This is a genomic window from Brevibacterium sp. FME17 (assembly GCF_014897515.1).
In the GTDB taxonomy this organism is placed as follows: Bacteria; Actinomycetota; Actinomycetes; order Actinomycetales; family Brevibacteriaceae; genus Brevibacterium.
Window position 1 is genome coordinate 57,672 of the sequence record NZ_JABUYD010000006.1, and the last position, 115,343, is coordinate 173,014.

Sequence of the window (115,343 nt, forward strand, 5' to 3'; positions counted from 1 at the left end):
GCTGCCGCTCCTCTCCGTTGAAGGAGAAGTCGACGAGAGCATTGTTGACCACCGTCGACACAGGAGCGCCGAATTCGGCGTGCGCGGCGGCGAACAGGGCGTCGACGGCGCGTGAGTCGGTGACATCGGCCTCGATCGCCACTGCACGCCCACCGCGAGCACGGACCGCCTCGGCGAGTTCCTCGGCTGCTTCAGCGGAGTAGCGGTAGTTGATGACGAGCGCTGACTGCTCATGTGCGAAGGCCTTCGCAATCGATGATCCCACCCCGCGTCCGGCACCTGTGACAAGGACGATCTGCTGGTCAAGGGGCATGGCCGCTGTTGTGAATGCCTGGGCGTTGCTCATCGCGATTCTCCTTCGAATGCTGGGCGGACCCCACTGCTTGAGAGCTCGGGTCAGGTCGTGATCTCACCCTACAGTCGCGGCACGACATCTGTGTGAACGTGATTACCGCTCCGTTCCTCCATAGACTGAGCACACGACCATCATTGTCCATCCCCAGGAAGTCCCTCATGAGCGAGCTCGGCGCCAGCATCTCAATCGGAGTCCTCGCGGCACTCGTCGTCCTCATCGTCTACCTCATCGCGTCTCGGATCGGCAGATGGCAGCCGGCTCCGCAGCGTCGACCCCAGGCCGGACAGGCGCCACAGCAGCAGGGCTACGGCCCGGGCGGCTACGGTCAGCCGGGCTATGGCCAGCAGGGCACCGGCCCGGGGGCTCGACCGCGAGGCGGCTCTTACGACCCGTCGACTCGGGCGTACAACCAGTCGACGCAGGCCTATGATCAGCCCAACCGCTTCTACGGCATACCCGAGGACGAGACCCGCGTGCTGCCCGCGACCGGAGCCGACACCGATACGCGTGCCACGAAAGCAGAACTGCGGGACAATATCGGGCAGTCGGGGCAGATGGTCGAAGCGAACCGTCGCGCGGCCACCTCTTCGAACGGTGACACGCTGGCGGTGTTCACCTATATCTTCGGCGCCGCCCTCATCGCCGTCATCGCGTTCGTGTTCTTCAACAATCTGCTCCTTCCCGCCACGGTCGGCGCCCTGGCCGGCGCCATCATCTGCGTGGCGTTGGCGTCGACCTACACGCTGAAGTCCCTCGAATTCTGGCCCGACAATTCGACGATCACGATCATCAACCTCCTCGTGGCCCTGGCCGCCGCTGTCGCCATGTTCATCGGCGCAGAGCGGACCGAACGCGACGGCTTCACTCTGGGCCGCATCACCGATTCCTTCGACGCGCTGCCCTTCAGCGAAGGGTTCACCGGCTTCGCCACTGCCATCGCCGACCGCGTCGTCGACTTCTTCCGCGAATTCGGGTTCATGGGCTTCATCTTCCTGCTCCTCATGGGCATCGGCTGCATCATCGTCTTCACACTGGCGGCGAAGTCCCTCATCGACGTCATGGACTGGCGCATCTTCGTCCAGTTCGGACGCTTCGTCACCGACCGTCCTATGTCCCATTCGCGGGCCGTTCGCTTCCAGTCCTCGAAGGTTTCGCACACGGTGACGTCGATCATCTTGGCCGGGATCGCGGTCCTCTGCGCGACCGGAATGGCCTACGACGGTTTCACCTGGTTCACTCGTTAAGTAACTATTCAGCCTGAGGGATATAAGATAGTCTCCGGACTTCCTCCGTCGTGGCACGCCTCAAAGGTGCGTCGCATCGGCCCTCAGCAGACGACGCACAACCCGCAAAGGGATGAGAACCTCAATTGGCGAATGGCAACGCAACATTCCGGCACTCGAACGTGGCGCTTCTCGGCCTGACCGAGATCCTCGCCCCGAACGAAGTGACCTCTCAAGAATTCGACGAGCGCCTCGCCGATACCCTGTCCACCCTCAACCTGCCCACTGGACTCCTCCAGCGTGTCGCCGGTGTCTATGCCCGGCGCAACTGGGATCAGCCGAGTCAGTTCGCCGACGGTGCGATCGCCGCAGGTAAGAAGGCCCTGGAAGAGTCGGGGGTCTCCCCCGACTCCATCGGACTGATGGTCAACACCTCTGTCACGCGTGAACACCTAGAGCCCTCCGTAGCCGTCGGCGTTCACGCCGGAATCGGTCTTGGTTCTCAGGCGATGAACTTCGACATCGCCAACGCCTGCCTCGGGTTCGTCAACGGCATGACCCTGGCCGCGAGCATGATCGACGCGGGGCAGATCGAATACGCCCTCGTCGTCGCTGGCGAAGACGCCTCCCGAGTCCAGGAGGCTACCCTGCGACGGCTCACCCGAGAGGGCATCAGCCGTGAGGAATACCTCAACGAGTTCGCTTCCCTCACACTGGGATCCGGCGCCTCCGCCGCGGTCCTGGGACCGGCGGACAAACACCCGGAAGGCCACCGCATCCTCGGCGGCATCACCCGCGCCGCGACCCAGCATCACGCACTGTGCGTGGGCGATCATAACGGCATGTTCACCGACACCAAGGGTCTGCTGGCCGGTGGTATGGAACTCGTCGTCGCCGCGTGGGAGGAAGCCCATGAGGACGGCTGGAACTGGCGCGAGATGGATCGCTACGTCATGCATCAGGTCTCCGACGTACACGTGAACTCGATCAAGAAGGCCGCGAATCTCGACTCCGAGCGAATTCCGGTCACCTATCCCGAATTGGGCAATGTGGGACCGGCATCCCTGCCGATCACGCTCGCCCGTGAGGCATCAAGCCTCAAACCCGGCGATCGGATCCTGTGTATGGGAGTCGGATCCGGGCTCAACACCGCAATGACCGAAATCGAGTGGTAGAGGTTCAATGAGATTTCCTGCACGGCCGGCTCAGGCTCCCCCGAAGCTGCCCGAGTGGGACCCCGCCTGGTCCCGAATCGTCGAGGCCACGACACCCGCGGGACCGCATTCCTTCCACGTCCTCGACACCATTGAGGTACTCCGTGCCGAAGGGCTCGAACCGAGCGGCACGATCCTTGCCCTGCACGGCAACCCGACCTGGTCGTACCTGTGGCGACACCTTGCCCAGGCGACCGTGGACACGGCTCGCGCCGGCGGTCGCGTGTGGCGGCTCATCGCCCCCGATCAGCTCGACATGGGCTACTCCGAACGATTGGCCCATGAGTCGCTGCCGACTCCCCACGGCGCCGAGGTGCGCCGCATGTCCCAGCGCATCGACGACTTCGACGCCGTCGTCACGCCCCTCCTCGCCGAGGCAGCCGGCAGTGCCGCACCCACAGACAGCGCCGCGTCCTCCGATCATCCGATCGTGACGATCGGACATGACTGGGGCGGCGTCCTGTCCCTGGGATGGGCGGCACGCAACACCGACCTCGTCTCCGCTTCGATCAGCCTCAACACGGCCGTCCGCCAACCTGAGGATGCGCCGATCCCTGCACCGCTGCGAGCCACACTGGCCGGGCCCATGCTCCCGACTGCCACCGTGGTCACGGACGGATTCCTGCGGGTGACGATGAGCCTCGGCGATCTCGATCCCGAGATCAAGGACGCCTTCCGGTCCCCGTATGAGAATTCTTCCCGACGCCACGGGATCGGCGGCTTCGTCGCCGACATCCCCGTCGATGAGAACCACCCGTCCTATTCCGAGCTGCAGCGTGTGGGCGCCGATATCGCGGCCTTCGATCATCCTGCGCTCCTCGTGTGGGGACCGAAGGACCCGGTCTTCCTGGAACGCTATCTGCGTGACCTGCGTCAGCGTCTGTCCCAGGCCGATGTGCACCGCTTCGAGCTGGGCTCACACCTGGTCAGCGAGGACTACGATGTGGCCGGTGTCGTCACTGACTGGCTGCGGACACAGTTCCCTGCTCGCGGTGCTGGAGCCGACGCCGCTTCGGATTCATCGGCCGCAGACAACGAGGCCACAGCAAAGCGCGCACCCGCTTCGAAGGACGAGTCTGCCGCGGCCCCTGCGCGCGGGGTGACCGCGATCCTCGACGCACGCCACGATGACGAATCGATCGCCTCGGTGGACTTCGCCCAGAACCCGGCGCAGCAGATCACCTGGCGCCACCTCTGGCATGTGACGACGAGCATCGCCAACGGACTGCTCGAACTCGGCGTGCGCCCCGGCGATCGCGTCTCCATGCTCGTCCCGCCCGGCAACAACCTCACCGCAGCCCTTTACGCCTGTCTGAAGGTCGGCGCGGTCGCCGTCGTCGCCGACGCCGGACTGGGACCGAAGGGCATGACCCGGGCGACCACCTCGGCGGATCCGCAGTGGATCATCGGAGAGCTGCCGGGACTCGGTCTCGCCCGTGCCTTCAACTGGCCCGGCCGCCGCATCTCAGTGTCCCCACTGGGCACGGTGGCGGCCAAGCTGTTCAAGGTCGAGACCAGCCTGACCGCGCTCTCGCGCACCACCCACCACGCGCAGCTGCCCCTCCCGGCAGCCACCGACGATGCGGCGATCCTCTTCACCTCCGGGTCGACGGGACCGGCCAAGGGTGTGCGCTACACCCACGGCGACATCTCCGCACTCGCGGCGGTGCTGACCCGAGTCTTCGACGTGCGCGAAGGCACCGGCTTGGTCGCCGGCTTCCCACCTTTCGCCCTTCTGGGACCGGCCATCGGGGCCACCTCGGTGACTCCGGACATGTCCGTGACCAAACCGAAGACGCTGACCGCCAGCGCCATCTCCGATGCGATAATCGCCGGTCATTCGACCATGGTCTTCGCCTCCCCTGCCGCGTACAAGAACGTCGCGGCCACTGCTGCTGAGCTGGATGAGGAGCAGAAGGCCGCGTGCGCACGGGTCGAACTTGTGCTCTCCGCAGGGGCGCCCGTGCCTATGGAGCTGATGGATTCCATCGCCGAGGTGTTCCCGAACGCGAGCATCCATTCGCCGTATGGGATGACCGAGGGCCTCTTGCTCACCGACATCGACCGTGCCGGTGTGGCCGCCGCCGATGCCACACCCAACCTCGGCGTGTGCGTGGGCCGCCCCATCGACGGCGTCGAATTGGCATTGGCACCGATTGATGACACCGGTGCGTCCGCAGACGTGCTGGAACAGGGCAGCGCTGCGCAGGGCCGTTTGGGTGAATTCGTCGTCAGCGCCGCCCACATCAAGTCCGGCTACGACAACCTCTGGGCCACCACGGCAGACTCGGCTCGCGATGACCTCGACGGTCGGACCTGGCACCGGACGAACGACATCGGCCATATCGATGCCGAGGGACGAGTCTGGCTCGAAGGCCGTCTGCAGCATGTGGTCACCACACCTCTCGGACCGGTGGGACCTGGCGGTCTCGAAGCGCTCATCGATTCCGATGCGCAGGTCAGCCGCTCGTCGATCGTGGGCATCGGTCCGGCGGGAACACAGTCGCTGGTGGCCGTCCTCGACGCTGAAGGAACCGATCTCGCCCCAGGTCTGGCTCCGTTGGACCTGACGTCTCGGCTGCGTGAGCTGGTTGCAGAGGTCGTGGGGCACGACCTCACCGCTGTCCTCGTCGCTCCCACGTTCCCGACCGACATCCGCCACAATTCGAAGATCGACCGATCCCGCCTGGCCAATTGGGCCGATCATGTCCTGTCCGGCGGTTCGGTGCGCACCAAGGTCTGAATCTCGCCCGTCTGAGGAGTCCATATGAAGATCACAGTCACCGGAGCCTCCGGGCTCCTGGGTTCGTCCGTCGCTCGTGCGCTTGTGACAGGCGGCCACGAGGTCACGACTCTGCAGCGTCGCCCCTCCTCTGTGTCGGGCGCCCACGACGTCATCGGGTCGGTTACCGACCCGAGCAGTGTGGCTCAGGCCCTCACCGGCGCCGAGGCTGTTGTGCACTTGGCGGCGAAGGTGTCCATGATGGGCGACCCCAGTGAGTTCGAGGCCGTGAACATCGGCGGCACCCGCACTCTCGTCGATGCCGCTCAGGCGGCTGGCGTGAAGCGAATGGTGCACATCTCGTCGCCGTCGGTGGCCCATACCGGTGACTCGATCATCGGCGAAGGTGCCGGTCCTGCCTCCCCCGATCTGGCACGTGGTGAGTACGCGCGGACCAAAGCCGCCGGTGAACTCATTGCTCTGGAAGCCGATTCAACAGACTTCAAGGTCCTCGTCCTGCGCCCGCACCTCATGTGGGGTCCTGGTGACACGCAGCTGACGGAGCGCGTCATCGATCGCGCTCGTGCCGGCCGGATGCCGGTGCTCGGGTCAGGGGCCCCGCTCGTCGATGCTCTGTTCGTCGATAATGCGGTCGAGGCGATCGTTGCCGCCGTTGATGCCGTGGCCACCACGCACGGCGAGTCGTTGGTGGTCACGAACGGTCAGCCGCGCCCCATCGGGGAACTCATGTCACGGATCGCGATCGCCGGTGGCGCTCACGCGCCGAAGATGCGCATCCCCGTGGGCCCCGCGCTGGTGGCCGGTTCGGTCGTGGAGAAGGTATGGGATCTGGGCGAGCATGATGATGAACCGCCCCTGACGAGGTTCTTGGCGGAGCAGCTCTCAACGGCGCACTGGTTCGACCAGCGCCGCACCTACGAGGTTCTTGGGTGGAAGCCGCGGGTCAGCATCGAAGAGGGGCTTGAACTCCTCGCCGCTCACTACACGCAGTAGGGTCGCTCAGCGCTATCGGCGCTCAGCGCGTCGGATTGGTCAGCGCGTCGAGTCGGTCTCGTCGTCGACGGGATCGTCATCGGCGGCTCCATCGGTGTCTGCCGATTCGGCATCTTCAAGTGCGTCGACGGAGATTCCCGGTTCTCCGGTGGGAGGACTCTCCAGTGATGACCCCGTTGCCTCTTCGTCATACTCATCGGGCGCAAGCGTCTCTGGCTCGCCGGCCGCACGGAGGTCCGGCTCATCTTGGTCCGGCTGATCCTGACCCAAGTCTCCTGTGTTCTCCTCGTATCGTGATTCGCCGCCGTTTTCCGGCTCCGCCTCGATCGAGGACTCGTCAGCTTCCGGCGACTCTTCGTCCTCACTGACCGAACGCTTCGGCGGGGCAGCCGCCGCAGGAGTGCCCTCGGCCGGCTTCGCTTCAGTTGCATCATCCTGACCGGCAGATTTCGACTCGGTCTCCGCATCATCTGCCTTCGACTCCGTAGTGCCCTTGCCGGAATCAGTGTCGTCGAGACTCACACCCGCCTCGGCGGCCAATCGAGAGCGACGCTCGGCGCGTGCCTTCGCACGCTCCTCCTCACTCATCGCAGGCTTCGCCGGTGCGGCATCCTTATTGCTGGGCTTAACGACTTCCCAGACCAGGAGGACGATGACCATCGTGATTCCGACGGTGGCGCCCATCGCCAGAGAATTCCACGGGCGTGGCATGGAGAAGAGGTCTGCGAACGCGTTGACGCCGAACAGGGCGCCAATGCCGATGATCAGGGCAACAAGATATCTCATGCCCCCATTGTGCCTTGTCTGCGCACACAATCTGGGGTTAGTGCGCCGCTTCCTCACAATGTATGCAGACGGAGTCCGAACGGCCGACCAGCTGCTGTCCAACTTCGAATTCGGTTTCTGCCACGGGGACCGGATCCGGCTGCATAGACCAAATCTGCCTCCTGCGCAACCATCGCTGACCCGGAAATCGGCCCCTCCCATCCCTGCACTCAGCTGTGCCATGAGTCACAATGGAGCTATGAACACGATCGCACAGTCCCCCAGCTACGACGATGTCATCGCTGCCATCGATGCCGATCCTGAGGAGTTCTGGCTCGACCAGGCGAAGACCCACATCGATTGGGTCACCGAGCCGACTCGCGCCGTCGACGCCGCGAACGCCCCGATCTATCGTTGGTTCCCCGACGGCGAGCTCAACGTGTGCTTCAACGCGGTCGACCGGCATGTGGCCGCCGGGCGTGGAGATCAGGCAGCCATCATCTATGACTCGCCCGTCACCGACACGATTCGCACGATCACGTACTCGGAGCTCCTCGACGAGGTCTCCCGCTTCGCCAGAGCCCTGTCGGACAGGGGCGTAGTCAAGGGCGATCGCGTCATCATCTATATGCCGATGGTGCCCGAGGCTGCGATCGCCATGCTCGCCTGCGCCCGCATCGGCGCGATCCATTCGGTGGTCTTCGGCGGATTCGCCCCCAACGAGCTGGCCGTTCGCATCGACGACACCTCCCCGAAGGCCGTGATCTCCACTTCGTGCGGGGTTGAGAAGAGCCGTGTCCTCGAGTACAAACCCATGGTCGACGAGGCGATCAGCATTGCCGAGAAGAAGCCGGAGTTCACCGTCATCGTCCAACGCGACGAGCATCGCTGCGCGATGGGCGAGAACGATCTCGACTACGCGGAGCTGCTGGCCAATACGCCTGAAGGCATTGACCCTGTCACCGTCAAAGCCACCGATGAGCTCTATGTCCTCTACACCTCCGGCACGACGGGCAAACCGAAGGGCATCGTGCGAGATTCCGGCGGCTACGCAGTGTCATCGGCATTCTCGATGCCCAGCCTCTTCGGGCTCAACCCCGGCGACACGATGTTCACCGCCTCCGACGTCGGCTGGGTCGTCGGGCACACGTACATCGTCTACGCGCCGCTGCTGGCCGGTGTCACCTCGGTCCTGTTCGAGGGCAAACCGGTCGGCACCCCAGATGCCGGCACCTTCTTCCGCATCATCGAAGACCACAAGGTCAACGTCCACTTCACTGCGCCGACGGCCATGCGCGTGGTCCGTAAGGAAGATCCGAACGGCGACCTGATCAAGAAGTACGACCTGTCCAGTCTGCGGGCTTCGTTCCTCGCCGGTGAACGCCTCGATCCGGATACCTATGAGTGGACGACGAACATCCTCGCCGAGGCGACCGGTCGTGACATCCCCGTCGTCGACAACTGGTGGCAGACGGAGACAGGCTGGCCGATCGCCGCCAATCCGCTTGGCCTCACCCGGTTCCCGCTCAAGGCGGGGTCCCCGACGAAGCCGGTGCCGGGCTTCCAGGTCGAAGTCCTCGACCCTTCAGGCAAACCCATGCCGGCTGGCAAAGAGGGACTCATCGTCATGAAGCTGCCCATGCCACCGGGAACGATGGCCACCGTCTGGGGCGATGACTCCAGGTTCGTGTCCTCGTACCTGTCGGCCTTCGACGGCTACTACCTGACCGGTGATTCGGGATATCTCGATGAAGACGGGTATGTCTTCGTCATGGGCCGCACCGACGATGTCATCAACGTCGCCGGACACCGCCTTTCCACGGGTGTCATCGAGGCCGTCATCGCTTCCCATCCGGCAGTCACGGAGACCGCGGTGATCGGTGTTCACGATGACACGAAGGGGCAGAATCCGCGTGCGCTGGTCGTGCTCGGTGATTCCGCCGAGGCGGCCGATCCGGATGCGGTCATCGCCGAACTCGTGGCGCTGGTCCGCAAGGAGATCGGCCCCGTGGCCGCCTTCAAACAGGTCGATATCGTCTCCGCCCTGCCGAAGACCCGGTCGGGGAAGATCCTGCGCAAGACGATGCGCGAGATCGCCGACGGAGTCGATTCTCCGGCCGTGCCCTCGACGATCGAGGACCCTGCAGTGCTCGACGCGCTGGAGTCAGTGCTCCAGCGCGGCTGAGCCCTCAGGACCGGACACCGCGTTTGTAGCCTGCCGCGAATCCGTGTTCGAACGCAGCTCCGACCATCCGGCCCTTGCCTCCGCGTCGGCCCCCGGCGCGGTGGCTTCTGCCCCGGTGGTCGGCGCTGTGAGCATGTGACCCACAGCCTCCGTCACGGCGGTGATGGTCGAAGCGCCCTTCGTCCACGTTGTCCTCTGCCCATTCCCGGCGTGAGCCCCAACCATCTTCCAGATCCCGCTCGCGACGCGGATTCCGATTCCGCCGTGGGCCGCGGTCACCACGAGAGTCGAATCCGCGCCCGAGTGTTCGTACGTGTCCGAGTCCGAACTCTGACTCGAAGTCACGTCCGGGTTCAGGGCCGAACTCTGACCGGAGCCTACCTCCGAACCCATACTCCTGGCCCAAGGCGGATCGTCCTTCAGCGCCGAAACGGCGGGCGCATTCGCGACGAGCCGCGTAGCCGCGCCGTCCAGCGAACTCTCGGCGCTCATCCCACTCATCATTCCTGCCCTCAGCGCTAGCGCCCTCTGCATTCCTGCCGAGCACGTCAACGATTTTGTCCAGAGAGCCCGTCAGGGATTCGAGCTCCCTCTCCGATAGCGCCTCATCGACCGCGGCGGCAACCTGCTCACGGATCCCCTGGCCGCGGTGTCCGAATTCCCCTGCCTTCGCTGCGGTGAAGAACTTTCGGCGCAGCAGGAGGCTCGCTTGCCTGAGCAGGTCCGTTACCTCTGGGCTCTCGTCGCGGACGTCGGAACGCTCACTCCCCGCGGCGCGCGTCTGGTCGAATTCATTGTCGTCTTCGTCATTCATCTTTGCACTTTCCTCACTGAGAGCCTCGTGGAGCTTCTCGTTGCCTTCATCAGCACGGTCGCTGTTCTCATCAGCACGTTCATCACGGCCTTCTCGACCATTGATGGTGCTGTCATTCTGCTTGTCGCTGTTGAGCGAGTTCATGCCATCTCCTTTACTTGTCATCTGACATGTATATGTATCATGACATGCAATTAGAAAGCATGTCAACCAACATGTAAAATTGGGGTATGAGCAATGACGGGAAGCGCGATCAGGGTAGGGGTACGGACGATGCCAGCCAGAGGATCGCCGAGGCGCTCACGCGCCTGCAGTGGAGGCGCGGGCTCGGTGGCGGTCCGCGCGGATTCGGGCTTCCCGGAGCTGCGGCTGGCGGCGATGGCCATCCCAGATTCGGCGGACCAGGACGGGGAGACTTTCCGTTCGGACGCGGTCGGCGCCCACACGGCGACGAGGATGAATATTTCCCTCAGAGTCCGCGCGATCCACGCACGAAAGGCGCGCCCCACGACGAGCGTCTCCGGGACAGCAATCGCGATCGGCACGAGGGAGAACACGAGTGGAAAGGCAAGTTCGGGGCTCACTTCGGTGGACGAGCACAGCTGCGACTGCTTATCGCCCTAGCTCAGGCCGGCCGCTCTCTCGGCGTCAGCGCAATCGGTGAATCGATCGGGGTCGATCAGCCGCGTGCTTCCCGCCTCGTGTCACAGGGCGTCGAGCTGGGACTGCTGCGACGTGAGGCTGACCCTGATGATGCCCGTCGCACTCTCATCGCGTTGACGGATAAGGGCAGAGCGATCTCGAGCAGGTTCCGGGGAGCCCAGCGCGAGAACGTCGACCTGGCCCTCGATGGGTTCACCGATGAAGAGCGTGCCCTCTTAGCGCAGCTGCTCTCACGCCTGGCAGATGCCTGGCCACGATGAGCAGCTGAAGCGTTCAGCGTTCAGCGAGTGCCTTGAGCCTCTCAACTGATGCCAGCAGGTTCTCAGACTTTGTCGACTGCGCACGTGGCAGTCGTTGCAGGTCTCTCAACTCGGTCCAGTCATAGGTGTGGCGAACCAGGCTTGAACGGTCTCCTGTCGCTGTGACCTCCCACGCCCATTTCTGGCCGAAGGGTTCACCGCCGACTTCGGAGGGCTTCCAGGCGATGAGCCTGCCCTCTTCGAAGTCGACGATGTGGTTCTCGCGGTCGACGCCCTTGGTCAGGATGGTGATGAAGGAGGTTCCGACTCCGGTCGGTCTCTGCCCCGCTGCGGCTGTGCCGAGGTTGTCGTTGCCGTCCCATTCGGGTTGGCGGGCAGGATCGGCGACGAGTTCGAAGATCTCCGAGGCTGATGCGGCGACCTCGATTTCGATGCTGACCACTTTGAGCGCCGGGTCGATCGTGTCGAAGACTGCGCCGTCGGAGGCTGTGGTTGCCTCTGCGGGAACCTTGCCCCCGTCGGTGGGGGCAGATGAGTCAGGTGTCGGCTCAGTCATGGAGCTCCGCCTCTTCGCTTGAATCCGGTTCCGATGGCTGGTTCGCGCCGCCGGAATGCAGTCGAGGCCAGGATACACAGTGTTTACAGTCCACAACTTCTCGCACCATCGATGCATGCCGGCGAATCCTGATTGCACATGCGCTCAGTCTTCGAGGCCCCGTTCCTGACGTTCGGCTCGCAGCTCTGCGGTGCTGAAACGGGTGAATAGCCGTGAAGAATCGCTTGACAGTGACAGCAGCACGGCGACCTGCATGGCAATCGTCGTCAAGGCGTACATGTTGGTCGCGAGGTCCCGGTCTCCAGTGAAGTAGTTCGTCATCGATACGATCACAGACACCGTGGAGAGGGTCAAGATCCACAATCGGGCTCGATTGCTGCCTCGGAACACAGAGATGCTCGCGATCACCTGCAGGCACCCGATGAGGAGGCTGAGTCCGATGAGCACTCCCGCCACGATCCGTGTTGCCGCTTCGTTGCCGAGGGTTTCGATGTCGGCACTGTAGTCCACGACCTCGGTGCGCAGGCCGTCCCAGTCGAGCACCGTGCCCAGTACGTCCCAGGCTTGGAAGAGGAGCAGGATGAGAACGAGTGCGGCACCGACGACAGTCTGCAGCGGTCGCCTGTGCCACAGCGTCTTCGTCACTTCTCTGACCGACCGAGCATCGGTGTAGATCTGGGTCGCATCGAGTGCCAGTTCGAGTCGGTCCGGGGAATCGGATTCGTCTGTATCCACTTCGGCAACTTCGATGATCGGGAGATCGCCGTCCGTGATGATCGCGTCTCCGCCGCCGTTGCGTGAGTGGTAGCCGGTCGAGAAGTCTTGGACGTGTTGGACGACAACCGCATCATCGGCCGAAGCCACCGTGTCAACGATGTAGTCACGTTCGACATCGGTGTTCTCTTCGATTTTGTGGGTGAACTGCAACGTGAACAGCGAGATCCCGACGCTCTTGTCGTAGGTGCCCGCGGCCAGCCAGTCCGCCTGATGCCCACCAGGCAGCAACCAGCCACTGGGACATTTCCAGAACCGCACATGGTGACGCTGCCCCGGATCCCCGTCGACCTCCTGCTGATAAGCGAAGTCCTGCCGCCTGCCGAACAGCAGCAATGGCGACACTGGCGCTTTGGGGTAGCTCCGACGCGTCAGAGTGGATCTGATGATCTCCCAGGTCGAGGCCGGGGTGATGCCATCGGCAAGGATCCAGCCTGCGGCTTTCATCGCGTGATGGATCTGAGTCTCGTCACCACGCCATGCGAGGTTGACAGGATCTCCGAGCAGGCCATCCGAGGTCCGGGCTCGACCGATGAAATAGTTCGGGACGTAGATCTGGGAGAGGATGCGGTGCAGTCGCGGAAGTGCCAGGTAGGAGACCACTCCCCAGAATACGAGCAGGGTCAGCACCTGCCACCAGCCCAGTGAGAACCCTTTGAACAGGATCAGCATCGCCAGCCACGTTGACGAGGCGCCTCCGAAGAGGAAGAAGAGATAGTCGAGGACCCCGGTGACAGTGAAATGGTGGCGACGGAATGCGAACGGCTGCCGCTGTCGTCTCTTCGCAGAGGCGGGCGAGCGATCGGGCCCAGGTTCGGGCGTCGTGGTTCCGGAGGTCATGGGACAAGTTTAATGATCGCGGCGCCGATTCAGGGTCGCGGTCGCCGTTGCTGCGACCTCGAAGCTTTCGTCGGTGCACAGTTCGGCAATGAAGTCATCGACTTCAGCACCCGGAATCTCAATGAGAACCTGCAGCACTCGGAACCGCACTGTCGCCTCTGGGGAACGGGCGTGCCGGCGCAGATCCGACATGATCCGTCTCGCGACTTCAGCTCGCTCCCCTTCTTCCGGGGCTTCGTTGACGAAAGCAGCAAGCGCTTCGGCGGCCTCAATGTCCTTTGGTCCCTCCATCGCTATTTCAAGCAGATCCGAAACCGCGACAGGATCCCTCATCTGCCCCAGAATGAGCGCGGCGCCGCTGCGCACCTGAAGATCCGTGTCGCCGAGACCGGAATGCAGGGAGGCGGTGATGGTCGCTTCCGCAACGGACCCGAGTTCTTCCTTCGCGGTATTGCGCCGGATTTCATCGAGCGCCTGCAGAGCATTGCGCCGGACGACGACGGACAGGTCTCCCATCCCCTTCGCCAGGTAGCGGACCGCTTCGGGTCCCGACTGAGCCAAGGCCCAGCGCATCGCTCCGGCAGCATTGAGCACCGGCTCGTTGAGAACGGCTGCGGACAGGGACTCAACGGGCACAGCTCCGTCGACACCGCTGCCCAGCGCTGCCTTGTGCCGCTGGATGACGTCGCCGGATTCAAGGGAGCGCATGAGATCGATGGTCAGCAGCAGCGCCTCCCCATCGGCGTGGTGGAGGCGGTCGATCCGCTCGAGGTTCGACAGCAGTTCCTGCTCGACTGCGATGCGTCGCTTCGAGGTCTCGACCAGCTCGTCAATCACTCGACTGGGATCGAATGCGGGATCGTCGAGAAGGGGTCCGATCTCTGCCAGCGACATTCCCAGTTTGCGCAGTCCTTCGATATGAAAGATTCTCCCGATATCGTCCGCGGAATACTCCCGGTACCCGCTCGGGGTGCGCTCATTGGGATCGATGAGGCCCAGGGATTCGTAGTGTCGCAGCATCCGAGCACTCACGCCTGAGCGTTTGGCCACTTCGCCAATCAGCATCAGCACCCCTCTCCTGTCTCCACTATAGACAGGCCACTCTGTCATCGCTCTGCCTTTAACGCGCCCAATCCATGAGGAAGGAGCCCGAGGCGCCGCACGCAGCGCTGCGCGAGCTTGCCCCACCCGGCAGCGCCACCCCGGTCACCCCTTCCCAAAGTCGACCTATGCTGATGCCTCGGACCCCAGTGCAACCACGCGCTTGGCTTCACTCAAGGCGTGAGCGAAACCGGCGTCCGGATCGGTGAACATGTCCCGGGTCGCCAGAGCGTGTGTCTGCACTGTTTCTTCCTCTGCCTGCAGTCTTTCATCGAGCACTGACACGAGATCCTCGCCCAGGGAGACGATGGCTCTGCTGAGGCTTTTCTGCGTGTCCATGTCACCCCGTCCAAGCTGGGTGACGAGGGACAATGCCAACGTCTCTCGGTCATCACCGGGGACAAGCGCCACGGCGGCCCTCCACGCACTGCGGGCCACCTCGGTGTCGGAATGAGCGATCAGCTTGTCTCCGATGTTTTCCGGGCTCATGGCCGACCAGCCGCGAGGGTCACCGATCTTCGACAGCGTGTGCAATGCCTGGCTCTGGGCCTGCGGCACATCTGAGCTCAGCTCGACAATGAGCGCAGGCACAGCCTCCTCCGCGGGCATCCGGGTGATTGCCCAGGTGAGCATGTCACGGACGAAGAAGTCCGGTTCGTAACTGCAGCGCTGTATGAGTGCACCGAGGTGGCTTCTCTCGGCTGTGGTTCCGACAGACAGTGCCGCCTGCAGTCGCTGCTGCGGGTTCGACGACGACAACGCCGCGACGACGGACTCCGTTTTCGGTGAGGGCCGCGAATCATGGTGCGAGATGTGCTGCACAGGCGTTTCGGTGATGTGTGGATTGGTCATTGTGTCCACCTCCTACAGCCAGTGAAGGCCTTGACACCGTGTCAAGGTCAAGCTGGTTCGCGATAACAAACAGACATCACGAGATCGCTTCAGAGTTCAGTCACCAACGTCGGCGCCCAAAAAATCCAGCCCCGTGACCGTTCTGTGATTATTAGCACGGCGTGGACACATGCGTCCCTCAGTTTGTTGCATTATCGTTATATTCATGGCTGGTAAGACTCGACACCGCAACGGATCTCGGTCCGTGCTTCGTGGTGCCCTGATGGGTCTGGGAGCAGCGGTGATGGCCTTGGTCGTCGCCGCCGTCATCATCGTCAATTCCCCTGTCTCCTTCGGCTCAACTAAGATCAGGCAGATGCAGATGGCTACCGTGAATCAGCTGACCGAGCAGCAGATCGACAACGCCCGGCTCATCATCGGCATCGGGCGGGGCGGCGACTTCGACGACCGAGCAATCAGAATCGCCCTCATGACAGCCCTCCAGGAATCCTCGCTGCGCAACCTCGACGCGGGTGACCGCGACTCGATCGGCCTGTTCCAGCAGCGTCCTTCTCAAGGATGGGGCGAACCAGAGCGCCTCAACGACCCCATCTTTGCCACGAAATCCTTCTACGGAATCAATCCGGATATCGAGAATCCCGGTCTCGAACAGATCGAAGACTGGCACACGATGAGCCCCACCGAAGCCGCACAAGCCGTACAGCGATCCGGCCTGCCTGATGCCTACGAGCAGTGGGAGTCACTGGCAGACGACCTCATCGGCACCCAGGACGACGTCGAAGCTCTGAGCTGAGCGGTGCGAATCGAACAGAGGCCATTGGCCTTGCCCGCCCTGGGGCTCACTGCTGTTCTGGCACTCAGCGGATGCTCGCTCCTACCGAATCAAGTAAGTCACGCCAAAGGTCCCTATCCGCAGACGCTCGACTCTCCCTATGGCAGCACCACGATCAAGACACAGCCGGAGAAGATTGCTGTGACCAGTTCGGTCGACTTCGACATAGCTGTGGCGCTCGGCGCGGATCCGGTCATTGCACCGGCTCTATCGGGGAAGAAGGCCAGCCCGTGGGCCATGGAGGCACTTGATGATGCCGGCATGGAGACTCCGACCCTGTATGACCCGAAGAAGGGGCCAGACGCCGAGGCGATCCGTGAAGCAGAACCCGATGTCATCCTCGCCACCGGCCTCGACGATGCCGGTGAGCATTTCGATGAGCTCTCGGATATCGCCCCCGTCGTTGCCGCCGAAGACGATGCAACGTGGACCGACAGGACCGCCGCCGTCGCCACTGCCCTGAATAAGGGACAAGAGGCCCAAGAAGTCGTCGAGGACGTTACAGGTCAATCCGAGAAGGCCGCTGACCATCACCTCGAATTCGAAGACACGACGTATGCCCTCGCCGACGTCAAGGCCGAGTCGATCGACTACCTGTCGTATGCCGGCAGCGACGACAGCTTCTTCACCGGCATCGGCATGCTCCAAGATTCCGCAGCGCAAGATTACTCGGCCCAGAAGCATTCGGTGACGAAGCCGCAGGTCGACCAGCTCGACGCCGATGTCCTCCTCATACATTTCCCTGGCTCTGGTGCTGGCACTGGTGCTGATGCCGGCTCTGGTGCCGACCAGGCGATGCTGGATGAAGACGAGCTGGAGGACCCGTTCTATCGGGAGGTCAAGGTCATTCGCGGCAAGCACTACACAGTGCTCGATGACACCACATTCGCAGCTCTGACCAACCTGTCGCCGTTGAGCTACGACTGGCTGCTGCACAACCTTCCTGACGATCTCAGCAAGGCCGAACAAGGCGTCCTCTGAACTCGAACGCCGCACGGTGTTCGAGTCTTCTGCCGACCGCGTGCCTGCGGCCTGTCCGCCTGCAGCGATGTGGGCGTGAGTTCACGTTGCAGAATTTCCGGTAATCTCTATCCATGGCTTCCACTTCAGATTCCGCCCCGGTCAATGCCGCAGTCGAGCAGCTCCTGCGCAACCCCGAGGACAATCTCGAAGCCATCTCCGAGACCGCCGACCTGTTCAAAGCACTGGCCACACCGTCCAGATTGAAGATGCTCCTGGTCCTCGCCCACGGTGAGGCGACCGTGACGCACATCGTCGAGTCGACCGAGCTGTCGCAGCCCCTGGTGTCCCAGCATCTGAAGTTTTTGCGCGGCCTCCACCTCGTCGGGGTCAACCGGATCGGCCGCGAAGCCTACTACTCGCTCAAGGACGACCACGTCGCTCACATCATCCTTGATGCCTTGGCCCACACAGTCGAAGGCCACGAGCACTGAGCTGTTCCTGAATGGGTCACCGTCGTCTGCGCAGCGCCTCCGGACCGCCGCCGACGACCCAGACAATCACAACAACCAGCACCGCGCCGATCCACTGCGCCGACTGCAGTCGCTCCCCGGCGATGGCCGCGCCCAATACCACGGCCGACAGCGGTTGGAGCAGCATGAGGGCGGCCGTCCGCGACACCGTCACGAGCGGGCTCGAGATGCTCAGCAGCACCCATGACAGGGCCTGACCGAAGACAGCCAGCGCCACCATCCATGCCCACCCGGCCCAGCCCAGGTCGAAGTCGAGGCCGCCGAGAGTCACACCAGCGATCGCCGTCATCACTCCCGCCCCAAGTGTGCCCACTGCGACGGGTGCGACCACGAAGTTCGGTGCCGCCTTCCGGCAGTGGTGGATGCCGAAGATGTAGACGCCGTAGAGAATTCCAGACAGCACTCCGAAGATCGCCCCACGTCCCGGGTTCGCCGCTCCGGCATCGGCGCCGAATACTCCCCCGGTCAGCAGCATGCCCGCGATCATGACGGGGATGCATGCAATGAACAGCCAGCCCGGACGTGTTCCTCCGAAGACCCACACCAGCGCCGGAAACACGATGACCTGAACGCTGATGAGGACCGTGGAGACACCGACTCCAGCATCGAGGACGCTCTGTGCCCACAGCACATAGTCGATGCCCAGCGCCGCACCCGAGACTGCCGCGACAACGAGCGCCCGGGACGGCAGCATCCCATGACGTCGGAGTTCGCGGATGGCCAGAGGCGCCAGGACGATGACAGCGATCCAACAGCGCAGGAATGCTGCGGTCGGGGCGCTCGCATCGGCGAGGATGACGAAGAGTCCGGCCGAGCCCAGGAGCAGCGCAGAGACGATGATGCCCAGTGTCGGCAGCCCAGACGAACTCCGGTTCTGAGCTGCAGGCGAGTTCGGAGTCATCTCATGAAGGCAAGGATTCGATCCAGCGCCTCGGCGGTCTTGTCCGCACCGACGGCCAGCGACAGTCGCACCGAGCGGGACCCATTGAGGGAGTCGAAGTCATCACCCGGCGCCAAGGCAACCCCGGTGGACTCGAGGAGCGACTGGCACCAATCAGTCGCGGTGACGATGTCATCATTCGACCGCTGCAGGATCTCATCGATGCGGGCATACATGTAGAACGCCCCATCGGGCGGCGCCATATCGGTGAAGCCCAGGTCAGCAGTCGCTTCGAGGACATGTTTTCGGGCACGGGCGAAGGACTCCACCGCGGCCTCACATTCCGCATAGGATTCCTCGGTAAATGCCTCCACCGCCGCATACTGGGCGGGAACCGGGGCGCACAGCGAGAGATTTCCGGTCACGTTCTGGGCCGCACTCGTGAGCGATTCTGGCAGGATCGCCCAGCCGAGTCGCCAACCGGTCATCGCCCAGTACTTCGAGAACGAGGAGATGACGATGGCATTGTCGTCATGAGTCAGCGCGGTCTCACCACGCGTGCCGATGTAGCTGATGCCGTGGTAGATCTCGTCAGAGATCACCTGCACACTGTGCTCGGCACACCAGGAGATGAGTTCGCCGAGATGGTCGCCGGTGATCATCGTGCCCGTCGGATTCGCCGGCGACGCGAGCATGAGTCCTTTGAGCGGAGCCTTCGCGTGTGCTTGTTCGAGGAGCTCGACAGTCGGCTGGAACCCGTGGTCTGCTCCGCAGTCGAGTTCGACGATCTCGCAGTTCAAAGCGGCGAGGATGTTCTTGTAGGCGCCGTAGCCCGGGCGGGCGAGCGCGACGCGATCACCCGCATCGAAGCAGGTCAGGAACGCCGTCTGGAAGGCACCGGAGGAGCCTGTGGTGATCGCGATTCTGTCGGTGGGCACGTCCACGCCGTACCAGTCGCGGTAATGCCCGGCGATGGCTGCGCGCAGTTCGGGGATCCCGAAGATCGGGGAGTAGCCGAGGTTCGTGCCGTCGGTGACAACCTCGGCGGCCTTCCTGCGCACCGGACCCGGCGCACCTTGTGTCGGTTCGCCCAAGCACATGGCGATGGTGTCCCGGCCGTTGCGCGTCATCTCCTGGACTTTGGCCACGATGTTCATGGCTGCGAAGGGTTGAACCAGTCCGGCTCGATCGGAGACCCGGGGTGCGCTCGTGTGGGTGCTCATGGTCATCGGTCACTTCCTCTCACGGGGGACGCGGCCCATGAGGTAGAACTCGGGGTTGGGCATCATTCCCCCGATGTGCGCCATGCGGTTCGAGAGGCCGAAGAAGCCGGTGATTGCGCCGATGTCCCAGGCGTCCTCGTCATCGAATCCGTGCTCGGCCAGGGCGGTGAAATCAGCGTCACCGACGGTCCAGGGTTCCTTGCAGACCTTCATCGCGAAGTCGAGCATCGCCATCTGGCGGTCGGTGATGTCGGCCTGCCGGTAGTTGACGGCCACCTGGTCTGCCACATGCAGTTTCTTCTCCATGATCCGCAGCACGGCTCCGTGCGCGACGACACAGTAGAGGCAGTTGTTCACCGCCGAGGTGGCCGTGACGATCATCTCCCGGTCGCCCTTGGTCAGGTTCCCGGTGTCCTTCTCCATCAGTGCGTCGTAGTAGGCGAAGAAGGCACGGAATTCGGCGGGTCGCCGGGCCAGGGACAGGAAGACATTGGGCACGAAGCCCGACTTCTCTGAGACGGCCAGAATGGTGTCGCGGATATCGTCTTCGACATCGTCGATGTCAGCGTAGGGGTAGCGCATACTGCTCATGCTAACCCTCGAAGCCTGACTTATGTGCTGCGGGCCACGGACCGGGCTGGGGTGCCACTGTGCTCAGGGATAGGGTGTGGAGCAGACTATCGATGACGATGAGAAGGAGTGTCAATCATGAGCGATGAGAACACCGGTTCAACAGGTGAGGTCCAGCTCGACAACGGAGTCTTCCGCGTGACCAGGTGGACCATCCAGCCCAATGGGGTCATCCCCATGCACAGACATGAGTATGAGTACGTCGTGATTCCGATGGTCACCGATGCGATGCACGTGCGGAACTCGGATGGAACGTCGATGGTCGCCGATCTCGAGGCGGGAGTCAGCTATACACGCGCGGCAGGATCCGAACATGAGGTCTCAAATCCAGACGGGACCGACGACATCGTCTTCGTCGAAGTCGAACGCCTCTGATTCAACACAGCTCGGCACCAGTTCAGGCCCGCACCACCGCTGCTGAGCGTGGCGAGTCCCTGCTTGCCTCAGACGGGCACGTCCCAGGTGTGGACGGGCTCGCCTGAGGCCTGGTTCTTCACATAGGCGTCCATCATCGCCTTGAGTCCCTCTCGGCGCTCCAGTGAGTCCGGGGCGCTGTTCGGTGCCAGATGGTCGAGCATCCTCAGCTGCCAAGTCGCGCCGTTGGCACGCAGTTCGGCCCGACCTTCGATGATCGACATGTACTCGTCGATGACGTCTTTGTCGATGCCCAGACGGCTCAGGCCTCTGCGAGCTTGCGGGATGAGGACGTCGAGCACAAGGTCCGCGACGTCGATGTGGCCGATCTTGGGCCACGTCACGCGGGCATGGATGCCGTCCTTGGCACAGGCGAAGAAGTTCTCCTCCGCCTCACGGAAGGACATTCGCGACCACACGGGACGGTTCTCTCCGACGAGGAACTCGGCCAGGCCGTAGTAGAAAGCGGCATCGGCAACCATGTCGACGGGGGTCGGCCCGGCTGGGAGCAGCCGGTTCTCCACACGGATGTGGGCCCCGGAGTCAGAGGAGTCGTAGATCGGTCGGTTCCAGCGCCACACGGTGCCGTTGTGCAGGTTGAGTTCGTAGAGCTTCGGAGCATCGGCTTGGGAGAACTCGACGAAGTCCTTGATCTCCGGCAGCAGGGGTGGGAAGTAGCGGACGTTCTCTTCGAAGAGGTCGAAGACGCTCGTGATCCAGCGTTCCCCGAACCACACCCGTGGCCGAACTCCCTGATTCACGAGCTCGGGGGTGCGCGTATCGATGGACTGGGTGAACACCGGAATCCGGGATTCGTGCCAGAGTTTGCGGCCGACGAACAACGGGGAGTTCGCACTCATCGCGACCTGGGCTGCAGCGATCGCCTGGGACGCGTTCCACGCCTCGGCGAACTTGTTGGGTGCGACCTGCAGGTGCAGCTGCATCGATGTGCAGGAGGCTTCCGGGGCGATGTCGGAGAATTCGTGTTTGTATTTCTCTTCGCCGTCGAGTTCGATGCGCACATACTCACCGCGAGCATCGACGATCGAGTTGCTCAGCGCCTCGTAGCGGTTCTCCTCGGTGATCCACGTTTCTTCGGTGAGGAATTGGGTGCTCAGGGTCGGCAGCGTTCCGATCGACGTGACCTTCAGACCTTCCGCCTCGGCGGCCTTCTGAGCCTTGCCGAGCCGGTGGGCCACTCCCGCTTCCAAAGTCTTCAGCCCACGTCCGGCCACCTGGAGCACAGGGTGGTTGAGTTCGAGGTTGAAGCCGCCGATCTCCGATTGGTACTCGTCGTCGAGGCGTTCGAGAACCTTCGTGTTGTTCAGGCTCGGCTGATTGTCCGAGTCGATGAGATTGAGTTCGAGCTCCAGACCGATCGTGCCCGCGGATTTGAACTCCGCGTGGCGCAGATACGTGTCGAAGAGCTCGAGGTTCTCCGCGAGTTTCTCTCGATACAGCGTGCGTTCTTCCGGCGTGTACCGCTTGGAACTGACTTGCTCACCCATGGGTCAAGCAAACCACAGACTTAGTGTTTGCGCTTGCCGAATTCCGAACATGATGCGGACGCCGCAACCGGTCTTGCAGACCCCATCGTAGAATCGGCGCATGACCACCTCTCTGTCCTCAGAACTCCAGTCCGCTGACCTCGTTGCGAAAGCCGCCGACCGCCTTCCCCTCATCCTCGATGACATCAAACGCGTCATCACGAAGGAGACGCCGTCGCACGACAAAGAAGCTGTGGCCGCCGGTGCCCAGGATTTCGTCGAACTGCTGCGTGAGCGTCTCGAGGCCACCGCGGAGGTCATCACCATCGAGGACACCGCCCATGTGCGCCTGCGCTTCGGTTCGGGCCCGGCTCGTGTGGTCCTTCTCAACCACCAGGACACGGTGTGGCCGCACGGAACCTTGGACCGCATTCCCTTCTCCACCGACGACGGTATCCTGCGCGGACCGGGCAGCTTCGACATGCTCACCGGGGCGATTATGAGCATCCACGCGAGCGCGATCCTGCGCGAGCACCTCGGCGAGGGTGGCCTCAGTGGTCTGTCGATCCTGGTCACCGGTGATGAGGAGATCGGGTCGATCTCGTCCTCGGATCTCATTCGCGCCGAGTCGGCCGAGGCGAAGGCCGTGTATGTGATGGAGGCGAGCGCCGGCGGTGCGCTCAAGGTCGAGCGCAAGGGCACGAGCAATTACACCCTCGTCTTCACAGGCAAGGCCTCCCACGCCGGGCTCGAACCGGAGAAGGGGATCAACGCCGGTATGGCCCTGGCCCTTCACCTGCCTCTCGTCGCCGATCTTGCCGACGCTTCGGCCGGCACCTCGGTGGTCCCGACCGTGATCAGCGCGGGCACCACCTCGAACACGGTTCCCGCCGAGGCACGCGTCGATGTGGATGTGCGTGCACGCACCGCCGCCGAGCTCGACCGTGTCGATGCCGCCATGCGTGAGCTCGCCACCCGCCCTCAGCTGGAAGGTTCATCGATCGAGGTCATCGGCGGAATCAACCGTCCCCCGTTCGAACGTGAGCAATCAGCCGCACTCTTTGAACGTGCCACCGCCCTGGCCGCTGAACTCGGCCTGCCTGCACCAGAAGGTGTCTCCGTGGGCGGTGCCTCGGACGGAAACTTCACCGCCGGTGACGGCATTGCGACACTTGACGGCCTGGGTGCCGTGGGTGATGGGGCACATGCCGAACACGAGCACGCGGTCATCGATGAGATCGCCCCGCGCACAGCTCTGCTCGCGGCCCTCATCGCCGATCAGCTGCAGAGCTGAGAGCAGCCGCTCACTTGACCGGGTAGCCTGCGACCCGCATGTCCTCTGGGTTCTTCGTGGTGAAGAGCCAGTCACGGAGATGCGGGTCGGGCACGATCTCGTCTTTGGCGCTGAGGTGATCGGGGCCGACGAGATAGTAGTGGTAGTCGAAGCGGTCGAGGATGCGCATCAGCTGTTCGGGCTGTGCCCTATCGTCGAGGACCTCACACAGAATGTCCGGCTGCAGTGTGCCCAACAGTTCCCGACCGTTGTCGAGCACGTCGTTCTCGGCACCTTCCACATCAATCTTCACGGTCACCTGCGGACGGCCGGGCGGCAGATCCGGCAGGAGCTCGTCGAGCGAAGTGAAGCGCACCTGCGCACCGGAGTCGAAGTCCATGCCGGTCCCATAGAACGATGGCAATGCCGATCCTCCGTCACCGGTGGGCACCTGCATGGTGGTGCCGGGCTTGCCGACGCCCGTCGGATGAACAGTCACCCGATCGCCGAGGTGGTTGCGGGCGACGTTCTTCTCCAAGCCGGTGACGACGGCGGGGATGATCTCGAAGGAGTGTGCGACGGCCGCCGGGTTCGCCGCCAGAACGGCCATGGTGAACACCCCTGTATAGGCGCCGATGTCGAGGAACACGTCCGCGTCGCGGGACAAGTCGACCATGAGGTCGAGCGCGAAGGCGTCCTCGGTCTCCGTGCGGCGGCCCTTGCCCCAGTAGAATTCCTTGGCGATCTCACAGCGGAAGGGATCGACGAGATAGAAGCCGGCGCCTCCGGCACGCCCGCGCACCTCGGTGAGGCCGATCGGTGCGGGCAGCCGGCCGATCTTGATGCCGTTGATGTGGGGTGCCACCGTTCTCAACATCGGGTGGAGATACGGTTGCGCGAGGGCAGTCTTGACTGGCAGTTTGAGTCCGAACCACTTCTGCTTCCGGCCCTTGAGTGACCGCAGGTAGTCGTTCACGAGGCTCTCCCTTACGTTGAGCGCGATCTTTGACTCACAGTATCAATGTCGACACAGCTGTCTCCAGACGCAGCACGGCCATGAGATGAGCAACGCAACCTGCCGCACATCGCTGTGTGCCGTTCTGTCCCAGACTCCGATGCCCGCCGAGGCGGTTCTGCGAGTGGTTATAAGCTGGGTGACAGGATCATCAGCCCCAATCACAAAGAAGGTGCATGGCGCATGAAGCTCAAGTCAATCACTCTCCACCAGGTGTCGATTCCTCTGGTCACTCCGTTCGAGACCTCGTTCATGCGGGAGACGGAGAAAGACTGCTACCTCGTCGAGGCCACCTTCGACACTCCCAAGGGTGAGATCACGGGCTGGGGAGAGTCGGTAGCGATGATCTCCCCCCTCTATTCCTCTGAATACGTGGCATCTGGCATCGACGTCACGAAGCGCTGGCTGGCGCCGATCCTCTTTGGCGTCGACGATCTGACAGCGGAGACCGTGTCCTGGCACCTGCGTCACGTGATCGGCCATCCGATGGCGAAGTCGGCGCTGGAGATGGCGGTCATCGAGGCCCAACTCAAGCTCAATGACCAGTCCTTCAAGACCTACCTGGGCGGCGTCGTCGACTCCGTCCCCTCCGGAGTCTCCGTGGGCATCCAGGACTCCGTCGAAGAGACCGTCAAGGTCATCGGCGGCTACCTGGAAGAGGGGTACGCCCGCATCAAACTCAAGATCAAACCGGGCAAGGACATCGCCCCGATCGCCGCGGTGCGCAAGGCCTTCGGCGATGACTTCGGCTTCCAGGTCGATGCCAACGCCGCCTACACCCTGGTCGATGCCTCCCACCTGCGCAGGCTCGACGAGTACGGCCTCCTCCTCATCGAACAGCCCTTGGGAGAGGCCGACATCCGCCAGCACGGTGAGCTCGCGAAGCTGATGGAGACCCCGATGTGCCTCGACGAGTCGATCGACTCTGCCGAGGCCGCCGCCGATGCGATCTCCATGGGTGCAGCCGCTGTCATCAACATCAAGCCCGGACGAGTGGGCGGCTTCATCGAAGCGAAGAAAATCCACGACCTCTGCGCCGCCCATGGTGTGGCGGTGTGGCACGGAGGAATGGTCGAGACCGGTTTGGGCCGTGCCGCCAATGCCGCACTCGCCTCGCTGCCCGGGTTCACCCTGCCCGGAGACATCTCTGGCTCGAATCGTTTCTTCCACGAAGACATCACCGAAGAGATCATCATGCACGATGGCAAGGTCGACGTACCCACCGGTGTCGGCTTCGGCGTCTCGATCAACCCCGAGAGGCTCGAGAAGTTCCGCACCGACCCGGTGCAGATCCTGCCGCAGAGCTGAGCTCCTCACGCGGGCAGAGCCGCAGTACTCGCGAGACTGCAGAGCCGCAGGCCTGACCCGCGGGCAGAGCAGCGTGGCTGGTCCCAACAGTCGGTAAGTTCTGGTCGATCCCAGCGCTGGAATCGACCAGAACTTACCGACTGTTGCGTCTCGCGGCGGTTGATCACCGAAACCGGCAGCCGCCGATCACGAAATCGAGCGACAGCTGTGGCGGGGGCCGACAGCCTCAGGTGTGGGTGTGGGTCTCCAATGCCGCATCCTTCGCCCTGTCGAACTGGAACGTCGAATGTTCGATCGCAACCTCGAAGTGCTCAGCCAAGCACTCCTGCAGCGCGACGAGGATTCGTGGGGCATGACCGTCGTAGAAGCATTCGTCGGCGAGGACCACATGCGCGGTGAGCACCGGGAGGTTGGAATCGATGCGAGTCACGTGCAGGTCGTGAACCTCTTGGACGTGATCGACCCCCTCGATGTGCATCTTGACCTTGTCGAGATCGAGTTCCCTGGGTGCGACCTCGAGCAGGATCGACCCGGTCTCCTTCAGGATGGAGAACGCCCTGGGCACGATCAATGCAGCGATGAAGAGGGCAGCCACCGCGTCGGCGCGAGTCCAGTCGAAGAGCCAGATCGAGACCGCGGCGAGAATGACGGCGACAGATCCCAGCGCATCGGCGATGACCTCAAGGAAAGCAGCCTTGAGGTTGAGAGACTGTTCTTTGGAGGAACTGAGGATGATGATCGACACGATGTTGCCGGCCAGACCGACGGCGCCGAAGATCATCAGTTCGGGGCCGGGGACCTCGGGCGGGACGAAGAAGCGACGGATACCCTCGATAAGACTGTAGACACCAAGACCGAGCAGCAGAGTCGCCTGTGCCCCGGCGGCAAGCACCTCGGCCCGACGGAACCCCCAGGTCTTCTGACCCTTCGGCGGCTTACGGACCAAGGTAGCTGCGAAGAGCGCGATCCCGATGCCGATGAGGTCGACGGAATTATGACCGGTGTCGATCAGCAGCGCCAGGCTGCCGGTCATGATCGAGCCGATCACCTGGAAGACGAAGATCACCAAAACGATGCCGAAGACGATCGCCAAGCGTCGACGCGAACCTGAAGTGTGTGAGTGGTCATGTGCCATGGGAACCTCCTACACAATCACATTAACATATGCGCATGTCTTTATGAATCGGTGCACCATCACGCGATCTCACCATGACATTCAGACCGCAGAATGCGTACGTGCCCGGCACCAAATGCCGAGCGCGCACGCATCAATTCTGCACAGAGGCCTCGGATCACCCGAGGCTGCCGTCAGTGCCGATCACAGCACAGACTACTTCTTGTCAGGACCACCCTTCGGCCCCTTTGGACCGCCCTTAGTACCGTTCGATCCGGAGCCGTCGGAGTCACCATCATGGCCGTCGCGCCGGCGCAGCGCATCGGCGATATAGGACTGCACATCGATTCCGGTGGCCTTCTTCACATCGTCTCCGATGTGGCTGAGGTCGAGCTCACCGTTCTCGTCGAGGTAGTCCTTCGGGTCGAAGTTCCCACCCGACCAGGCGCTGGGATCCCCCAGTCCGGAAGGCTTCGACCCTCCGCGGCCCGAGTGATTCCTGGAGCCCTTGGAGCCGCTCCCTTCGGAACCGTTCGCCTCGGAAACCTGGCCTTCGACGACCTGGTCATCATCGGCAGAGGCCTCCGATCCAGAGTCGTCCGATTCAGACCCTGCGAATCCAGCCCCGCTGGAATCGCCCGATTCATCGAACGTGGTCGAGTCATCGTGGACCCACCCGCTGGCGGTCTTCGATCCGCCCTGATTCTGGGCCTTGTCGACCAGGTTGCCAAGGTCGATGCCTGTGGTGCCGCGCACGACTTCGAGCACCTGTGCGAGGTTGTTCGACACGGAGTTCGCCAGTTTGGACTCTCCGTCGGTTGAGACGATCGAGAGATCCTTGATGTTCGCATACGGTGCGACGAGTTCGCCGGCGATGGTCGGCAGGACCTCGAGGACCTTCGACAGCACGGCCGCATCGTTGAACTTCTTGTAAGCCTCTGCCTGAGCCTGGAGGGCCCCGGCTTCTGCCTCACCGCGGGCCTTGATCGAATCGGCCTGGGCTTCACCTTCGAGGCGGATGGCCTCTGCGTCCTTGGACCGACGATGCAGTTCGGCTGCAGCCTCGGCCCGACCCTGAGCTTCGATCTCGTAAGCGCGGGCATCGGCTTCTGCCTGCTGACGGTAACGTTCTGCGTCTGCGGGGCGCCTGACCTCAGCGTCGAGCTGTTCGGCGCGCAGTTCTGCGGCTTCCTTCGCAACCACACGGTCACGTTCGAGCAGCTTCTGCTTCTCTGCCGCGTTCGCCAAGGGACCCGCGTTGTCGGCCGACGCCTGCCGCTGATCGGCTTCTTCCTTCAGCGCCGCACGGCGCAGAGCCAGCTGTTGCTGCTGTTCGGCGATGGCCTGATCGGTCAGAGCCTGCTGCTTCTGGGTCGATTCGTTCTGCAGCGCTTCCTCGACGGACGATGCGCGACTGGCGTTCGCCTCGGCGATGGCGGCGTTCTTGGCGACCTCGGCGGCCTGGGGGCGGCCCCAGTCGCGCAGGTAGCTGCCTTCGTCCTCGACCGCGGAGATCTGGAAGGTATCGATGACCAGACCCTGGTTGTTCATCGAGTGCGCGGACTCTTCCTGCACCTGAGCGGCGAAGGAAGCACGATCCTGAATGATCTGCTCAACGGTGAGCGTGCCGACGACGGCGCGCAGGGTGCCGGAGAGGATTTCCGTGCTGTAGGGCTCGATCTGGTCCTGCTGGTCGAGGAAACGCTGCGCGGCCTTGCGCACATCTTCCTCGGTGCCGCCGACCTTGACCTGAGCGACGCCATGCAGGCGCAGCGCAATGCCGTTCATCGAGATGCCGTCGATGGCGACGGCGATCTGACGTGAGGACAGCGACAGGAAGAACGCCTTCTGGACGACCGGGTACACGACCGCGCGACCGCCGATGACGATGCGGCCGCTGCCGCTGGAACCGCTGGCATTTCTGCCGGTGATGATCAGTGCTTCCGAAGGGGAAGCGATTTTGTAGGACCGCAGCATGACGATAGCTGCGATGATGACGATGAGAACGAGGACGCCGATACCACCGGCGCCGAGAAGTAGGTCCATCAGTGGGCCTTCCAGCATTCGAGGATGTTCATGGCGGCCCAAAGGTGGATATCGGGCCCGTTGTCCTCATCCTAGGGCAGGCCCCGACTATTGCACAGAGCCGTCCAGCGCCGAGGTGGTTCTCAGGTTCACTTGCCCCAGTCACCGGGAGGGCCGAGGAACAGCAGCCCGCTGAAGACGATGACGACAAGGATGATTCCGGCGCCGATGGCCAGGAATGGTGAGCGGATCGCCCAGGAGGTGAGTTTCTCGAACCAGTTGCGCGGGGTGCGTCCGTTCGCGCCCAGCCCCCAGCCACCCTCGAGTGCTCCGGCCTTGGCCACGGAGACTTCGAAGGGAATCGTGAGGTAGGGAATGATGGCCGAGCCCAGGCCCGTGGCGATACGCTTCTTGCTCCACATCTGTGAGGTGCCGACGCCGATGACGGCGATGACGAAGCAGATGAAGACAAACCCGTGGATGCCACCGCCGATGCGCACACCGATCTCGGTGATATGGGTGTATTTGAGGATCATGCCGATGATGAGCAGTGTCCAGGTGATGGTCTCTGCAATAGCGAAGGTCTTGAAGAAGAGTTTGGGAGTCACACAGCAATTCTGCCTGAACAAGATGGGCGAGCGCTGAAGGCCCTGAAGCTGACGGCCGTGAATGGGCACGCGGGCCGGTGAACTTTTTCAGTCACCGGCCCGCGTGGCATTCGGGGGATGCTCAGGCCTTGCGGCGGCGAGCTCCCATGGTCATGATCACGCCGAGCACAATGAGTGCTCCCGCCGAGATCACCAGAGGCAGCGCCTCATTACCTGTGCGCGGCAGCTCTTCGCCGCCGTCACCGGCACCCGGACCGTCGCTGTCGGCGGCCAGGACCTCGAAGGAACCGGACAGCGGGTCACCGCCTGCGCAGTCGACCGTGACGTCGTAGGTGCCGACATAGGTTGCGGCCTTGGACTCGTCGAGACCGCGGACACCGAACTTGGCCACGGAATCGGCATCTACCGTCGCGGCCTGCTCGAATTTCTCGATGTTGCCGTTCTGCGGCTCCACCGTCATCGTGGCGGAGGTGTCTGGGGTACAGCCGGAGGCTGCCACCTGGACGCCCTTCTCACCGACGAAGTCACCCTGATCGATCGTCTTAGGATCAATGCTCAGACTCCGCTCACCCGGGGCCCGCGTCGGATCATCCGTCGGCGTCTCGGTAGGAGTCTCCGTCGGAGGATCTGTCGGTGACGTAGTCGGAGGGTCGCTCGGGCCTGGGGCATCGCTGAGATCGTAGGCCAGCGTGTGCACCGAATAGCCGATGGCCGGCGCGAAGATGTCGAGAGACTCTTGGTTCACGTTCTCGATCGTGTCCGTGGACTGGTGGTAGTTGGTGTCGTGCTTATCGCCAACGGTTCCGCCGAACCATTCGGCTTCCTGCTCCGTCTTGGTGCCATCGGCTCCGGAGAACAGTCCACTGGAGGGAATACCGTTGTCGATGAACGCTTGGTAGTCCGAACGCCCCGAGAAGTCCGTTCCGACGTTGGGCTGATCGTTGTCGGCGAAGTAGTCGGTGAAGATCTCCTCAAGCTCCGCCGAGCCCTCGGGCACAGTGACGTCATCGGGGATCGGCACATCGGAGCCGTCCGAATCCAGCGTGCCGACGATGAAGTTGTCGGAGCCGATCATGTCGAAGTTCATGTACGACTTGACCTTCGAGAGCTCTGACTCATCCAGGCTCTCCACGTAATGGGTCGAGCCGACGAGTCCGACCTCTTCTGCAGCCCACCAGCCGAAGCGGATGGCGTTGTCATTCTCGGTCGGCTGCTCGGCCAGGGCCTCGGCGCTGGCCAGCAGTGCGGCCGTACCGGAACCGTTGTCGTTGACACCCGGACCCTCGTTGACGCCGTCGAGGTGGGCGCCGAACATCTGGACGTTGTCATGGTCGCCGGCCTTGGTCTCGGCGATGACGTTCCATGTCTTCGAGGTGGTGTATTCGGTTTCGAGGGTGAAGTCCGCCAGCAGCGGCTCATCCTCGGCAGCGTCCCCGATCTTGGTCAGCAGGTCGTTGCCGACGTTGTAGCTGACACCGACGGTGGGGGCACCGTTTTCAACACGTTCACCGAGGGTGGCGTTGAGCTCCTCATCGGGTGCTGAGGTGTCGTTGTTGTAGAGGATGACCGCTGCGGCTCCGGCGTCCGAGGCCGCCTGGGTCTTCTCTCCGAAGGAGCAGCTGCCACGTGCCACGAGGACGAGTGCACCTTTCGCACTGTCGTCGAAGTCGCTGGCTGCGCAGCCGAGCTGACCACCGGCCAGGTCGCTGTAGTCCTCGTCGACCGGCAGCGCCACAGACAGGTCAGTCAGCGGTTCTTCGGTACCCTCTGTGTAGCTGGCCGGAGTGACTTCGAGCTTCTCGCCGTCCACGCTGACAGCGACCTCATCGAAAGTCTGATCGTCAACCTCGAAGGCCTGTCGTTCGACGTCGAACTTGCCGGTCGCTTCGAGAGTCTTCTCGACGTACTCCACGGCCTCCTCATAGCCGGGCGTTCCCAACGCGCGGAATCCCTCATCGGAATGCGACGTCGAGATGTCGGAGATCTTCTGCAGATGATCCATTACGGCGCCTCCGGTGACGCCCATATCGGTGTGTTCACTCGGTCCCGCGTTCCCGGCCGCCAGGGCCGGACTGAATCCACCGAGAGCCAGACCGGTGGCGGCGGTGACCGCCAACCAGGTTTTAGTACGCAACTTCATAGAGTTCCTTTCGCTCCTCAGGTGCCAGACGAACCATGGCTGCTGTTCGCACACAACTGCGAGCGGGCATCTCTGACCGCGTCCGGTCATCGACCGGACGTCACCCACGGGGTAATCGCAGCACACGAATAGCTGAGCGCGAACGGGAGGCGCCGGCACTGTCAGAAGTAGACAGCTGCACCGGTGCCAACCTGTCGAACTCAAGGGGAAGCTTGATTCTCACGTTTCGCAATGTCTTCGCTATTGGTAACGAAATACATACATCTATAACGAAACGGTGACACAACTCACATTGAGCTTTAATCTAGTCCATGCTCTGAGCGTTTGAGGTAACGAATTGATAACAACCAACACTTACTCGTTTGCGCAAGTATTGAATTCTCACGTCTACTTCCGGTAGAATCTGACCAGTGATGAACGACGAATCAACAGTCCCCAATGCGCGCCAAGAGCACGATCGCAGGACAATCAGACGCTGGCAGAGATACCTGGCGAACGAGCGACTCGAGGAGCGTGTCTACCGGAATCTGGCCGAGCGTCGCTCCGGTGAAGATCGGGAGATTCTGCTTGCTCTGGCCACCGCCGAGTCTCGGCATCAGGAGCACTGGATCGACCTCCTCGGCGAGCATGCACAGAAGAAGCGGACTCCCGATCTGGTCACTTTGAGCCTCGCATTCCTGGGCCGACTGTTCGGGTCGGTCTTCGTTCTGGCGCTGGCACAGCAGTCGGAGACGAGCTCACCCTACGACGACGAGGAAGCGGCATCGGCAGAGATGGCCGCCGATGAGCGCATCCACGCCGAGGTCGTCCGCGCTCTCGCCGCCCGCTCCCGAGCCCGCCTGTCAGGAAATTTCCGCGCCGCCGTGTTCGGCGCCAACGACGGCCTGGTGTCGAACCTCGCTCTCGTCCTCGGCGTCGGGGCAGCGGGCGTGGGCAACCATGTCATCTTGCTGACCGGTGTGTCCGGACTGCTAGCCGGGGCACTGTCCATGGCCGCCGGGGAATACATCTCCGTGCGGTCCCAGCGCGAGCTCCTCGATGCTTCGACTCCGGATCCCGAGTCGCGCCATGCACTCGCCGATCTCAACATCGATGCCAATGAGCTCGCTCTCGTCTTCCGTGCCAGGGGCATGGACTCCCCCGCAGCCGATGCTCGAGCACATAGGACGATCGCGGCGGCGAAGAATGAAAAGGCGCCGCAGCTGCCCGGCATCGACTCCGGCGTCGACCGCAACGAACTGGGCACCGGGTTGGGCGCGGCGCTGTCGAGCTTCGGCTTCTTCTCCTCGGGTGCGCTCATCCCGATCCTGCCCTACATCTTCGGCATGACCGGACTGCCCGCCGTGCTCCTCTCAGCAGGCCTCGTCGGACTCGCGCTGCTCTTCACCGGCGGCACCGTCGGGCTGCTGTCGGGAACCGCTCCGGCCCCACGTGCGCTGAGGCAGCTCGGCGTGGGATTCGGCGCAGCTGCCGTGACCTATGCCCTGGGCCTTCTGTTCGGCGTCAGCACAGGCTGAGTGCAGCCGAGGCTCGGCGCAGGTTCCCAAGAACCTAGACTGTCGGTATGACCGATGCTCTAGTCCTCATCGACCCCGCCGCGTCCACCGTTGAGGTGGCCGATCTCAGTGCCCCGCAGCTGCCCGTCACGGATCTGTCGGCCCATCGCGGTGACGGCATCTTCGAAACCGTTCTCGTGCGCATCGGCGGCGGGATGACCGTTGTGTCACGTGACCGTCATTTCGCACGATTCTGCGACTCCGCCTCGGCGCTGGGCCTGCCCGATCCCGATCGGGAGCTGTGGGACCGCGGGCTCGACACCGTGATCGCCGAGGTGCACGCCGCCGATCCGACCACCACCGAGTTCGGGGTCCGCTATGCGCTGTCACGCGGCACCCAGAATCCCGACGGAAGCCAGAGCCCTCGTGGCTGGGCGTTCAACGTTCCCGTCGATGAGAAGATCACGCACGCACGAGCGCAGGGGATCTCGGCCGTCAGCCTCGATCGCGGCTACGACGCCTACCTCGGAAGCAAGGCACCCTGGCTGCTCGTCGGGGCCAAGACTCTGTCCTACGCGGTCAACCAGGCCGCCGGCAGGTACGCGGCGGAGCAGGGTGCCGATGAGGCTCTGTTCGTCTCTCACGATGGAGTCGTCCTCGAGGGGCCGACATCCAACCTCATCATTCGCCGAGGCGACACTCTCCTCACGCCGCTCCCGGAAGCAGGTCTGCTGTCGGGGACGACCCAGCGCCTGATCTTCGATCACGCCGCAGAGCTCGGCTTCAGTGCCGAATACGCGGACCTGAGCCTGAGCGAGGTCATCGAAGCCGACGGCGCTTGGTATGTGTCCTCGATGCGCACGGCCGTGTCACTCAATCAGCTGGATGGAAACCCGATCTCACGCGATGAGGAGCTGACCGCGCAGCTGCAGGCGCTGATCAAGGCCGGCTGATGCCGTCGGCCGGGCCCGTTGCGGTGCGGCCCGCTGCAGGATGACCTGAGACAGACGTTCCCGCTGCCCGACGATTCTCCGCAGAACGAGGAGACGGCACGATCACCGTCAGAATCAGTGCGAGGATGCAGGCACCGCAGCCGGCGAACCACAGGATCCAGAAGATGTCGGCGAGCAGGGGGAAGAGCCCCAGGATGAAACTCAGCGCACCGAAGACGAACAGCCCGGTGATGACCAGGACTTTCCATTTGCTGAGCATTTCTGCTCCTCTCGTACGCTGAAGCTTCAATCTATCGGTCGCCTAAGCGGTGCACATCCCTCAAAAGTATGAAGTTCCGCCTCCTGCGTATGAGCCGGTGTCCTGCGCTAGTGTGGTCACGAACGGATTCGCACTCCAGCGACATCTGCGCGACGCATCATCGTCGCAGGCAAAGCGTCTAACGAAAGGACACGAGCATGGGAAAGCTCGCATGGCAGGTCATCGGCGTCGGAGCGCCCATCGTGGCAGCATTCGCGGCTCGCAAGACCTTGACCTTCGCTTGGGAGAAGTCGACCAAACGTCCCGCACCGAACAACCCCGTCGATGACGAGATCTCGATGTCCGAGGCTCTGGCCTGGACGATCGTTTCGGGTGTCGGCGTTGCAGTGGCCCAGCTCGTCGTGCAGCGTATCGCCGCCAGCACCGTGCGCAACAACTTCGGCGACGATGCTCTGCCCAAGAAGTTCCGCAAGCAGATCGAAGAAGACGTCGACTGATCTGTCGACATCGTTGAGCGATCAGCACCACTGATCGCTCTCCACGCTGATCGGGCAGAATCGCTGACCCGTCAGCCGTAGAGTCGGTCGATCATCCCGGCCAGATCCGCCACGGCGATCTGGCCGGGTGCCGACGACTCCCCGAGCTGCGCAAATGTTGCACAGCTGCCGAAGTCCGCACCCATGACCCGACTGGCCCTGCCCAGCTGACCCATCGAGATCCCGAGGACTGGAATCTCCAAGTCGTCCTCCGCGAGTGCAGTCGACCGCAGGAGCTCCGCGACATCCGCACTGCTGGTGGGCATCATCGCAATCTTCGCGACATCTGCCCCTGCCTCAGCCATCGCCGCGAACGTGGTTGCCAATGCCCCTGCCGAGTCCGTTCCGGCGAAATTGTGATGTGAGGCGACCACTGAGATTCCGTGGTTGTGAGCCGCACCGATGAGTTCTGCCGCACCGCCGCGATCGATCTCTACATCGAGTGCCCATACGGCTCCTGAAGTGATTCCTGCCAGGCCAGTAATGATCGCCCTGAGAATCTCCGTATAGTCTTCTTCGCTCACCTCCGCGCTTCCGCCCTCGTATCCTGTTCGCAGCGTGATAAGAACCGGAAGCCCTGCAGCGGACACGTGTGGGGCAAAGCCCAAGACCGCCTCGGCGAGGCCCTGGGGGTCGGCTGCACCGGGCTTCGGATCCCGCGACTTCGTGATACCGGCGATCACGGGATCGATGCGCCATTCGATGACGTCGACGGCTCCGGTATCGGCGATGGCGCTGCACTGTCGCGCGATCTCGTCGGGTGCCGTTGCCTGGACGGGAACGATGATGGCCGGGCGCCGTGGATCAGCGACCGCCGGAGTCGCCGCTGACAGGGTCGTTGCCGCTGCGGACGAGTCGAGCACCGATCGGGGACCTGCGGCATCATTGAGGAACGGCAATTGCTTCATGGCCCAAGCCTAGGCGTTGAGGCCGGCGCACCAGTGGAGAGGAACACCACGTGGAGACCAAGGACCAGCTCACGATCACCACTCGCGATGGATTCCCGCTCGCCATCCAGGTCAGCGGCCCACCCGAGGCTCCGGCCCTGCTCCTCCTCCAGGGGCAGTCGAACTCTCACGAATGGTGGGACGAGCTGCGCTCGGACTTTGAACCCCAGTTTCGCACCGTCACATTCGACTACCGCGGCACCGGCGGCAGCCGGGGCGAACTGAGCGAACTGTCGACGGCGAGCTTCGCCGCCGATGCTGCCGAGGTTCTCGCTCATTTAGGTATCACCCAGGCTGTTGTCTATGGAACGTCGATGGGTGGGCGCATCGCTCAGATGCTGGCCTTGGATTTCCCCGACCTCATCAGCGCATTGGTCCTGGGGTGCACAATGCTGGGAGGTCCGAAGTCCGTCAAACGGCCCCGCGAGGTCGGGCAGTCCTTGGCGCGGCTGCGCGGACGCGAACACACCCAGTATCTGTTCTCGCTCTTCTACACGCCGAACTGGACCGTGGCTCCCAGGTACAGCAAATTGCTCGGCGATGACACGATGACCGCCGAGGAATCTGCGGCACATCTGCGCATCAGCGCTCACCACAACGCCTGGGCCCGTCTGCCGGAGATCGCTGCGCCAACTCTCATCGTCCATGGCGATGCTGACCTCATGAACCCCGTCGACAACGCCCACCTGCTGCATGAGCGCATATCGGGCTCCCGGATTCTCATCTGTCCCGGCGGTCGACACGGTTTCTTCGAAGAGTTCGCCGAGGTGGTCAACCCTGAGATCCTCGGGTTCCTGAGCGCCAGCTCTTGAACAACTCTTCCTGAAGAGTCCCTGACTCACGGCCACATCTCCCCGGAGAGCTGACAACCTCGTTCACCATCAAAAATCCGCATTGTGTAACAAATCGGATAAGGCTATGCCTATATGCCTCAAGAGCTGTTTGTAACAATCAAGTAACGCATGCTTTTACATCACTCCAGGTCAGATGGGTCGTCAAGTCCGCCACACCGCGTTCTATCGACAAAGCCTCTTCCGAAATTCCTGAACAAAACTACAATAGGGAGTGAGATATCCGTGTGCGGTGAGGCGAGTGTGCGATCCAACCAGTTCGGATCGACCACCACCGCATCGCAAAACGGGGGTGAAGCCTCTCGTTCTTGCGGAGAGTCAAGAATGCAAGGAGGAATCGCGTGAGCGTTGTCAAAGCGTCAAACGTTTACAAGGTCTTCGGCAAGCGCCAGAACGAGGTCGTCAAACGACTCGAACAGGGCGCAGACCGCAAAGACCTCACCAAACTCGGCACAGCCGCAGTCATCGATGCCAGCTTTGAAGTCGAAGCAGGCGAAATCTTCGTCGTCATGGGACTGTCAGGTTCCGGCAAATCGACATTGATCCGCACGCTCAATGGCCTGTGGTCGACCACAGCCGGATCCGTCGAGGTCCTCGGCACCGATTTGGCCAAAGCTGATGCGTCTACGATCCGAAAGGTCCGCGGAAAACACGTCTCGATGGTGTTCCAGCACTTCGCGCTGCTGCCCCACCGCACGGTCCGCGAGAACGCAGCTTATGCTCTTGAGGTCCAAGGCATGGCGAAGGCCAAACGCCTGGAAAAGGCTGAAGAATGGCTGAAGACTGTCGGTCTTGATGGTTGGGGCGATAAATACCCGCAGCAGCTGTCGGGCGGCATGCAGCAGCGCGTCGGCCTGGCCCGCGCACTTGCGGCCGAAACTGACATTCTGCTTATGGATGAAGCATTCTCCGCTCTTGACCCCTTGATCAGGCGCGAAATGCAGGAACAGCTGGTCGAACTCCAGTCACGCCTGAACAAGACAATCATCTTCATCACCCACGACCTCAATGAGGCAATGTTCCTCGGCGACCGTATCGCCGTTATGCGCGACGGCAAGATCGTCCAGATCGGTACCGCGGAAGAGATCCTCACCGAACCCGCAGATGACTATATTGCCGAGTTCGTTCAGGACGTCGATCGCACTCGCGTGCTCACCGCATCGTCGATCATGCGCGAGACCAAGGCCACGATCAGCGTTGAGGCAGGTCCCCGCCTGGCGATGAAGACTCTTGAGGACAACAATTCCTCGGGACTCCTCGTCCTCGACGATAACCGCACTGTCCTCGGACTGGTCAGTGATCGCACTGTGGTGAAGGCTGCCAAGGAAGGCCATCAGACGATCCGCGACATCGTGGAGAAGACAGACCTCATCACCGTCAGTCCGGACACTCCGCTGTCCGAACTCTTCGCACCAAGCTCCACAGCCAAGGTGCCGTTGACTGTCGTCGATGAGAATAGCCGACTGCTCGGAATCGTGCCCCGAGTCGCGCTCCTCAACTCGATGGCCGATCCCGGTCCTGCCACAGGAGAGCTCCCGACGGTCCAAGAAGCACCGGAGCCGATGGTCGAATCACCGACCGCTGGCGATAACGATTCTGAAAAGGGTGCGGCTTTCGCTCAGGAATACACGCTCCCGACGGAGTCGACTTCCACCGGTGATGCCGTCGAAGCCAACAATGACGCAGAAGGGAGGGACCTCTGATGAACTTCATGAATCCGCGTATTCCGCTCGGTGATTGGGTCAGCGACTTCCTCGACTGGTTCACGAAAGCGTTCCAAGGGCTGCTGGACTTCATCAACTTCGTTCTCGGTGGCCTCTACGACGTTCTCTACCTCGTCTTCTCATCCCCGATCTATTTTGTGATGATCGTCATTCTCGCGATCATCGCCTATTTCGCATCGGGATGGAAGCTTGGACTCTTCACCCTCATCGGCTTCTACTTCGTGCGCACACTCGACCAGTGGGACAACACGATGTCGACCCTTGCGCTGGTGCTCGTCGCAGTCATAGTCGCGCTGATCATCGCGATCCCACTCGGTATCCTGGCTGCGAAGATCAGCTGGGTGTCAACGGTCGTCAAACCGATACTTGACTTCATGCAGTCGATGCCTGCTCTGGCCTACCTCGTGCCGGCGATCCTGATGTTCGGCATCGGCCAGACCCCAGGCGCAATCGCAACAATCATCTTCTCCCTGCCCCCTGGCGTCAGGCTCACTGAGCTTGCGATCCGCCAGGTGAACACCGAGGTCGTTGAAGCCGGGCAAGCGTTCGGCGCCTCCCCAGGACACATCCTCAGCAAGATTCAGATCCCTCTGGCGATGCCGACGATCATGGCCGGCGTCAACCAGGTCATCATGCTCGCCCTGTCGATGGTCGTCCTCGCCGGCATGGTCGGTGCGGGCGGACTCGGTGGCGCCGTCGTCGGCGGCATCAGCCAACTTGATGTCCCACTCGCCGTTGAGGCTGGCCTCGCGGTGGTCGTCGTGGCAATCTTCCTCGACCGTGTGACCGCTGCCCTCGGACAGAGGACACCGATTGAACGGGCACGCAAGGCATCTTCCTGATCCACACATTTCAAGAAATGAAGGAGCATCTCATGAAAACGAGAACACTAACCAAGCTGGGCGGCATTCTTGCTGCCAGCGCCCTCGCCCTCACCGCTTGCGGTGCCTCGAACTCAGGTGGCGAGGAAGCAGGCGGGGGCGACGAGACCAAGGCCAGCGACAAAGACTGGTCAGCTTGCAAGCCTGGCGATGACTCCAAGGACGTTGCAGATATCAGCGATGATAAGAAGGAAGTATCGCTGGGAATCTTCAACGGCTGGGATGAGTCGTACGCCACCACATATCTCATCAAGAACGTCCTGGAAGAAGACGGCTACAAGGTCAAGACCGACGAGCTCGACGCTGGACCGATGTTCACCGGTGTGGCAAAAGGCGACATCGATTTCTTCACCGACGGTTGGCTGCCGCTGACCCACGAGAGCTACATCGAGAAGTACGGTGATGACCTCGTCGATCATGGTTGCTGGTATGACAATGCCAAGCTCACCATCGCCGTCAACGAGGACTCTCCCGCCAAGACCATCGAAGACCTCAAAACGATGGGCGACGAGTACGACAACACACTCTACGGAATCGACGCTGGTGCAGGTCTGACGAAGACCACGAAGGAAAAGGCGATTCCGGAATACGGTCTCGACAACCTCGAATTCAAGATCTCCTCGACCCCAGCCATGCTCGCACAGCTGAAGAAGTCGACCGATGCCGATGAGAACGTGGCAGTGACACTGTGGCGTCCGCACTGGGCCTACGATGCTTTCCCAGTTCGTGACCTCAAGGATCCGAAGAATGCCATGGGAGACGCCGAGAGGATCTTCAGCTTCTCCGGCAAGGACGCAGCCGAAGAGCACCCATATGTCTCACAGCTGCTCCAGAACCTCGTCCTTGACGACGACCACCTCGCCAGCCTTGAGAACCTTATGTTCTCCGAGGACAACTACAACGGCAAGGACCACGAAAAGGCCGTCGCCAAATGGCTGAAGGAAAACCCTGACTTCGTCGACCAGTGGAAGAAGGGCGAACTCGCCAAATAAGCGAGCTTGCCGTCGATGACAGTTTGCTGTCATGCGACGAGGGGCAGTATTGCAAGCTGATGACTTGCGATGCTGCCCCTTTCTTCCGCACGTGCGATTGCCTGTGCTCCCGGCGACTCTCAACAGAACAAAAATGAAGAAGGATGAACTAATAAAATGTCTCGGTTGATCAAACTTGGCGGTGTCTTGGCAGCAAGTGCCCTCGCATTGACTGCCTGCGGTGCATCGAATTCGGGCGGCGCCGGCGGTGAAGAGACAAAGTCTGCATCGGACAAGGATTGGGCGAACTGCACACCCGGCGACGGCTCCAAGGACGCCAGCGACCTGACTGATGATGACAAGGATGTTTCGTTCGCAGTGTTCAACGGCTGGGACGAGTCATATGCCACCACCTATCTGATCAAGAACGTCCTCGAAGCCGACGGCTACAAGGTCAAGACCCAGGAGTTGGATGCCGGTCCTGCCTATACGGGCATCACCCAGGGCGACGTCGACTTTGTCACCGACACCTGGTTGCCGCTGACCCACGCAAGCTACTTGGAGAAGTTCGGCGACAAGATGGTTGATCATGGTTGCTGGTATGACAATGCCAAGCTCACCATCGCCGTCAACGAGGACTCTCCCGCCAAAACCATCGAAGACCTCAAAACGATGGGCGATGAGTACGACAACACACTCTACGGAATCGAAGCCGGTGCAGGTCTGACTGAGACCACGAAGGAAAAGGCGATTCCGGAATACGGTCTCGAGGACCTCGACTACAAGATTTCGTCGACCCCAGCCATGCTCGCACAGCTGAAGAAGTCGACCGATGCCGATGAGAACGTGGCAGTGACACTGTGGCGTCCGCACTGGGCCTACGATGCTTTCCCAGTTCGTGACCTCAAGGATCCGAAGAATGCCATGGGAGACGCCGAGCGCGTGTACAGCTTCTCCGGCAAGGACGCAGCCGAAGAGCACCCATATGTCTCACAGCTGCTCCAGAACCTCGTCCTTGACGACGACCACCTCGCCAGCCTTGAGAACCTTATGTTCTCCGAGGACAACTACAACGGCAAGGACCACGAAAAGGCCGTCGCCAAATGGCTGAAGGAAAACCCTGACTTCGTCGACCAGTGGAAGAAGGGCGAACTCGCCAAATAAGCGAACTTGCCGGGATCACAAGTCCGACATCAGTCAGGGAACTGACTGAGCAAGAAGAGATCGCAGTGAGGGAGGGTTGCAGACGTCTATCTGCAACCCTCCCTCACTTGCTGCAACGAGACGCGTTAGCAACGCCTGGCCGCTCAGGCATCTTCTCAGCGCTGCCGACAGCGCCCGCGCCTCGGGAAACAAATGGACAAGGAGTAGTCATGCAGACCAAGAAGTTCTTACGATTCGGCGGAATCGCCGCCGCAGCCGTGCTGATGATGTCAGCGTGCGGAGCGAGCAACAGCGGTGGAGGATACGGCGACGACAACGATTCTGCTGCCGGTGATAAGGATTGGTCGAAATGCGCGCCGGGCGCGGACGGCGCTGACCTGGAGTCGCTTGAGGCCGATGATGACAAGAAGGTGAAGTTCGCGGTCTTCAACGGATGGGACGAAACCTTTGCCAGCGTCTACACCATCAAGAATCTGCTCGAGCAGGATGGTTACGAGGTCGAGGTCCATGAGTTGGAAGCAGGACCCGCCTACAGTGCTGTGGGGCGGGGCGACATCGACTTCCATATGGACATGATGATGCCCACGACCCACGCAAGCTATTACGACAGAGTCAAGAACGATATCGATCTGCAAGGCTGCTGGTACGGTGCGGCCCAGAACACCATCGCCGTCAATGAAGATTCCCCTGCCCAAACCATCGACGATCTAAAGACCATGGGCGACGATTACGATAACACCCTCTACGGAATCGAAGCGGGAGCAGGACTGACGAAAGTGACCAAGGAAGAGGTCATTCCCGACTACGGTCTCGAAGGATACGAATATAAGATCTCGTCGACACCGGCCATGTTGGCCCAAGTGAAGAAGTCCACCGATGCAGGAGACAACGTCGCGGTCACCTTATGGCACCCACATTGGGCCTACAGCAAGTTCCCCATGCGTGACCTCGACGACCCGAAAGATTCGTTCGGTGACAAAGAGATCCTGTACAACGTTGGAAACAAGGACTCAGTGAAGAAGTTTCCCTATGTCTCTCAGGCGGTCAAGAACTTCGCAATGACCGAGGAACAGTTGGCAGACCTGGAAGCCCTCATGTTCTCCGAGGACGAATACAACGGGGAGACACCTGAAAAGGCGGTTGCTGAATGGCTGGGTGACAATCCAGCTTTCGCCAAGGACTTCCGAGCTGGCAAGCTCGAAGGCTGAATGCCGAATGCGTGTGGCCCGGTTGTCATCGACCGGGCCACACGTGTGCGCTAGGTTGGCAGTAGAAGGCTCCAGCATTTCTGCGAGAATGCCACCACTAGAGCCGATCCGACGATGCTGAGGAGACCTGAGATGGATCCGATCGAGGCACCCCGCACTGAAGCCGAGGACGACGATCTCTCCCAGACGACGATGACCACACCCGTCGGTCCCATCACCGTCACCAGCTATGGGCAGTCCATCGTCCGTGTGAAGTGGGTTGAGCCCGACGACAGCACAGGCAGCGACGCCGTTGTCCCGGACCTCAATGCATCCAATCCGCTCCTGGCCGAAGCGCTTCGACAACTACGCGCCTATTTCGACGGCAGTCTCACCACTTTCGACCTGCGTCTGGACCTCGGCCCGATCTCCGCGACTGCGCGACAGGTCCTCACTACTCTCAATGACACTGTCGAATTCGGCACCACCGTCACCTACGGCGAACTCGCCCAACGCAGCGGAACCGGAATCCATGCCAGAGGAATCGGCAGCATCATGGGGATGAATCCACTTCCTCTGGTCATCCCCTGCCATCGTGTCGTCGCCAGCGACAGCCTCGGCGGGTACTCAGGCGGCCGTCGTGGCGAGGGGGTGGCCACGAAACGCTGGCTGCTCGAGTTCGAGGATGCACTTCCCCCAACACTGTTCTGAATCACCCTTCGAAGAGGCTCTGCCCGATGTACTCCCCCTCTTTGACTCCTGGCGGAATCGCCCACACGGTCGACCCGATCGGAGTGGTCCATTCGTTGAGCAGATCCACCTCGGCGAGGCGGCGTTGGATCGGAAGGAATTGCCGGTCGATATCTGCCTGGAACGAAGCGAACAGCAATCCCGCGCCCTGACCGGCACCTGTTCCATAGTTGAACGTGCGCCGGTGGATCTGTGTCTCGGGACCCAGACCATCGCGCGCCCGAGCCACATGTGAGGCCGCCGAGATCTTCGTCAGTCCTCGCTTGTCGACCGCCTCGAAGTCGGGGACATCGAACTCGTCGGAACCGGACAGCGGTGCCCCGGTGTCGAGTGTTCGCCCGGTCGCGAACTCCCGCGCGGGCCGATCAGCCTTGTCCCAGGTGTCGAGGTTCATCGCAATGTCGCGCAGCACCAGGGTTGTTCCCCCGCGCATCCACTCCGGCAGATGATCGCCGAGGTTGTCCGGCGGTGCCCCGCGTGCAGAGTGGACTGCATCGGACTGTCCGGTCCCCTGCCCCCAGATGATACGAGCGAAGTCCTCAGATCCAGGCCCGGGATTGGCCGTCCCGTCCAACTGCCCGAAGAGATTTCGTTGGGTTCTTCCCTCCCCTTGGCTGCCGTAGGAACGGCGGAATCCCTCTCTCTGCCAGGCCACCTCGGCGAAGTTCCGGGAATCCTTCCACAGCATCCGTTGGGCATGTGCCAGGGTCAGAGGGTCATCACCACAGATCTGGAGGAGCAGATCCCCTGTACAGCGGTCGGGGTCGAGATCGTCGATGGGGAACTTCTCCAGCGGGCCCAACCATTTCGGCACGGATTTCTCACCCGCCAGCTTGACCAGTCCGCGTCCGAATCCGAAGGTGACTGTCAGGCGCGCGGGGTCATGGGCGAGTTCGGGTTCGGAGTCAGCCAGTGGACCGCTCCCCTGTGTCAGTGCCGCGGCATCGGCGGTGAGCAGCCTCAGCCAGCGAGTCACGTCGGTGGCCTTGATGCCGGGTTTCAGCGTCAATGCCAGGAAGAGCGCGTGCGCCTGGGGTGGGGTCTCGACTCCAGCCTGATGTGGGGCGTAGAACGGTTCGGTGACCGGGCCGTTGGCTCCGCTGAGGTCTCTGGACGGTGCGGCTTCAGCACGGTCACCAGCAACGGATCGTCCCACCCCGAAGCCTGCGACGGCGCCGACGACTCCTGTTCCCCCGGCCGCAGCCGCCGAAGCGATGAGGCGCCGGCGGCTGAACCCGTGATGACGAGGTGCGGGTTCTGCGGACTCAGTGGTCACCGTGATCTCCGTGGTCCATCTCGTCGTGATCCATATCCCCGTGATCCATGTCCTTATGGTCCACGTCCTTGTGGTCGCTGTCTGAGCCGTCGCCCTCGTCGTCGGCCTCGCCAGGGGCGTAGTTCTCCTGCGCCCCGGAGTAGTCCTTGGCGATGGCGGTCACCGGGATGGTCTGTTTGTCGGCGGTGACGAGGTCGAGTGAGATCTCCTCACCCGGCTTGATCGGCTTCGCCAACCCCATGACCATGATGTGATCGCCACCGGGCTTGAGACTCAGGGACTTACCCGCAGGGATCGTGAAGCCGCCCTTCTTCTCCTGCATCGACATTCCTCCCGAGTTGTCTTCGAGAGTCTCGTGGAGTTGGACCTGGTCGGCGTCATCGTACTTCGCAGCGACGAGGTTGATGTCCTTGTCGCTGTTGTTCTTGAGTTCTCCGAATACAGCGGTCATGCCGTCGTCGGCGGCCTTGACCCAGGCGTCGTCGAGGCTCAGGGAGTCGACGCTGATCTGGGAGCTGCTCGCCTCTTCGGGCTCGCTTGCCTGGCTCTGGTTACAGGCACTGAGCCCGATCATGAAGGCAACTGACATGGTGGCCATCAAGGTGGTGTTCTTTCGCATTTCGTCTGCACTTTCAGCTTGTCGGTGCAGCCGGGCACGGGTCGCGACTTGCGTCGACGCGGACGCAATCGGGCGCCGACCCGATCAGGCGCGATCAGTCGTATGGACACGATCGGGCACACGGCACGGGTCGTCTGCGACGGTGCATGGCTGTCACCAATGATGTGTGAGTCGGCGGAGTTTCCGCCGCTTGTGATGCTCTGAGGTCAGACGAGTGCGGGCGGACCGCGGCGGTAATTGGAACCGATGACGGCAGAGGTGATGGCCTGGGGCAAAACGACTTCGCCCTGGGCGACTCGGCCAGGGAATTCGGCCAGGACACCGACCGCCTCGGCGAGGGCGCGGAGTGCGGTGGCGATCGGTCCCAGTGCCAGCTGCAGGATGGTGAGAATGATGTCTTCGCCGCGTTTGAGAGCCACCGCGGTGACGAGGACCGCGGCCAGGTGCGCGAGCACCATGGCCAGACCTGCACTCGTCCCGTCACCGACCATGTGCGACATCGGATGCGACATCGGAGCAATCTGACCCAGGTCGAGGGCACCGGTCCCGTGGTTCATGTGCTGCTGGTGGCCCATGGCCGATCCGGTCGTCGCGGCAGCGGTGGAAGCGGGCGCGGCAGTGAACCAACCCATCGACAGGTGCATGAGGATCTGCCCCAGACCGAGCAGTGACCCCAGCGCCAGATACCCGAGGCGACGGCCAGCGAGGATCGTTGCAGCCCACAGAACGAAGACGAAGACGATCACGATGCCGAGGGGAGAGGTCGTACCGCCCGCGCCGACGTGCATGAGCACGGCCAGCAGGGTCGTAATGAGCGCGGCGAAGAGAGCACGAACCGACTTATTCGACCCGGTCATGCCTCTCCTCTCTTGGGGCTGCGCACACGACTGACATCAGGGGTGAGACTCAGAAGACTCAAAACTTCTACTCAGTGTAGAACCAAGAGGGCATCAGACGCCAGAGAAGTTACATCCTCAACCAGGTGTCGGCGGTCTTCTTGACCATGGCTCCGGCCTCTTCGGCCTCGCCCAGCCAGGTCACCGGCTGCCCCTCGGGGTCGATCACCGCGTCGGAGAGGATGATGACGTCGAAGTTGCAGACGAGTGCGGCCATCGCCGAAGCACGGACCGATCCCGGCAGGTCTCTGGCACCGGCGTCGTCATTGTCGCCTGCCGCGTCCGTGTCGTCGGAGGTGTCGTCCGATTCATCTTCTGCGTCGTCGAGAGCCTCGATTGTGTCCACGTCACCACCGGCGATGACGATGCGGTCAACGCCCATGTCGTGGAGGCCGGGGGCCAGGTCGCGGATGCCGTCGAAGACGTCGGGCTTCTCCGATCGCAGCACGAGATCTTCCTCGTCGGGGACGAAGATGGACAGTTCCTCATCGTCGACGTCGACGAGTTCGTCCTTCGTTGAGGCGAAGATGAGCACACCGCCGACCGTGCGAGTGCGGCCGACGATGTCGACTAAGATCTCGGCGTTCTCGTCGGAGGTGTAACTGGCGTCGTCGGTGTCAATGAGGAGCAGGGCATCCATGTCTCCTATCGTGCCAGATTCTCAGGCTGGATGCTCATGTCCGCGTTCAGCAGCAGGTAGTCAGCGGGCATTCCGAGGCCCAGCAGACTGTGCTGGTCATCGGCGCTGAGTCCCAGTGCCCGCAGCGGTACCAGACTCGCGGCCTGGACGGCTTCAAGCGGGCTCATACCCACCTCAGCCACCGCTCTCATCACCGCATCGTCCATCGTCAGCGTGGACCCGGCGATGGAGCCCGTCGCACCGTCCTCGCCCAACAGTCGGGCCACGGAATCCTCCACCTGTACCGGCAGCGCTCCGAGCATGTAGTCCCCATCAGCCATCCCAGTCGCGGCCATAGCATCTGTGATCAGCGCGATCCGCCCAGGAGCCAAGGTCGCCAACATTCGCGCCGGCGGCGCCGCCACGTGCACTCCGTCGTTGATGAGTTCCAGCGTGACGTGTCCTGCCTCTATTGCGGCGAGGATCGGGCCCGGTGCCCTGTGGTGGATTCCGGGCATCGCGTTGAATGTGTGGGTGAGGATGCTCGCGCCCGCGTCGAAGGCTCGTGCCGCTTCCTCGTAGCCGGCGCCCGTGTGCCCGATGGCCACGCTCACCCCCGCCGAGGCGAACCGTGAGATCGCGTCGAAGGCACCCGGCAGTTCGGGGGCGATCGTGATCTGAGCCAGCGTTCCGTCAGCAGCCGTAAGGATCGATTCGACCGCCTCGGGGGTGGGAGCTGTGAGCATTTCAGGAGCGTGCGCACCCTTGAAGTCCGGGGACAGGAACGGACCCTCGGCATGGAGACCGAGCACAGCAGGGTTGTCATGGCAGAGCCTTGCTCCTGCGCTCAGCGAGCTGCAGAGTCCCTCGATCGTGTCCGAGACGTAGGAGAGGGCGAGCGCCCGAGTTCCGTGCCGGTGATGGACTGCGAGCACTTCGCTGAGTCCGGCCTCCCCGTCTTCGGCGCTCGATCCCCCTGCCCCGTGGCAGTGGATGTCGACGTAGGAGGGGGCCAGATACGCTCCTCCTGCGTCAATGGTCTGGACTCTCGCCGAGGCGGGCAGGTCCTGCCAGCCCGAACCGCGGCCGCGTGAGATGACGGTGCCGTCGGCCGCGGCTAGCCAGTCATCGGCGCCCTCTAAGGTGAAGCCGGCCGGATCGCCGTCGAGGATGATGACGTTGTGGATGATCGTGTCCGCGGGCGCGTCGGCAGGCTGTGCGCTCATGGGCTCTCCTGGTGCATCGGTGCGAGCTCGACGTCGTACCCGGCCTGGACCAATTCGTCGGCAGCGCCTGCCTCGAGCTGGGAGTCGGTGATGATCGTCTGGAAGACTTCTGTGCCGCCGACCGAGGCGAAGGATCGTCTGCCGTACTTCGAGGAGTCGGCGACGACGATGGCCTGCTCGGCACGTTCGGCCATCAGTCGGTTGACGTAGGCTTCGTCCTCGTTGGCTGTCATACCCCCGGCGGAGGCGGAGATCGCGTGGACGCCGACGAACGCCAGGTCGAGCCAGATGCTGCGCAGCACGGAGTCGACGAAGGAGCCGACGAGTTCGAAGCTCGAGGTGTTGATGACTCCCCCGCACACGATGACCTTGATGCCCGGGTGGATGGCAAGTCTGTTCGCGATGTCGACCGCATTGGTGACGATGGTGAGGTCGCGCAGGAGATCGTCGCGTCGACTCAGGGCGTCGGCGACCATGAACGTGGTCGTGCCCCCGGAGAGTCCGATCACGGAGCCCGGGGAGATCCGGTCAACTGCCGCTCGCGCGATCGCCGCCTTCGCCTCTGTTGAGGCTGCCTCCTTGTAGCGCAGCGACAGGTCATAGTCGACGGCGCGCCTGGTGGCGCCCCCGTGGGTGCGTTCGACGAGCCGGCGCTGTTCGAGCAGGTCAAGGTCACGGCGGACAGTGGCCAGGGAGACGCCCAGCTCCTGGCTGAGTGCCTCCACGCCGACGGTTGTCTCCCGGTCGAGTTTCGACAAGATCGAGTCGAGGCGGTCCTCACGCGTGCTCATAGAATCAGTCTCTGTCCTCGCCCATGGGATTGCAAAGGAGACGGATCAGGCGGGCCGTTTCGGCTGCGAAGGCGTCACGTGCGGGTCCGAGGTACTTCCGTGAGTCGACCATGTCCGGGTGAGCATCCAGAGTCGCGCGCACGGAGCCTGAGAAGACCTTGTTGAGGTGGGTGGAGATGTTGATCTTGGCCATGCCCGCGGCTACAGCACGGCGAATCTCATCATCGGCGACGCCCGAGGAGCCGTGCAGAACCAGGGGCACCGGCACTCCGACGGCCAGCTTCGCGATGAGTTCGAGGTCGAGGCGGCTGGTCCGCTCGACCATCGCATGCGAGGTGCCGACGGCCACAGCCAGCGCATCGACTCCAGTCTCCGTCACGAACTGCGCTGCCGCACTCGGGTCGGTGCGCACACCGGGTGCGTGGGCACCGTCCTTGCCGCCGATCTCACCCAGCTCCGCTTCGACGCCGATTCCGCGTTCATGGGCATGACGGACCACCTCGGCAGTGGCCGCGCAGTTCTCCGCGAAGCTCAGATGCGCTCCGTCATACATCACGGAGTCGAAGCCGAGCTCCAGGGCCTCGGACACAAGATCGACGTCGGTCGCGTGATCGAGGTGGACGGCGATCGGAACCCGCGCGGATTCCGCAATGGCCATCGCGGCGCGGGCGATCGGGGTCAGGCTGCCGTGGTATTTCACGCAATTCTCGGAGATCTGCATGATGACAGGCGCATCTGCCTCTTCAGCGCCAGCCGCGATCGCCTCGGCGGTTTCCAGGTGGATGACGTTGAATGCACCGATGGCGGCGTCCGTGCTGGTCAGCAGTTCGATCGTAGCGGCCCTGGTCATGCTTGCTCCTTCGTGATGACGACCTCGTGTCGCAGGTTCTGCCACTCGGGGTGGACTTGGCCCGCTTGGGGCATGAGCACCGCAGAGGCAGAGAGCGCGACCGCCTCCCTGAGGATGGCGCGAACGTCTTCATCAGGCAGCCGAGCTGGCTCAGGACCCTGCGACTTCGCTGCCAGACACCGGGCCACGCCTGCCACAGCGGCGTCACCGGCTCCCGTGGGATTGCCCTGCAGGACCCTGCCCAGACGCGCGCTCGAGCGCGGCCCGGTCCGGTCGACGAGGACCATCCCCTCCTCCCCGCGGGAGACGAGGACGTGGCCTGCGCCGGCACGAACCAGCTCCCCCGCCGAGGCGATCAGGTCCACATCGGCGAACAGTTCGTTCAGTTCCTCCGCGTTCGGTTTCACCCAGTCGGCACCGGCCCGAGCCGCTCGGAGCAGTCCAGGCCCTGAGGTGTCGACGATGACGCTGACTCCGGCCGCATGCGCCGCTGTCACCAGGTTGGAATGAAAGTCTTCGGGGCAGTCTGCCGGGGTTGAGCCGGAGAGGACGAGCACGGACACTGCCGGCTCGGAGAGGCGTCGACTGATGGAATCCGTCAGCGCTTCCCACACCTCGGGTGGGTGCTCAAAGGCTGTCTCGTTGAGTACGGTGGCACGTCCGGACCCCTCGACGACGGCATAGCTGCATCGCAGCCTGCTGGGAGTCGGAGTGAGATCCCACACCGGTGTGCCACCGGTCGAAGCTTCGACCTCGGCCGAGCGGGCGGCCTCGGGCCGGTGCTCGTCTGCCACAGGGCCCTGCACATAGGCTCCGATTCCGGTGTCGGCGAGGACACGGGCCACGTTGATTCCCTTACCGCCGAGCCTGCCTGCTGCGGGGCCGATTCGGTGCGAGCGTCCCAGGTCCAAGCGCGAGACGGTGACGGTGATGTCCCAGGCGGGGCTGAGCGTCGCGGTGACCACGCGCGGCGCATCCGCGGCGCGCGCTTCTGCGTGCCCGGCACTCATGCCGCATCCCTCGTCAGCAGCCCGGCGCCGATGAGTCCGGCGACGGGGCCCAAGCCAGCACGGCGGATGCTCGGCATCCGGTGGAAGTCCAGCCGCGGCCGCAACGCCGCCTCCACTCCGTCGAGAAGTTCATCGGCCCCGCTCAAGCCGCCTCCCAGCACGATCGTCTCCGGCGCGATCACTGCCGCGATCTGCGCACACATCGCGGCGAGAGCCTCGACCGCTTCGGCGAACACCTCATGTGCAATCGGATCACCCGAGTGCACGGCGTCGAGGACGTCCAAGGATCCTGCGACCGTGGTCCCGCTGCGCTGGGAGTACCGCTTCGCGATCGACGACGCCGAGGCGATGTGCTCGATCGGTCCCCGGAACAGTCCCTCGGCGGTGTCGACGGTGACTTCGGTGAAACCCACCTCTCCCGCATAGCCGCCCGCGGAGATCAGGCGACCGCCGACTCGGATCGCTCCGGCGATGCCTGTGCCGATGGTGATCATCACGGCATCGTCGGGAGTGTGCTCGATCAGCTCGAATTCGGCCCTTCCGGCTGATCGCACATCGTGGGAGAGCCTGACGTCGAGATTCAGGATCTGGCTCAGCAGCGATCGGAACGGCACGTTGCGCCACCCGAGGTTTGCGGAATGGATTCCGGTCCCGCTGGCCTCGTCGACGATTCCGGGGATGACCACTGCCGCCTCGGCGATGGCGTGTTCTGGGTTGCCCTCGGCGAGGGTTGAACGGAAGTCCGCGATGACATCCATGACCTCCGCCGCCGCGCTCTGTGTGCATTCAGGGGTGGGTGCACTCAGCGCGTCGACGATCCTCCCGGTGGAGTCGAAGAGCGCAGCCTTCATCCCGGTGCCTCCGACATCGACGGCGAGCGCCACCGGACCGGCACCCAGGCTCAGCCTCTGCGCCACGCGGAGGATCTCTGCGCGAGCCGTCATTCGTCCAGGACCACAGACCGTGTCAGTGAGCGCGGATTGTCGGGGTCGACGCCGAGGCGGCGGGCCCTGATGAGTGCGAGCGCGTGCACACGCACGAGCTCGGCCAAGGGATCGCGGTCGGATTCGACGAATCTGGCCCCCGTGGCCTCGACCTGCTCGCGCAGCCCTGCCGGAGCATCACCGAGCTGCCAGGTCACACGCCCCTGCTCGGCGATGGCGATGGGCCCATGGCGGTACTCCATCGACGAGTACGACTCGGTCCAGGCCTGCGCGGACTCACGCAGCTTCAGCGCGGCCTCGTTGGCCAGACCCCACGTCCACCCCAGACCCAGGAAGCTGAACTGCTCGGCGTCGAGGAGTTCAGCGTCAAGGATGCTGTCCTCGAATTCGGAGAAGTCGGGCGAAATTCCTGCTAGGAGGGTCTTCGCGTCCTGTATCGCGGTCTCCAACTGGCTCCCCTGCTCCAGCCAAGAGCGCATGGCTGTGATGGCTGAGGTGCCGAACCTCGTCTGGACGACGGATCGCTCATCGGCGAAATCAAGGGCGATGACGTCCGTGGCGCGCTGTGCGATCGGCGATCCGTCGCTGCCGACGATGGCGGTGACCGGTGTGCGATAGCCGAGACTCTCGAGTGCGTCGACGACCTCGGTGGTGGTGCCGGACCGGGAGATCGCGATGATGCGGTCGTAGCTCCGATGCGTGGGGTACTCGCTGGCGGTGAAGGCATCGGTCTCGCCCTTGCCCTGCGTCTCTCGCAGGGACGCGAACACCTGCGCACCGAACCACGAGGACCCGCAGCCGATGACCGCGACCCGCTCTCCGTCCTGCGGCTGGGCAGCAGCGGAGGCAGCGACGTGCAGGGTCCGCTCCCATGTCTCCGGCTGACTCCGCAGTTCCTCTGCCATGAACTCACCAAGACCCGACATCGATCACACTCCTGATTGTATTGATGATCAAACAATCATAATCATGGCACATTTCCGTCTTGACAGATAGTATTCACGTGCGCTCTTGTGTGTTTCGACGACACTGGTGCCTCGTCGACCTGCGGGCTGGAATTCACCCCAGCGTGCGGGCGCGCTCGGCGTCGATACCCAGGACGTGTTTGTCGAGGAAGGCCAGGACCGTGCGGTACCAGACTTCGGCGTTGCCGCGGCCGGCCACCCAATGGCCCTCGTCGGGGAAGTACAGGAAACGGTGCTGAGTGAGTCCCTCTGCATCCAGCGGAGTCTTGGACCGGGAGAGCAGGTCGTACCAGAGTTCCTGGCCCTGCCCGATCGGCACCCGGTAGTCCTTGTCGCCGTGGATGACGAGCATCGGCACCTCGATCCGATCGGCGAACAGGTGCGGTGAGTACGTTCCCGCCTGCTTCCTCATAGCTACGTCCCAGGAGGCGTTGTCCGTGGTCCGACCCATCGACGTCGTGTTCCATAGGGAGGCGTGGGTGATGATGCAGGCGAACCGGTCGCTGGCGTGTCCGGCCACCCAGTTCGCCATGTAACCGCCGTAGGACCCGCCGGCCAGAGCTGTGCGTTCGGCATCGATGTCGGTCCGTTCGATGGCCGCGTCTGTCAGGGCGAGGATGTCGGTAAAGGGTGCCCCGCCCAGCTCCTGCTGGCCGCGGTCGATCATCGACTGGCCGTAGCCTGTGGAGATCGCCGGGTCCGGCAGCAGCACCGCGTATCCGGCGGACACGAACGGTCCCGGATTCCATCGGTACGTCCAGGAGTTCCAGGATCCCCAGGGCCCGCCGTGGGCGAAGACGACGAGCGGGAACGGGCCTTCCCCCTCGGGCAGTGCCAACCAGGCGCGCACTGCGGTGCCGTCGTCACCAACTGCCGCCACCTCGGTGAGGGTGCCGGTCCCGTCGATGACGGTCGCCGGGTTCGCGAGCTCGCTGATCTGGCCCGAGACCAGGTCGATAGCGATGGGCAGGGGTGCGACGTCGATCGCCGAGGCGGTCGCCACGACAGTGAGTCCCTGCACCTGCAGTCCCGCAAACGTATATTTCTGACCGGGACCGCCCACCAGCCGCCGAGGCTGTTCGTCGTTGACATCACCGATGAAGACGCTGCCCCGGCCGTGATCGTCGGCGCTGGCCACGATGGTGGAGTCATCGGCCCAGACTGGGTCGAACCAATGATCTGCTTCGGGCCACACCGGGTTCAGCGACCCGGTGTCGAGGTCGAGGACCATGAGCGTGGCGGACAGGTTCGTCGTCGACGTCCAGAACTGCTCCCGGGTGACCAGGGCGCGGGTTCTATCGGGGCTGATGGCATCGATGCCGTACCCGTGATCGGCGGCAGCCTCAATCAGCAGGCGAGGTGCAGCATGTTTGTGGAGGTCGATCTGCCAGATCTCGCTGGCTTCGAGCTGGCCGGGGATCGGCTTCTCGACCTGGACGAGGACGAAGCGCGCCTCGTCATCGACGGCCCAGTCCACGAGGCGACCGGGCGGCAGAGGCAGATAGCGAAAAGTCAGGCCGGTGGAGGAATCTGCGTCGGTACCAGACTCCACGGAACCGACTGCCTCGGAATCGGCGGCCTCGCGCGTGAGGTCCGCGGAGAGATCCTCGCCGAACTCGTCGCCGATCGTGTCCAGGTCTGCGATCGCCAGAGTGTCTCGGCCCGGGCCCAGGTCGTGGTCCCACCGGCGGATGGGGAACCCGGAATGCAGGATGGCGCTGACCTTGGATTCGCTGCGTTCTTCGCTGAATTCCTGGTGTTCGTCCTCGTTCGCGGCCCAGGTGTGGACGGGGAACTGGACAATCAGGGATTGGCTTTTGACTTCGATTCGGGAGAATCCGCCGTCGTGATCGGCGAGCTTGCGTGCCTCCCCGGACTCGGGCAGGGCCCAGAGGCTCGGGCTCTGTGCGTCCTTGCCGTCTTCACCGGTGCGTTTGGCTGCGAAATAGATGGTTCCGGCCTCGCTGATCGCGGCCGCGCCGATGGACTGATCTCCCCGGGTGATCCGGCGAGGACTGTCCTCGCCGATGTCGGCGAGATGGGAGAGGTAGGTGTTGCCCTCGGCGTTGAGGAAGGAGTACTGAGCGATGACATGGCCGCTCTGGTTCGTCAGGAGGCCTTGCAGTCGGCGGGCGTCGAGGAGAGCAGTCACAGCGTCGTTGGTCGTCATGATCCCATCCTAGGATCATCGCCGAGGTTCGGGCCGGGAAACGTCTATTTGAATCTCGGCGCGGGAACCTTCTCGTCGTCAATGGTGAGGGTGGGCAGCATCTGCTTGAACTCTTCCGCGGCCTCGGTGTTCGACTTCAGTGAGCGCATCTCGACCCCGATCTCGACGACGCGCCCATTCGTCTTGTATCCGATCCTGGCACCGTACATGACGGTCTGCTTCTTGTTGATCGCGACGATCTCCTGCGGGCCGAGTTCGCCCTGGAACGTCCAGTAATATCCGGCTGCCAAATTGCCTGTGCGCTGCGCGGTCACCGTGGATTTCGGCTCCGAGAAGGTGAATTTCTTCTTCGCGTCGACGATCGACTGTGGAGAGTCCTCATACCCTTTGGAGCAGGTGATGAGGACCGAGTCGCTCTCGATGGGGGTCTCGCCGCGGGAGAAGGAGTGGAATTCGTCGCCGGATGACCCCTCCGACCAGCCATCCGTCATCGCAATGCTGACGTCGACGGGGCATTCGGCGCCGAGGTTGCGCGAGACCTTCTTCATCCCATCGGGGATTCCGTCGTCAGCAGGTGCCGTGGTGGGGTTCTCTCCGACGTTCTTCTTCACAGCTACACGGACAGGACCCGAATCCCGTTCTGCGGTGCGGATCTGCAGGGCCGAGCAGCCGCTGAGGACGAGACTGAGCAGTGCAGCTCCGGCCACGACTGTTCGTACCTTCGCAGCGTGTCTCATCACCGTTCGTCCCTCGGCCGCAGATGACTACGGCTCTGAGGCTGCTCGGTCGAATGAGGCTGCTCGACCGAATCGGACTGCTGCATCGGTGGGTATTCTGGCGGTCGTTGAGGTTGTGGCGGATGGTTCTGCCAGGCCTGTTGTGGTCCCGACTGCGGACTGCTGGAGCCCGGGACAGGTCCCGACTGTGGCCCGGCGGGTCCTCGACCCGCCCCTGGGCCGGGTTTGAACTGAGAGTGCTGACCGGAGTCCTGCGGGAACCCTCCGCCGATTGATTCTCCCGTCGAACGGTGAACCAGATTGCCGTCGACGCGTTCGAGGCGTCGTTTCGAGGTTCTTCGCGGGGAGCCCAAAATCCGGCCCTGAAGCTCCGCCTCGTTGGGCTGCCGGGGCGGCAGGAACCCGGGCATCTGGCCCGAATCGGGAAGCTGCACGGGCTGGACCGGATGAGAACCGGCAGCGGCATGCCCGACCTGATCGACCATCGGCGGCACGGTCACCTGAGCGGCGTCGCCGAGGACCGGCAGCACCATGCGCACCGAGGTGCCCACACCCTCCTGGCTGAAGAGCTGCACGGAACCGCCGTGGCGGGTCACGATTGCTCTGACCAGTGAAAGCCCCATTCCGGAACCGGCCACCGCGCGGACACGGGAGCCGCGTGAGAGTTCGTCCCACACCTGCTCCTGCTCGGTCAGTGGAATGCCGCTGCCGGTGTCGGCGACCTCGACGACAACCCACCTGTGGCTGTCGATGATCTGCTCATTGGCACGCAGTTCGACGACCTCGGCCTGAGAGGAATACTTGAGCGCATTGCCCAGCAGGTTGAGAATCGCGGTCAGCAGCAGATCTTCCTCACCGGCGACATCGGGCAGACGCCAGGGGGCACGGGCGACAGTGGCCACGATCATGCGGTCTTCGGCCCCGGGCGCCGTCGATGCGTCGTCGACGGCCTGGTGGATGAGCCGATCGAGATCGACTCGGGAGTATTCGATGATGCGGGTCTCGACGTCGGCGAGCTTGCGCAGGTCTGCCAGGAGACGTGCGACTCGGCGTGAGGAGATGTCGACCTGTTTGGCAGCGGATTCGACCTCTTCGATCGAGCCGCCTTCGCGGACGACGTCGCGGATACTCGCGGCCGAGGTGCGCAGCGCGGTCAGTGGATTCTTCAGCTCATGGTCGAGACGAATGAGCATCCGGTTGCGCTTGGCAAGGGAATCCTCGCTCGCCGCTGCCTCGATCGATTCTCGCAGTGCGGCCTCACGTCTGCGCAGATGTCTCCAGGCGAAATACGCGCCGATGGCCAAACCGGCCAGCACGAGGAACAGCAGCAGGAGGAACAGCCAGATCTGGACCTCGAAGACCAGAAATTTCGTCATGGGGTCCTCTGACCGTCTTCGCCTCGGACCTCACCGACGAATCGGTAGCCGCGGCCCTGAACGGTGGCGATCCACCGCGGTTCGGCGGCGTCCTCACCGAGGACACGGCGCAGTTCGGCGACACGGGAATCCACCGCGCGGGTGCCCACGGCCTCTTCGAAGCCCCACAGGATCTCGAGCAGGCGGGAGCGTTCGATGAGTTCGTCCTTGTGGACCATCAGGTATTCCAACAGGGTGAAGCCCTTGGGCGTGATGACCAGTTCACGATTGCCCATCCAGGCGCGCCTGCCCACACGATCAAGGCGCAGTCCGAAGCTCGAAGCCAGCACCGGAGCTGTGGCCAGGGGTGGCCCGTCGCTGCGAGTCCGGCGCAGCACTGCGCGGATTCGGGCGACGAGCTCGTGCGGATCGAAAGGTTTGTTGAGGTAGTCGTCGGCGCCCTCTTCGAGCGCCATCGCCCGCTCGACGGCCTCTCCGACCTGAGTCAGCAGCAGAACCGGAACCCAGTTCTCCTCCTGGCGCAGCCGTCGCAGAACCTGTCTGCCGTCGGCACCTGGCATGAGGACGTCGAGGACGCAGACATCAGGATTGTGGCGGTGGATCTCGTCGAGGGCCAGCAGTCCGTCGCTGGCGGCGAGCACCCGAAAACCGGAGCGTTCAAGGAAGGGGACAACGGCGCCGAGCACATCGGGTTCGTCATCGGCGACCAGCACCAAGGGCTGGGGCTGCTGTTGATTGTCAACCGTCATTGGGGTCCGTTCCGGTTCCTCTTCTGCGTTCCCACGCGAGTTCTCTGGCCTCTGCTCGATCGACAGCCTCGGCGAGCTCATCTCGATACAGCATAGAACGACGCAGGTGTTTGGTGCGATAACCGGCGCGCCCCACCATATGCGTGGCCACGGGAATGGTGACGAGCTGGAAGGAGATGATGATCGCCAACGTGGTCACTGTCGACCATGTCGGGTACTGGATCCCGATCGCCACAGCCACCATCAACAACCCCAGGACCTGAGGTTTTGCACTGGCGTGCATGCGAGACAGAAGGTCGCCGAAGCGCAGCAGACCGAGCGCGGCGGCCAAGGACAGCACCCCGCCGAGGAGGATGAGCGCTGCGGAGATGATGTCGAGGATCATCTGCTTCCCCCTTCCTCTTCTTCGGGTTCGGGTCCCGTGCGGTCACCGTCGTCGGAGTCGTCTGGTCCCGGGTCGGGCCCTATGCCCAGGCCCTCACCTTCGGCGTCGGGATCGGTTCCCTGGTCGAGGCCCACCGTCACGGGCTCTTCGTCGTCGTGCACGGTGACGGCGTCGGGGCCATCAGCGACGTCGGAGATTCCGCGGGCCACGTCATCGGGCCACTCCTCCCCGCCATCGGCTTCGGTTGGCTGGCCGGTGGTGCTTCCGGTTTCGGTCTGGCTGCCATCGGCTGATTCCTGGGGCATATGCCAGTCGGAGCTGGTGAAGTCGCTGAGTGAGCCCACCTCGGCGCCGGGTGTCATGGAATCGGACTTGGATACGTACCGGGAGACGCTGACGGATCCGACGAACCCGAGCATCGCCAACACGATGAGCACGGGCAGAAGGTCCGTGCGACCCGACAGCGCCATGAACCCGCCCAGACCGCACATGATGGAGGCCAGCACAACGTCAGTGGCAATCATGCGGTCAAGGATCGAGGGTCCGCGGATGATGCGATAAAGGGCCATGACCGCCGAGGCGGCCAGCAGCACCGAGGCCACGACGACGAGGGTGTCGAGCACGATCTGACTCATCGGACATCTCCGTATTCGTCGGCGATCGGGTCGGGGTTGACCTTCAGCGCAGCGAGATCACGGTGAGAGCCGAGAGCCAGGATGAGCAGCCGCTCGATGTGATAGACCTGCGCTTTGGCAGAGATGATCTTCTCCTTGGAATCACAGTCGAGAACGTGCAGATACAAGACCCCCATCGCCCTGTCGCTGTCGATGATGATCGACCCGGGGATCAGACTGGCGGTATCGGCCACGAGCGTCATCAGCAGATCCGAACTCGTGCGCAGGTCACAGGCGATGACCGAACCGGCACCTACCGCGCGAGGACGAAAGGCGAACCAGGCGACCTCGACAGAGGCGTGGATGAGTGAGTACAGGAACCACAGTCCGTAGTTGAGGGCGTGGATGATGTTGAACCGACCGGAGAGCACCACCGGGGGCAGGTAGAAGACACGGGTCACAACCAGGGCGAGGATGATGCCCGAGAGGATGTGCATGAGTGACACGGAGTCCCAGAGCATCACCCACAGCACCACGAGGAAGAACACCAGCACGAGCTGCTGGACGAAGCTGCGTCCCTTCGTCATCCGCGGAGGCCGATTCGTGCTCATGAGCCATCACCGCCCAACACATCCGTCACATAGTTGACCGGCGACTGCAGATTTCCCGCAGCACGGTCGGACAGATCCCACAGGGGACCGGCGAAGACTGTGAGGATAATCGAGGCGACGACCACGACCGTGGTGGCTGCGAACATCGATCCCGGCACCCCGATCTGTGACTTCCAGGGCTTGCCCGCGAGCTTGGCCTTCTTGCGTTCGGCGAACTCGGCCACGAGTTCCTCGTTCGGCTCCTCCGCGTCCGCGGGGTCGCGCCAGAAGGCCAGGTTGAAGGTACGCCCGATGACGTAGAGGGTCAGCAGGCTGGTCACCGTACCGGCGACGATGAGCGAGACAGCGAGCCAGTCGTGATCGGCGAAACCGGCGGCGAAGAGCGCAACCTTGCCGATGAACCCGGAGAACGGCGGGATGCCTGAGAGGTTGAGGGCAGGGATGAAGAAGATGATCGACAATGCCGGTGAGAGCACCATGAGCCCACCCAGGGACCTCGTCGAAGTCGACCCACCTCGCATTTCGACCATACCTATGGCCAGGAACAGCGCGGTTTGGACGATGATGTGGTGGACCGTGTAGTAGATGGCGGCGGAGAGTCCGACAGTGGTCCCCAGAGCCACACCGAAGAGCATATAGCCGATGTGGGAGACGAGGGTGAAGGACACAATCCGCTTGATCTCCGACTGGGCGATCGCGCCTAAGATTCCGACCACCATCGTCAATGCCGCGGCTATCAGAAGAGGCACTCGCAGGGAGGACTCGGCAAACAGGAGCGTCTCGGTCCGGATGATCGCATAGATGCCGACCTTCGTCAGCAGTCCCGCGAACACGGCGGTCACCGGGGCCGGAGCGGTCGGATAGGAGTCGGGCAGCCAGAAGGACAGCGGGAAGATCGCGGCCTTGATTCCGAAGCCGATGAGCAGGAGGACATGCAGAATCATCTGCACATCCGGCGGCAGCTCGCTCAGTCTCTCAGAGAGCTGCGCGATGTTCACTGTTCCGGTCGCCGAGTAGATGACGCCGATCGCTGCCAGGAAGATGACCGATGAGACGAGCGAGACGACGACGTAGGTCACGCCCGCCCGGATGCGCTCTGCCGTAGCACCCAAGGTCAGCAGCACGTAGGAGGCGACGAGGAACATTTCGAAGCCGACGTAGAGGTTGAACAGGTCACCAGCAAGGAAGGCGTTTGCGACACCCGCGCACAGCACCAGATAGCTGGGGTTGAACACGGAGATCGGGGTCTCGTTCGAGTCGTCGTTGGCGTCCTGGCTGAGTGCGTAGATGAGCACACACAGGGTGACCAGCGAGGAGACGACGAGCATGAGCGAGGAGAGCCTGTCGGCGACGAGCACGATTCCTGCCGGCGGTTCCCACCCGCCGATCGCCACGACCTGCGGGCCGTTGGCATCGATGCCGAAGAGCATGACGAGCGAGATGACCATGACCGCACTCAAGATCAGGATCGACACGATGTTCTGAGCGCGGGAGTGCTTCGACAGCACCAGCGCCAGTCCCGCACCGATGAGGGGCAAGAGGACGGGCAAGGGCACAAGCACAGGAAGGAGATCGATCATTTCTTCTCCTCCGTCGTGGTTCCCTTGGAACCTTCTTCGCTGCTGCCCTCGCCTGCGTCGCGTTCTTTGGGGGTGCCGTCGTCGTCGAGGTCGATGGCGCCGGTGATCGGGCTCTCGGCCTCATCACCGAATTCGGTGTCGTCGTAGTCCGTGCTCGCCTCCGCCTCGGAGTCGATCATCTTCGTGATCGCCACCTGCAGGTCGGCGGTGTCGTCCTGCAGCGAATCGGCTCGCACCAAGCGCCAGGAGCGGTAGATCATGGCGAGCAGGAACGCGGTGACCGCGAATGTGATGACGATGGCGGTGAGGATGAGTGCCTGTGGCAGCGGATCGGACATGCCTTCTGTGGACAGGTTCTCCCCGTCGGTCAACGGCGGATTTCCTGTGCCGGCGGTGAGGATGATGAGGAGGTTGACGCCGTTGCCGAGGAGGATGAACCCCAGCAGCACGCGGGTCAGTGAGCGTTCGAGCATGAGGTAGATGCCGCTGGCGAAGAGGACTCCCATCGCCAGGACCATGATGAAGGGCAAAGTCATAGCCGTCCCCCTTCGGCGCCGTTGTCCACGTCGAGGTGATTGACCCGGTCGAGGATCGACGAGACGGCTTCGTGCTCGGCCTCGACGCTGAAGGTCTCCGAGAGGTTGTATGACTGGTTGAGTCGTTTGGTCAGCATCATTTCGTCGCGCTCCTGGTGCAGGTCCACCTCGGCGCCCAAGGATCTGAGGATGTCGAGCATGAGTCCCACGACGATGAGGTAGACGCCGATGTCGAAGAACGTCGAAGTTCCGAACGACAGGTGCCCGAGCACCGGAATATCGCCTTCGAGGTAGACGGACCTGAACACGGTGTCGCCCCAGATCCACCCGCCGATGCCAGTGAGTACGGCCATGATCATGCCGGTTCCCAGCATGCTCGAGGGGGTGAAGCGGGCCGCCTCGGCGAGTTCGAACTTGCCGCCGGCGAGATAGCGCACGACCAGTGCCAGACCGGCTACGAGGCCACCGGCGAAACCGCCGCCGGGTTCGTTGTGACCGGCGAAGAGAAGGTAGAGGGAGAAGATGAGGACGGCGTGGAAGACCAGGCGGGCGGTGACCTCGAGGATGATGGACCGGTTGCGTGGTGCCAGTGTGCGTCCGGCGATGAGCCAGGAGACTCGACGCTGCGTCACGTCTTCGCGTTGGGGGTCGCGGAAGTAGCCGATCTCCTCGGGGACCGGCTGGAAGCGCACACGTCCCTGCAGTTCGGTGCCGTCACGGCGGGAGACGAAACGATGGAGGTGTCCTTCACGGCCGCGCACGAAGATCAGTCCGGCGATGCCGGTTCCGGCAGCGACGAGGACCGAGATTTCACCGAGGGTGTCCCAGACGCGGATGTCAACGAGGGTCACGTTGACGATGTTCTGGCCGTGGCCGATCTCGTAGGCGAGCTGGCCGAAGTCCACGGACACCGGGTCGCTGATGCGCACGCCGGCGGCGATGAGCACGACGAACATCATGGTCACGCCGACCGCGGCGCCGATGATGGCGCGCCACGCCGGAGTGAAGCGGCCGGTGCTCTGACCGATCCGGGCAGGCAGACGGCGCAAGACGAGGACGAAGACGACGATGGTGATGGTCTCGACGAGAACCTGGGTCAGCGCCAGGTCCGGGGCTCCGACGAATGCGAAGTAGGCGACCATCGCATAGCCGGAGATTCCGGTGACGACCACAGCGGTGAAGCGCTTCTTGGCGCGGGTCGCTGCCACCGCGACGATGATGAGGACTGCGGCGACGATGAAGTCGAGCGGGGTGTCGAAGAGTTTGAAATCGATGTTCCAGGTGTCATTTGTGATCACGGCCAGGCCGATGCCCGCCACGAGGACGAGGTAGATCACGCTCTGATAGAACGGCAGCGAACCGCGCTGGGTGCGGGAGGTGACCCACAAGGCCAGCTTCTCCATCCAGCTGATCAGCTTGCTGTAGAGGTCGTGGAAGTCGAGGCCCGAGGGCAGAGTCGACTGGACCTTGGCGAACGAGTCGCGGACGAAGAAGAGTCCGAGGCCCGTTGCGATCGTGACTGCTGACAGAGCCAGAGCCGGTTCGAGTCCGTGCCAGATTGCCAGGTGGTAGTCGCCGTCGCCGGGGTCGATGGCCGGCAGCGTCGAGGTCCAGGCTCCGAAGTAGCCGTCGATGAGTCCGACCGCCGGGCCCAACACCACGGTGAGCACGGTGAGCATGACCGGGGAGATGATCAGGGTGATCTTCTCATCGCGGCGGGCGATGTCGTCGACACCCTCTTTGCTTGAGAACGCACCCCAGACGAAGCGTGCCGAGTAGGCCACGGTGAGCATCGATCCGATCATGACGCCGATCAGCGCGATGATCGAAGCTTTGTCACCTGAGGCGAGGAGGGTCGAATAGACGGCTTCCTTAGCCGCGAAGCCCAGCAGCGGGGGCAGACCGGACATCGATGCCGCGGCGATCGTGGCGCAGACGGCGACGACCGGGAACGCTTTCCAACCTCCGGAGAGCTTCGTCAGGTCACGTGTGCCGGCACGGTGGTCGATGATGCCCACACACAGGAACAGACAGGCCTTGAACAGGGCATGGGCGATGAGCATCGCCAGGGCGGCCTTGGTGATGTCGGGAGAGCCGAAGGAGGCCATCGTCGTGAGGAATCCGAGCTGGGAGACCGTGCCGAAGGCAAGCAGGAGTTTGAGGTCGGTCTGTTTGAGGGCCTGCCAACCGCCGATGAACATCGTGAGCAGACCCAGGGTCAGCAGGGTCTCTGACCAACCGGGCAGCGCGTGGTAGCCCGGAGCCAGGCGCAGGATGAGGTAGATTCCGGCTTTGACCATCGCCGCCGCGTGCAGGTAGGCGCTGACCGGGGTCGGTGCGGCCATGGCACCGGGGAGCCAGAAGTGGAAAGGAATCAGCGCGGACTTCGACACCGCTCCGACGAGGATGAGGATTACGGCTGTGACGATGACCGGTCCGGTGTCCAGACCGAGGCTCGCGCGCTCCATGAGGGTCGAGATCTGACTTGTTCCAGTCGCTGAGGTCAGCAGAATCATGCCCACGAGCATGGCCAGTCCACCGGCAGTGGTGACGATGAGGGCCTGCAGCGCGGCCTGGCGGGAGCGGCGGCGGGATTGGCTGTGGCCGATGAGCAGGTAGGAGAAGACCGTCGTGCCTTCCCAGAACAGGTAGAGCATGAGGAGCTCATCGGCGAGGACGAGTCCGTACATCATTCCGGCGAAGGCCATGAAGACTGCAGAGAACCGGGCCAGTCCGGGCTCATCCGGCGGGAAGTAGCGGGCGCAGTATACGAAGACGAGGGCACCGACGCCGGTGACCAGGAGACTCATGATCCAGGAGAGTTCGTCGAGGCGGAAGATGCCGTCGAGACCGAGTGCCGGCAACCAGCCCATGCTCTCGACCCACGGCCCGCCTGCTGTCCCGAAGATATCGGGGACCTTTGCGAGGGTGAGGATCAGCCCAGCGAACGGCACCAGGGCAAGAAGGAAGAACCCGTTGCGACCGAGGCGTTTGACCAGTGGGTACGCAATGACAGCAGCCCCGAAAAAGGCTCCTGTCATGACTATCACCGGCGGACACCTCCGTCATTTATATAATCTGCCCGAATGCAGTGCTTGCAAGTATTTTCTCACGACACACTACGTATCTCCCAATCAATGGAGCGGTTGGCGACCGTCATATTGAACACTATTCGTGCAGATTCCCCACGAACACGGTGAACATTCCCGTGCAGATTTCGTTGCAGAAACCTGCGGCAGCTCGCGCACGAGGCTGGGTCGGCTACGGAGCGGGCTGATTCAGCTGCGGAGTTGGCTGCTCGTGACGAGGAAGCCGGTTTCGTCCAGGCCGGTGCCGTCACAGCCGATGAGCAGTTCCGCTCCGATGCTGTCGACGAGGCTGGCCACCTGGTTGCGCATCCGCCGGAAGCGCCGAGTCTGGGCCGGCTGATAGCGCTTCGACTCGGCATCCATCCAATGCAGGTGATATTCGATGAGAGGCATCTGAAGATGCTTGGCAATGATCGGCGGCACCCAGTCAGCCTCGGACACACGAACTTCGAGGATGCCAGCTGCCTCGTGGATGTCCCCGAGCGGGACGAGGAGGGAGTAGCCGTCGAGGATGACCGGCGCCGAAGCGTCGAAGAGAGGATCGTCGATCGCAGCCTGGGCAAGGACCGCCTCATCGGGCGTCGGAAGCGCCTGCTGGAAGGCATGCGGGGCGTGCTTGCGCACAAGCGACAGTGCCACATCAGGCTCGAGCCAATAGGGCGAATAGAGGTAGAGATCGATCTTCGCCTCCGGATCGGGCACGATGACCCGAGTCGGCAGGCCATCTTCGTCTGCGAGGCGAATGCCTGTGTGCAGGCGTGATGCCACGGCCAGGATGAGGCTGAGCATCCGCTCCTCTTCCCTATCGGGCAGACCCCGGGGAAACGCCTTATGCAGTCCGTCGGCGTCGCTGAACCAATCCGGCGGCGGTACCGGTTCACGGTCCCGGGGGCAGTCGATGACAACCGCGTGATGAGCCCAGTCGGGCAACTCGAGCGCGGCGATCGCAGACTCGTCGAGGTCGACGCCCTCACTGAGACGCGAATGTCGGCTCAACCTCAGCTGGCCGTTGTCGTCCAGGCGGGGAGCAAGGTCGGGCAGCCGGTTGTGCACGAGCGCGAGCACATCGGAGACCTCGACCTGTTCATCGAGGAGAAGCAGATGGAAACCGCGCAGGTCCGCCGAGACATCCGTGTCATTGACACGCTCGGCCCCCTCACGCTGCATCCGCAGCTCTCGGCGAGTGGTCACATGTCCCTCCGGAAGAAGTTCAGATGCGAACGGGAAGCTGTGGGGCCCTGCTGTCCCTGATACCGGTTGCCGGTGGCCTGGGAGCCGTAGGGGTTGAGGGCGGCCGAACTGAGACGGAAGAAGCAGAGCTGGCCGATCTTCATCCCCGGCCACAGGGTGATGGGCAGAGTCGCGACGTTGGAGAGCTCCAGAGTGACATGACCATTGAATCCGGGATCGATGAAGCCGGCAGTGGAGTGGGTCAGCAGCCCGAGCCGCCCCAGCGATGACTTGCCCTCCAGACGTGCCGCGACATCATCGGGCAGAGTGACGAGCTCGTGCGTCGCGGCGAGCACGAATTCGCCCGGATGCAGCACGAAGGGCTCTCCCGGTGCAGCTTCGACGAAGCGGGTGAGCTCGGGCTGATCGAGGCTCGGGTCGATGACAGGGTATTTGTGGTTGTCGAAGAGACGGAAATAGCGGTCCAGGCACACATCGACGCTGGCGGGCTGGATCAGAGAAGGGTCATAGGGGTCGAGGGCGATGCGTCCGGAGTCGAGCTCGGCGCGAATGTCGCGATCGGAAAGGAGAGTCACATTTCCGATGGTAGTCGCCCGGGGCTCAGGAGTGCAGTGATCGGGGCTCCAGAGGGGGCGAAAAATCTCACAGCCGCCGCAACACGCCGCAATTTGGTAACGAAACCGTAACAATCCCCGCTGTTTTTGCTGGTTTTCTCCCGTGTGTCTCCCCAAAGGGGACCGTGAATGCCTTAGAGTTAGGAGCTGTACGAACCCGCGCACGATGGTGCCTTCCTCTTCTTAAGCCAAGGAATGCCGGGAGTTCCATCGCCTTTCGTGGGTTGACAACAATCGAAAGGCATTACTGTGAAGACCTCGCGTCTTGTGCTTGCCCCCGCAGTAGCCGTTGCATTGACAGGTCTTGCTGGCGCTCCCGCGTTCGCAGCGACAGAGTCCGCTACGGTGCCGGCAGCAAGTAATCTCTGTGCATATGACGATGCACAGCAGTCTGACGACCCCGAAACCGACTCCAAGGTTCCCGACAGCTCGGACCCACAGGCGACTCTGTCAGATGCACAGGTGACCCGGGCCGATATCGCGGACCGCAAAAAGGGCATCGGATTCTCCGGCACCGGCTTCACCCCCGATGACAAGGCGACCGTCACGGTCGTCGGCACCGATGGATCCAAGTACTCGCCGAAGACGAAGCTCACCGTCGACGATAAGGGCAAGGTGTCCGGCACCTACTTCTTCTCCGTCACGGACGACGCCAAGGTTCCTGCGGGCAACTACTCGCTTTACCTCACCGATGAGAAGACCGAGAAGGACTCCTCGAAGGTGTCCTTCGAGGTCGTGCCCAGCGCTTCAGACGTCGACGACAAGGCCAAGGGCGACGATTGCACCTCTGCAACCGGTCCTGCTCCAACCCCGTCGGAGACCAAGACGGAGGACCCATCCGAGAGCGCAAAGCCGACTCCGTCTGAGACCAAGTCGGACGAGCCGAGCGAGAAGCCTTCTGAGACCAAGAGGGCCAAGGAGACGCCGGCCGCACCGAAGCCTTCTGAGACCAAGTCCGAAGAGCCGACTGAGTCCGAGACGCCCGAGCCCACGGACACCGACGACAAGTCGAAGGCCAAAGCTGACGAGACCACGGAGGCACCAGCTCCCACCGAGTCTGAGGCTCCAGAGTCCGAGGCTCCGGAAACCGCGGACGCGACCGAGGCAGCGCCTTCGGAGACAACCGCTCCGGCCAGCCCCGGAACCGATGAGGGTGAGAAGAAGGCCGCGGCCACCGCGACCCAGGCGCTCATCATCGATCCGACCGAGATCAGCTCCGAGGACTTCCTCGACGAGGGCATCAAACTCGGCATCACCGGTGCACAGCCAGGTGAGAAGATCACGATCACGGTCGAGCATGCCCAGGGCAAGGTCGATCGCTACACGATGACCAAGGAAGCTGATTCTGAGGGCAAGGCGACCTTCGGAGTGCAGGCGAAGGTCAAGGCTGTTCTGGGAACCTACAATGTTCGTGCCCAGGCGGACAGCTTCGACAAGCCACAGGGCGGCAGCTTCACCGTCGTCACCAACGGCACCTCGGTCGATGAAGGCGGAGCCAACGGCAGCGACAGTGGCAGCGACCTGCCCCGCACCGGTGCTGAAATGACCGGATTGGCCCTCGGCGTCGGACTCCTCGTCGTCGGTGCCGCAGCTGTCGTCATCACTCGTCGGCGGATGACCGCCTCCGACGATCCTGCGGAGTTCTAAGGTCCGTTGAACGATGAATTGTCCCTAGCGGGGCTGCACCTCGGAAGACACCAGATCGATCTCGGTCGTCTCCGAGCAGGGACAATGCTCGGTCTCATGGGCAGCACGGACAGCACCACTGAGGTGGTGCTGTCCGTTGCTGCGCGCTCCGACGTCGCACCTCCACCGCAGTTCCCGACCGGTCTCCGGTCGGGGCGAACTCGTGTGCGCAGCTGGGTCAGAAAGTATCTTCGCGAAGCCAATGCCGGATCTGGGGAGGCGGCATTGGCTCAGGCGTACACGGAGTTCGGGGTCAAACCCGAAACACTGAAGTCCCGGCTCGGCGAACTCGATGCCAGTGAATATGCGAAACTCGGCTTGGCTGCGGCGTGGGCGAGCGGTTCGACATGGTTGACCTTCATCGACCCCTTCGCATCCGTCCCCGGCCATTTGCGTGCCGGCCTGCGCGGCCGCTTGGCCGATCTGGCCGCAGCACACGGCCGCGGGATCGTCTTCACCTCGAATACGCTGACCGATTTCACCGTCGCCGAGGCGGGGACGGCCAATATCGAAAAAGGTGAGCTCGTCGCGTTCGGCACTCTGGAACAGGTCGTCACGGAACCTCGGGGCTCCCTGCCGGCCGAACTCAGCGGTGTCAATGTCTATTCCGGGTTGGCGCGCAAGGGCTGGCTGTCGATCGGTCACTCCGCGGTCAAGGCGCGAACAGAACTCGACGGGAAGGTCTTCGTCACGCTGGGGTGGCGCAGTGCGCTCCTATCATTGGACGAACACGACCCGGCGTTCACCTCGGCGACGGTGTTCGAAGCCATTGTGATCGGACTCCGCGATCGCGGATCCTGCCTGCAGGCGAAACTCTCGCCGGTGGATACGGAGATGGGACTCGCCCTCGACGTGGACCTGGCCGACGTGGCCGGGGTCTCCGGTAGCTCTGGTAGTTCCGGGGGTGGGGGTGGATTCGGAGTCCTGCACCCCAGCCTCGGCGAATCGATCGCCTCACTGCGCGCCAACGTCAAAATCGGCACCCATGTCTTCGTCGAGGTCGACACCTCGGCGCTGCACGCGTATTCGGTGGAATAACCCCTGCCACTCCACTGTCCCGTGTGTCCGCACTGCTCATGGCCTCAAGTTGCGGGCAATTGGCATTAAACTGAAATCCCCTCCATCCCCCACCGATTCAGGAGAATCAATGCGAACTTCGCGCAAACTTCTGATTTCGGCGCTTCTGGTCATCGTCCTCACTGTGGCCGCGGTTCCCCTCCTCAACCTCACCGTCTACACACCTGCCCGCGCCGCTGAAGCCTATATTTCGGCAATCGAGCATGCCGATGCCGAGCGCGCGTTCTCTTACCTCTCCTCCCCCACCCCGTCATCGACTCTGGCACTCAATCATGATGTGCTCTCTGCCGCTCCAGACCTGCCGCGCGATGCCGAGGCGAAGACGGTCTCGATAGACGACGACCATGCGAAGGTCTCACTGAGCTATGTGCTGTCCTCGCAGACGCAGACCGTGGACCTGTCCATGGTGAAATTGCCGGCGGCTGCCGGGCTCTTCGACAGGTGGGTCATCGAGCAGAAGAAGTGGCCGACCCTTGATCTGCAGGTCGAAGGCTCGTCGACTGCCACTGTCAACGGGTACGGAGTCGCCGCCGGAACGGTCCCCGTGCTGTTCCCGGCGACCTACCTCGTCGGCTTCGATGCGACCTATCTCAAGTCGAAGCCCGAACGCGCCGAGGTGATCGCACCGACCGACACCGCCCAGATCGCGCTGTCGCCCGAGCCCACTGCGAAGCTGGAGCAGGCTGTCAACAAACAGGTCAGCGAGCATCTGCACAAGTGTGTGAAGGCGAAGACTCTGTACCCCTCGGACTGTGTGTTCGGCTACGACACGGACAACGAGATCCTCGGTGATGTGAAGTGGTCGCTGGTACGTGAACCCCGGGTCAGCCTGGCCGCCTCGGGCAATGACCTCGAGCTCACTCCCTCAACGGTGGAGGTGCGCATCCAGGGACGCTACCGCGACATCGTCACAGCGGCCGAGCATGACTTCGACGAAACCCTCTCCTTCGTCATGGGAGGTTCTGTCATCGTCAAGTCCTCACAGGTCCGCTTCGATCCGCGTCGCCTCGGCGACGTCACCGTGAAGTAGCGGCGAGTCTCAGGCTCCGCGGAGGTCGAGGGTGAGTTCAGCGGGGGCGGAGGCGACGAGGTCGACTGGAATGCCCCAGTCCTGCTGGTAGAGATGGCATGCCGCGTGCAATGGAATCTCTCCGCCTGGTTCGCCGTCGCAGGCGGCAGCGCGTGCGGTCACGTGCAGGACCCCTGATGCAAGTTCAGGGTTGATGACGATGTCGCGCTTGAGACCTTCCGCTCCTCCGTCGCCGGAGACGATGAGCTCTGGAGGTGTCGACGAAACCTGCAGATACGTAGGATCACCCCACCGGTCATCAAGCTTCTGACCTGCTGGAACAGTGAAGCTCACGGTCACGGACACTGGGCCCGACGCGATCTCGGTCGAAGGGCGATTGCTGGTGAGCGCACCCTCGTCGACGCGCTGAGCATCCTTGGGCAGCTTCACTCTCGTCAGGGCGTGTGAGGCGGACTCGACGATGAGGAGTTCGGCTTCAGCGGCTTCGGTGCCGTCGGTCGATTCGGCGGCTGAGGCGGCTGAGGCGGCTGAGGCGGCTGAGGCGGCTTCGAGGACGAAGATGTCGGAAGGTTCGCGCAGGCCACGGGCCAGGGTCGAGACCTCGTTCGTGGTGAAGTCGTAGCGGCGGATCGCCCCGTTGTAGGTGTCGGCGATCGCAATCGAACCATCAGGCAGTCTCCGCACCCCAAGGGGATGCTGCAGCCTGGCTTCGGCTGCGGGTCCGTCGCGGAATCCGAAGTCGAAGAGTCCCTCGCCGATGAGCGTGGACACGGCTCCGGTGTTCGGGTCGAGGCGGCGGATCGCAGACGTCTCAGAGTCGGCGATGAACACATCACCGTCGGAGCTGAGGTCAAGGCCCGATGTCTGCGCGAACCACGCGTTCTCAGAGTCGCCGTCGGCCAGGCCTTCGTTCATGGTGCCCGAGAGCAGGCGGATCGCCCCGGCTTCGGGGTCGAACGACCAGATGGTGTGGTTGCCTGCCATCGCCACAACCACCTCGGCGGTGGAAGGGACGAAGAGGACATCCCACGGCGAGGAGAGCTTCACGTCGAGAGCGGGACCGTCGTAGCGGCCGAGTTCACCGTAGGTGCCGACCACGTTGTCGATCGCGCCGACCATATGCTGCGCACCGGTGCCGGCGATCGTCGTCACGGTTTCGGTCTCGAGGTTGATGCCGCGCAGCGTGTGATTGACGGTGTCGGCGACGACGAGGTGATAGCCGGCCTTCGCCGCCACATCATCGGGGAGGACGGTGATGCCGCCGGGTTCGCTGAAACTCGCCGAGGTGAGATCGCCGTCGTCCGCTCCGCGTTCACCGGTGCCGATGCGGCGGATGATCGTCTGTCCGCTGGAATCGTATTCGACGAGGCTGTGGTGTCCCGAATCGGCGACGAGCAGGTTGCCTGAGGGCAGTGCGGTGACTTTCCCGGGGTAGAACAGCTCGGTCTCCGGCGCTGGTGGCGGCACGTATGGTCCGTCGCCGGAGTGCAGTGTGCCCTTCGCCGAGTGCTCTTCGATGAGCCCCTCGATGATCTCACCGAGCCCTGCGCCGTGGCCTTCACCCGACAGGGTCGCAACCAGGTAGCCCTCGGGGTCGATGACGGCCAATGTGGGCCAGGCCCGGGCGGTGTAGGCCTGCCAGGTGACGAGGTCCGGGTCGTCGAGGACGAGGTGTTCGACCTGGTAGCGCTCGACGGCCTGATCGACGGCCTCGACTGTGCGCTCGAACTCGAACTTCGGGGAGTGGACGCCGACGATGACGAGTTCCTGTGCGTACTTCTCCTCGAGCGGGCGCAGCTCGTCCAGCACGTGCAGACAGTTGATGCAGCAGAAGGTCCAGAAATCGAGCAGGATCACCTTGCCGCGCAAGTCGGCCAGGCTCAGCTCCTTGCCTCCGGAATTCATCCATCGGCGGCCGATGAGTTCAGGTGCGCGCACCTTGACGACGTGGGGCGCGGCGGACTTCGACGCGGTGGACGATGATGCAGCGGAGGGATCTCCCGCCGAGGCTGCGGTTTCCTGCGGACTGTTAGTCATGCCTCCATCTTCACAGATTCACCGCCGAGGCGGGAGTCCGGGTGTCATCATGTGACCTTCCGTCGCGGCCCGGGATGGCGCGCCTCCGCGCTTTGTGGGTTCCGCGGGGCTCCGCACGTTTCAAACCGGAGCTTCGCACACCTCGGGTCTGGGCTTCGCACGTCACACGGGGATGAGGATCGGGGTGTCGATTCCTTCGGCTTTCAGCCTGCGCACGCGCTGGCCGTAGACCTCCTCGACGAGTTCCTCGCTCAACGCCTCTTCCGGTACTCCATCGGCGACGAGTTCTCCATTGCCGAAGACGAGCACTCGGTCCGCATATCTCAGAGCGAGATTGAGGTCGTGGAGGACCACGATGATGGCCGCTCCCTCATCTCGCAGATTCCTGACCGATCGCAGCAGGGTCTCCTGGTGTTTGAGATCGAGGGCCGCGGTGGGTTCGTCGAGGAAGATGACGGGCGTCGTCTGCACTCTCGTCCGGGCATAGGAGACACGAGCGGCCTCGCCACCGGACAGCGTCGTGATATCCCGGGTTTCGAAACCGGCGAGATCAGAGTCCTCGATCGCCTCGGCGACCAGCTCCTCGTCGCGCACAGGGTCGACGCCCCAGGGCAGACGCCCCATATGCACGGCTTCTCTCACACTGAACGAGAAGTTCGAACTGTTGTGCTGGAGCATGACCGATCGCTTCCTCGCCAGGGGTCCTGGCTTCCACGAACGAACGTCGATGCCCGAGATCTCCACCCTGCCCTGCGTCGGCGCGACATCTCCGGCCAGCAGGGACAGCATCGTTGATTTTCCAGCACCGTTGGGCCCGACGAGAGCCACGACTTCCCCGGCCCGCAGGCTGAACGAGATTCCGGAGACGAGCTCACGACCGTCGACGGCAAAGGTCACATCCTCTGTTCGGATGACAACCTCGGCGGTGGGGTCCTCTGCTTCCTTCATCACTTCTCTCATCATCTTCGTCACCATGAGCTTTTCCGCATTCGCACGACCAGGAACAGGAAGAAGGGCGCACCGACGGCCGCGGTGAAGAGTCCGATGGGCACCTCGGCCGGCGGGGCCACAACGCGGGAAGCGCAGTCGGCGGCGACGATGAGGATCGATCCGACGATCGCCGAGATCGGGAGCAGTCCTCGGTGGCCGGGGCCGACGATGATGCGCACGATGTGCGGAACGACGAGCCCGACGAAGCCGATAGCACCGGCGAAGGCGACCGCCGCACCCGTGAGCAGTGCGGTCGCGACGATGATGACGAGGCGGCTCCGTTTGACGTTGAGACCCAGGTGCTGGGCTTCGCGTTCCCCAAGTGTGAGCACGTCGAGAGCGCGGGTGCTGATGAGCAGAATGGCCAACCCGATGACGAAGATCGGCACGGTCGCCGCTATCTGCGCCCAGGTGACCTTGCTCAGCGAGCCCATCTGCCAGAACGTCAGCGTCTGCAGCTGCGCATCATCGGCGATGAACGTGAAGAAGCCGGTCAGCGCCTGGCATCCGGACCCCACGGCGATACCGACGAGCAGCATGCGCGAGGTTCCGGTGTTGCGACCGGGCCGAGCGAGGACGTAGATCAGGCCGGTGACCGCGAGACCGGCGAGGAAGGCGCCGAGAGGCAGCAGCCAGGTGATGGAGCTGCCGGCGAGCACGATGACGCCGACCGCGCCCGCCGAGGCTCCGCCGCTGACCCCGATGATGCCGGGGTCGGCGAGCGGGTTGTTGAATAGGCTCTGCAGAGCGGCACCGGAGATCGCCAGCGCCGCGCCGACCAAGACGCCCATGAGCACGCGGGGGACGCGCAGCTGCCACACGACCGAGACGTCGCGCTGGCTGAGGTCCCCACCGTCGACGAGTCCCAGCTGGGCGAACACGATCCGGGCGACGTCGCCGAGCGGTATGCGCAGCGGACCGACCGACGCCGAGATGGTCATGAGCAGAGCCAGAACGGCCAGGCCGATGACCACACAGGTCAGAAGCGGCAGCCGTCGCACATCATGACGCCTCTCCGACTTCTTGTCTGCGCGCCTCTCGGCTTTCTGGTCTGTGCGCTGACCGGGTTCAGCAGTGCCACGATGATCCTTCGTGACACTGCTGTGCTCGGAGACTGACCGAGTCACGGAAGCTTCGCGACGGCCTTGGCGAGAGCCTGGGCTCCGACGCCGATTTCGGGGCTGGAATACTTCAGCTGGGCATCGGGCATGACGAAGATCGCGGAGTTCTCTCCGGCAGGGGTCTGCTGGAGCGTCGGGAATGCCTCCCAGAGACCCTCCTCACCGCCCCACTTCTCGTAGTCGGATTCGGCCATGACGATGACGTCGGGCGCAGAGGAGACGATTCCCTCGTTGCTGAATTCGCGGGAGTATCCGCGCAGCTTCGACTCCGACCCGACGCTCGTGTAGCCGAGGGTCTCGATCATCTCATTGCCCGGCGTTCCGGTGCCCGCCACTGCGTTCTGCCCGCCTGCACCATTGGCCGTGACCTCGATGACGGACAGATCCTGCTTATCGGATTCCTTGGCCATCGTGGCGGCATCGGCAAGCTGGTCGTCAACGAGTTCGGCCAGTTCCTCACCGGCGTCTTCGGCTCCCACATAGGAAGCAACGGCCTTGAGCTTGTCTCCCTGCGACTGCTGATCATCCATGACGACAGCTTCGGTGCCGGCGTCACGGAACTGCTCGGCGACCGAGCCATGACGCTTGGTGTTGTCGCCGATGAAGAGGGTGCCGTTCATCGCGAGCAGTCCCTCGACTCCCGTTTCCTTCGTGAATTCGAAGTGCTCCGGCGCCCCAAGCCCCTCCGGGGACGTCGAGTTCTCGGGTGCGGCGGCGATGTTGTCCTTGAGGCCGAGCGCTCCGAGAGTGGAGGCGACCCCGTCCCCGGCGACGATGATCTTGTCGATGTCCTTGACCTCGACCTCGGTGTCCGTGCCGTCCTTGACCTTCGCCGGCAGCTTCGGCTCCGCCTCGATCGAGGAGAAGTCGCTTGTTCCCCCGACCTTTTCCCAGCCTTCCGGAAGGGGGACAGAGAGGTCTGAGCCCGAATCCGCCTCGTCGGAGGTGTCATTCGTGGCTCCGGAGCTGGCCCCTCCACAGCCGGCGAGTGCGAGGGCACAAGCGGCACCGATGATCGTCAAGCTCTTTTTCATTGCTCTCCTTGGTACAGCCGCGATCTCTTCCGAGATCCCGGGCGACGTTGTCGTGGTTCCGTTCAGGGTGAAGCCATTCAGGGTGCTCGTGGGTCTGCCAGCCATCGCGATGGAGCGGTGCAGAGAACTCGACCGGCGACTGAGTCCACCCAGCACGTCAAGAATCCGATGAGCTTCTATGTCGGTAAGCCTAACCTAATCCCTTAGACTAGCAATGTTGTCAGCAGTCCTGTCCAGCGCGGAACCTCGAGGTCCGCAATGCGATACTCACCCGGCTGCTCGGACGATACCGTCCACACCTGCCCAGAAGGACCATCTGCAAGGATTCATTCGTGCGCTTCACAGACATTCAGGCCGCCTATTTTGGGGCCGACACCGGGATCGCCAGCGCTTCTGCCGACAGCGAGGAGCGATTCTGGAATGACGTCGCCACGCTCGGCACCCCCATAGTCAACCCGTGTGAGACCGACGAAGATATGCGGGATATCACATTCCTCTACCGCGTCACCGACCCCGAGATCCGCAGTGTGAGACTCGTGGCCAATCGGGTAACCGACAAACACCGTCAGGCACTGGGCATCATGAGCCGCGTGCCCGGCACGGGAATCTGGGGCGTGACCCTGACCTTGCCCGCCGATCTCCGCTGTTCCTACGGTTTCAGCCCCTCGACCTCGGACATGCCAGAGCCGATGGGCACGGGGCGGAATGTCGGGCCGTCGGTATTCGTCGATGGATTCAACGCCGATGCGCCCCTGCGCAGGCCGAACGTGTCCGAGCCCACCGTCGGGACCTCCGTGTTCTCCGGGCCCCTGGCACCCGATCACAGCATGTGGTCCTCCGCCGAGGCGGCCCCCGGATTCGTAACTACTTCCGTTCGCGAGATCGGTGGGATCACCTGCCCGGTGCACGTCTATACGCCCGACACGAAGCGGCCGGAGGGTCTGCTCGTCCTCTTCGACGGCGACGACTGGTTCGAAGGGCTCGATGTGGCCCGCGCCTGCGAAGCGGCCGGTCTGCCGCCGATCGTGATCATCGGCATCGGCGCCCGAAGCCGCGCGCTGCGGGTCGGCGCTCTTGGAGGCAACCGGGAGTTCCTCAAGCAGGTGACAGATGAGCTGCTGCCACAGATCGAGGATGATCTGGGGCAGCAGGGCTATGCGCTGCCCGACCGCTCGCAGCGGATCGTTGGAGGTCAGAGCCTGGGCGGGCTGTCGGCCCTGCTCATGGCACTCGACTCCCCCACAGCTGTCGGTGCAGTCCTCGCACATTCATCGTCGCTCTGGTGGCATCCGGGAGGCGAGGCAAGCCCGGCCGATCTCAACCGACTCAACACCGACACCTGGCTGACGTGCCAGTTCTCAGAGGCGAAGCGCCCCGAGGTGGAGTTCCACCTCGCCGTCGGCAGCCGAGAGGACCTCATGATCGATCACACGCGCCGACTCGCTGAGGTGCTCAGCAATAAGGGGTGCGAGACGTCGCTGTCTGTCTATCAGGGCGGTCACGACTTTGCCTGTTGGCGCGGGGCGCTCATCGACGGCTTGCGAGCCCACTTCCGCCAGAAGGCGCAGAGTCCCAGCGGTAGTGACGGCCGTGCCTTGAAGCCGCGTCAGGATTAGTCGCGGGCTCCGAAGACGCTCGAACCGACGCGGACCATGGTGGCGCCTTCGGCGATGGCGAGTTCGAAGTCGCTGCTCATCCCCATGGAGAGTTCGCTCGCTTCGGCGGGCATGACGCCCGAGGTGAGGAGCTTCTCGCTGAGTTCACGGAGTTCGGTGTAGCTGGGACGGATCTCTTCGGGCGTCCGCCCGGGAAGACCGATCGTCATGAGTCCGCGCAATCTCATCCGGGTGAACCCACGAAGTTCGGAGATGAGTGCCTCAGCATCCTCGGGCGCGATCCCGGACTTCGAGTCCTCACGCGAGGTGTTGACCTGCACGAAGCAGTCAATGGTCTGATCGAGGACGTCCAGTCGATTGCTGATCTTCGTCGCAAGCTCAAGAGTGTCGACGGATTGGATGCAGTGCGCATGGCGCAGTGTGTGATTGACCTTGTTCTTCTGCAGGGGGCCGATGAGATGCGCCTGATGGTCCAGATCCGCAATGTCATCGGCCTTGCTCACCAGCTCCTGCACCTTGTTCTCCCCGATGAGCGTGAAGCCGTGCTCGATGGCGACGCGGATCCTCTCTGCCGGTTGAGTCTTGGTCGCGAGCAGCACGCGCACGTCATCACGTGCTCGTCCGCTCGCCTCGGCGGCGGTCGCTGTGCGTTCGGCAACCTCGTCAAGGTTGTCTCTGATAGACGCGATCGCGTCCTCGGTCAGTGATGCAGGTGTGTCTGAAGAACTCATGCTTCCAGTCTTCCACGTCCCTGCGCAGCCTGCAGGCCCGGGTGGACTGCCGACCGTGGGAGCGGTCGACTGAGAACCCGGAGTCTGCGAGCCATGAGGTCGCGTTGCAGCATCTACTCGGGCAGGCCCGGGGCCTTCGGATCGATGTTCCTGATCAGCGCCGAGGTGTCGAGGCCGTCGAAGCCCTCGTCCATGAGCTTCTGCAGCTGAGCGTGGACGAGCTGCGCGGCCGGCAGGTCGAGGCCCTGCGTTTCGGCACCGGCGAGGGCGAGCCCAACATCCTTGTGCATGAGTGCAGTGGCGAAGCCGGGCTGGAACGAGTTGTTCGAGGCTGCGGTCTCGGTCACGCCGGGCACGGGGTACCAGGTGCGCAGCGGCCAGGAGTCTCCGGAGGAGACTGTTGCGATGTCGTAGAAGACCTTCGGGTCAAGCCCGAAACGTTCGGCGAGCACTGCACCTTCGACAACGCCCTGCAGACTGATCGAGAGCATCATGTTGTTGACGATCTTGGCGGCCTGACCAGCGGCCTCTCCACCGGCGTGGAACATGTTGCCGGCCATCGGCTCGATGAAGGACTTCGCCTCGGCGACATCCTCATCGGTTCCGCCGAGCATGAAGGTCAGAGTCCCAGCTTCGGCGCCGGTGACGCCGCCGGAGACCGGACCATCGACGAAGCGGAAGCCGGCCTTGGCTGCCTCGGAGTGCAGGGCGCGGGCGGAGTCGAAGTCGATGGTCGAGGAATCCACGAGGAGGGTCTTCCTGTCAGCATTGGCCAGCACGCCGTTGGGCTCCAGGTATGCGGTGCGGGCGTGCTCACCCTTCGGCAGCATTGTGAAGACGATGTCGGCGCCGGCGACCGCCTCGGCGATCGAGCCCACGGCAGTGACACCGTGTTCAGCTGCCGCGGCGACGGCCTCTGGCACGAGATCGAAACCATTCACAGTGTGACCGGCCTTCACCAGATTCGCGGTCATCGGACGACCCATGTTTCCCAGGCCGACCCATCCAATTGTCGACATAATATGCCTCCTCGCATCATGTTCTTCAGGTGGTGCAGTGTTTCCCCTCACATTACGCCAGTCGCTGAGGCAACACGGTTCGCGCAGAATCACATATTCCGCACCGGATATGTGCGCGCACGCAGATAGGATGGAACCACTATGGCTTCATATGCACCAGGCGGGTCCGGTTCGCAGATCTCTCCCGAAGATCTGCTGACACTGCTTGCCGTGGCTCGGCTGGGAAAGTTCACCGCCGCCGCGCACAGCCTCGGCCTCAACCACACGACGGTGTCCCGACGTATCGCAGCGCTGGAGAAGGCCTACGGCGAGCGGATGCTCGTGGCCTCACCGGACGGTTGGGAGCTCAGCACTGCCGGACGACTCCTGCTGCCGGTGGCCGAGGACATCGAGTCTGCCCTGGGGCGCATCGACGCCCACTCCAGCTCTGCCCTATCCGGGACGATTCGCCTGGCCTGTCCGCAGGCCTTCGCCCTGGAATTCGCGGTGCCGGCCCTAGCCCAGCTGCAACGGAGCCATCCCAGTCTGCAGTTCGAACTCATCACGGCAACGCAGCGGGCCCGGCAGTACCGGTCGGGCGTCGATATCGAGGTCGTCGTCGGCCGGCCAGACGCTCCACGCAGCGTCGCGAAGCACATCCGCGACTATCGGCTTCAGCTCTACGCCTCCCGCGAATACTTGCAAACCCATTCGCTGCCGATGACGCTTGACGATCTTGCCGAGCATCGTCTTGTCTACTACATCGAGAACTCGCTCCAGGTCAATGACCTCGACGAGGCGGGCAACGCACTGCCGCGCGGCAAGGGATTCTTCCGCTCCACCTCGGTGCATGCGCACGTGCTTGCCACATCAGACGGAGTTGGGATCGGGATCCTGCCCGACTTCCTCGCTGTGGGCAACAGTCGCCTCGTGCAGGTGCTGCCTGAGGAGTTCTCGAAGCCTGTCTCCTACTGGGCTTCGGTCCGCCACGAATCCCTGCGCAATGCAGGGGTCCGCAGCGTCCTCGAAGTTCTCTGAGACAGACTCGCACGTCGAGACTTAGGGTCTCAGGCCGCGGACCAACCACCGTCGATGCTGTGGGCACTGCCGTTGATGACGGCGGCCGCGTCACTGGCCAGGAAGAGCGCCAACTGCGCAATATCCTCCGGTTCGGCAAGCTTCGGCACCGCAGAGTGGCCGAGGAAGACCTGCTCGAGCACTTCGTCTTCGCTGATGCCGTTCGTCTTCGCCTGGTCCGTGATCTGCCCCTTGACCAGGGGTGTGAGCACGTAGCCCGGGTTGATGGCGTTGCAGGTGACGCCCTGGGGGCCGGCTTCCAGCGCGGTCGTCTTCGTCAGTCCCATGAGCCCGTGCTTAGCGGCCACATAGGCTGATTTGTTCGCCGAGGCGCGCAGGCCGTGGATCGAGGAGAGGTTGATGACCCGCCCCCATCCCCTTTTGCACATCGCCGGCAGCACGGCCTTGGTGAGCACGAAGGGGGCTTCGAGCATGAGAGTGTTGATGAGCCGCCATTCCTCAAGCGGGAATTCCGTGATCGGGTGGATCCTCTGTATGCCGGCGTTGTTGATGAGGATGTCGACGTCGAGATCGACCCCATCCAGCGCCGAGGTATCCGCGAGATTCACCGTCCACGCCTGCCCTCCGATGTCGTCGGCCACGGCTTCCGCAGACTCCGCGTGGACGTCTGCGACGATAACGTGCGCTCCGGCTGCGGCGAAAGCTTCGCTCATAGCCTTGCCGAGGCCGGAGGCGCCCCCTGTGACGAGGGCGCGTTTGCTGCTGAGATCGACCATTGCTGTCCCTTCAAACGTGTTGTGCTTCCACTGTATTGTGCGCTGTCATGGTTTCGGGCGGTGCCGATATTCATCGGAACCGCCCGATACCGTGTGGTGGTGAGCTGATCAGCCTTATCTGATCAGCTCAGCGCGATCAGCATGAAATGATCAGCGCTGCGCGGCGTCTCGACGGTCCTTGTCCACCTGATCCAGTGAACGCAGATCGATGCCCTTCGTCTCCTTCGTGTACAGAAGCGCGATCATCGAGATCACAGCGGCTGCGAGGAGATAGAACGCGATCGGCACCGAGGACTCGAACTTCTGCAGCAGCGCAGTGGCGATGATCGGCGCAAACGATCCGGCCACGATAGCCGTGACCTGGTAGCCGGTCGAGACGCCCGAATTGCGCATGCGGGTCGGGAACATCTCCGACATGATGGCCGGCTGACCGGCATACATCAGTGCGTGGAAGATGAGGCCGATGAGCAGTGCGAGGAAGATGACGAAGGCGTTGCCGGTGTCGTACATCGGGAACGCGAAGAAGCCCCAGGTGGCCGTCAACGCGATGCCGATGCCGTAGGGGAGCTTACGACCGACTCTGTCCGTTGCCGCTCCGACCAGTGGCACGATGACTGCGTGGATTGCGTGGGCGGCGAGCAGTACGCCGAGGATCTCTGCCTGTTCGACACCGACGGCGATGGCCAGATAGGTGATCGAGAAGGTCACGACCAGGTAGTAGTGGATGTTCTCCACAAATCGCAGTCCCATCGCGGAGAAAACCTCGCGGGGGTAGCGCTTGAAGACGGCCTTGATGCCGTAGTCCACTCCCTCCTCGATCTCTTCGGACTGAACCTCATTGAAGATCGGAGCGTCGGAGACCCTGGTGCGGATGTAGTAACCGATGAGTACGATGACGGCCGAGAGCCAGAAGGCGACGCGCCAGCCCCAGGAGATGAAGTGCTCTTCGGTAAGTGTTGCCGTAAGGACGAGGAGCACACCGGTCGCAAGCAGATTGCCCAGCGGCACACCCGACTGCGGGAAGGATGCCCAGAACCCGCGTTCCCTGTTCGGGGAGTGCTCGGCCACGAGAAGGACGGCGCCGCCCCACTCGCCGCCGACGGCGAACCCCTGGATCAGGCGCAGAATGACCAGCAGAACCGGAGCGAAATAGCCGATCGAGTCGAAGGTCGGCAGGCAGCCCATGAGGAATGTGGCCGCACCGACGAGGATGATCGAGAGCTGCAGCAGCTTCTTGCGTCCGTACTTGTCGCCGAAGTGGCCGAAGATGATGCCGCCGAATGGCCGCGCGATGAACCCGACAGCATAGGTAGCGAAGCCCGCGAGGATCGCGTTCAGCGGGTCGTCCGAGGGCGGGAACAGGATATGGAAGACCAGCGTGGCCGCGGTTCCGTAGAGGAAGAACTCGTACCACTCGACGATAGTTCCAGCCATCGAGGCGGCGACGACCTTGCGCAGCTGGGTGCGAATCGTCTTTCTCTCGGCATTGTTCGAAGAACTCATGACTCTCCTTGATTTCCACGATCCGCATCAGCGTTGAATGCGCGAATCGACTTGCTGTGGCGTCTCAGCCCGTGCGGAGGTGTGCCTGTAAGCCCCAGCTATGCGGCTTCAGGTCCACGTCATCGGCGCGGATTGTGTCACGCCGTAGATAAATATGATCCAAGCAACAGTGTGCGCCATGTGAAGAATGAATGGGTGCAGGAACGGCTCGAATTCGGGAATTATCTGTGCACATTCCCGCACACGAGGTGTGCAGTCATCTGCCTCGTGGGCTGGAGTTCGCGTCGCGCTGTGCCATATTGGCGAGCATGTCGTTGTAGGCGCGAAGTTCTGCGTCGTCGGTGCGGGCTTCGCGGCGGTCGCTTCGCTTGGCTTCGCGATCCGAGGACTTCGACCATTGGAAGGCCACCATGATCGCGATGAACAGGGTGGGGAGCTCACCGATGCCCCAGGCGATTCCACCACCCAACTGTTGATCTTCGATTGCCGAGTAGCCCCAGTCAGCGCCGATGTTTCCGAACCAATCACCCTCGATGAGAACTTCTGAGCTCATGATCGAGATGCCGAAGAACGCGTGGAAGGCCATCGTGATGAGCAGCATGAGCAGGCGCAGCGGATACGCCGGTCGCTTCACTCCGGGATCGATGCCGATGAGCGCCTGCGCGAACAGATAGCCCGCGCCGAGGAAGTGGATGATCATCAGCTCATGGCCGAGGTGCCATTCGAGCGCGTATTTCATAATGCCCGAGTAATAGAAGATCACAAGCGAACCAGCGAAGTTCACGCTTGCGAAGATCGGGTTCGCGAAGAACCTCATGTACGGAGTATGGACGAGCCACAGCACCCATTCGCGGATGCCGCGCGAACCGTCCGTGCGCGCCTTCGTCCCCCGCATGAGCATCGTGATGGGCGCACCGAGGACCATCGGCAGGGGCACCACCATGATGAGAAGCATGTGCTGGATCATGTGTCCGGAGAACTGGATCTCGCCATAGACCCGGGCACCGCCGGAGGTGACGTAGACGAGGAAGATCATGCCGAGCAGCCAGCAGATCAGGCGATGGATCGGCCAGGAATCACCTCGGCGCCGGAGGTTGATGAACCCGACGATATAGGCCGCAGACAGGCCGACGGCAACGACGACCCACAGCGGATCCAGGGACCATTCGGTGAAGTAGCGGGCGAAGCTCGGCGAGGGCGGAAGTGGGTCGCCGGTCAGGATCTCTGCGGGGGTCGGGTCGCCGACAGGTTCCTGGGAAACCGGGGGTTGAGACCGTGACAGAGCGACCGCGAGGCCCATGGTGGCGCCGAAGATGATGAATTCCACGATGATGAGGCGCCAGAATTCCCTAGTCGCCGAGGCGGCGTCCCCCAGTCGTCGGATGACGAACTGGCGATGCCAGAACCCGACGAGACCGAGCAGAATAGTCGCGAAAGCCTTCGCCACGATCACCTGCCCGTAAGGGGTCATGAGGTCAGCGAAGCTGTGAACGCGCAGCAGGGAGTTCACAACACCGGAATAGGCGACGATGGCGAAGGCGATGAGCGCGAACGACGAATAGCGTTCGATCGTGGTGCGCAGCTGGTGCGAGCGGGCGAGGTCCGAGCCCAGAAGAGCGATGGTGAAGAGGCCGCCCAACCAGATGATGACGCCCACTAGGTGGAGACCGATGCTGTTCACGGCCTGGGTGTGTCCGGAGGCTTCGGCGGAGTGTCCCATCAGCGCCAGCGGGATCACCACGCCGACGCCGAGGACGCCTGCCAAAGCGATGCCCAGGTAGCTGCGGGTGCCGAAGCACAGGGTCGAGGTGACGGCGATGAGGACGACGATGAGTGTCCAGAGTTGACCGAAGGCGATCTGGGTCAGAAACACGCCGAGCTGATTGGAGAAGTCGAGGTAGGCCTGCGCACCGACCGTGTCGGCAAAGGTGAGGACGAGGACGGCCACGGCGGAGATGGTCCAGGCGACCGAGGCCACCTCGGCGATCTTCAGGGTCTTTTCCCACAGCACATTGAGCGGGGTCTCGTCGGGGACCCCAGAATTGGCGGCTGCGGAAGTCGCCTTCCGGCTCCTGCCGCGCCCCCGGGTGCGGGGCAGGATGAGGAGGGCGAACATCAGTGCGCCCAAGGTCAGTGCCATCGAAATGTTGAAGACGAACTTCGCGGCGGGCAGACCGTACCGAACGTAGGGACCTGGGTCATTGAGGAGCGTCGCAGAAGCCGCTCCGGTGAATAGCATCGCGGCCAGACCCACAGCGAGTCCGCCGATGACGACGAGGGGAACGGCGGCGCGAGACGTGAATCGGGTGACCGATTCGAATACCTGAGTGCTCACTGGTGGCAGACCGCCGCTTCATTCATGGTTCAAGGATATCGCCGGAGTCTGAAGCCGAGCTAACTGCGGGGCCCGGACGTGGTCGAAGTCTCGGCGAGGAGACAAGAAATGACCCGAACCAGACGGTCCGGGTCATTTCACGCTGATGCGCGAAGGCTCAGTTAGGGCTGCCAGCGGCAGCTTTCAGCTTCGAACCAGCGGACAGCTTCACGGAGTAGCCGGCCTTGATCTGGATCTCTTCACCGGTCTGCGGGTTGCGTCCCTTGCGAGCGGCACGCTCGGTGCGCTCAACAGACAGCCATCCTGGGATGGTGAGCTTTTCGCCCTTGCCGACGACGTCGGAGAAGACATCGAAGACACCATCAAGAACGTCCGAAACCTGCTTCTGGGTCAATCCGGAATTCTCTGCAACTTCTGCTACGAGCTCACTGCGGTTCTTAGCCATAAAAGCGTCCTCCTTAGGACAAGTCGGTCGGTTACCGGTCCGTTTTTCCGATAACGAACTTCCTCGAGATTACCAGCTTGACTTCGTGATGCCGGGCAACTCGCCGTTGTGTGCCATTTCGCGGAAACGAACACGGGAGAGGCCGAACTTGCGGAGGTAGCCGCGTGGACGGCCATCAACCTGGTCACGGTTGCGCACACGCACTGGTGAGGCATCGCGAGGAAGCTTCTGCAGTCCGAGGCGTGCTTCTTCACGCTGCTCGTCGGTGCTGTCTGGGTGTGTCAGCTGACGCTTGAGCGTCGCACGACGCTCCGCGTAGCGCTCAACAATGACGCGACGCTGCTTGTCGCGTGCGATCTTTGACTTCTTAGCCATGTGCGCTCAGCGCTCCTCTCGGAAATCGACGTGCTTACGAACAATTGGATCGTACTTCTTGAGAACCATGCGATCCGGGTTGTTGCGGCGGTTCTTGCGGGTCACGTAAGTGAACCCCGAACCTGCTGTCGACTTGAGCTTGATGATGGGACGAATGTCCTGTGCTTTAGCCATCAGAGCTTCACTCCCTTGGCAATGAGTTCGCCGACGACCGCGTCAATTCCGCGCGCGTCGATGACCTTGATGCCCTTGGCGGACAAGGTCAGGGTGACGCTGCGGCGCAGAGACGGAACGAAGTAGCGCTTTTTCTGAATATTCGGGTTGAAACGACGCTTAGTGGTTCGTTTCGAGTGGGACACGTTATGTCCGAAACCAGGGACGGCCCCGGTTACTTGGCAGGTTGCTGCCATGACTCTCCTCCAGTTCACAAGTTACCGACTCTCGAAGCAAGCAGGTCTGCGTGGGATCCACGCTGGCTTGCGCCGATGTCGGAAGACATCAACAAATTTTCACGAATGCTGCTCAGTCGGACAAATGCCCGACCACCTACCAGACAGTCGCCCGGTATGCGGCGTTCGCAATGAAAATTGTGTACGCCAAAACAGGTTTGCCCGTTTGGGCGAGATGTCTCACCAGCGCTGAAGCCGTAGCCTGTGAGAGATTGGCCGAAGCTGGAGTGCAGCGGTGGGTGAGCACCATGTTGGCCTCAGCAGATCAATCGGTGATCGAACTCCTACGACACAACAGATAACAATCTTAGTGAGAGACAGGCCTTCAGAGCAAATTCACTGAATGTCGGTCGCGACACCCCATGGGTAGGGTCGCGCCGAAGCGGCCGAGAACGCGTTGCCTCCGTATTTGCGGGGCGAACACCGTTTCGCGCCTCGCACTCATCGCGCACCCAGGTACGCTCTCATGATCCAGCAGGCAATGCGTCCTGCTCTGGCTCGTGTTGAACACGTGCCGATGTCGTGCCAAGGTAAGAAGATGATTGCCACCACATCTGGCACTCAGGAGGACCGATGAGCGACGTTCCACCGAGGCCGCGAATCCGTCCAGCGACCAGCGATGACTGGCAGAAGGACCAAACGGATCGTGCCAGTCTGACCCTGTCGCCGGGCCAGGAGTCCACCAAGAGTGCTGCTGATTTCGACACCTCGACCTATTACGAATACCTCGAGAAGCACACTGGCGACGTACCCGTATCCAAAAATCGGACTCGCAACGTCTTCGCCCCCGTCGGCGCCTCCCCGTTCCAGGGACAGGCTCAGGCCCTCCAGGGAACGCAACCAACAGAACGCCTAGGCCACACCGCGACTCGCGGGCAGACACAAGGCCACGGACCGAGGGAAAGTCGACCCGGGCACGCAGCGCACGGGCCTGGCGGCCCGGCATCCGGACAGATCCCGCTCCAGCCGACACCCGCCCCGAAGAAGGGCAACGGAGTCAAGATCACGATTGTCATCATCGCCATCATGATGATTCTCGGCCTGCTGGCCTTCTTCGGAATCCGCTCGCTGGCCCCGTCATCGGGAACCGTGCCCGTCGACTTCGGCGGCGACGAGTCTGAATCCGCCTCCCCATCCCCTTCCGAGTCACTGGTGCAGCCGACGGCGAGCCCACAGCAGGAACTGTCCACCTACACGAAGGAAGGCACGGCGAAGGCCGATGATATCGAAGGCCAATGGGTGACGCAGGTCAGCGCGAAAGATATCGGACTCGAGGCCGACGGCAAGACATGGTCAGCACAGGACATCCTCGACGAGTTCGAGACCAACCGCGTCAAATACCCGGGTGCGATCCTCATCCACAGCGGGGACTGGGGTTCCTACAAGGACGACAACTACTGGGTCACCATCATCAATACCCCTTACAGCGATGCCGAGCCTGCGCTGGACCAGTGCCGCTCCTGGGGGCTTGATCGAGATCATTGCATCGCCAAGCGCCTCGTCAAGGACGGCAGCCCTGCCGACAACAGCGCCTACCTCGACAAATAGGTTCCGAGCTGTTCGCGGCGGTGTTCCCTCGCCGCAACATCAATAACGCGCCGAGACAACGGTAAAGCCCCACCACACAGGCGGAGCGTCGAGACATCTACGCACGCATAGATGTCTCGACGCTCCGCCGTGGTGTCGCATTCAGACTGATGACTGCGACGTGGATTTCTACGGGGGAAGTCTGAGCTCGCCTCAGGCCAGCAGCAGTGTCGGATCCTCGAGTCCACGACCGACGTCGGCAAGGAACTTCGAGATGATTTCACCATCGACGACGCGATGGTCAGCACTCACCGACAGCGTCGTGATGTCACGTGGAACGATCTCGTCACCGACGACCCAGGGCTTCTTCCGGATCTGCCCGAAGGCCAGGATCGCGGCCTCGCCGGGATTGATGATCGGAGTTCCCGCGTCGACGCCGAAGACACCGACGTTTGTGATGGTGATCGTGCCCCCGGACTGGTCTGCCGGAGGTGTCTTGCCCGAACGAGCCAGCGCGGTCAGATCCTGAATGCCCTGAGCCAAATCGGTCAGGCCCATCGCGTGTGCACCCTTGATGTTAGGCACCATGAGACCACGCGGGGTGGCTGCGGCAATACCGAGGTTGAGGTACTTCTTGATGACGATCTCTTCGCCTTCGAGGCACGAGTTGATCCGCGGGTTGCGGTTAACAGCCCAGGCCACAGCCTTGGCTACGAGCAGCAAGGGAGAGACCTTGATGTCCTCGCCCAGGAACTTCGTGGACTTGAGCTTTCGCACGAAGGCCATCGTCTCGGTCACGTCGACGTCGAGGAACTCGGTGACGTGAGGCATCGTGAACGCGGACTCGACCATGGCCTTGGCCATCATCTTCGCCACGCCCTTGAACGGGATCCGCTCTTCGAGCTCGCCGGTGGAACCGACCCCCGCCGAGGCGGCCGCGGCCCCCGCGCTCGAAACTGCCGCTGCGGTGAGTCCTGCTCCAGAGCCGCTGGCTGCGGCCTTGAGGTCGTCACGAGTGACTTCGCCGCGTGAACCTGTCGCAGCGACCGTTGCCAGGTCGATGCCGAGATCCTTGGCGAGCTTGCGCACGGGAGGCTTGGCCAGCGGCTTGCCTGCCGAGGCGGCTGCCGGTGCAGCGGCTTCGGCTGGTGCAGCGGAAGGTGCCGGTGCTGCCGGAGCCGGAGCTTCCGGTACGGCCGACGCTGAGGTCGGGCTTGCCGGCGCCGGAACGCCAGCACCCTTGCGGGGACGACGTTTAGACGAGACTGCTTTAGCACCGTAGCCGACGAGGGTGGCGCCGCCTTCGGCGTCGTGTCCGCTCTCGACCGAAGTCTGTGCATCTCCTGTCGCAGGTGTCGATGCTCCCGCGGTCGTGGAGCTGCCGGTGGAATCGCCGCCGCCGAAGCGGATGATCGGTGTTCCGACCTCGATGGTCTGGCCCTCTTCGACCAGCAGAGCCTCGATCGGTCCGGCTTGGGGGCTGGGCAGTTCGACCAGAGATTTGGCTGTTTCGATCTCGACGAGGATCTGGTTGACGGTGACGGTGTCGCCGACGGCGACCTTCCACGACACGAGGTCGGCCTCTGTCAGGCCTTCACCGACGTCAGGAAGAGAAAATTCAAAAGACATATCAACTCTCCTTGAGTCAGTAGGCCAGTGCCCGGTCGACACCATCGAAGATGCGGTCCAGGTCAGGCAGGTAGTGCTCTTCCATCCGCGAGCCGGGGTACGGCGTGTGATAGCCGCCGACTCGGATGACTGGAGCCTCAAGATTGAAGAAACAGCGCTCCGACATGCGTGCCGCGATCTCAGAGCCGAGTCCGAGGAAAGTCGGCGCCTCGTGTGCGACAACCAGGCGACCGGTCTTCTGCACCGACTTCTCAATCGTTGTGAAGTCGATCGGGCTGAGACTGCGCAGGTCGATGAGTTCGACGCTCTTACCTTCGTCTGCCGCTGCTGCCACGACGTCCTTGGCCGTGGGCACCAGGGGGCCGTAGGCCACCAGGGTGACGTCGGTGCCCGTGGAGATGACACTGGCATCGTGCATTCCCAGGTCGCCGCGGTTCGCGGTATCCACGTCTCCGCGCAGCCAATAGCGGCGTTTGGGTTCGAAGAACATCACCGGATCGTCGCTCTTGATCGCTTCCTGCATCATCCAGTAGGCGTCATGGGCATTCGAGGGTGAAACCAGGCGCAGTCCAGCGTGGTGGGCGAAGACCGTCTCCGGACTCTCCGAGTGGTGCTCGGGTGAACCGATTCCGCCGCCATAGGGCACACGGATGACGATCGGCACTCTTTCTTTGCCCAGGGTGCGGTTGTAGAGCTTGGCAACCTGAGTCACGATCTGGTCGTAGGCCGGGAAGATGAAAGCGTCGAACTGGATTTCGATGACCGGACGGTAGCCGCGCAGCGTCATGCCGATCGAGGTTCCCACAATTCCGGATTCGGCCAGTGGAGCATCGATGACCCGCTGCGGACCGAAATCCTTCTGCAGGCCCTCGGTGACACGGAAGACGCCGCCGAGCTTACCGATGTCCTCACCGATGAGGACGACCTTCGGGTCGTCCTCCATGGCTTTGCGCATTCCGGCCGTAATGGCCTTTGACAGGGGAAGTTTCTCCATCAGGCCTCACCTGCATCGGCGAACGAGGCCTGGTACGCGAGGAATTCCGCGCGTTCCTCATCGACGAGGGAGTGAGGTTCGGAGGTGACGTGGGCGAACATCTCGACAGGATCGGGATCTTCCATGGTCATGCAGTTGTGACGGATGCGAGCAGCGAGAGTGTCGGCTTCAGCGTCCACCTCGGCGAAGAACTCGTCAGCGGTCTCGGTGTGGTTGTCGAGGTAGGCCCGAAGCCGCTTCAGCGGATCGCGGTCCTCCCAGATCTCTTCCTCGGCCCGGTCACGGTACTTAGTCGGGTCGTCGGCCGTGGTGTGAGCGCCGCGACGGTAGGTGAAGGCCTCGATGAGCATCGGGCCGTTGCCGGCGCGGACCGAATCCAAGCTGGCCCTGGCCACGGCGTACATCGCGATGATGTCGTTGCCGTCTACACGCAGACCGGGTACGCCGAATCCTTCGCCGCGTTTGCACAACGGTGCCGCGGTCTGGACGTGGGTCGGTTCGGAGATGGCCCACTGGTTGTTCTGGCAGAAGAAGAGCACGGGTGCGTGGAAGGCTCCGGCGAAGGTCAGCGCTTCTGAGACGTCGCCCTGCGAGGTGGCTCCGTCGCCGAAGCAGGCGATAGCCACAGTGTCGCGTTCCAGGTCACCGGTGCCGACGTCGCCGTCCATGGACACGCCCATGGCGTAGCCGGTGGCGTGCAGCGTCTGCGAACCGATGACGATCGTGTACGTGTGGAAGCGGTGTTCCTGAGGGTCCCAACCGCCGTGGTCCTGGCCACGGAACATGCCGAGAAGGGTTTCGGGTTCGACGCCGCGGGTGTAGGCGAGGCCGTGTTCACGATAGGTGGGGAAGACGAAGTCCTGGGGGCGTGCCGCCCGTCCCATTCCGATCTGGGCCGCTTCCTGACCGAACATCGGCGCCCAGAGGCCGAGCTGTCCTTGGCGCTGCAGGGCCGCACCCTCAGCATCGATGCGACGAACCAGGACCATGTCCCGGTAGAAGCCGCGCAGATCCTCATCGGTGAGCTCTGCCGCGAAAGCGTCATATTCACCGGATTCGACGCGATTGCCGTCTTCGGTGAGCATCTGGATCATCCGAGGTTCCGATGACTGACTGTGGGCAGTCCCGGTTCCCACTGAAATGTTGGAGGTCATTTCAGTTCTCCTTTGTTCAAGGTCCAAGCGCACCGGAGGTGACCAGTGGCGGACGGTGTCCTGCGGACGGGATCTCTGGTGTGAGTTCTCGCCCTCGAGTGATGTGATTCACAGGTGATACCACGATACCGAATCCACCGACCGCATGCCACATCGGCCATGTGCGTCGAGCGCCAGTTGTTATGGTCGGGTTCAGCCTAGGAGACGAATTTCGCGCGTGTCGTTCACGTCCAAAGGCTTCCATGTCGAATTGTCGATGGTCTCAGAGTTGGTCCAACGTCCGACAAACGCATGTCCGACCAGTCCAGAGCCCCAGCTCGCCGAGGTTGGACTCGGGTCATGTTCGCTTGCGTTTCCCCTGGTAATCCCTCGTCTCCTTGAGATCACCGGTGAAGAATTCTGAGTTCTTCGCGGTGAACCGGTTGAGTCCGGCATGACCGCCTGCAAGCATGAGCCCGATCGAGGCGGCGTAGGCAGCTGAGGAGTGTGCGGCTCCGGCCGAGGAGAACAGTTCGTCGAGTTCGGCATCGGTCTTGCCCTGCAGGTTCGGGGCCTGGCGCAGCTGTTCGGGATCGTAGTCGACGGTGATCGTCGACCACTGGTCTGTGGCTGGATTCTCGTTGCCGTCGAGGTCGGGCACCAGGTCCTGTTCGTGCTCGATCGAGAGGACATCGATGCCCTCGTCGACCGGGAAATCTGAGATCGGTGCTCCCACTGTGACGAGTGCGGTGACATTCACATCGGCGAGGAAGGCCGGGTCGGCGGCCAAGGAACCGGCAGTGATTCCGCCCTGCGAATACCCCACCAACATGACCTCGGCATCTGCCCCGATATTCGCATCGGCGATGGCTTGGCGGACCATTTCCGCCATGACGGTGTCATTGCCAGCCATTGCCTGTACGTTCGTCGTCAAATCGGTGGTGTTCTGTCCTGACTCGGGTGACCAGTCGGTCGTCGCGGGCACGTAGACGATGTAGCGAGTGGTGCCGTCGGGGGAGGTGATCTCCTCGATCCGCACTTGTCCGGAGTCGGCACCGCGGTGGCGGTCCGCCTCTCTGCGATAGAGGTCCTCGAGGTCACGCGGCGGCTCATCATCGGCCGGAGTGAGTCCCTTCGCCTTCCAGACCTCCACGTCTGAGGGCAGGAGCAGTCCGAACATGTTCGCACCTCCCAGGACCCACGCGGTCATCGATGAGGAGTCGTGTGGCCACAGCCCATGATCGCCCTCGGTGGCCAGCACCGCTGGCGGCAGCCCCATGAAACCGACGACGACTCCCGGCAGCACGTGTTCGATGATGGCCCCTGAGACATCGGAGTGCTCGAACACGAGGGCGACGAAGGCTTCCTTGGCCGCCGCCTTCGTCTGCGCCAGGTCGATGCCGAAGTGCTTGGCGACGACATCGTCGAGACCTGTGACATCGAGGAGCTTCAGACCCAGGTAGATCGGGGCTCCGACGGCGATGCCGATCGGGATGGTCACAGGCAGGGTGATGGCAATGACGCGACCGCTGACGTATCCGAAATAGTCGAGGAGTCCGCCGAAGGTCTCGCTGACGCCTTTCTCCGCCTGCCTGTAGGCGAAGACTGCGGCTCTGACGGCCAGGACGGTGGCTTCGAGTTCGATGAGCACCCGCGTCGACTGGTGGAAGTAGACGATTCGGGCGGCATCGAGATTGATCGCTGTGAGTGGAGCAGGAACCTGCGTCAGGAGTGTGGCCAGATCGAAGTCGGCGAGCGCCCCGTCCGCAGACAGGTCACCGATCGTGGTGCAGATGCGCTGCAGTTCGTCCCCGCTGGAGTCTGCCCGGTCATCGATCTTCAGCTGCGGACCGCCGGTGGTTCGGGTCGCGATCATGGGTGGAGGACGGTCGTCAACTGGAGGCGAGTCAGAGTCGCCGCAAGGAGGACTCGCACCGCGTTGGACTCAAGGCTGTGCTCAGCTCCCATGGTGATCGTCTCACCGTCTCGTTCCAGCGTCGGCCGGGCCCAGGTTCCGCCGACTCTGTGCAGGAACTCCATCCCGGCGACTCTGGCCTCACTCAGGTAGGTCAGGGTGAGCACACAGTCTCTCTCGATCAGAGAGCTCAGCTCTTCGGTGACCTGCCCGAGCTCCTGCGGGCGGAGACGCCTGAGGAGTTCGAAGCCTGCGAACTCCTCGAAGCCCTCACCGTGGAGCACCAGGATGCCCAGGCAGATGTCATCGAGCAGGGACACCTCGAGGTGGGCGGTCTCGGCCCCGGAACTGATGACGATGGTGATCCGCGAGCGGGTGCGATTGAGCTCGGCGGTGAAACCGGTCAGCCAGGCGGTGAGCACATCCAGCCCGCGCTTGGATTCCCTGCCGGTGGGTTCCCCCAGCATCACCGTTTCCGTGATCCCCTGCCCCCCGGTCCGCGTTCCGCTGGACTCCTTTTCCGCTGCCCCAGTCACCCCTGATGCCGGATCCCCCGCCGAGGTGGTCACGGCAGCGTCTGCACGTGGCATCAGTTCGTGGGGCCACAGCGACCTCAGCCGTTCAGGGAGCCCCATGATTCGTGCGCTGTCTACGGCGAACCATTTGCTGCCCGGCACAGCCGCAGCTTTCCCCGCCCCCACTGCCGACCTCGTTCCCTCGTTCATATCTGGATCCGGCCTCCCACCGAGACGACCTGCAGATGCAGGTCGTAGGCCTCGGCGAGCTTGTCTGCTCTCTCTGCCAGGGTGGTGATCGAGTCCGAACAGGTCAGCAGACGATCGCCGAGCATCCGTCCTGCCGGGGAGTCCCATCCTTCGACCTGCCGGCAAGTCTGAGCCAGGCTGCGCAGCTCATCTGCTCGCCGCCTCCACCCATCCCGGTTGAGTGCCAGCTCATCGGTGATCACTGTCGTCCTCCCTTCGACTCGGCGTCAGCCTTCACCGTACGAAGCGGCCCGCTCCCTTGGAAGGTCTCCGGTTCGTCCTGTGGAAATCGGTCGACGCTCCACAGGGTTCCGACGCCGAAGTCGCGGCCCAATCCACAGGAGGTGGAGCATAAGAGACAGCCCGGACCTCGGGTCTCGGCCCGACCGCCTGATGGTCGGTTCCCCGTCTGCACGCGGCTCATGAGAAAATGACATCATGCCGACTGTTTCGCTTGCTGACATCTCACCCGCCATTGCTCTCGGACCACTCGATGGCCGTTACCGCAAAGACACCGCTGACCTCGTCGATCACCTCTCCGAGGCGGCCCTGAACCGCAATCGGATCATCGTCGAGGTCGAGTGGTTCATCCACCTCGCTCAGAACTCCGTGATCGAGGGAGTCCGTCGCCTCACCGAGGACGAGGTCACCGGGCTGCGTGACTTCGCCGAGAACTTCGATGCGGAGACGATCGCCACCCTGGCCGCCCATGAGGCCGTCACGGTTCATGACGTCAAAGCCGTTGAGTACACAATCAAAGAAGCGCTAGTCGAACTCGGTGCCGACGATCTCAGCGAGCTCGTCCACTTCTGCTGCACGTCTGAGGACATCAACAATCTGTCCTGGGCTCTCGGGATCAAGGGCGCCACCGTTGATGTGTGGCTGCCCCGTGCGAAGGCACTCATCGACTCACTGGCCGACACCGCCTCGGCGCTGGCCACGGTGCCGATGCTCTCCCACACCCATGGTCAACCGGCAACGCCGACGACGATGGGCAAGGAGCTCGCAGTGTTCGTCCACCGTCTGCGCCGCCAGTATGAGCGGATCAAGGCAAGCGAATTCCTCGGCAAGATCAACGGTGCGACCGGGACCTACTCCGCCCACCTGGCCGCCGTGCCCACCGCGGACTGGCCGAAACTGGCCAAGACCTTCGTCGAAGGCAGCCTCGACCTGACATTCAACCCGCTGACCACGCAGATCGAGTCCCATGACTGGGATGCGGAGCTCTTCGCCGACATGGCACGGTTCAACCGCATCGCCCACAATCTGGCGACGGACATGTGGACCTACATCTCGATGAACTACTTCAAGCAGATCCCCGTCGCAGGATCCACCGGGTCCTCGACGATGCCGCACAAGGTCAATCCGATCCGCTTCGAGAACGCCGAGGCGAACCTCGAGCTCTCATGCGCACTGCTCGATTCGCTCGCCTCGACCCTGGTGACCTCACGGATGCAGCGCGACCTCACGGACTCGACCTCGCAGCGCAACATCGGTGTCGCCTACGGCCATTCCGTGCTGGCGCTGAACAACTTGATCAAGGGCCTCGATCGGCTCGCGATCAACGAAGAGGCGCTGGCCGCCGACCTCGACTCCAACTGGGAGGTCCTGGGTGAGGCGATCCAGTCGGTGATGCGCGCCGCCGGCCTGCAGGGTGTGCCGGGCATGGACAGCCCCTACGAGAAGCTCAAGGAGCTCACTCACGGGAAGCGCATCGACCAGACGGACCTGCAGTCCTTCGTCTCGGGTCTCGGACTGCCCGAGGCTGAGACCGAACTGCTGACGGCACTGACTCCGGCCACCTACGTCGGCGTTGCCGCGCAGCTGGCTGAGTCAGAGGTCTCCGATTGGAAAGCCCGCACACAGGGCTGATCTCGGCGCACGGAACTCACTGTTACCGATCGGTAGATAATACGGTCGATCTTCACTAACCTTGTGCTCATGACGAGCACAATGATGAGTTCCGTGCGCATTCCGGTCACCGGCGGCACGCACACCGATGCCGCTGGTTCCAGACACACCGACTCCGAGCGGGCGAGCCACATCGTCGGCACCGTGCTGATGCCGCCGGAGACGCCGGCCGGGTTCCTCACGATCCACCCCGCCACCGCCACACCGGCCCGGTTCTATACGTACTTCGCCGAATACGCGGTCGAACGCGGCCTGGCTGTGCTCACCTACGATGTACGAGGCGTTGCCGCCTCCGGCCCGGCCCGGGAGCACTCACAGCTGCGGATGCGCGATTGGATGCAGCAGGATGCGAATGCCGTCGCTGCCTGGGCCAACACTGAATTTCCCGAGCTGCCGAAACTCGCACTCGGGCACAGCCTCGGTGGTCATGCTCTGTTGTTGGGCAACGCCACAGAGGACCTGCGCGGCTTCGTCACCGTGGGCACGGCACGAGCGGCGCTGCGCGACATCAATCCCCGCGGCGAACGTCTGCGAGTCGGTCTCATCCTCAGAACACTCGGCCCTCTGATCAGTCCCCTCGTCGGCTATGCGCCCGGCAGACGCCTCGGACTCGGCGAGGATATCCCGACTGCGGCCATGCTCGAATGGGGCCGCTGGGTCTGCATGTCCGAGTACTTCTTCGACGATCCGAGCCTGGGAGCCGCGGCTCGGATGGCACGTTTGCGCACGCCCGTGCTCGCGATCGGTGCCAGCGACGACAACTGGGCCTCACCAGCGCAGATCGACGCACTCGTCGACCATGTCCGCCTCGCCGAGGTGAAACGACGAACCTTCACGCCGCGAGAGCTCGGGGTCGCCCAGATCGGCCATCACGGTCTGCTGCGGCGCTCGATCTCCGAGAGCGCTTGGCCCGAGATCGTCTCGTGGCTTCTGGGGCGCCTCCCCCGACACTGACCCCAGGGGACCGGCGCTGATCCCAGAACGGAGCAGAACTCGCCTCAGGCGGGGACAAGATCCTTGTCACGGTCGACTTCCGCCAGGGGCCTGCCCGCCATATTGCGCGCCAGGAACAACGTCGGAACACCTGCGACGACGACGATGACGGTCGCATAGATCGCCGGTGCCAGCGTGAGGCCGGTGGAGCTCATCAGTGCGGTCGCGATCAGCGGTGAGAGTCCGCCGAAGAGGACCGTGGCCACGTTGTAGCCGATGGCCATTCCGGAGAAGCGGCTGGTGCCGGTGAACTGCTCAGGCACCATGGCCGCTGCCACAGCACTCCATCCGGCGGCCGGCACAGCAAGGAATGCGACGCCGAAGATCGCGACCCCGGAGTTCCCATCGACCAGCAGTGCGTAGGCGGGAATGGTGGTGAGGATGAAGACGGCCATCAGCACTGCCAGCGTCCTCTTCCGCCCGAAGCGGTCCGAGGCGAGGCCGAACAGGGGCGTGATGACGATCGCGACGACGGCGGCGATGGTGCCCAGCGCCAGAGACCCGGAGTTCTTCACGTGAGAGACCTCTTCGATATAGGTCGGCACATAGGTGATGTTGAGGAAGTAGCTGACCGAACCGATCGAGGAGATGAGGAACGCGACCAGGATCGCGCGGGGCTGCTGCAGGAAGGCGATGAGCAGCGGGGAGCGACCGCGTGAGACCACAGGCTTGTCACTCTTCGCGTTCTGCGCCCGCTTCGTCTTCTCCGCCGCCTGCAGGCGTTTGAAGGTGTCCGTCTCCTCCATCATTCGACGCAGCGGGATCATCAGCGCAGCGAGGAGAGCTCCGAAGATGAACAGGACGCGCCATCCCCAGGAGCTCATCGCCTCGGCGGACAGTGTGCTGGCCAGGAATGCTCCCGACCCGACTGCCAGGAGCGCTCCGACCTCGCTGTTGGCCGCCGCCCAGCTGGCCGCGAGTCCGCGCCGTTTACTGCCGGCCGACTCCATCAGGAAGACCATGATTCCGGTGTACTCTGCGCCGACGGAGAATCCGGACAGGCAACGGAAGAAGACCATGCCGACACCTGCCCAGATGCCGATCGTCTCGTATCCGGGCATGATAGCGATTCCGAGCATCGCGACGGCCATGAGCACGGCAGAGACGACCAGCGCGGACTTGCGGCCGACCCGATCGCCGAGGTGACCGAAGACCATGGCACCGAGCGGGCGGAACAGGAAGCCGGCGGCTCCCACACCCAAGGTGAGTAAGAGCGAGTCCGGCCGATCGCCGAAGAACTCCTTGGTCAGGATGGTCGCGACGTAGAAGAAGATAGAGAAGTCGTACCACTCAACTATGGTGCCGAAGGCGGCGACCATCATCGATCGACGTCGTCCCTTCTCCTTCTCCGGACTGCTGGAGACCGCGGGGTCCGACTGGGCCTGCGCTTCGAAATCTGACATCGAGGATTCCATTTCTTAGGGAATGCTGCGGCCGTATCTCCCAACGACAACGGATATGGCCGATCATCGAGACTATCCTGACCACCCTACTGCTGGTGGGAGCCCGTGGGCAGGTCAGCTGGAAATTCTCAGTTCACTCGCCAGTTCAGCCCGCACGTGTGCTCAGCCCACGCACCAGTTCAGCTCACGCGCGAACCCAGCCCGAACAGGGAGTCGGTGAATCGGTTGCCGAACACCGCCTGCGGGTCCAACTGGTTCCGCAGCGCACAGAAGTCCTCGAAACGCGGATAGAGTTCACGCAGTTCACCGGCGCCCAGGCTGTGGATCTTGCCCCAGTGCGGGCGGCCCCCGTGACGTCGACAGATCTGTTCGACGACACGGAAATATTCGGCGAAGTCGTCCTTCACGTACCGGTGCACCGCGATGTACATCGTGTCGCGTTCGTAGGCGGTCGAGAGCGGAACATCGTCGGCGGCCGCAGATCGGACTTCGATCGGGAATGAGATCGTCCATCCTCTCGACTCGATGGCTGCGCGGATCTCAGCAATCACCTCGGCGCCGGATGCGAAGGGAACCGCGTACTCCATCTCGTTGAACCGCACCCGCCGAGGTGTCACGAAGACGTCGTGGCCCGGTGCCCGATACGTCCTGTCCGAAACGGCGGACTGGGCGATCCGATTGATGTGGGGCACGAGGCTGGGCACTGCTGAACCGAGTTCGACGGCGAGGCGCAGGGCACCGTTTTCAACCACTTCCTTGTCGAGCAGGTTCAGTATCCGGTTGCGCACCCCCGCCTCGGCGAGGTGGCCCGGGCCGATCTCGCCAGGGCCGACACGGGTGTTCGTCTTGGTCAGAGCGGTATCTGTGTGCGGGAACCAGTAGAACTCGAAATGATCGGCGGCTCGCATCCGCGGTTCGAGGTCGTCCAGCAGATCGTCGAGGTCCGTCACGACCTCCTCGGCGATGAGGTCGAAGGAGGACACACACTGCAGCTCGATCTCCGTGACGATGCCCAGCACGCCGAGGCTGACGCGGGCCAGGTCGAAGATCTCCGGGTCACGTGTCGCTGACAGCTGGACTGCAGTGCCGTCGGGGCCCATGAGCGACAGTCCGGTGAGGGTTCCGGCGAATCCGGTGAAGCCGAGCCCGGTCCCGTGGGTGCTCGTCGAGATCGCTCCGGCGAGCGCCTGCGGGTTGACGTCGCCCTGGTTGGCCAGGGCCAGCCCGAAGGGGGCGAGTAGGGCCGGGATGTCGCGGAGCCGGGTGCCGGCGTGGAAGCGCACCCGCTGGCTCGCCTCGTCGACGCTGATGATTCCGCTGAGGTGGTCGAGGTTGACCATGACCTCGTCACCTGCGGCGACCGGGGTGAACGAGTGGCCGGCACCGACGGGCCGGACCCGTTGACCGGCTTCGGCTGCAGACGTCAGAACCTCGCTCAATTCCCCCGCCGAGGTGGGCCTGCGGAAGGTGTGCGGATACGCGTGGACATGACCGGACCAGTTCCGAAACCGCATCCGCGTCGTTTCCTCGTGCCGTCTCACAGCACCCATCCTTGTCCGCGGTAGGTCGTCCAGGTGTCGACGACTTGCGACCCCGAGACGACGAGGAATTCGTTGAAGTGTTCGGCGAGTTCACCGGCCTTCGCGTGCCGAAACCAGACCAGATCGCCGATGCGCAGGTCTTCGGCTCCGGGCCCGGTGAGGGGAGTTTGGACTTCACCCGCACCTTCGAGGCCCGCGTACTCGAGGCTCTGGGGCCAGGCGATCGTGGGAACTCGGTCCGGGCCGGGGACGCCGGAGGCGATGAAGCCGCCCTTGAAGACCGTGACCCAGCCGGGTCCTGGTCGGCGCACCACGGGAGTGGCGAAGTAGGCGGCCGGCTCGTGCTGGAAGTGGGTGTAGCCGTCGAAGAGTCCCGGGCAGAAGAGCCCGGATCCGGCGGCCACTTCGGTCAGCGTGCCCTCGGCGACGCTGGATTCGAAGGACCCGGTGCCGCCGCCGTTGACGAATTCGAGGTCGGCGAGTTCACGCACCGCGTCGATGACGCTGCGGCGCCGCACCTTCAGCTCCGCGATCGAGCGCTTCTGCATGGCACGCACCACCGCCTGTTTGGCTGTGGCCCCGGCATCGGCGGTGCCAGCGATCTGTCCTTCATAGGACATCAGCCCGACGAGCTTGACCTCGGGGCGAGCGATGACATGTGCGGCCAGCTCGACGGCGGAGGCCGCGTCTCGGATCGGCGAGCGCCGGGCTCCGATATGGACTCGGCTGCCCAGCACCCCTTCGCCCAGGCGGTAGGAGGCATCGATGTCGAGGCACACACGCACGGTCTGTGCGGTACCGCCAGCCGTTGCGTCAACAGCAGCCGAGTCACCTGCAGCCGTACCACCAGCAGCCGCCTCGCTGCGGGCACTGTCGATGATGTCGAGGTGGGTGGGGCAATCGATCATCAGGGTGATGTTCTGAGTGGCCCCCGCCTCGGCGAACATCTGGGTGAGGCTGCGCCGGTCAACGGTGGGATAGCCGACGAGGATGTCGCGGACTCCTCGGGCGTGCAGGGCCAGCGCCTCCGGCAGAGAATAGGCGAGGACACCGGAATAGGCCGGGTGGGCGAGCGCTCGGTCGATTGCAACGGGAGTGCGCAGCGACTTCGAAGCGACGCGGATCGGCAGACCCTGGGCGCGCTCGGCCAAGGCGGTGACGTTCGCGTCGAACGCCTCCAGATCAATCACAGCAGCGGGAGCCTCGACCCTGCGCACTGCGTGACGCAGTTCACGTGAGACCATGAGAATACTGTAGCGTAGGTTAGCGGCCTCCCGGGCCTGAACCCACCCATTCTCTGACGACACGGAGGCATGATGATGCACACGGACGTCACCAGCACCGGCACCCACGCAGACCGACTCACCCATGTCACCGATCGGCTCCGCGAATTCCTCGACACCGACCCCTATGCCGAGGCCTCGGGCAGCGGCGATCGCATGGTCAGCCCCGAGCCGTTCACCGGTGTAGAACTCCCCCGCTTCGCCTCGAACACCACGGCCGATATCGAGGACGCCTATGCCACCGCACGCATCGCCGCCGATGCCTGGTCGCAGCGGTCTCCCGAGCACCGCGCCCGGGTGCTGCTGCGCCTGCATTCGGCATTGCGCCGGCACGAGGACCTTCTCCTCGACATCATTCAGTACGAGACGGGCAAGGCCCGCATCCACGCCTATGACGAGATTCTCGACACCTACAACGTGTGCCGTCATTATGGGGTCACCACCCCGGCCCGTCTGCGCCCGCAGCGTCGCCGCGGTGCCGTTCCCGTCCTGACCCGCACCGAGGTCACCCGCACCCCGCTGGGCGTCGTCGGGTTCATCACCCCCTGGAACTATCCGCTGACTTTGGGCGCGACCGACCTGCTCGCGGCTCTGGCCGCCGGCAATGCCGTGGTCCACAAGCCCGACAGCCAGACGACTCTGACGGCGATCATCATGCGCCGCCTGGCCATTGCCTGCGGCCTGCCCGCGGAGGTCTGGCAGCTGGTGCCCGGACCCAGCAAGGAGGTCGGGCCTGCGCTGATGGCCGGTGCCGATGGGATCTCCTTCACCGGTTCGACCGCCGCAGGGCGTTCCATTGCCGCCGAGGCTGCTCGACGTCTGCTGCCGACCGCTCTTGAACTCGGTGGAAAGAATCCGATGCTCATCCTCTCCGATGCCGATCTTGGGTCGGCCGTAGACGGTGCGGTTCGTGGGTGCTTCTCCTCGGCTGGTCAGCTGTGTCTGTCCATCGAGCGCATCTATGTCCATGAGGATCTCTACCCAGAGTTCTGCGCCCATTTCGCCGAGGCGACCCGGAACCTCGAACTCAGCCCCGACTACTCATACGGCCCCGGAATGGGGTCCTTGGCAGGGCCGAAGCAGCTGGCCCGAGTCAGCGAGCACGTCGAACAGGCACGGGCCAGCGGAGCTCAGGTCATCGCGGGAGGCCGCCCGGTCCCGGAGATGGGGCCCTACTTCTATCTGCCGACCGTGCTCACCGATGTCACCGAGGAGGCCGAGCTGTTCGCTGAGGAGACCTTCGGCCCGGTCGTCGCCGTGTACCCGGTGGCAAGTGACGCGGAGGCGATCAAGCGGGCCAACGCATCCGAATACGGTCTCAACGCCAGCGTCTTCTCTCAGTCCCGCGGGCTCGAAACAGCCCGGCAGCTCGAATCCGGGATGGTCAATGTCAATGAGGCCTACGTGGCTGCCTGGGGTTCGATCGATTCTCCGGCCGGCGGGGTCAAGGCTTCAGGTATGGGTCATCGGCACGGCGTTGAGGGCCTCTACCAGTTCATGCACTCCCACAGCATTGCGGAGCAGAAGCTGGTTCCCATCGCCCCCTTCGGTCCGCTAGACCAGTCGCGATTCGCCCGCACACTGACCACAGCCTTCGACGTCATGCGGTCCCTACGCATGAAGTGAGGCATTGGTGAGGTTCTGCCTCAGTTGAGCGATTCGAAGAATTTCTTCGCCACCGGCACAGCCGCCTCGGCGCCGAACCCGCCGTCCTCGACGAGGACGGCCACGGCCACGTCGCCCTGATAGCCGGCGAACCAGGAGTGGGTGCGCGGTGGGGTCTCGTCACCGTATTCGGCGGTGCCGGTCTTGCCATGGACCGGTTCGCCGGGGACGTCCTGCAACGCGCCGGCAGTCCCATCGGTCACGGCACGGCGCATGAGCTTCTGCATCGCGGCGACCGCATCGGCATCGATCGCCTGCTCGCTTCTGCCCTTGTCTTCGCTCGTGTCCTTCTCCTTGTTCTTGCCTTTGCCGTCCTCGGAGACCACGAGAAGCGGGTTGACCGTGTCGCCCTCGGCCACCGACGCGGCCATCACCGCCACTGCCAGCGGGCTGGAGACGACTTTGCCCTGACCGATCATCTGCGCCGCATGCGTCACCGCGTCATCATCGCTGGGAACGATCGCCATCTTCGCCCCGGTTCCGAGATCAGCATCGTCCATTCCCAGGCTCGACGCCGCTTTCGCCACGTCCTCACCCGAGACCTTCTCTGCGGAGTTGACGAACGCGGTGTTGCAGGATTCGGCGAAGTTGTCTTCGAAGGCCATTTTGCCCAGGACATGGTCTTCGGCGTTTTTGAAGCTCTTTCCGTCGACCGTTGTCGTCTTCGGGCAGTCGAGAGTCGTCTTCGCATCGACTCCTGATTCGAGCAGAGCCAGGCCCGAGACGACCTTGAACACCGACCCGGGCGCGTACTGTCCGGTCAGCGCCCGGTCCCAGCCGGCACCTTCCGGATCTTGGTTGGCCGCAGCGATGATGTGACCGTCGCTGGGCCGGATCGCAACGAGGGCCGTCGGCTTCTTACCCGTCGCGGCGGCCTTGTCCGCGGCTTCCTGCACCTTGACGTTGAGCGTCGTGGTGATGTTCTCGCCGTCTTTTTCGGGGAACTCGTGGACGCGGACAGGATCGGCGGCATCGCCGTCGTCGGTGGCTTTGCTCTCGTCGGCGCCTTCGTCGTTCCCGTCATCGCGGTCCGCAATGTAGATCGCTTCGCTGCCCGGTCCGGTCAGCTGCTCATCGAAGGCCTTCTGCAGTCCGCTTTTGCCTACAACGGATTCACCGGTGAGTTTTCCATCAGAGGCCTCGACCTCCTCGGCGCTTGCGGCACCGGCCGTTCCCAGCGTCGGGCCGGCGAAGCCCTTCTTTCGGCTCAGCGGCTGAGTGTGCGTTTTGAACACGGTGCCGGGCAGGGAGTGGATCGATTCCTTGACCTTCTTGTAGTCGCCCTCACGCAAAGTGATGACAGGAACGAACTGATCGGGCTCAGCCTTGTCGACGCGTTCCTTCAGCGATTTCAGGTCGATGTCGAGTTCGTCCCTGAGAGCAGTGAGGGTGTCATCGTCGTCCTCAGCTTCGTCGAGTTTGGCGGGGTGGATGCCGATGTCGACGACGGGACCCTCGGCCATCAGCTCTTCGTCGTCCTCGCCGAGGATTGCCCCGCGCTGCCCGGGGGTCTTCTGCGAGACGAGGACCTGGCCGTCTTCGAGGTCAGGGTGCAGCACCGCGGGGGTGAGTTCCGCGGACCAGAGCAGACCCTTCTTGTGCAGGGGAAGTTCGGAGGTGTACTCCCAAGGTTCATCGTCCTGGTTCGTCCAGGTCCACTTCAGTTTCGCGACCATGCCATCACCGTGTGCCTCTGTGCCTGCGAACTTCACCGAGCGTTTCTTCATGCTCTGGTCGAGAGTCGCGAGGATCAGATCATGCAGCTTCTTCGCCGTCTTCTTGTCTGACCAGGCGTTCGATTCGATGGTTCCGCTGTTCAGATCGGCGGCGGCATCTTCCGCCGCTGTCTCCGCCTGGAGCGGCAACGTGAAGAAGGCGAAGGCGCCGGCACCGGCCAGCAGCACGACGACGAGGGCGATGGCCAGCCATGTCTTGGACTTCTTTGTCATAGGTCAATCATCAATGCAGTCAGCAGGGAAGTCCACTTGTCGACTGAGTTCGCTGATGAGGGGAAGGAGGCCGGGGATTCGTCAGTCGCGGCTTGGAACCGCCGGGCATTGTGGGGATGGAGCCCGGGTATCGAGGGGTGGTTCAGACGTCGTCGGTGACGACGGTGTATTCGAGCACCGGACGCCCGGCTGCCCCATACCGGGGGCGGCGAGCGAGCATGCCGGCGTCGGCCATGGCCTCTAAGTACCGTCGTGCGGTCACTCGCGAGACTCCGAGACCAACGGCGACCTCGGCGGCGGACTGTCCGGGTTGGTCGCCGAGGACGGACTTCACTTCGGTCTGCACCGCATCCGGGACACCCTTGGCGGTCGCGGCCACCGTGTGGGTGCGCAGTGCAGCGATCGCGGTGTCGACGTCGGTCTGCGTGACCTCGCCTTCGCTGCTGTCCCCGCCGAGGCTGTCGCGGAAGGAGGAGTAAGCCTCGAGTTTGGATTTGAACACGGGGAAGGTGAACGGTTTGATGATGTATTGGGCGACGCCGTAGGACAGCGCCTCCTGCACGATCTGCATGTCCCGGGCGGCTGTGACTGCGATGATGTCGACATCAACGCGGTGACCGCGGATGGCTCGGCAGACCTGCAGTCCGTGGCCGTCGGGAAGGTTCATGTCGAGGAGGACGAGGTTGATGCAGTCCGCGTCGAGACCATAGATCTTTCCGGTCAGAGCAGCCATCGCCTGAGTGGCATTCTTCGCTACACCGGCCAGGTGATAGCCGTCGATGCGGTCGATGTACTTTGCGTGGGCCCGGGCAGCGACTGCCTCGTCCTCAACCACGAGCACACCGATGCTCGACTCAGGGGTAGTTGTATCTGACATGCCGTCAGTCTAGCGTTCGTCGTTGCGGGCCTGCCGTGGTTCGTGTTACAGCCTCGGCACATCCATGACACAGGATTGGAACGCCGGGGCGCTGCTGGGCCGGTCAGCAACCGACAGCCTGGCCTGCCGGCGGGCTTTCCCATCTTCCTGGTCAGCAGAGCATGCGCGTTTACGGGGATTCGGCGGGAACAGAACCTTGATTTTCGTGCGTAAGATCGGGGTTCTGTTCCCGCCAAATCATGCGCGGCGTTCAGGCGCGCGGCGTTCAGGCGCGCGGCGTTCAGGCGCGCGGCGTTCAGGCGCGAGGCCTCAGGCGCGCTCGAAGATTGCGGCGATGCCCTGTCCTCCGCCGATGCACATGGTCTCGAGTCCGTAGCGAGCGTCGCGGCGGTCCATTTCGCGCAGCAGGGTTGCCAAGATCCGACCACCGGTGGCGCCGACCGGGTGACCCAGGGAGATTCCAGAGCCGTTGACGTTGAGGCGATCGAAGTCGTCTTTGCCGAAGCCCCATTCGCGGGTCACGGACAGCGCCTGAGCGGCGAAGGCCTCGTTGAGTTCGATGAGGTCGATGTCAGCCAGGCTCAGCCCGGCCTTTTCGAGGGCCTTCGTGGTGGCCGGGACAGGGCCGATGCCCATGGTCTTCGGCGGTACTCCGGCCACGGCCCAGCTGACCAGGCGGCCCAGCGGCTTCATCCCCTGCGCCTCGGCCGCTGCGCGGGTGGTGACGATGCTTGCGGCAGCTCCGTCGTTCTGGCCCGAAGCATTGCCTGCGGTCACGGTTGCCTGGTCATCGTCCTTGCCCAGGATGGGGCGCAGTTTGGCAAGCTTGTCGATGCTGGTGTCGGGACGGATGTGCTCATCGGCGTCGATCTGGTGTTCGGCGACCTTCCGAGTGGCGGGGATCGTCACCGGCACGATCTCTTCGGCGAAGCGTCCATCCTCAGCGGCCGCGGCAGCACGCTGGTGTGAGTTGAAGGCGAGTTCGTCCTGCTCGTCGCGGCCGATCGAGTATTCGCGGCGCAGGTTCTCAGCGGTCTCGAGCATTCCACCGGGAACTGGGTAGTTCTTACCGCCCGGAGTGACGCGGCCACGGCCCAGCGAGTCGGTGAATTCGGCGCTGCCGCCGCGCACTCCCCAGCGAATGGTGTCGTTGTAGAAGGGCGCGTGGGACATCGATTCGACACCACCGGCGATGACGAAGTCTCCGTTGCCGGAGCCGACGACCATTGCTGCGTCGATGACTGCCTGCAGTCCGGAGCCGCAGCGGCGGTCGACCTGCTTGCCGGGCACCGTCACGGGCAGGCCCGCGTCGAGCGCGGTGACACGGCCGATGCAGGGTGCCTCGGAGGTGGAGTAGCCCTGGCCCATGACGACGTCGGCGACGAGTTCCGGGTTGAGTCCGGTCCTGGCGATGAGCTCACGGACGACGATGGCGGAGAGTTCGTGGGCGGGGATGTCGCGGAACTGTCCTCCGAAACCTCCGATCGCAGTACGCAGCGGTTCACAAACGACGATGTCCTGATCCATGGTTCCTCCACTCGATTTCGCTTCGGCCGATGGCCCTTGTCCACCAGACCGGCATTCTTCTTCAGCCTAGGCCGGATCCACGAGATGGGGCGGAGAAGTTTCATTCATTGGGACGTCGCGCAGCCGAATCAGTCGCCCGCCTGGGCAGCCGGGTCAGTCGCGGTCGTCGCCAACGATCCGGATCGGCCCGGCGGGTGGGTTCCCAGATGGCTGGTTCGATGACGATGTTCCTGCTGAGGCGCGCCCGGAAGTCTGGCCGAGCGCACCGGGGTCGACGTATTGGTTGTCGGGCAGCCACACCGTGAGCACAGCGCCCTGGAATTCATCGCAGTCCTCACCGCGGCCCTGCACGTCGACGGCCCCGCCGAGGCGACGGATCGCCTGGACGACCAGAGACAGCCCGACCCCTCGGGTGCCGGTTTCCTGCCGGCCGAGTCCCTTGTCGATCTCGACGCCGTCGTGCTTGGTCGACCATCCCCGTTCGAAGATCGCGTCGACATAATCCTCGTCGATGCCCGGGCCGTCGTCGCTGACCTCGATAGTGAAGCCGCCGGCACCGCCCGCTCCGCTCAGGACCACATGCACCCGCTTGTTCTCCGGCAGCACGTCCCGTCTGCTCAGGGCATCGAAGGCGTTGTCGATGAGGTTACCGAGGATGGTCGCCAGGTCACGATCATCCCCGGCGAGGCGGCCCGAGAGTCCCGCCGTATCGACCGTCATGTCGATGCCCGCCTCGGCGGCCTGGGCGATCTTCGACAGCAGCAGTGCAGAGAGCACGGGGTGGTCGAAGCTCATCTGACCGTCGCCGGTGACCCGGTTGAGGTCATCGAGATCCTTAGCCGCGAAGTCGATCGCCTCGTCGACATGCCCGGTCTCCAGCAGGGACACGACCATGTGGAGTCGGTTGGCGTATTCGTGGGTCTGTGCGCGCAGGGAGTCTGAGAATGACCGTACGGAGACGAGCTCACCGGAGAGTTCGGCGAGCTCGGTGTGGTCGCGCATCGTCACGACCCAGGTGTCGCTGGCGGCATCGGTGGGCTGCTGGTTGACGACGAGCACCCGGTCGTCGGTGTAGTGGATCTCGTCGCGGGCCCAGCGGCCGGACGAGAGCAGATCGATGAGGGCGTCGGGCAGATCGAGGTCGTGCAGTGCGATGCCGCCGACCGGTGAGGTCGCTCGGACGGGATCGTCATCGGCGGCGATCTGCTCGTCTGCCGAGGCTCTGCCAGCTGACCCTTCGTCAGCTGGCCCTTCGCCCGCGGTGCCTTCCCCCGTGGAACCTCCGCCTGCGGCGGGCAGGCCGAGGAGTTCGCGCGCATCGGCATTGATGAGGACGATGCCCGTCGACCGGTCGACAAGCAGAAGCCCCTCCGAAACTGCTTTGAGCACCGAGGAGTAGAACTCGAGCATGCTGCGCAGTTCGGTGGCGCCGTAGTCGCCGGTGACTCGGCGCAAGCCTCTGGAGGTCGCCCAGGAGGCGGCGATGCCCAGGACCAATGTGGTGATGGCGATGCCGATGAGCCAGTTGCTCTGCGCCAAGAAGCCTTCTCGCACGGAGTCCGCTGAGTTGCCGACGATGACCGCCCCAACGACGGTGTTGGGACCGACATCATCGACGCCGAGGTGTTTCGCGAAGACCGGACTGATGACGTACATCGTGCCCCCGCCGGGGCCGCCGTCGTCGAGGAAGCGGACTATGGACTGCCCCTCAGAGACTCGCGAACCGTCGACGGCCATCGAGAGCTGATCGATCGAGTCTTCGGGCACATCCCCCGAGTTCGCGGACACGATCTTCTCTTCGTTGCGATCCTGCCGATTCGACGAACCCAACGACGGCGGGGTGACCAGGTAGTCAATGGGGACGACGGCTGCCACATCGAAGTCATATTCGCTCACGACATTGTCGAGCATCTTCTTGACGTTGCCATGCGATTCCTCGTCGATGAAGTCGGCCGGACTTGTCTTACCGGTCCCGACGAGGCTCAGCGAGATCGACATGTTGTCCGCCGCGGAGCGCAGCAGATCCTGTTCCCGCTTCTGGTTCAGCTGGGAGAGCTGGATGTAGAGGAGGCTCGTGGTCAGCACCATGATGCCCACGAGCATGATCGAGTTCGCGAACATGATGCGCCCGGCCACACCGAACTTCATGCGTCGGCTCACACGTGCCACCGGTCTCGTCAGTCCTCCTGACTTTTTGGCACGCTGGTCCTTGGGCATGGGTCCATTCTGCCACCCGCCGTGTCCAGTCCCGGGTCTGCCTGGCGCGAGATTCCCAGACGCGGTTCGGTCAGATTCCGAGGCTGATGGGCCCGGCAGGGACGGCGGAGCACACGAGCACCTCGTCGGCGGCGATCCGCGCGGCCGGTTCGACCGGGTAGATGACCGACCCGGCAGCCAAGGACACGGCGCAGGTCCCACAGGAGCCGCCTCGGCAGGAGTTATCGGCCTGCAGCCCACGGGCCTCCAAGGCCTCGAGCAGAGTTCCCTGCTGCGGTTCCCAGACGAAGCTCGTGCCCGAATTCTCCAGGGTCACCTCGGCGGGCGGGCATGCGGCGATGGCCTCGCTCATGCCGGTGTTCGGAGACGCGAAGATCTCCTGGTGCACGGCCGGAACTCCGGCCTCGGCGCTGGCGTCGAGCACCGCTCGGGTGAAGTCGACCGGCCCGCAGACCATGACGTTGTCGCATCCTGCCAGCCAGTCGACGAGCTCGGCGTGGCCTGGCCTGCCGTGGCTTGCGGTGTCGCGGTGGTGGGCCTCGACCGGGATCTGCCGTGATTGGGCACGCTTCTGCAGGCGGTCCCAGAGGCAGGCCGTCCGGTGGTCGCGGTCGACGTGGAAGAGTTTGATCTTCTCGGTGCCCGACAGCTCGGCCCCGCGCATCAGTCCGAGGCTCGGTGTGATGCCGATGCCCGCTGTGACCAGCGCGGTCGTGCCCCCGAAGACGCGGCTCGCGGTCATCGTTCCGTGCGGCCCGGAGGCCAGGATGGATTGCCCGGCGGAGAGTTCGGCGACCGCGCGAGAGCCCTTGCCCTGGGTGCGCACCGCGATCGACACGACGTCATCGGAGACGTCCGTGATCGTATAGGTTCGCCAGAACGGCTCGCCGAGTTCGAGGTGAACGCGAAGGTTGGTGCCGGGTTCGTCGAATTCGCGGATCCACCCCTGGTCATCGCGCAGGGAGACCTCGACGATGTCATTGCAGATCTGCTGGCTGCCCAGCACGGTCATGAAGCGCGGAGTGCGTGCGGTCTTGACGAGTTCACGTGGAGCGTCACCCTCGATCTCGATCTGATCACCGGTGCTGACCAGGCCTGATTCGAGGATTCTTCCGTAGACTCCGCAGTGCAGATGCCCGCATGCCGAGGCCATAACCCGGGGGACATTGACATCGACGGCGGTGGTGGCCGGGTTGACGGTGGTCGCCGGGCAGCGTTCGATCGCCTGGGTGATGGCCAAGCGCACCCCGCCGAGACGCACGATCTTGCCGATGAGTGCGAACTCCTCGAAGGGGGCGAGTCCGTCGAGGAGCACATTGCCGCGGAAGCGCAACGGGTCCAGTTCGGTTTCATCAGGCCCCAGGGCAGCCTGTCCGTCGGCGGTGTGGGAGATTGCCGTGACCGTGGCCGGGTTGATGATCGAGACGCCGGAAGCCTGCGAGTCGAACATGCCCTGGTTCGCGACCCTCAGTGCGCGCGGGAAGCCACCCTGAGGGGGTATGCGTGCAGAGAGGAATTCCGCCGAGGTGGCCCTTGAGTCCCGGTCACCCGTGCGGAACCTCGTGGACTCGTTCGTCGGTGACGTCAGTGTCACCGTCGCGGACTCAGCAGCCGCCTCGGCGAGGTCGATGGCCACCTGCCACTTCTGCAGATCGGTGTCGTTCTTCAGAACTGTGAACGCTGAGTACCGGTGCCAGCTGTCGTCGGGAACGTCGAGGCTGCCGTTGGTGAACGCTGCGACGCGGTCACCGAGGATGCCGCGGCCGGTGCGCACATCCGCTTCGGAGATCTCCTCGGCCGGGAATCCCTTGACCGGGAATCGGAATAGTCTGGCAACGCGCATGATTCGATTGTAAGAGCTTGGTAACACGGGATGCCCACGGTGAGACCAATCGCACACTCACGGGAGCAGCACTCACCACTTGACCTATACCCTAAGGGGGTATACAGTATCGTCATGACTGAGCAACATGGATACACCCCGCAGAAGGACGCCCTTGCGAAGCGGATGAAACGGATCGAAGGTCAGGTCCGTGGGATCGGAAGGATGATCGATGACGACAAGTACTGCATCGACATCCTGACCCAAGTCTCCGCAGCAACGGCCGCGCTGCACGCGGTCTCCATCAACCTCTTAGAAGAGCACATCGCTCACTGCGTGGTCGACGCCGCCTCCTCTGGAGATGACGACGCCGCCCGCAAGAAGATCGAAGAGGCTTCAGCCGCTATTGCCCGGCTCATCAAGAGCTGAGTGCAACATCACCGGCACACCTGCAGGTGATGACACGCGAAGACAGGAGACACATCGTGACTACCACCACCATCATCGTCAACGGAATGACCTGCAGCCACTGCGTGAGCTCCGTGGAGGAAGAGCTCGGGGCACTGCCCGGAGTCACCGAGGTCAACGTCGAGCTCAATGCCGGCGGAGACTCCCCCGTGACCATCACCTCCGAAAGGGAACTCGACGACGCTGCGATCGGTGCGGCCGTCGACAAAGCCGGCTACGAGGTGAAGTGATGTCACGCGAGGTTGATCTCGACATCACGGGAATGACCTGCGCATCATGCTCGGCGCGCATCGAGAAGAAACTCGCCCGCCTCGACGGAGTCAGCGCCGAGGTCAACCTCCCGCTGAACACAGCCCACGTGGTCGTCGGCTCAGAACTGAGTGACGATGACCTGATGACCGCCGTCGAAAGGGCCGGTTACGGTGCCACCGTGAAGACCGCTTCGGCGAGTGGACCCGAGATCGTCGACTACGACCCCAGGCATCTGCGGCCCCGGTTCATCGGATCCTTGATTCTGGCGGCGCCGATCGTGGCCGTCTCCATGGTCATGAGCTGGCACTTCACCGGCTGGCAGTGGATCGTCGCGATCCTCGCCCTGCCGGTAGTGACCTGGGGTGCGTGGCCCTTCCACGCGGCGGCATCCAAGGCTGCACGGGGCAGGTCCACGACCATGGACACCCTGGTCAGCGTCGGAATCATCGTCGCCAGCCTCTACTCGTACATCACCCTGGGTCGGGCCGTCGCCGCGGGCTACGGCTGGCAGATCCCCGAGTCCTACCATGTGTGGTTCGAGGCCGCGGCCGCGATCACCGTGTTCCTGCTCATCGGCAAGCTCACCGAGGAACGTGCGAAGAACCGCGCCACGGCCGCACTCAAGGAGCTGCTGGGCCTGGGCGCACGGTCCGCGAACGTGCTGCGCGACTCGGCCGAGGCCGCCCAGACAGAGGTCCAGGTCCCGATCGACGAACTCACCGTCGGGGATGTCTTCATCGTGCGTCCGGGTGAGAAGATCGCCACCGACGGCGAGGTGATCTCCGGTCACTCCGCGATCGACGAAGCGATGCTCACCGGCGAATCCGTTCCCGTCGAGGTCGGAGTCGGCGACAGCGTCACCGGTGCCACGATCAACGCCTCCGGTGTGCTCGAGGTCCGGGCCGCACGGGTCGGGTCCGATACGACCTTGGCGGCCATGGCCGACCTGGTCAGCCGCGCGCAGACGGGCAAACCGGCCGTGCAGCGACTGGCCGACCGGATCTCTGCCGTGTTCGTGCCGATCGTCTTCGGCATCGCCCTCCTGACGCTCCTCGCCTGGGGGCTGATCACCGGCGACTGGTCGATGGGCCTACACGCCGCGCTCACCGTGCTCATCATCGCCTGCCCCTGTGCCCTCGGCCTGGCCACGCCGACCGCCCTGGCCGTCTCGTCCGGGCGCGGTTCCCAGCTGGGCATCCTCGTCTCCGGGCCCGAGGCGCTCGAGTCGACGCGTTCGATCGACACGGTCGTCCTCGACAAGACGGGCACCCTGACCACGGGGATCATGACCCTCCTGGACACGCAGCTGACCGATACGGACTTCGAGGTTCTGGCTCGCTTGGAGTCACAGAGCGAGCATCCCGTGGCCCGCGCGATCGTCGAGGCCCGGGCCGCGAGGATGAACGCGGGTGCCGAGGCTGAAGGCAGCAGCATCGCCACCATCGATCGCTCCGGCGTCGAAGACTTCGACAACATTCCCGGTGGTGGTCTGCGGGCGACGATCGACGGCGACGAGGTGCTCGCCGGTCGTCCGGATCTGCTCCGGGAGCACGGGATCGACGTCTCGTTCCCCGCGGATTCGGTGCCCACCGGAGCCACGATCGTCGCCCTGGCGATCGACTCACAGTTCCGTGGCCTGACCTTCGTCGCCGACGAGATCAAGACCGGAGCCGCCGAGGCGATCGACGAGCTGCATACGCTCGGCATCAGCACCGTCCTCCTCACCGGGGACAATGCCCAAGCCGCCGAGGTGGTCGCGGGCAAGCTCGAAATCGCCGAGGTCCGCGCCGATGTCCGGCCCGAGGGCAAGATCGCTGTGGTCAATGAGCTGCAGGCTCAGGGACTGGCGGTGGCCATGGTCGGTGACGGCATCAATGATGCTGCGGCTTTGGCCGGTGCCGATCTGGGCATTGCGATGGGTTCGGGTACAGATGCGGCGATGGCAGCCTCCGACATCACCATGGTGCGCTCGGATCCGCGGCAGATCCCGCAGGCCATCCGCCTGTCCCGGAAGGCTCTGGGGCTGATCAAGGGCAACCTGTTCTGGGCCTTCGCCTACAACACGGCGGCCGTGCCGATCGCCGCGTTCGGCCTGCTCAGCCCGATGATCGCCGGGGCCGCAATGGCGTTCTCCTCGGTGTTCGTCGTCCTCAACAGTCTCCGACTGCTGCGGTTCCGCTAGACCGGCGCACCCACAGAACGCACTTGGCCCACAGCGGTTGCAACCGCTGTGGGCCAAGTGCGTGTCAGCCCTGGATTCGCGACTCCCTGTCGCCCCATTCCTGATTGCGCAGTTCGAACTTCTGGATCTTGCCTGTCGAGGTCTTGGGCAGGGCCTCGACGATCTCGACCTCGCGCGGCGCCTTGTACTTCGCGATCTGAGTGCGCACGTGGTCAACGATCTCGGTCTCGGTGACCGGCTGCCCCTCACGGACGATGACGAATGCCTTCGGCCGCTCGCCCCATTTGTCGTCGGGGACTCCGATGACGGCGACTTCGAGGACGGCCGGGTGCGAGGAGATCGCCTGTTCGATCTCGACGGTCGAGATATTCTCTCCGCCGGAGACGATGATGTCCTTCGAGCGATCTCGCAGTTCGATGTAGCCGTCCTCGTGCATCACGCCGAGGTCACCGGTGTGGTACCAGCCGCCCTGGAACGCCTTTTCGGTCGCCTCGGGGTCCCGGAAATACCCCTTCATCACGTTGTTTCCGCGCATCACGATCTCTCCGATCGTCTGCCCGTCGGCTGCAACGTCGACAAGCTCGTCTCCCGAGTCGAGGGTGACGATGCGGGTCTGATCGGCTTGGACCATGCCCACACCCTGCCGCGCCCGAAGCCGGGCTCGGGACTTGTCATCGAGTGAATCCCAGGAATCCTGCCATTCGCACACCGTGTAGGGACCGTAGGACTCGGTGAGCCCGTACACGTGCACGATCTCGAAGTTCAGCGCCTCCATCTGCCAGATCAGGGTCGGGCTCGGCGCGGCACCTGCCATCGTCGCGGTCACTGCCTGATCGAGGGAATGTGCCTGTTCGGCGTTGATCACCGTGCTCATCACCGTCGGGGCACCGTTGAGGTGAGTGACCGTGTGACGAACGATAAGATCCCAGATCACGTCTCCGCGCACCTCGCGCAGGCACACCTGTGTGCCGCCTGCGGCAGTCAGCGCCCAGCCGGTGCACCAGCCGTTGCAGTGGAACATGGGCAGCGTCCACAGATACACGCTCTTCTTATCGTGGCCCGAATGGATGATCTCGCCGAGCGCATTGAGGTAGGCGCCGCGGTGTGAATACATCACACCTTTGGGGCGTCCTGTCGTGCCGGAGGTGTAGTTGATGGACAGCGTCGCCCGCTCGTCCTCGACGCGCCAGGTGAACTCCTCGGTGTCAGCCTCGGCGCCGGCCAGGAACTCGTCCAGGCTGGTCACGGTCGGTGCTGCGGGTTCCGGACGGACCGCCTCGGCGGAGGTGGCGATCGTCGTGTCCTCGACGTCGATGATGGTCTCAACGGTGTCGAAGCCATCGATGACAGGGGCGACGCTAGGCCACAGCTGCGTGTCCACGACCAGCAGCTTCGCCTGGCTGTGGTTGCAGATGTAGCGGACCTCTTCGGGGGCCAGCCTGGTGTTGATCGGCACGAGGACAGCTCCGGCCAAGGGCACGGCGAATTGGGCCATGAGCGCTTCGGGGAGGTTGGGCATGAGGTAGGCGACTCGGTCGCCGGGCCCGATGCCGGCGGCACGCAGAGCATGCGCCCGGGTCTCCACCGCTGCGGCGAACTCGGCGTAGGTCATCTCCTGGTCGTTGTAGACCACGGCGCGTGTGCCGGGAAAGACGTCCGCGGAGCGGCGCAGAAAGGACAGCGGCGTGAGTTCTGTGTTCCAT

General features: G+C 63.3%; 102 protein-coding genes (2 of these 102 cut by a window edge). 34 read left to right on the plus strand and 68 right to left on the minus strand.

Annotation, left to right across the window (positions count from 1 at the left end):
- Positions 1-346: the 5' portion of a 3-oxoacyl-ACP reductase gene (locus INT40_RS07665; RefSeq protein WP_219618859.1), read on the minus strand. The gene continues 458 nt to the left of window position 1, outside the view; the window shows 346 of its 804 coding nt (coding positions 1-346); it begins with the start codon at positions 344-346; the stop codon falls past the left edge of the window.
- Between the two features lie 167 nt (positions 347-513).
- On the opposite strand from INT40_RS07665, the gene INT40_RS07670 reads away from it, so the two are divergent.
- The 4 genes from INT40_RS07670 (at position 514) to INT40_RS07685 (ending at position 6,528) form a co-directional block, all read left to right on the plus strand.
- Complete coding sequence (locus INT40_RS07670; RefSeq protein ID WP_101571504.1) at positions 514-1,599, plus strand: hypothetical protein; 1,086 nt, start codon at positions 514-516, stop codon at positions 1,597-1,599.
- Positions 1,600-1,724: 125 nt separating this feature from the next.
- Positions 1,725-2,753, plus strand: a complete 1,029-nt coding sequence (locus INT40_RS07675) for a 3-oxoacyl-ACP synthase III (RefSeq protein ID WP_101571506.1) — start codon at positions 1,725-1,727, stop codon at positions 2,751-2,753.
- Positions 2,754-2,760: 7 nt separating this feature from the next.
- The gene (locus tag INT40_RS07680) at positions 2,761-5,535 is read left to right on the plus strand and encodes an alpha/beta fold hydrolase (protein ID WP_193071548.1); all 2,775 of its coding nucleotides are present in this window, start codon (positions 2,761-2,763) and stop codon (positions 5,533-5,535) included.
- A gap of 24 nt (positions 5,536-5,559) precedes the next feature.
- On the plus strand, positions 5,560-6,528 hold the full coding sequence (locus tag INT40_RS07685) for an NAD-dependent epimerase/dehydratase family protein (protein WP_193071549.1): 969 nt from the start codon (positions 5,560-5,562) through the stop codon (positions 6,526-6,528).
- A 39-nt stretch (positions 6,529-6,567) separates the two neighbouring features.
- Here the strand turns inward: INT40_RS07685 and INT40_RS07690 are convergent, their stop codons facing one another.
- Positions 6,568-7,314, minus strand: coding sequence for a hypothetical protein (locus INT40_RS07690; RefSeq protein ID WP_193071550.1), 747 nt, complete (start codon positions 7,312-7,314; stop codon positions 6,568-6,570).
- Positions 7,315-7,552: 238 nt separating this feature from the next.
- Here INT40_RS07690 and INT40_RS07695 point away from each other — a divergent pair, with 238 nt between their 5' ends.
- Entirely contained in the window at positions 7,553-9,478 is a 1,926-nt protein-coding gene (locus INT40_RS07695; RefSeq protein ID WP_101571514.1) for an acetate--CoA ligase, read from the plus strand.
- A 4-nt stretch (positions 9,479-9,482) separates the two neighbouring features.
- On the opposite strand, the gene INT40_RS07700 is transcribed toward INT40_RS07695, so the two are convergent.
- Complete coding sequence (locus tag INT40_RS07700; protein ID WP_193095853.1) at positions 9,483-10,436, minus strand: hypothetical protein; 954 nt, start codon at positions 10,434-10,436, stop codon at positions 9,483-9,485.
- 86 nt (positions 10,437-10,522) lie between these two features.
- On the opposite strand from INT40_RS07700, the gene INT40_RS20575 reads away from it, so the two are divergent.
- A complete protein-coding gene (locus INT40_RS20575; protein WP_226830938.1) occupies positions 10,523-11,215 on the plus strand; it encodes a MarR family winged helix-turn-helix transcriptional regulator in 693 nt (230 codons plus the stop codon).
- Positions 11,216-11,228: 13 nt separating this feature from the next.
- Here the strand turns inward: INT40_RS20575 and INT40_RS07710 are convergent, their stop codons facing one another.
- The 4 genes from INT40_RS07710 to INT40_RS07725 all read right to left on the minus strand — a co-directional run bounded on the left by INT40_RS07710 (position 11,229) and on the right by INT40_RS07725 (position 15,338).
- A complete protein-coding gene (locus INT40_RS07710; RefSeq protein ID WP_226830939.1) occupies positions 11,229-11,771 on the minus strand; it encodes an SRPBCC family protein in 543 nt (180 codons plus the stop codon).
- Positions 11,772-11,915: 144 nt separating this feature from the next.
- Positions 11,916-13,385 (minus strand): LssY C-terminal domain-containing protein, encoded by a 1,470-nt coding sequence (locus tag INT40_RS07715; RefSeq protein ID WP_101571520.1) that lies wholly within the window; start codon positions 13,383-13,385, stop codon positions 11,916-11,918.
- 9 nt (positions 13,386-13,394) lie between these two features.
- Positions 13,395-14,450 (minus strand): MerR family transcriptional regulator, encoded by a 1,056-nt coding sequence (locus INT40_RS07720; RefSeq protein ID WP_193095854.1) that lies wholly within the window; start codon positions 14,448-14,450, stop codon positions 13,395-13,397.
- Between the two features lie 162 nt (positions 14,451-14,612).
- Positions 14,613-15,338 carry a HEAT repeat domain-containing protein gene (locus tag INT40_RS07725; RefSeq protein WP_226830940.1) on the minus strand — a complete coding sequence of 242 codons (726 nt, stop codon included), beginning with the start codon at positions 15,336-15,338 and terminating at the stop codon, positions 14,613-14,615.
- Between the two features lie 205 nt (positions 15,339-15,543).
- On the opposite strand from INT40_RS07725, the gene INT40_RS07730 reads away from it, so the two are divergent.
- The 3 genes from INT40_RS07730 to INT40_RS07740 all read left to right on the plus strand — a co-directional run bounded on the left by INT40_RS07730 (position 15,544) and on the right by INT40_RS07740 (position 17,624).
- On the plus strand, positions 15,544-16,131 hold the full coding sequence (locus tag INT40_RS07730) for a peptidoglycan-binding protein (protein ID WP_226830941.1): 588 nt from the start codon (positions 15,544-15,546) through the stop codon (positions 16,129-16,131).
- A 3-nt stretch (positions 16,132-16,134) separates the two neighbouring features.
- Positions 16,135-17,151: an ABC transporter substrate-binding protein gene (locus tag INT40_RS07735; protein ID WP_193095855.1), complete on the plus strand. Its 1,017-nt coding sequence runs from the start codon at positions 16,135-16,137 to the stop codon at positions 17,149-17,151.
- Between the two features lie 113 nt (positions 17,152-17,264).
- On the plus strand, positions 17,265-17,624 hold the full coding sequence (locus INT40_RS07740) for an ArsR/SmtB family transcription factor (protein ID WP_193095856.1): 360 nt from the start codon (positions 17,265-17,267) through the stop codon (positions 17,622-17,624).
- 16 nt (positions 17,625-17,640) lie between these two features.
- Here the strand turns inward: INT40_RS07740 and INT40_RS07745 are convergent, their stop codons facing one another.
- From INT40_RS07745 to INT40_RS07755, 3 genes are read right to left on the minus strand one after another with little or no spacing between them, the layout of a single operon-like run.
- Positions 17,641-18,564 carry a DMT family transporter gene (locus INT40_RS07745; protein ID WP_193095857.1) on the minus strand — a complete coding sequence of 308 codons (924 nt, stop codon included), beginning with the start codon at positions 18,562-18,564 and terminating at the stop codon, positions 17,641-17,643.
- A complete protein-coding gene (locus INT40_RS07750; protein WP_101571724.1) occupies positions 18,561-19,766 on the minus strand; it encodes a pyridoxal phosphate-dependent aminotransferase in 1,206 nt (401 codons plus the stop codon). Before INT40_RS07750 ends, INT40_RS07745 begins: the two co-directional genes overlap by 4 nt.
- Positions 19,767-19,775: 9 nt before the next feature.
- Positions 19,776-20,348, minus strand: a complete 573-nt coding sequence (locus INT40_RS07755; RefSeq protein ID WP_226830942.1) for a peroxidase-related enzyme — start codon at positions 20,346-20,348, stop codon at positions 19,776-19,778.
- 126 nt (positions 20,349-20,474) lie between these two features.
- Here INT40_RS07755 and INT40_RS07760 point away from each other — a divergent pair, with 126 nt between their 5' ends.
- The gene (locus INT40_RS07760) at positions 20,475-20,771 is read left to right on the plus strand and encodes a cupin (protein ID WP_193095859.1); all 297 of its coding nucleotides are present in this window, start codon (positions 20,475-20,477) and stop codon (positions 20,769-20,771) included.
- A 68-nt stretch (positions 20,772-20,839) separates the two neighbouring features.
- Here the strand turns inward: INT40_RS07760 and INT40_RS07765 are convergent, their stop codons facing one another.
- Positions 20,840-22,318 carry a glutamate-cysteine ligase family protein gene (locus INT40_RS07765; protein ID WP_193095860.1) on the minus strand — a complete coding sequence of 493 codons (1,479 nt, stop codon included), beginning with the start codon at positions 22,316-22,318 and terminating at the stop codon, positions 20,840-20,842.
- Between the two features lie 100 nt (positions 22,319-22,418).
- On the opposite strand from INT40_RS07765, the gene INT40_RS07770 reads away from it, so the two are divergent.
- Positions 22,419-23,591, plus strand: a complete 1,173-nt coding sequence (locus INT40_RS07770) for a M20 family metallopeptidase (RefSeq protein WP_193095861.1) — start codon at positions 22,419-22,421, stop codon at positions 23,589-23,591.
- Positions 23,592-23,601: 10 nt separating this feature from the next.
- On the opposite strand, the gene INT40_RS07775 is transcribed toward INT40_RS07770, so the two are convergent.
- Positions 23,602-24,546, minus strand: coding sequence for an FkbM family methyltransferase (locus tag INT40_RS07775; RefSeq protein ID WP_193071556.1), 945 nt, complete (start codon positions 24,544-24,546; stop codon positions 23,602-23,604).
- 222 nt (positions 24,547-24,768) lie between these two features.
- On the opposite strand from INT40_RS07775, the gene menC reads away from it, so the two are divergent.
- Positions 24,769-25,893 (plus strand): o-succinylbenzoate synthase, encoded by a 1,125-nt coding sequence (gene menC, locus INT40_RS07780; RefSeq protein ID WP_193095862.1) that lies wholly within the window; start codon positions 24,769-24,771, stop codon positions 25,891-25,893.
- Positions 25,894-26,119: 226 nt separating this feature from the next.
- Here menC and INT40_RS07785 read toward each other — a convergent pair whose 3' ends face one another.
- The 4 genes from INT40_RS07785 to INT40_RS07800 form a co-directional block, all read right to left on the minus strand.
- On the minus strand, positions 26,120-27,028 hold the full coding sequence (locus INT40_RS07785) for a cation diffusion facilitator family transporter (RefSeq protein ID WP_101571543.1): 909 nt from the start codon (positions 27,026-27,028) through the stop codon (positions 26,120-26,122).
- Positions 27,029-27,223: 195 nt separating this feature from the next.
- A complete protein-coding gene (locus INT40_RS07790; RefSeq protein WP_193071558.1) occupies positions 27,224-29,053 on the minus strand; it encodes a flotillin family protein in 1,830 nt (609 codons plus the stop codon).
- A gap of 128 nt (positions 29,054-29,181) precedes the next feature.
- Positions 29,182-29,640 carry a DUF3817 domain-containing protein gene (locus tag INT40_RS07795; RefSeq protein WP_101571545.1) on the minus strand — a complete coding sequence of 153 codons (459 nt, stop codon included), beginning with the start codon at positions 29,638-29,640 and terminating at the stop codon, positions 29,182-29,184.
- Between the two features lie 121 nt (positions 29,641-29,761).
- Positions 29,762-31,780 (minus strand): M28 family peptidase, encoded by a 2,019-nt coding sequence (locus INT40_RS07800; protein WP_193095863.1) that lies wholly within the window; start codon positions 31,778-31,780, stop codon positions 29,762-29,764.
- A gap of 413 nt (positions 31,781-32,193) precedes the next feature.
- Between INT40_RS07800 and INT40_RS07805 the strand changes: the two genes are divergently transcribed.
- Complete coding sequence (locus INT40_RS07805) at positions 32,194-33,297, plus strand: VIT1/CCC1 transporter family protein (protein WP_193095864.1); 1,104 nt, start codon at positions 32,194-32,196, stop codon at positions 33,295-33,297.
- Positions 33,298-33,344: 47 nt separating this feature from the next.
- Complete coding sequence (locus INT40_RS07810; RefSeq protein WP_193095865.1) at positions 33,345-34,229, plus strand: aminotransferase class IV; 885 nt, start codon at positions 33,345-33,347, stop codon at positions 34,227-34,229.
- Here the strand turns inward: INT40_RS07810 and INT40_RS07815 are convergent.
- Positions 34,216-34,488 (minus strand): hypothetical protein, encoded by a 273-nt coding sequence (locus INT40_RS07815; RefSeq protein ID WP_101571552.1) that lies wholly within the window; start codon positions 34,486-34,488, stop codon positions 34,216-34,218. The two genes, INT40_RS07810 and INT40_RS07815, sit on opposite strands and share 14 nt — an antisense overlap.
- 197 nt (positions 34,489-34,685) lie before the next feature.
- Here INT40_RS07815 and INT40_RS07820 point away from each other — a divergent pair, with 197 nt between their 5' ends.
- Complete coding sequence (locus INT40_RS07820) at positions 34,686-34,985, plus strand: DUF4235 domain-containing protein (protein WP_193095866.1); 300 nt, start codon at positions 34,686-34,688, stop codon at positions 34,983-34,985.
- Positions 34,986-35,056: 71 nt separating this feature from the next.
- Here INT40_RS07820 and aroD read toward each other — a convergent pair whose 3' ends face one another.
- The gene (aroD, locus tag INT40_RS07825; RefSeq protein WP_226830943.1) at positions 35,057-35,932 is read right to left on the minus strand and encodes a type I 3-dehydroquinate dehydratase; all 876 of its coding nucleotides are present in this window, start codon (positions 35,930-35,932) and stop codon (positions 35,057-35,059) included.
- Between the two features lie 50 nt (positions 35,933-35,982).
- Between aroD and INT40_RS07830 the strand changes: the two genes are divergently transcribed.
- The 7 genes from INT40_RS07830 to INT40_RS07860 all read left to right on the plus strand — a co-directional run bounded on the left by INT40_RS07830 (position 35,983) and on the right by INT40_RS07860 (position 43,460).
- Positions 35,983-36,783 (plus strand): alpha/beta fold hydrolase, encoded by an 801-nt coding sequence (locus tag INT40_RS07830; RefSeq protein WP_101571558.1) that lies wholly within the window; start codon positions 35,983-35,985, stop codon positions 36,781-36,783.
- Positions 36,784-37,163: 380 nt separating this feature from the next.
- Positions 37,164-38,525 (plus strand): quaternary amine ABC transporter ATP-binding protein, encoded by a 1,362-nt coding sequence (locus tag INT40_RS07835; protein ID WP_101571560.1) that lies wholly within the window; start codon positions 37,164-37,166, stop codon positions 38,523-38,525.
- Positions 38,525-39,388 (plus strand): ABC transporter permease, encoded by an 864-nt coding sequence (locus INT40_RS07840; RefSeq protein WP_101571562.1) that lies wholly within the window; start codon positions 38,525-38,527, stop codon positions 39,386-39,388. The genes INT40_RS07835 and INT40_RS07840 overlap by 1 nt, the downstream gene beginning before the upstream one ends.
- A 32-nt stretch (positions 39,389-39,420) precedes the next feature.
- Positions 39,421-40,419: a glycine betaine ABC transporter substrate-binding protein gene (locus INT40_RS07845; protein ID WP_193071562.1), complete on the plus strand. Its 999-nt coding sequence runs from the start codon at positions 39,421-39,423 to the stop codon at positions 40,417-40,419.
- Positions 40,420-40,575: 156 nt separating this feature from the next.
- On the plus strand, positions 40,576-41,562 hold the full coding sequence (locus tag INT40_RS07850; RefSeq protein WP_101571566.1) for a glycine betaine ABC transporter substrate-binding protein: 987 nt from the start codon (positions 40,576-40,578) through the stop codon (positions 41,560-41,562).
- 209 nt (positions 41,563-41,771) lie between these two features.
- Positions 41,772-42,770: a glycine betaine ABC transporter substrate-binding protein gene (locus INT40_RS07855; protein ID WP_193095867.1), complete on the plus strand. Its 999-nt coding sequence runs from the start codon at positions 41,772-41,774 to the stop codon at positions 42,768-42,770.
- A gap of 132 nt (positions 42,771-42,902) precedes the next feature.
- Entirely contained in the window at positions 42,903-43,460 is a 558-nt protein-coding gene (locus INT40_RS07860; protein WP_219618861.1) for a methylated-DNA--[protein]-cysteine S-methyltransferase, read from the plus strand.
- Between the two features lies 1 nt (position 43,461).
- Here INT40_RS07860 and INT40_RS07865 read toward each other — a convergent pair whose 3' ends face one another.
- From INT40_RS07865 to dcd, 22 genes are all read right to left on the minus strand, one after another.
- Positions 43,462-44,775, minus strand: a complete 1,314-nt coding sequence (locus INT40_RS07865) for a Dyp-type peroxidase (RefSeq protein ID WP_257930122.1) — start codon at positions 44,773-44,775, stop codon at positions 43,462-43,464.
- A complete protein-coding gene (locus INT40_RS07870) occupies positions 44,765-45,394 on the minus strand; it encodes a copper chaperone PCu(A)C (RefSeq protein WP_101571570.1) in 630 nt (209 codons plus the stop codon). Before INT40_RS07870 ends, INT40_RS07865 begins: the two co-directional genes overlap by 11 nt.
- Before the next feature lie 206 nt (positions 45,395-45,600).
- Entirely contained in the window at positions 45,601-46,251 is a 651-nt protein-coding gene (locus tag INT40_RS07875; protein WP_193095868.1) for a hypothetical protein, read from the minus strand.
- A gap of 109 nt (positions 46,252-46,360) precedes the next feature.
- A complete protein-coding gene (locus tag INT40_RS07880) occupies positions 46,361-46,930 on the minus strand; it encodes a hypothetical protein (RefSeq protein ID WP_193095869.1) in 570 nt (189 codons plus the stop codon).
- A 5-nt stretch (positions 46,931-46,935) separates the two neighbouring features.
- Positions 46,936-48,135: an N-acetylglucosamine-6-phosphate deacetylase gene (locus tag INT40_RS07885; protein ID WP_193095870.1), complete on the minus strand. Its 1,200-nt coding sequence runs from the start codon at positions 48,133-48,135 to the stop codon at positions 46,936-46,938.
- Entirely contained in the window at positions 48,132-48,926 is a 795-nt protein-coding gene (locus INT40_RS07890) for a DeoR/GlpR family DNA-binding transcription regulator (protein WP_101571578.1), read from the minus strand. The genes INT40_RS07885 and INT40_RS07890 overlap by 4 nt, the downstream gene beginning before the upstream one ends.
- A gap of 4 nt (positions 48,927-48,930) precedes the next feature.
- Positions 48,931-49,776, minus strand: a complete 846-nt coding sequence (locus INT40_RS07895) for a class II fructose-bisphosphate aldolase (protein ID WP_101571580.1) — start codon at positions 49,774-49,776, stop codon at positions 48,931-48,933.
- Positions 49,773-50,786 (minus strand): 1-phosphofructokinase family hexose kinase, encoded by a 1,014-nt coding sequence (locus INT40_RS07900; RefSeq protein WP_193095871.1) that lies wholly within the window; start codon positions 50,784-50,786, stop codon positions 49,773-49,775. Before INT40_RS07900 ends, INT40_RS07895 begins: the two co-directional genes overlap by 4 nt.
- The gene (locus INT40_RS07905) at positions 50,783-51,730 is read right to left on the minus strand and encodes an ROK family protein (RefSeq protein WP_101571584.1); all 948 of its coding nucleotides are present in this window, start codon (positions 51,728-51,730) and stop codon (positions 50,783-50,785) included. The genes INT40_RS07900 and INT40_RS07905 overlap by 4 nt, the downstream gene beginning before the upstream one ends.
- The gene (locus INT40_RS07910; RefSeq protein WP_226830945.1) at positions 51,727-52,635 is read right to left on the minus strand and encodes an SIS domain-containing protein; all 909 of its coding nucleotides are present in this window, start codon (positions 52,633-52,635) and stop codon (positions 51,727-51,729) included. The genes INT40_RS07905 and INT40_RS07910 overlap by 4 nt, the downstream gene beginning before the upstream one ends.
- Before the next feature lie 154 nt (positions 52,636-52,789).
- Entirely contained in the window at positions 52,790-54,865 is a 2,076-nt protein-coding gene (locus INT40_RS07915; RefSeq protein WP_193095872.1) for an alpha/beta fold hydrolase, read from the minus strand.
- A gap of 44 nt (positions 54,866-54,909) precedes the next feature.
- Entirely contained in the window at positions 54,910-55,602 is a 693-nt protein-coding gene (locus INT40_RS07920; protein ID WP_101571589.1) for a hypothetical protein, read from the minus strand.
- A complete protein-coding gene (locus INT40_RS07925) occupies positions 55,602-56,978 on the minus strand; it encodes a sensor histidine kinase (RefSeq protein ID WP_193071573.1) in 1,377 nt (458 codons plus the stop codon). Before INT40_RS07925 ends, INT40_RS07920 begins: the two co-directional genes overlap by 1 nt.
- The gene (locus tag INT40_RS07930; RefSeq protein ID WP_101571593.1) at positions 56,975-57,727 is read right to left on the minus strand and encodes a response regulator transcription factor; all 753 of its coding nucleotides are present in this window, start codon (positions 57,725-57,727) and stop codon (positions 56,975-56,977) included. Before INT40_RS07930 ends, INT40_RS07925 begins: the two co-directional genes overlap by 4 nt.
- Positions 57,717-58,112 (minus strand): monovalent cation/H(+) antiporter subunit G, encoded by a 396-nt coding sequence (gene mnhG / locus INT40_RS07935; RefSeq protein WP_101571595.1) that lies wholly within the window; start codon positions 58,110-58,112, stop codon positions 57,717-57,719. Before mnhG ends, INT40_RS07930 begins: the two co-directional genes overlap by 11 nt.
- Entirely contained in the window at positions 58,109-58,747 is a 639-nt protein-coding gene (locus tag INT40_RS07940) for a monovalent cation/H+ antiporter complex subunit F (RefSeq protein ID WP_101571597.1), read from the minus strand. The genes mnhG and INT40_RS07940 overlap by 4 nt, the downstream gene beginning before the upstream one ends.
- Positions 58,744-59,337, minus strand: coding sequence for a Na+/H+ antiporter subunit E (locus INT40_RS07945; protein ID WP_193071574.1), 594 nt, complete (start codon positions 59,335-59,337; stop codon positions 58,744-58,746). Before INT40_RS07945 ends, INT40_RS07940 begins: the two co-directional genes overlap by 4 nt.
- Complete coding sequence (locus INT40_RS07950; RefSeq protein ID WP_101571601.1) at positions 59,334-60,917, minus strand: Na+/H+ antiporter subunit D; 1,584 nt, start codon at positions 60,915-60,917, stop codon at positions 59,334-59,336. Before INT40_RS07950 ends, INT40_RS07945 begins: the two co-directional genes overlap by 4 nt.
- Complete coding sequence (locus INT40_RS07955) at positions 60,914-61,453, minus strand: Na(+)/H(+) antiporter subunit C (protein ID WP_193071575.1); 540 nt, start codon at positions 61,451-61,453, stop codon at positions 60,914-60,916. Before INT40_RS07955 ends, INT40_RS07950 begins: the two co-directional genes overlap by 4 nt.
- Positions 61,450-64,494: a Na+/H+ antiporter subunit A gene (locus INT40_RS07960; RefSeq protein WP_193071576.1), complete on the minus strand. Its 3,045-nt coding sequence runs from the start codon at positions 64,492-64,494 to the stop codon at positions 61,450-61,452. The genes INT40_RS07955 and INT40_RS07960 overlap by 4 nt, the downstream gene beginning before the upstream one ends.
- 237 nt (positions 64,495-64,731) lie before the next feature.
- Positions 64,732-65,733 (minus strand): hypothetical protein, encoded by a 1,002-nt coding sequence (locus tag INT40_RS07965; protein WP_193071577.1) that lies wholly within the window; start codon positions 65,731-65,733, stop codon positions 64,732-64,734.
- Entirely contained in the window at positions 65,730-66,308 is a 579-nt protein-coding gene (gene dcd, locus INT40_RS07970) for a dCTP deaminase (protein WP_101571608.1), read from the minus strand. The genes INT40_RS07965 and dcd overlap by 4 nt, the downstream gene beginning before the upstream one ends.
- Before the next feature lie 384 nt (positions 66,309-66,692).
- Between dcd and INT40_RS21185 the strand changes: the two genes are divergently transcribed.
- The 3 genes from INT40_RS21185 (at position 66,693) to INT40_RS07985 (ending at position 70,140) form a co-directional block, all read left to right on the plus strand.
- Entirely contained in the window at positions 66,693-67,994 is a 1,302-nt protein-coding gene (locus INT40_RS21185) for an LPXTG cell wall anchor domain-containing protein (RefSeq protein ID WP_193095873.1), read from the plus strand.
- A gap of 96 nt (positions 67,995-68,090) precedes the next feature.
- The gene (locus INT40_RS07980; protein WP_226830946.1) at positions 68,091-69,071 is read left to right on the plus strand and encodes an ABC transporter; all 981 of its coding nucleotides are present in this window, start codon (positions 68,091-68,093) and stop codon (positions 69,069-69,071) included.
- A gap of 109 nt (positions 69,072-69,180) precedes the next feature.
- Positions 69,181-70,140, plus strand: coding sequence for a hypothetical protein (locus INT40_RS07985; protein WP_193095875.1), 960 nt, complete (start codon positions 69,181-69,183; stop codon positions 70,138-70,140).
- 9 nt (positions 70,141-70,149) lie between these two features.
- Here INT40_RS07985 and INT40_RS07990 read toward each other — a convergent pair whose 3' ends face one another.
- The 4 genes from INT40_RS07990 to INT40_RS08005 all read right to left on the minus strand — a co-directional run bounded on the left by INT40_RS07990 (position 70,150) and on the right by INT40_RS08005 (position 75,322).
- Positions 70,150-72,177 carry an NHL domain-containing thioredoxin family protein gene (locus tag INT40_RS07990; RefSeq protein ID WP_193095876.1) on the minus strand — a complete coding sequence of 676 codons (2,028 nt, stop codon included), beginning with the start codon at positions 72,175-72,177 and terminating at the stop codon, positions 70,150-70,152.
- 162 nt (positions 72,178-72,339) lie between these two features.
- Positions 72,340-73,125: a heme ABC transporter ATP-binding protein gene (locus tag INT40_RS07995; protein ID WP_096159537.1), complete on the minus strand. Its 786-nt coding sequence runs from the start codon at positions 73,123-73,125 to the stop codon at positions 72,340-72,342.
- Between the two features lie 20 nt (positions 73,126-73,145).
- Positions 73,146-74,294, minus strand: coding sequence for a FecCD family ABC transporter permease (locus tag INT40_RS08000; RefSeq protein WP_257930125.1), 1,149 nt, complete (start codon positions 74,292-74,294; stop codon positions 73,146-73,148).
- Positions 74,291-75,322, minus strand: coding sequence for a heme/hemin ABC transporter substrate-binding protein (locus tag INT40_RS08005; RefSeq protein WP_096159515.1), 1,032 nt, complete (start codon positions 75,320-75,322; stop codon positions 74,291-74,293). Before INT40_RS08005 ends, INT40_RS08000 begins: the two co-directional genes overlap by 4 nt.
- 332 nt (positions 75,323-75,654) lie before the next feature.
- Between INT40_RS08005 and INT40_RS08010 the strand changes: the two genes are divergently transcribed.
- Positions 75,655-76,938 (plus strand): alpha/beta hydrolase-fold protein, encoded by a 1,284-nt coding sequence (locus tag INT40_RS08010; RefSeq protein WP_096159516.1) that lies wholly within the window; start codon positions 75,655-75,657, stop codon positions 76,936-76,938.
- On the opposite strand, the gene INT40_RS08015 is transcribed toward INT40_RS08010, so the two are convergent.
- The gene (locus tag INT40_RS08015; protein WP_193095877.1) at positions 76,935-77,669 is read right to left on the minus strand and encodes a YggS family pyridoxal phosphate-dependent enzyme; all 735 of its coding nucleotides are present in this window, start codon (positions 77,667-77,669) and stop codon (positions 76,935-76,937) included. The two genes, INT40_RS08010 and INT40_RS08015, sit on opposite strands and share 4 nt — an antisense overlap.
- Before the next feature lie 113 nt (positions 77,670-77,782).
- Positions 77,783-78,739 carry a 3-hydroxyisobutyrate dehydrogenase gene (gene mmsB / locus INT40_RS08020; RefSeq protein ID WP_374701023.1) on the minus strand — a complete coding sequence of 319 codons (957 nt, stop codon included), beginning with the start codon at positions 78,737-78,739 and terminating at the stop codon, positions 77,783-77,785.
- 90 nt (positions 78,740-78,829) lie between these two features.
- Here mmsB and INT40_RS08025 point away from each other — a divergent pair, with 90 nt between their 5' ends.
- Positions 78,830-79,705 carry a LysR family transcriptional regulator gene (locus INT40_RS08025; RefSeq protein ID WP_193095878.1) on the plus strand — a complete coding sequence of 292 codons (876 nt, stop codon included), beginning with the start codon at positions 78,830-78,832 and terminating at the stop codon, positions 79,703-79,705.
- Between the two features lie 29 nt (positions 79,706-79,734).
- On the opposite strand, the gene INT40_RS08030 is transcribed toward INT40_RS08025, so the two are convergent.
- From INT40_RS08030 to rpmB, 7 genes are all read right to left on the minus strand, one after another.
- Positions 79,735-80,481: a 3-hydroxybutyrate dehydrogenase gene (locus INT40_RS08030; protein WP_101571624.1), complete on the minus strand. Its 747-nt coding sequence runs from the start codon at positions 80,479-80,481 to the stop codon at positions 79,735-79,737.
- Between the two features lie 150 nt (positions 80,482-80,631).
- Positions 80,632-81,984, minus strand: a complete 1,353-nt coding sequence (locus INT40_RS08035) for an MFS transporter (protein ID WP_226830947.1) — start codon at positions 81,982-81,984, stop codon at positions 80,632-80,634.
- 256 nt (positions 81,985-82,240) lie between these two features.
- Complete coding sequence (locus INT40_RS08040) at positions 82,241-84,319, minus strand: cytochrome c oxidase assembly protein (protein WP_193071584.1); 2,079 nt, start codon at positions 84,317-84,319, stop codon at positions 82,241-82,243.
- 157 nt (positions 84,320-84,476) lie between these two features.
- On the minus strand, positions 84,477-84,764 hold the full coding sequence (locus INT40_RS08045) for an HU family DNA-binding protein (protein ID WP_009882243.1): 288 nt from the start codon (positions 84,762-84,764) through the stop codon (positions 84,477-84,479).
- Between the two features lie 69 nt (positions 84,765-84,833).
- Positions 84,834-85,139, minus strand: coding sequence for a 30S ribosomal protein S14 (gene rpsN, locus INT40_RS08050; RefSeq protein WP_009882241.1), 306 nt, complete (start codon positions 85,137-85,139; stop codon positions 84,834-84,836).
- Between the two features lie 6 nt (positions 85,140-85,145).
- Positions 85,146-85,313: a 50S ribosomal protein L33 gene (gene rpmG / locus INT40_RS08055; RefSeq protein ID WP_101571628.1), complete on the minus strand. Its 168-nt coding sequence runs from the start codon at positions 85,311-85,313 to the stop codon at positions 85,146-85,148.
- Positions 85,313-85,549, minus strand: coding sequence for a 50S ribosomal protein L28 (rpmB, locus tag INT40_RS08060; protein ID WP_101571629.1), 237 nt, complete (start codon positions 85,547-85,549; stop codon positions 85,313-85,315). Before rpmB ends, rpmG begins: the two co-directional genes overlap by 1 nt.
- A gap of 612 nt (positions 85,550-86,161) precedes the next feature.
- Here rpmB and INT40_RS08065 point away from each other — a divergent pair.
- Positions 86,162-87,136, plus strand: coding sequence for a protein kinase (locus tag INT40_RS08065; RefSeq protein ID WP_193095879.1), 975 nt, complete (start codon positions 86,162-86,164; stop codon positions 87,134-87,136).
- Between the two features lie 192 nt (positions 87,137-87,328).
- Here INT40_RS08065 and INT40_RS08070 read toward each other — a convergent pair whose 3' ends face one another.
- From INT40_RS08070 to INT40_RS08095, 6 genes are all read right to left on the minus strand, one after another.
- Positions 87,329-88,744 (minus strand): dihydrolipoamide acetyltransferase family protein, encoded by a 1,416-nt coding sequence (locus INT40_RS08070; RefSeq protein WP_193095880.1) that lies wholly within the window; start codon positions 88,742-88,744, stop codon positions 87,329-87,331.
- Positions 88,745-88,760: 16 nt separating this feature from the next.
- Complete coding sequence (locus INT40_RS08075) at positions 88,761-89,738, minus strand: alpha-ketoacid dehydrogenase subunit beta (protein WP_193095881.1); 978 nt, start codon at positions 89,736-89,738, stop codon at positions 88,761-88,763.
- Positions 89,738-90,892: a pyruvate dehydrogenase (acetyl-transferring) E1 component subunit alpha gene (gene pdhA / locus INT40_RS08080; protein ID WP_193071588.1), complete on the minus strand. Its 1,155-nt coding sequence runs from the start codon at positions 90,890-90,892 to the stop codon at positions 89,738-89,740. The genes INT40_RS08075 and pdhA overlap by 1 nt, the downstream gene beginning before the upstream one ends.
- A 337-nt stretch (positions 90,893-91,229) precedes the next feature.
- On the minus strand, positions 91,230-92,747 hold the full coding sequence (locus INT40_RS08085) for a hypothetical protein (RefSeq protein WP_193095882.1): 1,518 nt from the start codon (positions 92,745-92,747) through the stop codon (positions 91,230-91,232).
- Positions 92,744-93,511, minus strand: a complete 768-nt coding sequence (locus INT40_RS08090; RefSeq protein WP_193095883.1) for a hypothetical protein — start codon at positions 93,509-93,511, stop codon at positions 92,744-92,746. The genes INT40_RS08085 and INT40_RS08090 overlap by 4 nt, the downstream gene beginning before the upstream one ends.
- The gene (locus INT40_RS08095; protein ID WP_101571644.1) at positions 93,508-93,753 is read right to left on the minus strand and encodes a hypothetical protein; all 246 of its coding nucleotides are present in this window, start codon (positions 93,751-93,753) and stop codon (positions 93,508-93,510) included. Before INT40_RS08095 ends, INT40_RS08090 begins: the two co-directional genes overlap by 4 nt.
- A 235-nt stretch (positions 93,754-93,988) precedes the next feature.
- Between INT40_RS08095 and purB the strand changes: the two genes are divergently transcribed.
- Complete coding sequence (purB, locus tag INT40_RS08100; protein WP_193095884.1) at positions 93,989-95,422, plus strand: adenylosuccinate lyase; 1,434 nt, start codon at positions 93,989-93,991, stop codon at positions 95,420-95,422.
- Between the two features lie 69 nt (positions 95,423-95,491).
- Positions 95,492-96,415, plus strand: coding sequence for a serine aminopeptidase domain-containing protein (locus INT40_RS08105; protein WP_226830948.1), 924 nt, complete (start codon positions 95,492-95,494; stop codon positions 96,413-96,415).
- Between the two features lie 44 nt (positions 96,416-96,459).
- Here INT40_RS08105 and INT40_RS08110 read toward each other — a convergent pair whose 3' ends face one another.
- The 3 genes from INT40_RS08110 to INT40_RS08120 all read right to left on the minus strand — a co-directional run bounded on the left by INT40_RS08110 (position 96,460) and on the right by INT40_RS08120 (position 100,642).
- Positions 96,460-97,857 (minus strand): MFS transporter, encoded by a 1,398-nt coding sequence (locus INT40_RS08110; RefSeq protein ID WP_193095885.1) that lies wholly within the window; start codon positions 97,855-97,857, stop codon positions 96,460-96,462.
- Between the two features lie 179 nt (positions 97,858-98,036).
- Positions 98,037-99,407: a D-arabinono-1,4-lactone oxidase gene (locus tag INT40_RS08115; RefSeq protein WP_101571650.1), complete on the minus strand. Its 1,371-nt coding sequence runs from the start codon at positions 99,405-99,407 to the stop codon at positions 98,037-98,039.
- The gene (locus tag INT40_RS08120; RefSeq protein WP_193095886.1) at positions 99,395-100,642 is read right to left on the minus strand and encodes an amino acid deaminase/aldolase; all 1,248 of its coding nucleotides are present in this window, start codon (positions 100,640-100,642) and stop codon (positions 99,395-99,397) included. Before INT40_RS08120 ends, INT40_RS08115 begins: the two co-directional genes overlap by 13 nt.
- A 69-nt stretch (positions 100,643-100,711) precedes the next feature.
- On the opposite strand from INT40_RS08120, the gene INT40_RS08125 reads away from it, so the two are divergent.
- A complete protein-coding gene (locus INT40_RS08125) occupies positions 100,712-102,307 on the plus strand; it encodes a succinic semialdehyde dehydrogenase (RefSeq protein ID WP_226830949.1) in 1,596 nt (531 codons plus the stop codon).
- A 20-nt stretch (positions 102,308-102,327) separates the two neighbouring features.
- Here the strand turns inward: INT40_RS08125 and INT40_RS08130 are convergent, their stop codons facing one another.
- From INT40_RS08130 to INT40_RS08150, 5 genes are all read right to left on the minus strand, one after another.
- Positions 102,328-104,295, minus strand: coding sequence for a penicillin-binding transpeptidase domain-containing protein (locus INT40_RS08130; RefSeq protein WP_193095887.1), 1,968 nt, complete (start codon positions 104,293-104,295; stop codon positions 102,328-102,330).
- A 142-nt stretch (positions 104,296-104,437) separates the two neighbouring features.
- Positions 104,438-105,172 (minus strand): response regulator, encoded by a 735-nt coding sequence (locus INT40_RS08135; protein WP_193071591.1) that lies wholly within the window; start codon positions 105,170-105,172, stop codon positions 104,438-104,440.
- Between the two features lie 309 nt (positions 105,173-105,481).
- Positions 105,482-106,699: an acetyl-CoA C-acetyltransferase gene (locus INT40_RS08140; RefSeq protein WP_193095888.1), complete on the minus strand. Its 1,218-nt coding sequence runs from the start codon at positions 106,697-106,699 to the stop codon at positions 105,482-105,484.
- Between the two features lie 153 nt (positions 106,700-106,852).
- On the minus strand, positions 106,853-108,916 hold the full coding sequence (locus INT40_RS08145) for a sensor histidine kinase (RefSeq protein WP_193095889.1): 2,064 nt from the start codon (positions 108,914-108,916) through the stop codon (positions 106,853-106,855).
- Between the two features lie 70 nt (positions 108,917-108,986).
- Positions 108,987-110,759 (minus strand): MOSC domain-containing protein, encoded by a 1,773-nt coding sequence (locus INT40_RS08150; protein ID WP_193071594.1) that lies wholly within the window; start codon positions 110,757-110,759, stop codon positions 108,987-108,989.
- A gap of 114 nt (positions 110,760-110,873) precedes the next feature.
- Between INT40_RS08150 and INT40_RS08155 the strand changes: the two genes are divergently transcribed.
- Genes INT40_RS08155 through INT40_RS08165 form a run of 3 tightly spaced genes read left to right on the plus strand, consistent with a single transcriptional unit; the run spans position 110,874 to position 113,640 of the window.
- Complete coding sequence (locus tag INT40_RS08155) at positions 110,874-111,167, plus strand: metal-sensitive transcriptional regulator (protein ID WP_101571664.1); 294 nt, start codon at positions 110,874-110,876, stop codon at positions 111,165-111,167.
- Positions 111,168-111,223: 56 nt separating this feature from the next.
- Positions 111,224-111,436, plus strand: coding sequence for a heavy-metal-associated domain-containing protein (locus INT40_RS08160; protein WP_319020877.1), 213 nt, complete (start codon positions 111,224-111,226; stop codon positions 111,434-111,436).
- Positions 111,436-113,640, plus strand: a complete 2,205-nt coding sequence (locus INT40_RS08165; RefSeq protein WP_193071596.1) for a heavy metal translocating P-type ATPase — start codon at positions 111,436-111,438, stop codon at positions 113,638-113,640. The genes INT40_RS08160 and INT40_RS08165 overlap by 1 nt, the downstream gene beginning before the upstream one ends.
- Positions 113,641-113,704: 64 nt before the next feature.
- On the opposite strand, the gene INT40_RS08170 is transcribed toward INT40_RS08165, so the two are convergent.
- Positions 113,705-115,343, minus strand: the 3' portion of a protein-coding gene (locus tag INT40_RS08170) for a long-chain-fatty-acid--CoA ligase (RefSeq protein ID WP_193095890.1). The gene runs 8 nt beyond the window's last position; the window shows 1,639 of its 1,647 coding nt (coding positions 9-1,647); its start codon lies off the right edge, out of view; the stop codon is at positions 113,705-113,707.

Bases quoted from the DNA above. Each gene is read 5' to 3' on its own strand.
- INT40_RS07845 (WP_193071562.1), top strand. From the start codon at position 39,421: ATGAAAACGAGAACACTAACCAAGCTGGGCGGCATTCTTGCTGCCAGC.
- INT40_RS07720 (WP_193095854.1), bottom strand. From the start codon at position 14,450: ATGCTGATTGGCGAAGTGGCCAAACGCTCAGGCGTGAGTGCTCGGATG.
- INT40_RS07895 (WP_101571580.1), bottom strand. From the start codon at position 49,776: ATGACCAGGGCCGCTACGATCGAACTGCTGACCAGCACGGACGCCGCC.
- INT40_RS07995 (WP_096159537.1), bottom strand. From the start codon at position 73,125: ATGAAGGAAGCAGAGGACCCCACCGCCGAGGTTGTCATCCGAACAGAG.
- INT40_RS08045 (WP_009882243.1), bottom strand. From the start codon at position 84,764: ATGGCTAAGAACCGCAGTGAGCTCGTAGCAGAAGTTGCAGAGAATTCC.
- INT40_RS07840 (WP_101571562.1), top strand. From the start codon at position 38,525: ATGAACTTCATGAATCCGCGTATTCCGCTCGGTGATTGGGTCAGCGAC.
- INT40_RS07940 (WP_101571597.1), bottom strand. From the start codon at position 58,747: ATGAGTCAGATCGTGCTCGACACCCTCGTCGTCGTGGCCTCGGTGCTG.
- INT40_RS07810 (WP_193095865.1), top strand. From the start codon at position 33,345: ATGACCGATGCTCTAGTCCTCATCGACCCCGCCGCGTCCACCGTTGAG.
- INT40_RS07805 (WP_193095864.1), top strand. From the start codon at position 32,194: ATGAACGACGAATCAACAGTCCCCAATGCGCGCCAAGAGCACGATCGC.
- INT40_RS08110 (WP_193095885.1), bottom strand. From the start codon at position 97,857: ATGTCAGATTTCGAAGCGCAGGCCCAGTCGGACCCCGCGGTCTCCAGC.
- INT40_RS07815 (WP_101571552.1), bottom strand. From the start codon at position 34,488: ATGCTCAGCAAATGGAAAGTCCTGGTCATCACCGGGCTGTTCGTCTTC.
- INT40_RS07980 (WP_226830946.1), top strand. From the start codon at position 68,091: ATGGGCAGCACGGACAGCACCACTGAGGTGGTGCTGTCCGTTGCTGCG.
- INT40_RS07955 (WP_193071575.1), bottom strand. From the start codon at position 61,453: ATGACTTTGCCCTTCATCATGGTCCTGGCGATGGGAGTCCTCTTCGCC.
- INT40_RS20575 (WP_226830938.1), top strand. From the start codon at position 10,523: ATGAGCAATGACGGGAAGCGCGATCAGGGTAGGGGTACGGACGATGCC.
- mnhG (WP_101571595.1), bottom strand. From the start codon at position 58,112: ATGATCCTCGACATCATCTCCGCAGCGCTCATCCTCCTCGGCGGGGTG.
- rpmB (WP_101571629.1), bottom strand. From the start codon at position 85,549: ATGGCAGCAACCTGCCAAGTAACCGGGGCCGTCCCTGGTTTCGGACAT.
- INT40_RS07690 (WP_193071550.1), bottom strand. From the start codon at position 7,314: ATGAGATATCTTGTTGCCCTGATCATCGGCATTGGCGCCCTGTTCGGC.
- INT40_RS07910 (WP_226830945.1), bottom strand. From the start codon at position 52,635: ATGGCAGAGGAACTGCGGAGTCAGCCGGAGACATGGGAGCGGACCCTG.
- INT40_RS07875 (WP_193095868.1), bottom strand. From the start codon at position 46,251: ATGACCGGGTCGAATAAGTCGGTTCGTGCTCTCTTCGCCGCGCTCATT.
- INT40_RS07765 (WP_193095860.1), bottom strand. From the start codon at position 22,318: ATGGGTGAGCAAGTCAGTTCCAAGCGGTACACGCCGGAAGAACGCACG.
- INT40_RS07785 (WP_101571543.1), bottom strand. From the start codon at position 27,028: ATGGCACATGACCACTCACACACTTCAGGTTCGCGTCGACGCTTGGCG.
- INT40_RS07760 (WP_193095859.1), top strand. From the start codon at position 20,475: ATGAGCGATGAGAACACCGGTTCAACAGGTGAGGTCCAGCTCGACAAC.
- INT40_RS08070 (WP_193095880.1), bottom strand. From the start codon at position 88,744: ATGTCTTTTGAATTTTCTCTTCCTGACGTCGGTGAAGGCCTGACAGAG.
- INT40_RS07685 (WP_193071549.1), top strand. From the start codon at position 5,560: ATGAAGATCACAGTCACCGGAGCCTCCGGGCTCCTGGGTTCGTCCGTC.
- INT40_RS07855 (WP_193095867.1), top strand. From the start codon at position 41,772: ATGCAGACCAAGAAGTTCTTACGATTCGGCGGAATCGCCGCCGCAGCC.
- INT40_RS07790 (WP_193071558.1), bottom strand. From the start codon at position 29,053: ATGGACCTACTTCTCGGCGCCGGTGGTATCGGCGTCCTCGTTCTCATC.
- INT40_RS07745 (WP_193095857.1), bottom strand. From the start codon at position 18,564: ATGACTCCGAACTCGCCTGCAGCTCAGAACCGGAGTTCGTCTGGGCTG.
- INT40_RS07900 (WP_193095871.1), bottom strand. From the start codon at position 50,786: ATGAGTGCCGGGCACGCAGAAGCGCGCGCCGCGGATGCGCCGCGCGTG.
- INT40_RS07670 (WP_101571504.1), top strand. From the start codon at position 514: ATGAGCGAGCTCGGCGCCAGCATCTCAATCGGAGTCCTCGCGGCACTC.
- aroD (WP_226830943.1), bottom strand. From the start codon at position 35,932: ATGAAGCAATTGCCGTTCCTCAATGATGCCGCAGGTCCCCGATCGGTG.
- INT40_RS07740 (WP_193095856.1), top strand. From the start codon at position 17,265: ATGGCTTCCACTTCAGATTCCGCCCCGGTCAATGCCGCAGTCGAGCAG.
- INT40_RS07755 (WP_226830942.1), bottom strand. From the start codon at position 20,348: ATGCGCTACCCCTACGCTGACATCGACGATGTCGAAGACGATATCCGC.
- INT40_RS08085 (WP_193095882.1), bottom strand. From the start codon at position 92,747: ATGATCGCGACCCGAACCACCGGCGGTCCGCAGCTGAAGATCGATGAC.
- INT40_RS07920 (WP_101571589.1), bottom strand. From the start codon at position 55,602: ATGAGACACGCTGCGAAGGTACGAACAGTCGTGGCCGGAGCTGCACTG.
- INT40_RS08135 (WP_193071591.1), bottom strand. From the start codon at position 105,172: ATGTCAGATACAACTACCCCTGAGTCGAGCATCGGTGTGCTCGTGGTT.
- INT40_RS08030 (WP_101571624.1), bottom strand. From the start codon at position 80,481: ATGGTCGATCTCAGCAGCAAACGCGCCCTCGTCACAGGGGGCGCCTCC.
- INT40_RS08005 (WP_096159515.1), bottom strand. From the start codon at position 75,322: ATGAAAAAGAGCTTGACGATCATCGGTGCCGCTTGTGCCCTCGCACTC.
- INT40_RS07730 (WP_226830941.1), top strand. From the start codon at position 15,544: ATGGCTGGTAAGACTCGACACCGCAACGGATCTCGGTCCGTGCTTCGT.
- INT40_RS08105 (WP_226830948.1), top strand. From the start codon at position 95,492: ATGACGAGCACAATGATGAGTTCCGTGCGCATTCCGGTCACCGGCGGC.
- INT40_RS07885 (WP_193095870.1), bottom strand. From the start codon at position 48,135: ATGAGCGCACAGCCTGCCGACGCGCCCGCGGACACGATCATCCACAAC.
- INT40_RS07960 (WP_193071576.1), bottom strand. From the start codon at position 64,494: ATGACAGGAGCCTTTTTCGGGGCTGCTGTCATTGCGTACCCACTGGTC.
- INT40_RS08150 (WP_193071594.1), bottom strand. From the start codon at position 110,759: ATGCGCGTTGCCAGACTATTCCGATTCCCGGTCAAGGGATTCCCGGCC.
- INT40_RS07695 (WP_101571514.1), top strand. From the start codon at position 7,553: ATGAACACGATCGCACAGTCCCCCAGCTACGACGATGTCATCGCTGCC.
- INT40_RS07890 (WP_101571578.1), bottom strand. From the start codon at position 48,926: ATGAGCACGCGTGAGGACCGCCTCGACTCGATCTTGTCGAAACTCGAC.
- rpmG (WP_101571628.1), bottom strand. From the start codon at position 85,313: ATGGCTAAAGCACAGGACATTCGTCCCATCATCAAGCTCAAGTCGACA.
- INT40_RS07930 (WP_101571593.1), bottom strand. From the start codon at position 57,727: ATGACGGTTGACAATCAACAGCAGCCCCAGCCCTTGGTGCTGGTCGCC.
- INT40_RS08065 (WP_193095879.1), top strand. From the start codon at position 86,162: ATGAGCGACGTTCCACCGAGGCCGCGAATCCGTCCAGCGACCAGCGAT.
- INT40_RS07770 (WP_193095861.1), top strand. From the start codon at position 22,419: ATGACCACCTCTCTGTCCTCAGAACTCCAGTCCGCTGACCTCGTTGCG.
- INT40_RS07880 (WP_193095869.1), bottom strand. From the start codon at position 46,930: ATGGATGCCCTGCTCCTCATTGACACCGACGACGCCAGTTACACCTCC.
- INT40_RS07990 (WP_193095876.1), bottom strand. From the start codon at position 72,177: ATGACTAACAGTCCGCAGGAAACCGCAGCCTCGGCGGGAGATCCCTCC.
- menC (WP_193095862.1), top strand. From the start codon at position 24,769: ATGAAGCTCAAGTCAATCACTCTCCACCAGGTGTCGATTCCTCTGGTC.
- INT40_RS08035 (WP_226830947.1), bottom strand. From the start codon at position 81,984: ATGAGTTCTTCGAACAATGCCGAGAGAAAGACGATTCGCACCCAGCTG.
- INT40_RS08120 (WP_193095886.1), bottom strand. From the start codon at position 100,642: ATGGTCTCACGTGAACTGCGTCACGCAGTGCGCAGGGTCGAGGCTCCC.
- INT40_RS07710 (WP_226830939.1), bottom strand. From the start codon at position 11,771: ATGACTGAGCCGACACCTGACTCATCTGCCCCCACCGACGGGGGCAAG.
- purB (WP_193095884.1), top strand. From the start codon at position 93,989: ATGCCGACTGTTTCGCTTGCTGACATCTCACCCGCCATTGCTCTCGGA.
- INT40_RS07870 (WP_101571570.1), bottom strand. From the start codon at position 45,394: ATGCGAAAGAACACCACCTTGATGGCCACCATGTCAGTTGCCTTCATG.
- INT40_RS07680 (WP_193071548.1), top strand. From the start codon at position 2,761: ATGAGATTTCCTGCACGGCCGGCTCAGGCTCCCCCGAAGCTGCCCGAG.
- INT40_RS08165 (WP_193071596.1), top strand. From the start codon at position 111,436: ATGTCACGCGAGGTTGATCTCGACATCACGGGAATGACCTGCGCATCA.
- INT40_RS08015 (WP_193095877.1), bottom strand. From the start codon at position 77,669: ATGAGTTCTTCAGACACACCTGCATCACTGACCGAGGACGCGATCGCG.
- INT40_RS07725 (WP_226830940.1), bottom strand. From the start codon at position 15,338: ATGACCAATCCACACATCACCGAAACGCCTGTGCAGCACATCTCGCAC.
- INT40_RS08090 (WP_193095883.1), bottom strand. From the start codon at position 93,511: ATGAACGAGGGAACGAGGTCGGCAGTGGGGGCGGGGAAAGCTGCGGCT.
- INT40_RS07700 (WP_193095853.1), bottom strand. From the start codon at position 10,436: ATGAACTCGCTCAACAGCGACAAGCAGAATGACAGCACCATCAATGGT.
- INT40_RS07860 (WP_219618861.1), top strand. From the start codon at position 42,903: ATGGATCCGATCGAGGCACCCCGCACTGAAGCCGAGGACGACGATCTC.
- INT40_RS07985 (WP_193095875.1), top strand. From the start codon at position 69,181: ATGCGAACTTCGCGCAAACTTCTGATTTCGGCGCTTCTGGTCATCGTC.
- INT40_RS08025 (WP_193095878.1), top strand. From the start codon at position 78,830: ATGGCTTCATATGCACCAGGCGGGTCCGGTTCGCAGATCTCTCCCGAA.
- INT40_RS08145 (WP_193095889.1), bottom strand. From the start codon at position 108,916: ATGCCCAAGGACCAGCGTGCCAAAAAGTCAGGAGGACTGACGAGACCG.
- INT40_RS07820 (WP_193095866.1), top strand. From the start codon at position 34,686: ATGGGAAAGCTCGCATGGCAGGTCATCGGCGTCGGAGCGCCCATCGTG.
- INT40_RS07945 (WP_193071574.1), bottom strand. From the start codon at position 59,337: ATGAGCACGAATCGGCCTCCGCGGATGACGAAGGGACGCAGCTTCGTC.
- INT40_RS07925 (WP_193071573.1), bottom strand. From the start codon at position 56,978: ATGACGAAATTTCTGGTCTTCGAGGTCCAGATCTGGCTGTTCCTCCTG.
- INT40_RS07915 (WP_193095872.1), bottom strand. From the start codon at position 54,865: ATGACGACCAACGACGCTGTGACTGCTCTCCTCGACGCCCGCCGACTG.
- INT40_RS08140 (WP_193095888.1), bottom strand. From the start codon at position 106,699: ATGGATCAGGACATCGTCGTTTGTGAACCGCTGCGTACTGCGATCGGA.
- pdhA (WP_193071588.1), bottom strand. From the start codon at position 90,892: ATGACCTCCAACATTTCAGTGGGAACCGGGACTGCCCACAGTCAGTCA.
- rpsN (WP_009882241.1), bottom strand. From the start codon at position 85,139: ATGGCTAAGAAGTCAAAGATCGCACGCGACAAGCAGCGTCGCGTCATT.
- INT40_RS07905 (WP_101571584.1), bottom strand. From the start codon at position 51,730: ATGACGGCTCGCGCAGAGATCCTCCGCGTGGCGCAGAGGCTGAGCCTG.
- INT40_RS08125 (WP_226830949.1), top strand. From the start codon at position 100,712: ATGATGATGCACACGGACGTCACCAGCACCGGCACCCACGCAGACCGA.
- INT40_RS07850 (WP_101571566.1), top strand. From the start codon at position 40,576: ATGTCTCGGTTGATCAAACTTGGCGGTGTCTTGGCAGCAAGTGCCCTC.
- INT40_RS07750 (WP_101571724.1), bottom strand. From the start codon at position 19,766: ATGAGCACCCACACGAGCGCACCCCGGGTCTCCGATCGAGCCGGACTG.
- INT40_RS07950 (WP_101571601.1), bottom strand. From the start codon at position 60,917: ATGATCGATCTCCTTCCTGTGCTTGTGCCCTTGCCCGTCCTCTTGCCC.
- INT40_RS08115 (WP_101571650.1), bottom strand. From the start codon at position 99,407: ATGGGTGCTGTGAGACGGCACGAGGAAACGACGCGGATGCGGTTTCGG.
- INT40_RS08130 (WP_193095887.1), bottom strand. From the start codon at position 104,295: ATGACAAAGAAGTCCAAGACATGGCTGGCCATCGCCCTCGTCGTCGTG.
- INT40_RS08155 (WP_101571664.1), top strand. From the start codon at position 110,874: ATGACTGAGCAACATGGATACACCCCGCAGAAGGACGCCCTTGCGAAG.
- INT40_RS07800 (WP_193095863.1), bottom strand. From the start codon at position 31,780: ATGAAGTTGCGTACTAAAACCTGGTTGGCGGTCACCGCCGCCACCGGT.
- INT40_RS08075 (WP_193095881.1), bottom strand. From the start codon at position 89,738: ATGGAGAAACTTCCCCTGTCAAAGGCCATTACGGCCGGAATGCGCAAA.
- INT40_RS07715 (WP_101571520.1), bottom strand. From the start codon at position 13,385: ATGACCTCCGGAACCACGACGCCCGAACCTGGGCCCGATCGCTCGCCC.